At 61.2% G+C, this 89279-nt stretch carries 100 protein-coding genes, 1 tRNA gene and 2 pseudogenes; 44 read left to right on the forward strand and 59 right to left on the reverse strand.

Translation table 11 applies throughout. The features are described 5' to 3' along the window. From rimO to EOB80_RS18995, 6 genes are all read right to left on the reverse strand, one after another. Nucleotides 1-1083, reverse strand: a 1083-nt coding sequence (gene rimO / locus EOB80_RS18970) for a 30S ribosomal protein S12 methylthiotransferase RimO (protein WP_245466387.1), incomplete at its 3' end; no start/stop codon positions are given. A gap of 136 nt (nucleotides 1084-1219) precedes the next feature. Next, nucleotides 1220-1882, reverse strand: a complete 663-nt coding sequence (locus EOB80_RS18975; protein WP_127328982.1) for a TerC family protein — start codon at nucleotides 1880-1882, stop codon at nucleotides 1220-1222. Between the two features lie 178 nt (nucleotides 1883-2060). Next, nucleotides 2061-2468 (reverse strand): DUF930 domain-containing protein, encoded by a 408-nt coding sequence (locus EOB80_RS18980; RefSeq protein ID WP_164762660.1) that lies wholly within the window; start codon nucleotides 2466-2468, stop codon nucleotides 2061-2063. 56 nt (nucleotides 2469-2524) lie between these two features. Continuing rightward, nucleotides 2525-3223 carry a DUF2161 family putative PD-(D/E)XK-type phosphodiesterase gene (locus tag EOB80_RS18985; protein WP_127328984.1) on the reverse strand — a complete coding sequence of 233 codons (699 nt, stop codon included), beginning with the start codon at nucleotides 3221-3223 and terminating at the stop codon, nucleotides 2525-2527. Between the two features lie 102 nt (nucleotides 3224-3325). Further along, nucleotides 3326-4123 carry a sterol desaturase family protein gene (locus EOB80_RS18990; RefSeq protein WP_127328985.1) on the reverse strand — a complete coding sequence of 266 codons (798 nt, stop codon included), beginning with the start codon at nucleotides 4121-4123 and terminating at the stop codon, nucleotides 3326-3328. Nucleotides 4124-4310: 187 nt separating this feature from the next. After that, nucleotides 4311-5204, reverse strand: coding sequence for a LysR family transcriptional regulator (locus tag EOB80_RS18995; protein ID WP_127328986.1), 894 nt, complete (start codon nucleotides 5202-5204; stop codon nucleotides 4311-4313). A gap of 151 nt (nucleotides 5205-5355) precedes the next feature. Here EOB80_RS18995 and EOB80_RS19000 point away from each other — a divergent pair, with 151 nt between their 5' ends. After that, nucleotides 5356-6009, forward strand: a complete 654-nt coding sequence (locus EOB80_RS19000; RefSeq protein ID WP_127328987.1) for a hydrolase — start codon at nucleotides 5356-5358, stop codon at nucleotides 6007-6009. Between the two features lie 431 nt (nucleotides 6010-6440). On the opposite strand, the gene EOB80_RS19005 is transcribed toward EOB80_RS19000, so the two are convergent. Together EOB80_RS19005 and EOB80_RS19010 are read right to left on the reverse strand one after the other, a co-directional pair. Further along, nucleotides 6441-6530, reverse strand: a tRNA-Ser gene (locus tag EOB80_RS19005). Between the two features lie 467 nt (nucleotides 6531-6997). Beyond that, a complete protein-coding gene (locus EOB80_RS19010; protein WP_127269315.1) occupies nucleotides 6998-7333 on the reverse strand; it encodes a hypothetical protein in 336 nt (111 codons plus the stop codon). Between the two features lie 377 nt (nucleotides 7334-7710). On the opposite strand from EOB80_RS19010, the gene EOB80_RS19015 reads away from it, so the two are divergent. The 7 genes from EOB80_RS19015 to EOB80_RS19045 all read left to right on the forward strand — a co-directional run bounded on the left by EOB80_RS19015 (nucleotide 7711) and on the right by EOB80_RS19045 (nucleotide 15384). Further along, nucleotides 7711-8943, forward strand: coding sequence for a septal ring lytic transglycosylase RlpA family protein (locus EOB80_RS19015; protein ID WP_127328988.1), 1233 nt, complete (start codon nucleotides 7711-7713; stop codon nucleotides 8941-8943). A 103-nt stretch (nucleotides 8944-9046) separates the two neighbouring features. Then, nucleotides 9047-10210 carry a D-alanyl-D-alanine carboxypeptidase family protein gene (locus EOB80_RS19020; RefSeq protein ID WP_174800326.1) on the forward strand — a complete coding sequence of 388 codons (1164 nt, stop codon included), beginning with the start codon at nucleotides 9047-9049 and terminating at the stop codon, nucleotides 10208-10210. 139 nt (nucleotides 10211-10349) lie between these two features. Further along, entirely contained in the window at nucleotides 10350-11024 is a 675-nt protein-coding gene (gene tmk, locus EOB80_RS19025; protein WP_164748920.1) for a dTMP kinase, read from the forward strand. After that, nucleotides 11021-12076, forward strand: a complete 1056-nt coding sequence (locus EOB80_RS19030; RefSeq protein ID WP_127328990.1) for a DNA polymerase III subunit delta' — start codon at nucleotides 11021-11023, stop codon at nucleotides 12074-12076. Before tmk ends, EOB80_RS19030 begins: the two co-directional genes overlap by 4 nt. Nucleotides 12077-12217: 141 nt before the next feature. Continuing rightward, on the forward strand, nucleotides 12218-13768 hold the full coding sequence (gene metG, locus EOB80_RS19035; protein WP_127328991.1) for a methionine--tRNA ligase: 1551 nt from the start codon (nucleotides 12218-12220) through the stop codon (nucleotides 13766-13768). Continuing rightward, a complete protein-coding gene (locus EOB80_RS19040) occupies nucleotides 13768-14562 on the forward strand; it encodes a TatD family hydrolase (RefSeq protein ID WP_127328992.1) in 795 nt (264 codons plus the stop codon). Before metG ends, EOB80_RS19040 begins: the two co-directional genes overlap by 1 nt. 3 nt (nucleotides 14563-14565) lie before the next feature. Next, complete coding sequence (locus EOB80_RS19045; protein ID WP_127328993.1) at nucleotides 14566-15384, forward strand: MBL fold metallo-hydrolase; 819 nt, start codon at nucleotides 14566-14568, stop codon at nucleotides 15382-15384. 80 nt (nucleotides 15385-15464) lie between these two features. Here the strand turns inward: EOB80_RS19045 and EOB80_RS35365 are convergent. Beyond that, nucleotides 15465-15611, reverse strand: a pseudogene (locus EOB80_RS35365) (LysR family transcriptional regulator); the annotation flags it as partial. Between the two features lie 72 nt (nucleotides 15612-15683). Here EOB80_RS35365 and EOB80_RS19055 point away from each other — a divergent pair. Continuing rightward, entirely contained in the window at nucleotides 15684-16325 is a 642-nt protein-coding gene (locus EOB80_RS19055; RefSeq protein WP_245466388.1) for an SDR family oxidoreductase, read from the forward strand. A gap of 130 nt (nucleotides 16326-16455) precedes the next feature. Here the strand turns inward: EOB80_RS19055 and EOB80_RS19060 are convergent, their stop codons facing one another. Beyond that, nucleotides 16456-17217: a GNAT family N-acetyltransferase gene (locus EOB80_RS19060; RefSeq protein WP_127328995.1), complete on the reverse strand. Its 762-nt coding sequence runs from the start codon at nucleotides 17215-17217 to the stop codon at nucleotides 16456-16458. A 105-nt stretch (nucleotides 17218-17322) separates the two neighbouring features. On the opposite strand from EOB80_RS19060, the gene EOB80_RS19065 reads away from it, so the two are divergent. Beyond that, nucleotides 17323-17862 carry a TrmH family RNA methyltransferase gene (locus tag EOB80_RS19065; protein ID WP_127328996.1) on the forward strand — a complete coding sequence of 180 codons (540 nt, stop codon included), beginning with the start codon at nucleotides 17323-17325 and terminating at the stop codon, nucleotides 17860-17862. Between the two features lie 114 nt (nucleotides 17863-17976). On the opposite strand, the gene EOB80_RS19070 is transcribed toward EOB80_RS19065, so the two are convergent. Continuing rightward, nucleotides 17977-18465: a RidA family protein gene (locus EOB80_RS19070; RefSeq protein WP_127320804.1), complete on the reverse strand. Its 489-nt coding sequence runs from the start codon at nucleotides 18463-18465 to the stop codon at nucleotides 17977-17979. A 188-nt stretch (nucleotides 18466-18653) separates the two neighbouring features. Here EOB80_RS19070 and EOB80_RS19075 point away from each other — a divergent pair, with 188 nt between their 5' ends. The 4 genes from EOB80_RS19075 to EOB80_RS19085 all read left to right on the forward strand — a co-directional run bounded on the left by EOB80_RS19075 (nucleotide 18654) and on the right by EOB80_RS19085 (nucleotide 20815). Next, nucleotides 18654-19340, forward strand: coding sequence for a TetR/AcrR family transcriptional regulator C-terminal domain-containing protein (locus EOB80_RS19075; protein WP_127328997.1), 687 nt, complete (start codon nucleotides 18654-18656; stop codon nucleotides 19338-19340). A 133-nt stretch (nucleotides 19341-19473) separates the two neighbouring features. Then, nucleotides 19474-19617 carry a hypothetical protein gene (locus tag EOB80_RS34575; RefSeq protein ID WP_164762661.1) on the forward strand — a complete coding sequence of 48 codons (144 nt, stop codon included), beginning with the start codon at nucleotides 19474-19476 and terminating at the stop codon, nucleotides 19615-19617. A gap of 36 nt (nucleotides 19618-19653) precedes the next feature. Beyond that, entirely contained in the window at nucleotides 19654-20625 is a 972-nt protein-coding gene (locus tag EOB80_RS19080; RefSeq protein ID WP_127328998.1) for an SDR family oxidoreductase, read from the forward strand. Nucleotides 20626-20665: 40 nt separating this feature from the next. After that, nucleotides 20666-20815 carry a hypothetical protein gene (locus EOB80_RS19085; protein WP_127328999.1) on the forward strand — a complete coding sequence of 50 codons (150 nt, stop codon included), beginning with the start codon at nucleotides 20666-20668 and terminating at the stop codon, nucleotides 20813-20815. A gap of 58 nt (nucleotides 20816-20873) precedes the next feature. On the opposite strand, the gene EOB80_RS19090 is transcribed toward EOB80_RS19085, so the two are convergent. Continuing rightward, nucleotides 20874-21380 (reverse strand): ferritin-like domain-containing protein, encoded by a 507-nt coding sequence (locus EOB80_RS19090; RefSeq protein WP_127329000.1) that lies wholly within the window; start codon nucleotides 21378-21380, stop codon nucleotides 20874-20876. Between the two features lie 230 nt (nucleotides 21381-21610). On the opposite strand from EOB80_RS19090, the gene EOB80_RS19095 reads away from it, so the two are divergent. Beyond that, nucleotides 21611-23320: an HAD-IIB family hydrolase gene (locus EOB80_RS19095; protein WP_127329001.1), complete on the forward strand. Its 1710-nt coding sequence runs from the start codon at nucleotides 21611-21613 to the stop codon at nucleotides 23318-23320. A 48-nt stretch (nucleotides 23321-23368) separates the two neighbouring features. On the opposite strand, the gene EOB80_RS19100 is transcribed toward EOB80_RS19095, so the two are convergent. From EOB80_RS19100 to EOB80_RS19115, 4 genes are read right to left on the reverse strand one after another with little or no spacing between them, the layout of a single operon-like run. Continuing rightward, nucleotides 23369-23830: a RidA family protein gene (locus EOB80_RS19100; protein ID WP_127329002.1), complete on the reverse strand. Its 462-nt coding sequence runs from the start codon at nucleotides 23828-23830 to the stop codon at nucleotides 23369-23371. Between the two features lie 23 nt (nucleotides 23831-23853). Next, nucleotides 23854-26133, reverse strand: coding sequence for a xanthine dehydrogenase family protein molybdopterin-binding subunit (locus EOB80_RS19105; RefSeq protein ID WP_127329003.1), 2280 nt, complete (start codon nucleotides 26131-26133; stop codon nucleotides 23854-23856). Nucleotides 26134-26136: 3 nt separating this feature from the next. Then, on the reverse strand, nucleotides 26137-27159 hold the full coding sequence (locus tag EOB80_RS19110) for a xanthine dehydrogenase family protein subunit M (RefSeq protein ID WP_127329004.1): 1023 nt from the start codon (nucleotides 27157-27159) through the stop codon (nucleotides 26137-26139). 1 nt (nucleotide 27160) lies between these two features. Then, on the reverse strand, nucleotides 27161-27778 hold the full coding sequence (locus tag EOB80_RS19115; RefSeq protein WP_127322071.1) for a (2Fe-2S)-binding protein: 618 nt from the start codon (nucleotides 27776-27778) through the stop codon (nucleotides 27161-27163). Between the two features lie 165 nt (nucleotides 27779-27943). Between EOB80_RS19115 and EOB80_RS19120 the strand changes: the two genes are divergently transcribed. The 3 genes from EOB80_RS19120 to EOB80_RS19130 all read left to right on the forward strand — a co-directional run bounded on the left by EOB80_RS19120 (nucleotide 27944) and on the right by EOB80_RS19130 (nucleotide 29083). Continuing rightward, nucleotides 27944-28114, forward strand: a complete 171-nt coding sequence (locus tag EOB80_RS19120; protein ID WP_127322072.1) for a hypothetical protein — start codon at nucleotides 27944-27946, stop codon at nucleotides 28112-28114. A gap of 171 nt (nucleotides 28115-28285) precedes the next feature. Then, complete coding sequence (locus EOB80_RS19125) at nucleotides 28286-28603, forward strand: plasmid stabilization protein (RefSeq protein ID WP_127329054.1); 318 nt, start codon at nucleotides 28286-28288, stop codon at nucleotides 28601-28603. Between the two features lie 36 nt (nucleotides 28604-28639). Continuing rightward, nucleotides 28640-29083 (forward strand): PPC domain-containing DNA-binding protein, encoded by a 444-nt coding sequence (locus tag EOB80_RS19130; protein ID WP_127329005.1) that lies wholly within the window; start codon nucleotides 28640-28642, stop codon nucleotides 29081-29083. A gap of 22 nt (nucleotides 29084-29105) precedes the next feature. Here the strand turns inward: EOB80_RS19130 and EOB80_RS19135 are convergent, their stop codons facing one another. Continuing rightward, a complete protein-coding gene (locus tag EOB80_RS19135; RefSeq protein WP_127329006.1) occupies nucleotides 29106-30380 on the reverse strand; it encodes a DUF763 domain-containing protein in 1275 nt (424 codons plus the stop codon). Nucleotides 30381-30480: 100 nt separating this feature from the next. Continuing rightward, complete coding sequence (locus EOB80_RS19140; RefSeq protein WP_127329056.1) at nucleotides 30481-31089, reverse strand: cysteine hydrolase; 609 nt, start codon at nucleotides 31087-31089, stop codon at nucleotides 30481-30483. A 621-nt stretch (nucleotides 31090-31710) separates the two neighbouring features. Between EOB80_RS19140 and EOB80_RS19150 the strand changes: the two genes are divergently transcribed. Then, nucleotides 31711-32142: an HD domain-containing protein gene (locus EOB80_RS19150; RefSeq protein ID WP_127329008.1), complete on the forward strand. Its 432-nt coding sequence runs from the start codon at nucleotides 31711-31713 to the stop codon at nucleotides 32140-32142. Nucleotides 32143-32172: 30 nt separating this feature from the next. Here EOB80_RS19150 and EOB80_RS19155 read toward each other — a convergent pair whose 3' ends face one another. The 4 genes from EOB80_RS19155 to EOB80_RS19170 form a co-directional block, all read right to left on the reverse strand. Further along, nucleotides 32173-32583, reverse strand: a complete 411-nt coding sequence (locus EOB80_RS19155; RefSeq protein WP_127267544.1) for a DUF427 domain-containing protein — start codon at nucleotides 32581-32583, stop codon at nucleotides 32173-32175. Nucleotides 32584-32707: 124 nt separating this feature from the next. Continuing rightward, nucleotides 32708-33601 (reverse strand): alpha/beta hydrolase, encoded by an 894-nt coding sequence (locus EOB80_RS19160; RefSeq protein ID WP_127329009.1) that lies wholly within the window; start codon nucleotides 33599-33601, stop codon nucleotides 32708-32710. Continuing rightward, nucleotides 33598-33783 (reverse strand): hypothetical protein, encoded by a 186-nt coding sequence (locus tag EOB80_RS19165; protein ID WP_127329010.1) that lies wholly within the window; start codon nucleotides 33781-33783, stop codon nucleotides 33598-33600. Before EOB80_RS19165 ends, EOB80_RS19160 begins: the two co-directional genes overlap by 4 nt. Nucleotides 33784-33872: 89 nt before the next feature. Further along, complete coding sequence (locus EOB80_RS19170) at nucleotides 33873-34067, reverse strand: DUF2934 domain-containing protein (RefSeq protein ID WP_127329011.1); 195 nt, start codon at nucleotides 34065-34067, stop codon at nucleotides 33873-33875. A gap of 303 nt (nucleotides 34068-34370) precedes the next feature. On the opposite strand from EOB80_RS19170, the gene EOB80_RS19175 reads away from it, so the two are divergent. Beyond that, nucleotides 34371-34628, forward strand: a complete 258-nt coding sequence (locus tag EOB80_RS19175; protein WP_127267547.1) for a hypothetical protein — start codon at nucleotides 34371-34373, stop codon at nucleotides 34626-34628. Between the two features lie 10 nt (nucleotides 34629-34638). On the opposite strand, the gene EOB80_RS19180 is transcribed toward EOB80_RS19175, so the two are convergent. Both EOB80_RS19180 and EOB80_RS19185 read right to left on the reverse strand, forming a co-directional pair. Next, nucleotides 34639-34875 (reverse strand): hypothetical protein, encoded by a 237-nt coding sequence (locus EOB80_RS19180; protein WP_127329012.1) that lies wholly within the window; start codon nucleotides 34873-34875, stop codon nucleotides 34639-34641. Nucleotides 34876-34971: 96 nt separating this feature from the next. Continuing rightward, nucleotides 34972-35424 (reverse strand): hypothetical protein, encoded by a 453-nt coding sequence (locus EOB80_RS19185; RefSeq protein WP_127272420.1) that lies wholly within the window; start codon nucleotides 35422-35424, stop codon nucleotides 34972-34974. Between the two features lie 195 nt (nucleotides 35425-35619). On the opposite strand from EOB80_RS19185, the gene EOB80_RS19190 reads away from it, so the two are divergent. Beyond that, nucleotides 35620-36402: a DUF1236 domain-containing protein gene (locus EOB80_RS19190; protein ID WP_127329013.1), complete on the forward strand. Its 783-nt coding sequence runs from the start codon at nucleotides 35620-35622 to the stop codon at nucleotides 36400-36402. 126 nt (nucleotides 36403-36528) lie between these two features. On the opposite strand, the gene EOB80_RS19195 is transcribed toward EOB80_RS19190, so the two are convergent. Together EOB80_RS19195 and EOB80_RS19200 are read right to left on the reverse strand one after the other, a co-directional pair. After that, nucleotides 36529-36693, reverse strand: coding sequence for a DUF3309 family protein (locus EOB80_RS19195; RefSeq protein WP_013531546.1), 165 nt, complete (start codon nucleotides 36691-36693; stop codon nucleotides 36529-36531). A 145-nt stretch (nucleotides 36694-36838) separates the two neighbouring features. Then, nucleotides 36839-37456: an NAD(P)H-dependent oxidoreductase gene (locus EOB80_RS19200; protein WP_127320538.1), complete on the reverse strand. Its 618-nt coding sequence runs from the start codon at nucleotides 37454-37456 to the stop codon at nucleotides 36839-36841. Nucleotides 37457-37753: 297 nt separating this feature from the next. Here EOB80_RS19200 and EOB80_RS19205 point away from each other — a divergent pair, with 297 nt between their 5' ends. Beyond that, nucleotides 37754-37996 carry a hypothetical protein gene (locus EOB80_RS19205; RefSeq protein WP_206516823.1) on the forward strand — a complete coding sequence of 81 codons (243 nt, stop codon included), beginning with the start codon at nucleotides 37754-37756 and terminating at the stop codon, nucleotides 37994-37996. Here EOB80_RS19205 and EOB80_RS19210 read toward each other — a convergent pair. Next, nucleotides 37993-38598: an alpha-ketoglutarate-dependent dioxygenase AlkB gene (locus EOB80_RS19210; RefSeq protein WP_127329058.1), complete on the reverse strand. Its 606-nt coding sequence runs from the start codon at nucleotides 38596-38598 to the stop codon at nucleotides 37993-37995. The genes EOB80_RS19205 and EOB80_RS19210 overlap by 4 nt on opposite strands. Nucleotides 38599-38984: 386 nt before the next feature. Further along, entirely contained in the window at nucleotides 38985-39734 is a 750-nt protein-coding gene (locus EOB80_RS19215) for a Crp/Fnr family transcriptional regulator (RefSeq protein WP_127329060.1), read from the reverse strand. A gap of 564 nt (nucleotides 39735-40298) precedes the next feature. On the opposite strand from EOB80_RS19215, the gene EOB80_RS19225 reads away from it, so the two are divergent. The 4 genes from EOB80_RS19225 (at nucleotide 40299) to EOB80_RS19240 (ending at nucleotide 41718) form a co-directional block, all read left to right on the forward strand. Next, on the forward strand, nucleotides 40299-40598 hold the full coding sequence (locus EOB80_RS19225) for a PRC-barrel domain-containing protein (protein WP_013531539.1): 300 nt from the start codon (nucleotides 40299-40301) through the stop codon (nucleotides 40596-40598). Between the two features lie 80 nt (nucleotides 40599-40678). Further along, a complete protein-coding gene (locus tag EOB80_RS19230) occupies nucleotides 40679-41113 on the forward strand; it encodes a GFA family protein (RefSeq protein ID WP_127329014.1) in 435 nt (144 codons plus the stop codon). An 80-nt stretch (nucleotides 41114-41193) separates the two neighbouring features. After that, nucleotides 41194-41394 (forward strand): KTSC domain-containing protein, encoded by a 201-nt coding sequence (locus EOB80_RS19235; RefSeq protein ID WP_127320534.1) that lies wholly within the window; start codon nucleotides 41194-41196, stop codon nucleotides 41392-41394. A 159-nt stretch (nucleotides 41395-41553) separates the two neighbouring features. Further along, a complete protein-coding gene (locus EOB80_RS19240; RefSeq protein ID WP_081738679.1) occupies nucleotides 41554-41718 on the forward strand; it encodes a hypothetical protein in 165 nt (54 codons plus the stop codon). A 63-nt stretch (nucleotides 41719-41781) separates the two neighbouring features. On the opposite strand, the gene EOB80_RS19245 is transcribed toward EOB80_RS19240, so the two are convergent. From EOB80_RS19245 to EOB80_RS19260, 4 genes are all read right to left on the reverse strand, one after another. Continuing rightward, nucleotides 41782-41994: a hypothetical protein gene (locus tag EOB80_RS19245; protein WP_164762662.1), complete on the reverse strand. Its 213-nt coding sequence runs from the start codon at nucleotides 41992-41994 to the stop codon at nucleotides 41782-41784. A 243-nt stretch (nucleotides 41995-42237) separates the two neighbouring features. Beyond that, nucleotides 42238-42405, reverse strand: a complete 168-nt coding sequence (locus EOB80_RS35370; RefSeq protein ID WP_245466389.1) for a hypothetical protein — start codon at nucleotides 42403-42405, stop codon at nucleotides 42238-42240. Nucleotides 42406-42529: 124 nt separating this feature from the next. Continuing rightward, nucleotides 42530-43708, reverse strand: a complete 1179-nt coding sequence (locus EOB80_RS19255; RefSeq protein WP_127329015.1) for an acetate/propionate family kinase — start codon at nucleotides 43706-43708, stop codon at nucleotides 42530-42532. Beyond that, nucleotides 43705-46116, reverse strand: coding sequence for a phosphoketolase family protein (locus tag EOB80_RS19260; protein WP_127329016.1), 2412 nt, complete (start codon nucleotides 46114-46116; stop codon nucleotides 43705-43707). Before EOB80_RS19260 ends, EOB80_RS19255 begins: the two co-directional genes overlap by 4 nt. A 264-nt stretch (nucleotides 46117-46380) precedes the next feature. On the opposite strand from EOB80_RS19260, the gene EOB80_RS19265 reads away from it, so the two are divergent. The 4 genes from EOB80_RS19265 to EOB80_RS19280 all read left to right on the forward strand — a co-directional run bounded on the left by EOB80_RS19265 (nucleotide 46381) and on the right by EOB80_RS19280 (nucleotide 49439). After that, entirely contained in the window at nucleotides 46381-48372 is a 1992-nt protein-coding gene (locus EOB80_RS19265) for a protein-L-isoaspartate(D-aspartate) O-methyltransferase (RefSeq protein ID WP_127329017.1), read from the forward strand. Between the two features lie 100 nt (nucleotides 48373-48472). Then, nucleotides 48473-48679 (forward strand): hypothetical protein, encoded by a 207-nt coding sequence (locus tag EOB80_RS19270; protein WP_013531530.1) that lies wholly within the window; start codon nucleotides 48473-48475, stop codon nucleotides 48677-48679. Between the two features lie 46 nt (nucleotides 48680-48725). Then, entirely contained in the window at nucleotides 48726-49196 is a 471-nt protein-coding gene (locus EOB80_RS19275) for a YbhB/YbcL family Raf kinase inhibitor-like protein (RefSeq protein ID WP_127329018.1), read from the forward strand. An 84-nt stretch (nucleotides 49197-49280) separates the two neighbouring features. Continuing rightward, nucleotides 49281-49439 (forward strand): hypothetical protein, encoded by a 159-nt coding sequence (locus tag EOB80_RS19280; protein WP_127268877.1) that lies wholly within the window; start codon nucleotides 49281-49283, stop codon nucleotides 49437-49439. Nucleotides 49440-49534: 95 nt separating this feature from the next. Here the strand turns inward: EOB80_RS19280 and EOB80_RS19285 are convergent, their stop codons facing one another. Next, a complete protein-coding gene (locus tag EOB80_RS19285) occupies nucleotides 49535-49963 on the reverse strand; it encodes a hypothetical protein (protein WP_127268879.1) in 429 nt (142 codons plus the stop codon). A 191-nt stretch (nucleotides 49964-50154) separates the two neighbouring features. Between EOB80_RS19285 and EOB80_RS19290 the strand changes: the two genes are divergently transcribed. Then, nucleotides 50155-52056: a DUF4396 domain-containing protein gene (locus tag EOB80_RS19290; RefSeq protein ID WP_127329019.1), complete on the forward strand. Its 1902-nt coding sequence runs from the start codon at nucleotides 50155-50157 to the stop codon at nucleotides 52054-52056. A gap of 56 nt (nucleotides 52057-52112) precedes the next feature. Here the strand turns inward: EOB80_RS19290 and EOB80_RS19295 are convergent, their stop codons facing one another. Beyond that, nucleotides 52113-52271 carry a hypothetical protein gene (locus tag EOB80_RS19295; RefSeq protein WP_081738677.1) on the reverse strand — a complete coding sequence of 53 codons (159 nt, stop codon included), beginning with the start codon at nucleotides 52269-52271 and terminating at the stop codon, nucleotides 52113-52115. A 150-nt stretch (nucleotides 52272-52421) separates the two neighbouring features. Next, on the reverse strand, nucleotides 52422-52649 hold the full coding sequence (locus EOB80_RS19300) for a hypothetical protein (protein ID WP_127329020.1): 228 nt from the start codon (nucleotides 52647-52649) through the stop codon (nucleotides 52422-52424). Between the two features lie 253 nt (nucleotides 52650-52902). Here EOB80_RS19300 and EOB80_RS19305 point away from each other — a divergent pair, with 253 nt between their 5' ends. The 3 genes from EOB80_RS19305 to EOB80_RS19320 all read left to right on the forward strand — a co-directional run bounded on the left by EOB80_RS19305 (nucleotide 52903) and on the right by EOB80_RS19320 (nucleotide 55125). Further along, nucleotides 52903-53298 (forward strand): hypothetical protein, encoded by a 396-nt coding sequence (locus tag EOB80_RS19305; RefSeq protein WP_127322666.1) that lies wholly within the window; start codon nucleotides 52903-52905, stop codon nucleotides 53296-53298. A 52-nt stretch (nucleotides 53299-53350) separates the two neighbouring features. Next, entirely contained in the window at nucleotides 53351-54541 is a 1191-nt protein-coding gene (locus EOB80_RS19310) for an NADH-quinone oxidoreductase subunit D (RefSeq protein ID WP_127329021.1), read from the forward strand. A 398-nt stretch (nucleotides 54542-54939) separates the two neighbouring features. Continuing rightward, on the forward strand, nucleotides 54940-55125 hold the full coding sequence (locus EOB80_RS19320; protein ID WP_127271064.1) for a hypothetical protein: 186 nt from the start codon (nucleotides 54940-54942) through the stop codon (nucleotides 55123-55125). Between the two features lie 38 nt (nucleotides 55126-55163). Here the strand turns inward: EOB80_RS19320 and EOB80_RS19325 are convergent, their stop codons facing one another. Then, on the reverse strand, nucleotides 55164-55913 hold the full coding sequence (locus EOB80_RS19325) for a metallophosphoesterase (RefSeq protein ID WP_127271062.1): 750 nt from the start codon (nucleotides 55911-55913) through the stop codon (nucleotides 55164-55166). Then, nucleotides 55906-56715: a nucleotidyltransferase family protein gene (locus EOB80_RS19330; RefSeq protein WP_127329022.1), complete on the reverse strand. Its 810-nt coding sequence runs from the start codon at nucleotides 56713-56715 to the stop codon at nucleotides 55906-55908. The genes EOB80_RS19325 and EOB80_RS19330 overlap by 8 nt, the downstream gene beginning before the upstream one ends. A 369-nt stretch (nucleotides 56716-57084) precedes the next feature. Here EOB80_RS19330 and EOB80_RS19340 point away from each other — a divergent pair. Next, nucleotides 57085-57995: pseudogene (locus tag EOB80_RS19340) on the forward strand (agmatinase). A gap of 2 nt (nucleotides 57996-57997) precedes the next feature. Here EOB80_RS19340 and EOB80_RS19345 read toward each other — a convergent pair. From EOB80_RS19345 to EOB80_RS19390, 10 genes are all read right to left on the reverse strand, one after another. After that, on the reverse strand, nucleotides 57998-58654 hold the full coding sequence (locus tag EOB80_RS19345; protein ID WP_127329024.1) for a DUF1629 domain-containing protein: 657 nt from the start codon (nucleotides 58652-58654) through the stop codon (nucleotides 57998-58000). 57 nt (nucleotides 58655-58711) lie between these two features. Further along, nucleotides 58712-59374, reverse strand: coding sequence for a glutathione S-transferase family protein (locus EOB80_RS19350; RefSeq protein ID WP_127329025.1), 663 nt, complete (start codon nucleotides 59372-59374; stop codon nucleotides 58712-58714). Between the two features lie 37 nt (nucleotides 59375-59411). Next, entirely contained in the window at nucleotides 59412-59894 is a 483-nt protein-coding gene (locus EOB80_RS19355; protein WP_127329026.1) for a hypothetical protein, read from the reverse strand. A 5-nt stretch (nucleotides 59895-59899) separates the two neighbouring features. Continuing rightward, complete coding sequence (locus EOB80_RS19360) at nucleotides 59900-60802, reverse strand: aldose 1-epimerase family protein (protein ID WP_127271128.1); 903 nt, start codon at nucleotides 60800-60802, stop codon at nucleotides 59900-59902. A gap of 204 nt (nucleotides 60803-61006) precedes the next feature. Next, nucleotides 61007-61723 carry a Bax inhibitor-1/YccA family protein gene (locus EOB80_RS19365; RefSeq protein ID WP_127271130.1) on the reverse strand — a complete coding sequence of 239 codons (717 nt, stop codon included), beginning with the start codon at nucleotides 61721-61723 and terminating at the stop codon, nucleotides 61007-61009. Between the two features lie 23 nt (nucleotides 61724-61746). Further along, nucleotides 61747-62520 (reverse strand): anti-sigma factor, encoded by a 774-nt coding sequence (locus EOB80_RS19370; protein WP_127272302.1) that lies wholly within the window; start codon nucleotides 62518-62520, stop codon nucleotides 61747-61749. Then, nucleotides 62517-63032, reverse strand: coding sequence for a sigma-70 family RNA polymerase sigma factor (locus tag EOB80_RS19375; RefSeq protein WP_236383399.1), 516 nt, complete (start codon nucleotides 63030-63032; stop codon nucleotides 62517-62519). The genes EOB80_RS19370 and EOB80_RS19375 overlap by 4 nt, the downstream gene beginning before the upstream one ends. 250 nt (nucleotides 63033-63282) lie before the next feature. Continuing rightward, nucleotides 63283-63816 carry a response regulator transcription factor gene (locus EOB80_RS19380; protein WP_127321068.1) on the reverse strand — a complete coding sequence of 178 codons (534 nt, stop codon included), beginning with the start codon at nucleotides 63814-63816 and terminating at the stop codon, nucleotides 63283-63285. Next, entirely contained in the window at nucleotides 63806-65128 is a 1323-nt protein-coding gene (locus EOB80_RS19385; RefSeq protein ID WP_127329027.1) for an ATP-binding protein, read from the reverse strand. Before EOB80_RS19385 ends, EOB80_RS19380 begins: the two co-directional genes overlap by 11 nt. Beyond that, a complete protein-coding gene (locus EOB80_RS19390; protein ID WP_127268838.1) occupies nucleotides 65125-66438 on the reverse strand; it encodes an MFS transporter in 1314 nt (437 codons plus the stop codon). Before EOB80_RS19390 ends, EOB80_RS19385 begins: the two co-directional genes overlap by 4 nt. A 167-nt stretch (nucleotides 66439-66605) precedes the next feature. Here EOB80_RS19390 and cyoA point away from each other — a divergent pair, with 167 nt between their 5' ends. The 7 genes from cyoA to mazG all read left to right on the forward strand — a co-directional run bounded on the left by cyoA (nucleotide 66606) and on the right by mazG (nucleotide 73900). Then, nucleotides 66606-67775: a ubiquinol oxidase subunit II gene (cyoA, locus tag EOB80_RS19395; protein ID WP_127329028.1), complete on the forward strand. Its 1170-nt coding sequence runs from the start codon at nucleotides 66606-66608 to the stop codon at nucleotides 67773-67775. Nucleotides 67776-67790: 15 nt separating this feature from the next. After that, nucleotides 67791-69803 carry a cytochrome o ubiquinol oxidase subunit I gene (cyoB, locus tag EOB80_RS19400; RefSeq protein ID WP_127329029.1) on the forward strand — a complete coding sequence of 671 codons (2013 nt, stop codon included), beginning with the start codon at nucleotides 67791-67793 and terminating at the stop codon, nucleotides 69801-69803. A 5-nt stretch (nucleotides 69804-69808) separates the two neighbouring features. Next, nucleotides 69809-70435 (forward strand): cytochrome o ubiquinol oxidase subunit III, encoded by a 627-nt coding sequence (gene cyoC / locus EOB80_RS19405; RefSeq protein ID WP_127270912.1) that lies wholly within the window; start codon nucleotides 69809-69811, stop codon nucleotides 70433-70435. Next, nucleotides 70432-70812 (forward strand): cytochrome o ubiquinol oxidase subunit IV, encoded by a 381-nt coding sequence (gene cyoD, locus EOB80_RS19410; protein WP_127329030.1) that lies wholly within the window; start codon nucleotides 70432-70434, stop codon nucleotides 70810-70812. Before cyoC ends, cyoD begins: the two co-directional genes overlap by 4 nt. A 15-nt stretch (nucleotides 70813-70827) precedes the next feature. Continuing rightward, nucleotides 70828-71610 (forward strand): SURF1 family protein, encoded by a 783-nt coding sequence (locus tag EOB80_RS19415; protein ID WP_206516824.1) that lies wholly within the window; start codon nucleotides 70828-70830, stop codon nucleotides 71608-71610. 140 nt (nucleotides 71611-71750) lie between these two features. Continuing rightward, the gene (locus tag EOB80_RS19420; RefSeq protein WP_127329031.1) at nucleotides 71751-72935 is read left to right on the forward strand and encodes an amino acid aminotransferase; all 1185 of its coding nucleotides are present in this window, start codon (nucleotides 71751-71753) and stop codon (nucleotides 72933-72935) included. A gap of 140 nt (nucleotides 72936-73075) precedes the next feature. Next, a complete protein-coding gene (gene mazG, locus EOB80_RS19425) occupies nucleotides 73076-73900 on the forward strand; it encodes a nucleoside triphosphate pyrophosphohydrolase (protein ID WP_127329032.1) in 825 nt (274 codons plus the stop codon). Between the two features lie 63 nt (nucleotides 73901-73963). Here mazG and hflX read toward each other — a convergent pair whose 3' ends face one another. The 8 genes from hflX to dusB form a co-directional block, all read right to left on the reverse strand. After that, complete coding sequence (gene hflX, locus EOB80_RS19430) at nucleotides 73964-75355, reverse strand: GTPase HflX (protein ID WP_127329033.1); 1392 nt, start codon at nucleotides 75353-75355, stop codon at nucleotides 73964-73966. Beyond that, complete coding sequence (gene hfq, locus EOB80_RS19435; RefSeq protein ID WP_006202172.1) at nucleotides 75356-75601, reverse strand: RNA chaperone Hfq; 246 nt, start codon at nucleotides 75599-75601, stop codon at nucleotides 75356-75358. Nucleotides 75602-75746: 145 nt separating this feature from the next. Beyond that, nucleotides 75747-76610 (reverse strand): D-amino-acid transaminase, encoded by an 864-nt coding sequence (locus EOB80_RS19440; RefSeq protein ID WP_127267299.1) that lies wholly within the window; start codon nucleotides 76608-76610, stop codon nucleotides 75747-75749. A 568-nt stretch (nucleotides 76611-77178) separates the two neighbouring features. Next, nucleotides 77179-78540 carry a sigma-54 dependent transcriptional regulator gene (locus EOB80_RS19445; RefSeq protein ID WP_023812026.1) on the reverse strand — a complete coding sequence of 454 codons (1362 nt, stop codon included), beginning with the start codon at nucleotides 78538-78540 and terminating at the stop codon, nucleotides 77179-77181. Next, nucleotides 78530-80815 (reverse strand): PAS domain-containing sensor histidine kinase, encoded by a 2286-nt coding sequence (locus EOB80_RS19450; RefSeq protein WP_164762666.1) that lies wholly within the window; start codon nucleotides 80813-80815, stop codon nucleotides 78530-78532. Before EOB80_RS19450 ends, EOB80_RS19445 begins: the two co-directional genes overlap by 11 nt. Before the next feature lie 129 nt (nucleotides 80816-80944). Continuing rightward, nucleotides 80945-82405, reverse strand: coding sequence for a nitrogen regulation protein NR(I) (ntrC, locus tag EOB80_RS19455; protein ID WP_127322922.1), 1461 nt, complete (start codon nucleotides 82403-82405; stop codon nucleotides 80945-80947). Next, on the reverse strand, nucleotides 82402-83544 hold the full coding sequence (locus EOB80_RS19460) for a nitrogen regulation protein NR(II) (protein ID WP_127329035.1): 1143 nt from the start codon (nucleotides 83542-83544) through the stop codon (nucleotides 82402-82404). The genes ntrC and EOB80_RS19460 overlap by 4 nt, the downstream gene beginning before the upstream one ends. Continuing rightward, nucleotides 83541-84569, reverse strand: coding sequence for a tRNA dihydrouridine synthase DusB (dusB, locus tag EOB80_RS19465; RefSeq protein WP_127329036.1), 1029 nt, complete (start codon nucleotides 84567-84569; stop codon nucleotides 83541-83543). Before dusB ends, EOB80_RS19460 begins: the two co-directional genes overlap by 4 nt. Before the next feature lie 244 nt (nucleotides 84570-84813). Between dusB and EOB80_RS19470 the strand changes: the two genes are divergently transcribed. Continuing rightward, complete coding sequence (locus EOB80_RS19470; RefSeq protein ID WP_127329037.1) at nucleotides 84814-86043, forward strand: bifunctional 2-C-methyl-D-erythritol 4-phosphate cytidylyltransferase/2-C-methyl-D-erythritol 2,4-cyclodiphosphate synthase; 1230 nt, start codon at nucleotides 84814-84816, stop codon at nucleotides 86041-86043. Further along, entirely contained in the window at nucleotides 86040-86522 is a 483-nt protein-coding gene (locus EOB80_RS19475; RefSeq protein ID WP_127267304.1) for a CinA family protein, read from the forward strand. The genes EOB80_RS19470 and EOB80_RS19475 overlap by 4 nt, the downstream gene beginning before the upstream one ends. Here the strand turns inward: EOB80_RS19475 and EOB80_RS19480 are convergent. The 4 genes from EOB80_RS19480 to EOB80_RS35375 all read right to left on the reverse strand — a co-directional run. After that, nucleotides 86519-86983, reverse strand: coding sequence for a type II toxin-antitoxin system RatA family toxin (locus tag EOB80_RS19480; protein ID WP_127329038.1), 465 nt, complete (start codon nucleotides 86981-86983; stop codon nucleotides 86519-86521). The two genes, EOB80_RS19475 and EOB80_RS19480, sit on opposite strands and share 4 nt — an antisense overlap. A 12-nt stretch (nucleotides 86984-86995) precedes the next feature. Next, nucleotides 86996-87961 carry a lipoyl synthase gene (lipA, locus tag EOB80_RS19485; protein WP_127329039.1) on the reverse strand — a complete coding sequence of 322 codons (966 nt, stop codon included), beginning with the start codon at nucleotides 87959-87961 and terminating at the stop codon, nucleotides 86996-86998. Between the two features lie 137 nt (nucleotides 87962-88098). After that, nucleotides 88099-88356, reverse strand: coding sequence for a GlsB/YeaQ/YmgE family stress response membrane protein (locus EOB80_RS19490; protein ID WP_023812036.1), 258 nt, complete (start codon nucleotides 88354-88356; stop codon nucleotides 88099-88101). 89 nt (nucleotides 88357-88445) lie between these two features. After that, nucleotides 88446-89279, reverse strand: an 834-nt coding sequence (locus EOB80_RS35375) for an FAD-dependent oxidoreductase (protein WP_245466390.1), incomplete at its 5' end; no start/stop codon positions are given.

Genomic DNA, 89279 nt, shown 5'->3' on the forward strand with positions numbered 1-89279 from the left:
CTGCATGAAACGGTGCCAGCGCGCCTCCTTGATCTCCTGGGGAACCTGTTCGAGACCGAGATCGTTGGAGCGGGCGCCGCGGACCGGCTCGTATTTGAAGCAGCCGGCGCGATCGATCTTGGCCTCGTCGAGCCAGTCGAGCAGCATCTCGAAATCGTCGTCCGTCTCGCCGGGGAAGCCGACGATGAAGGTCGAGCGGATGGCCAGATCCGGGCAGACCTCACGCCAGCCGCGAATGCGCTCGAGCGTCTTTTCGCCGTGTGCCGGCCGGCGCATGTTCTTCAATACCTGCGGCGAAGCGTGCTGGAAGGGGATATCCAGGTAAGGAAGGATCTTGCCCTCTGCCATCAGCGGGATGACGTCGGCGACATGCGGGTAGGGGTAGACATAGTGCATGCGCACCCAGATGCCGAGCTTGCCCAGTTCCTCGGACAGATCGAGGAATTTTGCGCGCACCTCACGGTCGCCGAACATCGACGTCTGATACTTGATGTCGATGCCGTAGGCGCTGGTGTCCTGTGAGATCACCAGAAGTTCCTTGACCCCAGCCTTGGCCAGTTTCTCGGCCTCGCGCAGCACATCGGCCGCCGGCCGCGAGACGAGGTCGCCACGCAGTGCCGGAATGATGCAAAAGGTACAGCGGTTGTTGCAGCCTTCGGAAATTTTCAGATAGGCGTAGTGGCGCGGCGTCAGCTTGACACCCTGCGGCGGCAAAAGATCGACATAAGGGTCGTGCGAAGGCGGCGCGGCCTCATGCACGGCAGCCATCACGCTCTCATAGGCCTGCGGCCCGGTGATCGCCAGTACATTGGGGTGCTTTTCGCGAATGACGTCCGGCTCGGCGCCCAGGCAACCGGTGACGATCACCCGGCCGTTTTCCGAAAGCGCGGAGCCGATGGCGTTGAGCGACTCGTCGCGAGCGGAATCGAGAAAGCCGCAAGTGTTGACGACGACAAGGTCGGCGCCGTCATGCTTGCGGGCGATTTCGTAACCTTCGGCGCGCAGGCGCGTGATGATGCGCTCCGAATCCACAAGGGCCTTCGGGCATCCAAGACTGACAAAACTCACGCGTGGAGCGGACATAGAGCGTTTCCGGGCTTTTCAGGATTGCCGGCGCAGTACCACACTTATTGCGGCATTGGTATGGGCACGCCCGCGATGCGGCAAAACGCACGGCGGTCTTGCTTCCACGGCGTGAAGACGCCGATGTCCGCCAGCCTCAGCCGACCGCACCGTTTACATGCGGCCAGACCTCCACCGCGCCACGATAGACCATGTCCACAGCCACATAAAAAATGATCAGCAGGCCGACATAGGCTATCCAGCGGTGGCGATGCAGAAGCTTGGCAATGAAAGTCGCGGCCAGCCCCATCAGGGCGATCGACAGCACCAGACCGATGATCAGCACCGGAAAATGATCACGCGCCGCCCCAGCCACCGCCAGCACGTTGTCGAGCGACATCGACACATCGGCGACGACAATCTGCAAGGCAGCCTGGCCAAGGGTCTTGCGCTTCGTCTTGCCGGCGACCGCCTGGTCGCTGTTGAGGTCCGAATTCGACAGTGCCTCGGTCGCTTCCAATTCATCGGCATGCGACGTACGCAACTCGCGGTACATCTTCCAGCAGACCCACAGCAGCAGGATGCCGCCGGCGAGCAGCAGGCCGACGATCGCCAGCAGCTTGACGGTAATTGCGGCAAACCCGATGCGCAGCACCGTTGCCGCCACCACGCCGAGAAGAATCGCCTTCTTGCGTTGTTCGGCAGGCAGGCCGGCCGCGGCGAGGCCGATGACGATCGCATTGTCGCCAGCCAGCACGAGGTCGATGGCGATGACCTGGAGCAGGGCGGTCAGACTGGCAGCGCTGAAAAAAATGTCCATCGACAGGAAGCCCTTGCTGATTTGCCGAGTGTTCGTCGATTATCCAGAGGCCCTAACTTGGTGGTCCCCTGGCGTCAAGGGATACGCGTGGCTGCATCACCGAAGCAGCGTTGCGTCAAGCCGGATCAGGCTTTGCGGCACTCGCCGGCAGCCGGGCAAAACCATGGCCGATCACAAATCAATCGTAGAGATTGTACTTTGCCCAGTCGGCTTCTGGAATCTCGTCCCCGATCAGGTAGCGGAGCTGCAGAACTTCCATATGGTCCGGCGCGGTCTGGCACTTGAATTTCAGCCGGTACCACTGCCCCTTGCTGCGAAACGCAGCACCCGAGCTCTTGATTGCATCGGCGCCCATCTCGGGCGTGGCGAAGGCGTAGGCGACGACGCGATCGGCTTTGAATTTGCGATCGTCATGGGTGATGCGGTCGAGCACTTCGGCGTCGCAACGCTGTTCAAGACGGGTTTGGGGATCGAGTTTCATCAGACCGGCGCGCAATGCATTGTCCATTGCGCTGGCTGGAAAACTCAGTGTCACTGACGCCAAGGCGGTCATGCAGAGCTTCTTCATGGGCGGGACAACCAACATATTTTGTCGGAGAAATCAACCGAGCGAACCGCCTCGGACGCCGCGGGAATCTTCAATCATATGGCCGGTGCGTTCAAAATTACGTGTCGGGATTCGTCGTGCGATGCCTGCGGCCAACGGACCAAAGACGCACGGCCGGCATCCGTAAGATCGTAGAGGCCGCGGTCGACGCGCGCGAACCAGCCATAGACATTGTGCTGCAGGATTTTCGGCGCGATCGGCGTCACCGCCTTCAGATCTCGCGGCCGCCTGGGTCCGTCCGCCATGGCGGCAGCGCAGGCGAGGGCGCTTTGACGATAGGCCGTCATGATCGGATTGCGCGATCCTCCTCCGGCAACCGGATCGCCGCGACGGCGCTGGTGCTCGTCGACCAGACGAGAGCGCCGGCGGGCATTCTTGCGCGGCGCCAGCGCGATCGGGCTGAGAAGCACCTCGACCCGGTCCGTCGCGGTCACACCGAGCAGGCCGAAGCCAAGACGGCGGCAGAGATTGCGGAACCTGGCGTCGCTTTCGCGGCCCTTGCCGCGGGCCGACATGCGCGCGGCCAGCCAGACCTCGTCGCAGGCCGCCGCACGATCGACACCTTGCAGCACCAGTTCGAGATTGAACTGCAGCTTCAACTCGCAGATGACGACAACCGGCGGCTCCCCCTCGCGCAATGCAACAACATCGCAGCCGCCGATCTCGCCTTTGACGACGTAGTCGAGGCTTTCGAGGAACCGCTTCACCGGCGCATAGAGAGACGTCTCATTCATGCCTTGAAGGTTAGCCGATTCGACGCGAAAAGCCTTCCCGTGGTTCGGCGTTTCACGGCCCGAAAGCGGATCGGGGTGGATACCGCACCGTCGGGCCAGCCGTCAGGATTCGGTGTTCGGCACTGCCCGGTTCGGCAGCTTTCTGCGGCGCAGGAGGGGATAGCCGATCTGACCGAAATAGGTGGAAGGGATCGGATCGTCGACGCCGTACTTTTCCGGCACCTTGTCGCCGGTGGGATTGTAGGTGCCGAACAGCATGTCGAGAAAAGGCAACTGCCCGGCGAAGTTCTTGTCATAGGCTTCGCGCTGGTTGGCATGGTGCCAGCGATGGAACTGCGGGCTGGCGATCAGCCACTTCAAAGGGCCGAACGGAATCCGCACGTTTGAATGCACAAGCAGCGTGTGTCCAAGGTAGATGGTCGAAAAGACGGCGATCGAGGCTTCCGAGAAGCCGAGGAAAAAGATCGGCGTCAGCGATATCGCCTTTGTGACGATGGCGTCCACGGGGTGATTGTGGAAGGCCCCGAGCCAGTCGAGTTCCTCAATGCCGTGGTGAACGGCATGGAACTTCCAAAGCGCGGGGATTTTGTGGAAGGCCCGATGTGTCCAGTAGACGCCGATATCGGTGATCACGATGATTTCGGCAACCTGCAGCCAGACGGGCTGGCCGCTGACGGCCCGCGTTATCGCCGGCGGGACCAGGAGCGCAGCGGCACCGAGCGCACCTGCCGCCATCATGACGATGGCCAGCTTTATGATGAAGCCGTTGAACAGCAGATAGATCAGATCGACAGCGAAGCCCTTGCGGAAGATCTTCTGCGGCCGCTCGGCAAACAGATGTTCGAACGGAATGAAGATCAGCGCGCAGATCAACAGTGCCTTGATGCCGAAGATATCCATCGATTCGCCTCTGCTGCCGGCGCGCCGCCTGCTCCCTCGAGAAGAAACACATCTCCCTTTCCAAAGGCTAAAGGCTCTGTAAGGGCGCTGACGCACGGAACGTGCAAGCAATGTCGCCGAACGCAACGGCTCGGAGCAATGGGACCGTCGAACGCGGTTCTTTGACACGGCTCGAACCGTTCGTGTCCTAGCCGTCAAGACCCCAAAGATCCGGGTTGCGTTTGAAATACTCAATCAGCATCTCGGTGAGGACGCGCACTTTCCGCGTAGGATGCTGCCCCGGCGGGCGTACGACATACGCAGCTCCCGGAGGTACCGGATAGCGTGTCATGATCGGGACCAGCGCGCCGGAGGCCACATGTTCATGTGTAATGCAATCGGGGAGCCAGGCGATGCCGAGACCCGCCGCCGCCGCCGCGGCAAGCGCCGTGGCGCTGTCGGCCTTGAATCTTCCCTGCGGCTGGACCGTAACAATCTTGCCGCCATCCATGAACTGCCAGGCTTCCGTTCCCTGCATGAGGGCCTGATGGGTGACGAGTTCGTCCGGAGTCTCGGGTGACGCGTGCGCTTTGATGTAGTCCGGGCTCGCGACAAGCTTTCCATGGATAGGCCCGACGCGCTTCGCGATCAGGTTGGAGTCCTGAAGGTAGGCGCCCCGGATCGCGCAATCGAAACCCTCTGCGATGAGATCGACGAAGCGATCGCTGTATGAAGTATGGATGTGAAGATTCGGGTGCAGACGCGCCATTTCCGCGAGCACGGGGGCAAAATGGGTCGCGCCGAAAGTAAGCGGCATGGCAACCCTCAGGCGGCCGCGTAGCTCACCGGTGGGGAAGATCGCTTCCCTGGCCGTATCAATCTCGGCGCTGGCTCGGGCCGCATGATCTCTGAAAGTAATTCCCGCCTCCGTGAGCGCGGCGCCGCGGGTCGTTCGTGCAAGAAGCTGGACGCCAAGCTCCGCCTCAACCCGAAAGAGCCGCCGACTGACGATCGACTTGGAGACGCCGAGTCGGCGGGCGGCGGCCGATACGCCCCCGGCATCGGCCACTACGACGAATGTCTGCAGATCTTCGATGTCCAATCGGCGTTCCTCGTTTCGCGACACAGCTTGCCTGAATATGGCACTATCGCATCATTAAAAGGAACAGCAAATTGCGTTTCGGCAACGTCGCCCGCTGGCGCATGTCTCCCGAAAACCCATGCCGTCCAGACGGCAGAGAAAGGAAGTCTTGATGACCCCTCGTAACGGCCTTGCTTCGCTTCTTCGTCCCGCAGATTCGGTCCTCGTCCTGATCGACCACCAGCCCTATCAGCTGGCCAATCTGAACAGCCACGACCCACACATGGTGGTCAACAACACGACCGCGCTGGCGAAGCTAGCAAAAGCCTTCGGTGTTCCGACCATTCTCACCAGCGTGATTGCGGCGCGCGGAGGACTTCTCTTCAAGCAGATCACCGACGTATTTCCGGACCAGGAAGTCATCGATCGCACCTGGGTGAACACCTGGCAGGACGACAATGTGGTGAACGTCGTCAAGGCGACCGGCCGCAAGCAGCTGATCATCGCCGGCCTGTGGACCGAGGTCTGCGTCGCAATGCCTGTGATCCAGGCCGCCGGCGAAGGCTGGGACGTGACCGTGATCACCGACGCGTCGGGCGGGATTTCGAGGGAGTCTCACGAAGTTGCCATCCAGCGAATGATCGCGGCCGGCGCGAACGTGATGACCGTGATGGCGCTCACTGGCGAATGGCAACGCGATTGGGCGCGCACCGAGCATGTCGAGGAGCTGACCGAGATTCTCATTCAGCACTTCGGCGGCAGCGGCATCGCGTACCTCTGGGAACAGCAGCTGCTCAACACGCCGGTGCCGAGCGCCGCGGGCTGATCTGGGCGGAGGTGACGAAAGCTGGAGCGATCCAGCGCCAACAGGCTGGCTGCTTATCGAGCCGCGTCATCCCGCTCCACAAGACGGCCGCCCATGCCTGAATGCAGGGGCGGCCGGTGTCATCAACGATCACTTCCTCCAGCCATTGACCGCAACTGCAGCCGGCGCAGCCTGACTATCTATCGCCTCATTGAAAGGACCATGGAGATGTTCGGCGGAGCGCTCCCGAGAGGAAATAACAGTCATCCATCCGAACTTCAAAGTGAGCCTGACGCAACCGGGCGCTCTGATCGAGACGATGACTCGCAGTTCGGATATATCGACTGGAACAGAGGACCTTGCAACCAATCGACAACCCGTCAAGCACGCGGTTGTCATCATGTCTTAGGTACAAACTGCTACCCATGTCTCCGGAACGGACCTTCGACGTCTGGCGGAGGAAGTGGGATTCGAACCCACGGTGAGCTTGCACCCACGCCGGTTTTCAAGACCGGTGCCTTAAACCGCTCGGCCATTCCTCCATCGTGATTCTTCAACCACTAGGGTAGCGCGAGGCCAGCTCGTTTGGCCTGTTGGCACCGGATTGGCACCGAAGGCGCTCCCGGCTGGTTCACGCCTCATTCCTGTAAAGCGGCATTGAGGGCTGCGTCAACCACCGCTGCGTCGGTTCCTGCTTTCCTGGGCAGACTCTGAGCGTGTCGGGATCGAGCACCGGGACTAGCGCGGTCCAATGGTGCATGAAGAAGAGAGCCCGCCGCGGGCGTTGCCCGAGATGTGAGGCGCTGCAGTGCTTGCATGCAGGGGGCCAGGCAAGGGCGCAATCCGGCTATCGACCGGAACCCATCAAGCAACCGGGCGGACGGGTTAATCCCCACAGGGCCAACCTCTTGGGACGGCTGCGGTATTTCCCCAAAAATTTAGTTCGCCAAGGGAACAGCTGCTGGTGAGGAAGGCCGAAGCTGCAATTTGGCTCCGGCCTGAGCGGTCCTCAGTCTTTGCAGCTTTCATCGGCCTTTGCCGCCGCGGCCTTGTCACCATGCTGCTGCGCCTCAATGTCCTGCTGCGAGGTTGCGAGATTCTTGTCGCCGCCGCCTTCAGCGCCCGCCAATGGCATTGTGGCGCCATCCTTGGCGGTTGGCTTGCCCGCGCTGTCCGTGGCTTTCGGGGCCTCTAAGGGCGCGTGAGTTCCATCTTTCGAAATGCCGGCGGTCTGCTCGGCATCCGTCCCGGCATTGGAAGCCGACTTGTCCGGGCATGCGGCGATCGCAGACCCGGCAGAAAGTGACATTGCGATCGCGATTGTCAATGAAGCCATTTTCATCATGCTCATCCTTCTGTTCGAGTGCCCTGCGGATGAAACTAGCGGCGCATTTCTTTGTTCCGGACTGTCGGTCCGCTGCCCGACAAAGCCTGTCAACGGGCAGGTATCGCCGGCAGGAGCGAAGCCAGGCTCTCTGTGGCAGAGGGCATCACATCTCTCGCGTGGAAGCGCGAAAATCGTTACTTTTCAGAGGGCTCTCGTGGTGGAGACGCCACAATCTTGCCCGGTTGCAGCCACAATCGGTTAATACCGTGATAAGCAATTCCTGCGCACAAAGGATCGGGGTTCAAAGGCGTCGCTGGTATTGGTCGGGTGAGTGTTTCGGCTTCTTCGACGGTTGGATACGACGTCTAGGCAAGACTGAAGGGGACATCAGGAAAATGCAGGCTGTGACGCAACCGCGTCTTCGTCGCGCTGCTACAGTCGCGTTGTTCGCCATGTCGGCCGCCTTGCTGGCGGCTTGTGCGTCGCAGCCCGAGCCGAAAGCGATGGTCTACAAGAAGGCCCGCTCCAAGGAATATTTCGCCGAATCCGAATATGGCGTGAAGGCAAGCCCGCGTGTGATCTCCCAGAATGGGCGCATCCAACGTGGCGGCGGCAGGGATCAGCTCGGCAAACCCTATCAGGTCCGCGGCAAGTGGTATTACCCGAAGGAAGACAAGCGCTACGCCAAGGTCGGCCTGGCCTCCTGGTATGGCGATGCCTTCCATGGCCGGCTTACCGCCAATGGCGAAGTCTACGACATGACCCACCTGACCGCAGCGCACCCGACCATGCCGCTGCCAAGCTATGCCCGTGTCACCAATCTCAAGACCGGCAGTTCGGTCATCGTTCGCGTCAACGATCGCGGCCCATATCACGAAGGCCGCATTATCGATGTGTCGGAGCGCGCTGCCCAGATGCTTGACTATGCCAACACCGGCACCGCTCAGGTGAAGGTCGAATATGTCGGCCGCGCGCCGCTCGACGGCAATGACGACCAATATCTGATGGCTTCCTACCATCCCGGCAATAGGGTGCCCGACCCGTCGGACGGACTGCCGACCGGCGTCATGGTCGCCATGAACGGGCCGTCGCCAAGCCTGCCTGCGGGCAGCGCCGCCGTGCCGTTTCCGGGCCAGTTGACCGATTCCGGTTCTGTCCAGCCGGCCATGTCGGCGCAGCCGTCGGCGTATGGCGATCTGGCGCTTCCCGATTTCGGCCCCATCGTGCCGGAACGCCCGCAGATCAATCTGCCGCCGCAATCGCCGTTTGCCGTGGCCTCGCTGTCCTATGCCGACGAGCGGGTCGAACGCGCCTCAAATGCCTTCGCCGCGATGGGTGGCGACGGCATGTCGCCGGCCGACGTGCTTCAATCGTGGAAGCGGCAGCCGCCACCGGCCGGGCCGTCCACCGACTACGTCGCTGCCGGTTCGTTCGAGGACGCCGGAGAAGCCAAGCGTATTGCCGCTCAGCTTGCCGCCTTCGGCAAGATCGAGATCCAGCGTTCGGAACTCGACGGCGAGGATTGGTATTCGGTCAATCTCTATCCCGATGGCCACCGCAATCTGGACGAGATGTTGCAGGCTGCCTGGTCGCACGGCGCTCCCGATGCGCTGGCTGTGCGCAACTGAGTACAAGCCAGGCTGGATTTCCGCTACGCGGTTGATCAGCCGTGCAAAAAGCCCGATACTTTTTGCGGGCTTGCCGGCGGTGCCGGCCAACGGGTCGAACATCATGCAATTTCGCTTGCTCCCGCTCGCCGGGCTTCTGGTTTTTGGCCTGCTGCTGTTTTTCCAGGCTCCGGCCGGCGCGCAGCTGTTCGAGACCAAGGCCGCACAGGCCTTCATGATCGACGCCGAGACCGGGACGGTGCTGTTTTCCAAGGATGCCGACAAGCCGATACCGCCGGCCTCAATGGCCAAGCTGATGACCATGGAAGTGGTTTTCAACGCCATCAAGTCTGGTCGCCTGAAGCTCGACGATACGTTCGTCGTCAGCGAAAACGCCTGGCGCAAGGGTGGCGCGCCTTCGGGAACATCGACGATGTTCGCCAAGCTCAAGTCGTCGATCCGGCTCGAAGACCTGATTCAGGGCGTGACCGTGCAGGCGGCCAATGACGGCTGCATCATCATCGCCGAAGGCATGTCGGGATCCGAGGACAATTTTGCCGCGCAGATGACCGAACGGGCCCGCCAGATCGGCCTCAAGACGTCGACTTTCGTCAATTCGACCGGCCTGCCGGCGGATGGCCAACAGACGACCGTGCGCGAGCTGGCGCAGCTCGCCCTGCACCTGTGGCGTGATTATCCGGATTTCTACCGCTACTACGGCCAGAAGGATTTTACCTGGAACAAGATCTCGCAGAGGAACCGCAATCCGCTGCTGGCGATGGACATCGGCGCCGACGGCCTGGCGGTCGGTGCGAGCGAGGCAGCCGGCTTCGGCATCGTCGGTACGGTCAGTCACAACGGCACACGGGTGATCGCGGCGATGAGCGGGCTGGCCTCGGACAAGGAGCGTGCCGAAGAGGCGCGAAAGCTGCTCGACTGGGGTGTCCGCTCGTTCGAGAAGACCGAAATCTTCGCCAGGGACGAGGTGGTTGGAGAAGCCCAGGTTTTTGGCGGCGCCAAGCCCGGGGTGATGCTGAAGGCCAAGGGTCCGATCGACATCTTCCTGCCGATCACCAATCGCGACAAGCTGACGGCCAGGATCGTCTATGACGGCCCGATTGCAGCACCGGTGGAGGAGGGGCAGCCGGTGGGCGCGCTGCGCGTCTGGATCGGCGATACGCTGAGCCAGGAGACGCCGCTTTTCGCCGCCGAATCGATCGGCGTCGGCACGCTGCCGCAGCGCGCCCTCGATGCAGTCAAGGAACTGGCGGTCGGCTGGCTGCGCTAAGGCACGTCGCTCAAATCTGACCATGGTTTTGGCAAACGGCGTGCATGAAAGCAAAAAATGACGGCATGGACGTTTGGCCGAACGCGGACTATCTAGAGCGCTACAATCCCATTCAGCCATGGACAAGAAGGCCTCTCGGTTGGCACGCGGTTTTTTCATCACCTTCGAAGGCGGCGAGGGGGCAGGCAAGTCGACGCAGATCGAGCGGCTGGCCAGGAAGATGCGCGCCAAGAAATACGATGTGCTGCTTACCCGCGAACCTGGCGGCTCGCCGGGCGCCGAAGCCGTCAGGCATGTGCTGCTTTCGGGCGCGGCCGAACCGTTCGGACCGAAGATGGAAGCGCTGCTTTTCGCCGCCGCGCGGTCCGATCATGTCGAGCAGCTCATCCGGCCGGCGGTCGAGCGTGGCTCCATCGTGCTTTGCGACCGCTTCCTCGATTCCTCACGCGTCTACCAGGGCGTCACAGGCGGCATCGATCCGGCGTTCATGGATGCGCTGGAGCAGGTCGCCATCAACGGCATGATGCCGGACATGACGCTGATCTTCGACATCGATCCGGCGGAAGGCCTGAGGCGCGCAACGCTGCGGCGCGGCACCGAGGCAGTCGCCGACCGCTTCGAAAAGGAGACGCTGGCGATCCATCAGGCCCGCCGCGAGGCGTTTCTGGCGATCGCCAAGGCCGAGCCGGAGCGCTGCATCGTCATCGACGCAGCCGCCGAGCCCGACGCGGTCGAGAACGTCGTCACCGCGGCGGTGTTCGCGGCACTGGCGGCGAGAACGCCGGCACGCGACAGGCAGGCAACGCCGGCATGATCTTCGAGCGCATTGCACCCGAGCAGCACGACACGCTCGACGGCGTGCCGGAGCCCTCCGAAACGCCCCTTCTGGTCGGGCACGGCCAGGCTGCGGGCGTGCTCACCGCTGCCTATCGGGCGGGCAAGCTGCCTCATGCACTGATCTTCTCCGGACCGGTCGGCATCGGCAAGGCGACGCTGGCCTTCCACCTTGCGCATCATCTGTTGAAGCACCCGGATTTTGCGAAGGCGCCGGAAAGCCTTGCCGCTCCCGATCCGGCGTCGTCGCTGTTCCGCCAGATCGCCACCGGGGCGCATCCTTCCGTGCTGCATCTGACCCGGCCGTTGAACGACAAGACCAAGAGTTTCAAGACAGTTGTCACCGTCGATGAGATCCGCAAGGTCAGCCGCTTCCTGTCGCTGACCTCGCACGACGGCAGCTATCGGGTCGTCATCGTCGACCCCGCCGACGACATGAATACCAATGCCGCCAATGCGTTGCTGAAAAATCTTGAAGAGCCACCGGCACGGACGCTGTTCATCCTGATTGTTCACGCGCCGGGCAGCCTGCTGCCGACGATCCGGTCGCGCTGTCAGGTGGTGCGATTGAACCCGCTCGACCCCGACGACCTGATGACGGTGCTGGAAACGACCGAGCCGGCGCCGCCTGGCGATCCGGCGGCTCGCGCGGCACTGGTCGGGCGGGCAGGGGGCAGCGCCCGCAACGCGATCCTGTTGACGCAGTATGGCGGGCTGGAGATCGCCTCCACGCTCGACGCTCTGGTCACCGGCAGAAAGAGCGATGTCGGCGGCGCGTTTCGCCTCGCCGAAGCCGTGGCCGGCCGCGATCAGGCGATCCAGTTCGATATCTTCAACCGCCGGGCGCTGGACCTGTTGTCGGACGCGGCAAGTCAGGCAGCACTGGCGGGCGATCTCGCACGGGCCAAAAAATTGTCGGACACTTGGCATGAGGCGCTGGACGCTATATCTGAGACCGATACCTACAATCTCGACAAGAAGCAGCACGCCCTGATCATGATCGACCGCCTGAATTCTGCAATGCGAATGTGACGGTTTTCCCGATGCATGCCGTTGTCCCCAAAACCGGGGCCACTTTTGGGCGGCATGCATTGGCATCGGGATGGCAAATGCTGCCTCGATACGATATCCACCGCCACGCCTTTCCATTCAGACATTCATGACGGTTCATTCATGTCACGCGACAAGTTCTACATCACCACCCCGATCTTTTATCCGAACGGCAAGCCGCATATCGGCCACGCCTATACGGTCATTGCAACCGACGCCCTGGCGCGCTTCCAGCGCCTGGACGGCAAGGACGTATTCTTCCTGACCGGTACCGACGAACACGGTCTGAAGATGCAGCAAACGGCCGAGAAGGAAGGCATAACGCCGCTGGCGCTGGCCGACCGCAATTCGGCGATTTTCCGCGCCATGACCGAGGCGATGGGTGGCTCGAACGACGACTACATCCGCACGACGGAACCGCGCCACTACGAATCCTGCCAGGCAATCTGGAAGGCGATGGCCGCCAATGGCGACATCTATCTCGACCGCTATAGCGGCTGGTACTCGGTTCGCCAGGAAGCCTATTTCGACGAAGGTGAGACGATCGTCGGCGACGACGGCGTGCGTCGCGAACCGCTCGGCTCGCCCGTCGAATGGAACGAGGAAGAAAGCTACTTCTTCAGGCTTTCCGCCTATCAGGACAAATTGCTGGCGCTTTATGAGAGCCAGCCCGACTTTGTCGGTCCGACCGAGCGCCGCAACGAGGTGCTCAGCTTCGTCAAGTCTGGGCTGAAGGATCTGTCGATCTCGCGCACGACCTTCAAATGGGGCGTGCCGGTGCCGGGCGACGACAAGCATGTGATGTATGTCTGGGTCGATGCCTTGACCAACTACATCACCGCCGCCGGCTATCCCGACACAAAGGCCGAGCAATGGCGCTATTGGCCGGCTACGCACATCATCGGCAAGGACATTGTCCGCTTCCATGCGGTCTATTGGCCGGCCTTTCTGATGTCGGCGGGCATCGAGTTGCCAAAGCGCGTTTTCGCGCATGGCTTCCTGTTCAACCGCGGCGAGAAGATGTCGAAATCGGTTGGCAACGTCGTGGATCCATTCGCGATGGTCGAGCACTACGGTCTCGACCAGGTGCGCTACTTCTTCCTGCGCGAGGTGCCCTTCGGCAACGACGGCAGCTACAGCCATGACGCGATCGTCAACCGCACCAATGCCGACCTTGCCAATGGTCTCGGCAACCTGGCGCAGCGCTCGCTGTCGATGATCGCCAAGAACTGCGGCGGCGTGGTGCCACAGCGCGGCGACCTGACGGATGCCGACAGCGCGATCCTGGACCAGGCCGTCGCCGCTCTCGACACCGCGCGCAAGGCGATGGCCGAGCAGGGCATCCATCTGGCGCTGGCGTCGATCTTCGGCGTGGTGGCGGAAGCCGATCGCTACTTTGCCGGAGAGGCGCCATGGGCGTTGAAGAAGACCAATCCGGAGCGCATGGAAACCGTGCTGTGGACGACCGCCGAGGTCGTGCGCCGCGTGGCGGTGCTGTGTCAGCCCTTTACTCCGGGATCAGCCGCGAAACTGCTCGATCTGCTGGCGGTGCCGGCGGACAGCCGCGACTTCGTGCATGTCCACGCGGACCATGCGCTGGTGCCGGGCACCGCGTTGCCCGTGCCGGAAGGGGTTTTTCCACGTTACGTCGACCAGCCGGACGCGAACGTCTGATGCTCGTCGACAGCCACTGCCATCTGGATTTTCCAGATTTCGCCGAGGAGCGGGCTTCCATTGTCGCTCGCGCCAAGGCGGCCGGTATAGGCCGCATGGTGACGATCTCAACTCGCGTGAAGAGATTTCAGCAAATTATTGAAATTCCAGAGACTTTTGACGAAATATACTGTTCGGTCGGCACCCATCCGCACAATGCCGCGGAAGAGCTAGACGTAACATCTGCCGATCTGGTACGGCTGGCTGCTCACCCGAAGGTGGTTGCGATCGGCGAGGCCGGTCTCGACTATTTCTACGACAAGGCGCCACGCGATGCGCAGGCACAAGGCTTTCGCAATCACATCGCCGCCGCACGCGAAACGGGGCTGCCGCTGGTCATCCATTCGCGCGATGCCGATGCAGATATGGCTGATATTCTTGAGGCCGAAACGGGGAAGGGCACCTTCCCCTTCATCCTGCACTGCTTTTCTTCCGGGCGTCGGCTTGCCGAAATTGGCGTCGCTCTCGGCGGCTACGTGTCGTTCTCGGGTATCCTCACCTTCAAGAATTCGGCTGAGTTGCGCGCCATTGCCGCCGATGTGCCGCATGACCGCCTGCTGGTCGAAACCGACGCGCCCTACCTGGCGCCCGTGCCGTTTCGCGGCAAACGCAACGAGCCGGCCTATGTCGCCCATACCGCCAAGGTGCTGGCCGAAACTATCGGCGTCAGCGAAGCTGAAATCGCTGATCTGACGACGGATAATTTCTTCCGGCTGTTCGGCAAGATGCCGCGGCCTGTAGAGCAAAGCGCCTGAACGATGACCGACCGGCTGCGCCTCACCATTCTCGGCTGCGGCTCGTCGCCAGGTACGCCGCGCATCACCGGCGACTGGGGCAATTGCGACCCCGACAACCCGAAGAACCGGCGCACGCGTGCCGCCGCACTCGTCGAGCGGATCGCGTCGAATGGCGGCCGCACGACTGTCGTCATCGACACAGGGCCGGATTTTCGTCAGCAGATGCTGCTGGCCGGCGTTAAACGTATCGATTCGGTCGTCTATACCCACCCGCATGCCGACCATATCCATGGCATCGACGATCTGCGCGGTTTCGTTCTCGATCAGCGCCAGCTCATCGACGTCCATGCCGACAGGGCGACGATGCTTCGCTTGCGGGAAGCGTTCGGATACTGTTTCGAGACGCCGCAAGGCAGTTCCTATCCGCCGATTGTCAGGCCGCATCTCATCGACCACACCAAGCCGGTGGTCATCGAAGGAGAGGGGGGTACCCTCACCCTCGAGCCGCTGCCGCAGATCCACGGCGACATCGTATCGCTCGGTTTCCGCATCGGCGGTCTCGCCTATTGCCCCGACATCAGCGACTTTCCGGAGCCCACCGCCGAACGGCTGCGCGCCCTCGACGTGCTGATCATCGACGCGCTGCAATACCGGACGCATCCTAGTCACCTGTCCCTTGGCGAAGCGCTTGATTGGATCGAGCGGCTGGCGCCGATACATGCGGTGCTGACGCATATGCACGTGCCGCTCGACTACGCAACGGTGGTGGCCGAGACACCAGCCAATGTCGAACCAGCCTATGATGGGATGATGATTGAAATCCCTTACGAATCAGCGTGAAAGAAACAGAACTTCATGACCGGCTCCAGGGCTCGCGTACCCAAAGCGCTGCCGATGCCGGTATGCATGACGACGTGACCTCACCGTCTCGGATACGCTGCCCGGCACACGGCCATCACAGTATCGCGAAGCCAGCGATGGGCCGGGTCGGCGTCCATTCGCGGATGCCACATCGCCGATATCTTGAACTCCGGCGTGGGGACCGGGACTTCGAAGGTCGCAAGACCCGATGTGACAGGGAGATCGCTCGTCAAGCTGTTGCCCAGGCATGAATGCGGCACCAGCGCGACCAGATCCGAATGGCGGCCGAGTTCCTGAAAAAGGGATGGAATGTCGTCGGGACAGTTCGCGGCGGCGGAACCCGGACCTTGCTGCACGATCTGGCAGACGAGCATGCTGGCCGGGTCGAGATAGAGACCCTGGACATCTGCGAGCCCGACCAGATTGCGGGCCTGCGCCAGCGCCTGACCGGCAGGATGTTCGACATGCTGTTCGTTAACGCAGGAACGACGAACAACGAAACGGATACGGTCGGGCAGGTTACGACGGACGAATTCATCCGGGTCATGCTCACGAACGCGCTGAGCCCATTACGCGTGATCGAGAGCCTCGATGATCTTGTCGAGGCGTCCGGGTTGATTGGCGTGATGTCGTCTGGACAGGGCAGCGTCAGCAACAACACGACCGGCATGCGCGAGGTCTACCGCGGCAGCAAGGCCGCCTTGAACCAGTATATGCGCTGCTATGCAGCCCGGCACGCGGGCGAGGCCCGTTCGCTGGTCCTGATGGCGCCGGGCTGGGTTCGCACGGAGTTGGGCGGTCCGGGCGCACGGCTCACCATCCAAGAGAGCATTCCCAGCCTTGTGAACGTACTCCTCGCAAAACGGGGAAACCCCGGCTTGGAATATCTTGACTATCTCGGCCGCACCGTTCCCTGGTAAAATCGCGGGCTGTGATGAAGTTCATCGGCATCGAAGATATTAAGCTAGGCCAGCTGTTGTAAAAGGAGAGGGGCTCTGACCACCGATCAAGCTGAAATCCTTTATAAATCAGCATGATGCGAATAAACCCTCATACGGTCTTCCGGCTCCTTGACGCAAATATCAGCAGCGTTCCGATCCGCTCGTAGCCCATCCGGGGATAAAGCAGCGCCCCGGCGTGGGTTGCAGCCAGCGCCGAGTACCTCGACCCACGCGCCCGATCGTCGTGCAACATTCTCGACATCAAAGCCTGGCCAATGCCGCGACGCCGGTGCGACGGCTCGACATACATGCTCGAACACCATGTGGCTCCCACGGCATCAAGGCTGCGTACGCGCCCAACGATATCGGCGCCATCGACTGCCACATACTGACGGAATGGCGCGCTGTCGCCGAGCAAATCGTCTGGGATCGGCTGCCTGCGGATGATCTTTCCCAACTGCGCCGCCCGTTCGGCTGTCTGCACGCGTTCGATCGAAGCAACCGCCAGCGGGCTGGGAATCCGGCGCAATCGGTGGACAAAAAAGCCTTCGGTCCGAAGCAGCCGGTAGCCGAGAGCTTTGTAGGCGGTTCGTGTCGGCCCGTCCGGATCCTGGTGCGCTATCATAACGGAAATGGCAAAGCCCGGCCGTGCATGCTGCCGCACGATGGCATCGGCCTCTTGAGCGGCGACGTCATGGACGACCCATTCTTCGCCGCGGTAGTCGCGAGGATTCTTGCGCTCGGCGTCGCGCATCAGCCACAACGGCCCAACACGGCTGGCCACGTAAGGAAAGGTGCGGCTTCTGTCGGCACTGAAGCCATGCACGAACACCTCGACCGCCGCTTCGATCCCGCTGTTTGCCATCTTCATATAGACAGCCTAGCGTTGGCTATCCGCCCAAGGCAAGACGCCACGAGCGCTCAAGCCTATGAGAATCAGCGGTAATTTACAGTTCCTGGCCCGTGCGTTAGTTCCATGCACGAACACTTCAATCGCCGCTTCGATCTCGCTGTTTGCCATCTTCATTTCGACAGCCTAGCGTTGGCTATCCGCTCAAGGCAATACGCCACGAGCGCTCAAGCCTATGAGAATCCGCGGCAATTTACAGTTCCTGGCCCATGCGTAAGTTCCATAATCTATCTTATGCGACTTCCTGATGTGGCGGCGATAGAGTCGTCGCCGCATAAAAAGACCAGCGTTTTCCTGCACGAGGGCGATTATACCCAGCACACCAAACTCGCTGTCTGGTTCGGCAATGAGAAACGGGGCATCAGCACCCTCGCGGTCGAGCGCAGCGAGATGTGCGTAGCAATTCCAATGTTCGGGATGATCGAGAGCCTAAACCTCGGAACCAGTTCGGGTATCGTACTCTACGAAATCGCGAAACAGCGACGCGAGTATCAGAGCAAATACCGCCGCGGTAGCCGGAAGGGAAAACGCGCTGAGCCACTACCTACTGTAATGCGTCGCGAAATTGGCGGCTTTGCTTCGAGCGAAACCGAAGGACAGACCTGAGCTGACGCGAAGCTCAACCGACCGTTGGCCGGCTCTACTTCCGTATAATGGCTCCGGATGTGCGGCTGTCGGCGGCGCGCTCGACCCGTTTCAGTTTGTGGGGCGATCTCGCCCCTACTCCAGAATGACCACGGCTTCCACCTCGAAAAGCATCGGGTCGATTGCAAGCTTGGGAACGGGAACCAGTGTCTGCGCCGGCAGCGCCTCGCCGAACATGTCCTTGACGTTCCTGGTCAACACATCGAGCTTGGACATGTCGTGGTCGACCACGAAGACCGTGAGCTTCGCCACCTGATCCGGCCTGGCGCCGATGCCCTCGAGCGCCGCATGCAAATTTGCGTAGGCCTGCTTAACCTGGACAGCGAAATCGGGTGACAAGGCTCCTGTGCTGTCTTGGCCGCCCTGCCCGGAGATGTAGGCAATCCGAGCTCCGCGCGGTGCGATCACGGCGGTGCTGTAGCCATTCGGCGACGGGTCATAGAGCGTCTGTGGATTGACGATGGTCAGCTTGAGGTCGTTCCCAGTCGCTGTAGCCGCAGCGGAAACTGCCATGGTCATGATGATTAGCCCTCCGGTAAGCAGATGCTTGATTGCGCGTGACATGATTTCTCCTGGCTCTGCTGACTGCGAATAACGCACTCGCGGCCGGCATGAACTTTAACCAGATCGCTCATACGATGAATCGTGCGATGTACGAGTCATCGTATGGTACGTCGTACTAGTCAAGCGATCAGCGTCGACATTCCTGACGGTGCCTGCCAAAATCGACGTTCGGCCAGCAAGGAAGACAGATGGCAGCCAAACCCCGCAGTGCCAGCAAACGATCGCAACGGACAAAGCTTCAACCCGTGCAGGAGGCGAGCAGCGAGCCGCCGCTGTCTCGCGAGCGTATCGTGGCGATCGCGGTGGAACTGCTGGACGCCCAGGGCATAGACGGATTGACAATGCGTCGGCTGGCCGATCGCCTCGGCTCGGGTGTGATGAGCCTGTACTGGCACGTCGACAACAAGGAGGATGTCTTTGATCTGGCACTCGATTCGGTGCTTGAATATCGCGGATCACCTGAAACAGGTGAGTCTCCGGACTGGCGCGGAGACGTCGTTCATATGCTCGAAGACTGGCGCGCCAGAATGTTGCGACATCCTTGGTCGGCATCGCTGTTGCCGCGACGGGCGCTTGGCCCGAACATTCTCAGTCGCCTGGAAATGCTGAGCAAGACCTTGTCCAGAGCCGGTGTTGCAGACGCGGATCTCAACGCCGCGATATGGTCGCTCTGGAACTATGTGATGGGCGCCACCCTCACCCGGGCAAGCTTCGACCTCTCGGAAGAAGACAGAGCAGCCGCACAGCAGCGTCTTACACATCTCAGCGAACACTATCCGACAATCGAACGCTCTCGTCTGCTGTTGGACAACGATTGGGACGGCACTTTCCGAAAAGGCCTGGACTTCCTGCTCGATGGCCTCTCGCCAAGATAGATTCCGGCGGCTACGCCCGGAGCAGACCGGATGGCGCTGCTTTGCGCACGCCAGTTTGACGCAATAGCTTCCCAATCCACATCATCACATTTGGCTCGCTGCCAAGGCGGTACAGGCAGCGGGCAAGCCCCGGGTGCTCGATCCCATCGGCGGCGGTGGCTGGCGCGGCTGCATTGCAGCTGAATTGTTGCTGCTGGCGATGTCGTTGTTACGCGTCGCCAAACGCTGGCCGGAATCCTCTCGGCAGTCGATCTTTTGCGCAAACCTTTTTGCCTGACATGCGTTGTTTCCTCTCCAAGCCAAGGAGACGATCATGCAGATGAAGTCGGAAATAGCCGGTGAAGCGGCCAAGCAGCGCCATATCCAACGTGGCGTCGATGCCAAGGACAAATCGAAAGGCGATGGGAAGCAGCAAGGCGCCATGCAGGCTGGCGCCCGTGAATATCCCGAGCCCCCCTTCCCCGAGCAACATCAGCCCAAACCGGGGCACGAATGGGCACTAGAGCCGGAGCCTTTGTATGATGCGCCGTACTATCTCGGATCGAAAAAACTCGACCAAAAGGTAGCACTCATCACGGGCGGCGATTCCGGCATCGGCCGCTCGGTGGCGGTGTTGTTCGCCCGCGAGGGCGCCGACGTCGCGATCGTCTATCTGGCCGAGGACAAGGATGCTGAAGAGACCAAATCAGCGGTGGAAAAGGAGGGACGACGCTGCATCCTGGTCAAGGCCGATGTCAGCGAACGCAGCCACTGCCACGAGGCGGTCATGGAGACCGTTGAAAAATTCGGCCGCATCGACGTGCTGGTCAACAACGCCGCGTTCCAGATCCATTCCAGCGATTTCGCCGAGCTGACCGAAGAACATTTCGACACGACGCTGAAGACCAATCTTTACGGCTATTTTCATATGGCGCAGGAAGCGGTGCCGCACATGAAGCCCGGTTCGGCGATCATCAACACCGGTTCGGTAACCGGTATCGACGGTTCAAAACAACTGGTCGACTATTCGATGACCAAGGGCGGCATACATGCCTTCACGCGGGCCTTGTCGGGCAATCTCATCGGCAAGGGCATAAGGGTGAATGCGGTCGCACCGGGTCCGGTGTGGACGCCGCTCAATCCGTCGGACAAGGAAGCCGACGACGTCTCGAAATTCGGCGCGGACACGCCAATGAAACGACCCGCGCAACCGGAAGAACTCGCGCCGGCCTATGTGTTCCTCGCTTCGCCGCATTGCTCAAGCTACATCACCGGCGAGATCTTGCCCGTCGTCGGAGGGTACTGAGTATGGCCGAAACGAAATCCGCAACCAAGGAGTAGGATGGATGGGCCGTCTGCTTTTCATGGTGGCGCTCGCTTGTGTAGCGTACCGCATCTACACGGAAACTGCAGGATCTGCTCGGCATGCGCCGCAGGATGACGATGAGGCGCTGCGCCAGCAATCAGCGGCCCTGGGCGTCGACCCGTCTCACTGACGGAGTGGAAACCTAGGTAATCCGGCCGGCCGAGTTATCAGCCGGCCGGATGGCAGCCTTATTCGGCTGCCTGCAGGTTGATCTTGCTTTCCGCCATTTCGGTGAGCTTGCGATCGGTTGCCTGTTCTTCCCTGAGGTTCTTGGTCAGCACATTGGCGCAGTCCGTGCGGCCGAGTTGCTTGGCCCAGGCGATGAGCGTGCCGTAGCGTGTCATCTCATAGTGTTCGACGGCCTGCGCCGAAGCAATCAGCGCCGCATCGAGAACCTCCTTGTCATCGACGTCACCGCTCACATCGTCGGCCTCCTCGAGAATGCCGTCGATTGCCGGACAGTTGACCTCCTTGGCCTTGACGCCATGCAACTCAAACACCTCTTCGACGCGCTCGATATGGCTTCTCGTCTGGTCGAGGTGTTTTTCAAATCCGGCTTTCAATTGCGGGTCGGTTGCCTTGTCGATCATCTTCGGCAGCGCCTTCTCGATCTGCTTTTCGGCGTAATAGATGTCGCGCAGCGTGTGCACGAAGAGATCGTCGAGTGTCTTGATGTCCTTCGAAAAGAAGCCCATGGCCTTACCTTTCATTGCGCTTGGTGTGGATTTCGGCGACGGGGTTTGCACGCCGCCAGCAAAGACCGGGACGGTTCCCGGCTTGTAACTGGTCAACGTACCGGCACCGAAGGAGTTCCTGATTTCCGAGGGCGAACCGCCCTTCTCCAGACCTGCGATCCGGTCGGTGGGGAGCCTTTGTCTCGATCGCACGTTCTAGCCGGGTAACCGGAACGAGAAGGGTCGGCGGAATGTATTTCATTGCATTGGCGGCAGACTATGACGGCACGCTGGCTCATGATGGGATCGTCGCCAAGAAGACGCTCGCCGCGCTTGAGCGGTTCAAGAAAAGCGGCCGCAAGCTGGTTCTCGTCACCGGGCGTGAACTGCCCGATCTCAAGCGCGTCTTTCCCGAGCTTAGCCTCTTCGACAAGGTCGTCGCTGAGAATGGCGCGATGATCTACACGCCGGCAAGCGAGGAAGAACGGGTGATCGCCCCATCGCCCGAGCCCAAATTCGTCGCCAGATTGAAGCGGCAGGGCGTCAAGCCGCTTTCGGTCGGGCGATCGATCGTCGCGACTTGGGAACCCCATCAGGCGACCGTGCTCGATATCATCAAGAAGATGGGTCTCGAACTGGAAATCATCTTCAACAAGGGCGCGGTGATGATCCTGCCGAGCGGCATCAACAAAGCCACCGGGCTCGCTGCGGCCCTTCAGGACCTTCGACTTTCGCCGCACAACGTCGTCGGCGTCGGCGATGCCGAGAACGACCACGCGTTCCTGCAGGCCTGTGGCTGCAGCGCCGCCGTCGACAATGCAATTCCGGCGGTCAAGGATACAGCCGACCTGGTCATGCGTGGCGCCCGCGGCAAGGGCGTGGAGCAATTAATCGCAAAGCTGATAGAGCGTGATCACGCGATAGTGCCGAAGCGCCATGACGGCATCGTTCTTGGATCGTCTGGCGGCGATGATGTCTACCTGTCGCCGAGCGACACGATCCTCATTGCCGGGAGTTCCGGCATAGGCAAATCCACCTTGGCCACCGCGCTGACGGAACGCTTCGTCGAAAGTGGTTTTCAGTTCTGCGTCTTCGATCCCGAAGGCGACTATGACGGCCTCGAAGGCGCCGTTCGCCTGGGAGACGGCTCAAGCGCGCCGACAAAGGCGCAGGTGCTGGATCTGATCGCCAAAGCCGACAGCAACATTGTCGTCAATGGATTGGCCCTGCGCGTCGACGAGAGGCCGGATTTCTTTGCCGACCTGCTGCCTGGCCTGAGCAGTTTCCGCCGGCGCACCGCGAGACCGCACTGGCTCGTCATCGATGAAGCGCACCATCTTCTGCCCAAGCGGCGCGACGATACGCGGGCGGTCCTGTCATTGGAATTGCCGGGCACAATCCTGATCACCGTTCACCCCGAGGCGATCTCGACAGACGCCTTGCGCCTTGTCACAGCCATCATTGCGCTTGGCCCCAAGGCGAAGGACGTGGTGAAGGTCTTCTGCAAGGAAACTGGCATTGAGCCGCCAAAGGACATTCCAACGCCCAAAGGCGCGCGCGTGCTGTTCTGGCGGCCGCAGTCGGGCAAGAAAGTCAAGACGGTCAAGGTGGTTGAACCACGTCAGTCACTCAAGCGGCACAGCCGGAAATATGCCGAAGGCCAGCTCGACGAAGCCGGCAGCTTCTATTTCCACGGCCCCGACAATGCGATGAACCTCAGGGCTCACAATCTGATGATCTTCGCTCAGATCGCCGAGGGGATAGACGACAAGACCTGGGAGTTTCATTTGCGCACCGGCGACTATTCCAAATGGTTCCGACATCAGATCAGGGACAAGGACCTGGCGCGCGAAACCGCCGAGGCGGAAGAGGACAAGACCCTGTCGGCGCAGGATAGCCGCAAGCGGGTGCTTGACGCTGTACGCCGCCGTTACACGGCTCCGGCCACAGCCCCGGAGTGACACTCGAGAGCCAAGGCAACTAAGCTATCGCTGCACGCGAAAACTTTTTCAGTCAGGCAACGCCGCCACCGCGACAATTTCAACGAGAATGTCGGCTTGCGCAAGCGCTGCAACCCCGATCACCTCCGAGGGCGGCGGGTTGTTATAGCTGCAGTGCTTCGGGCAATTCTCGGCAAAGAACTCGTCCAGTACGTCGAGACGAAAATTGGGTGAACTTAGAACGCCGCCATCGGGAAATGGCCCCTTGATGAAGAAGGTCAGCCGGATGAGATAGTCGATCGCGCTGCCGAGTTCTTCCAGATCTGATTTGATGTTCGCCAAAATTGCGCGCCACTGTGCCGCCGCATCGCCAGGGAAGCCCCCTCCTCTCTTTCCGGCAGGATCGTAATTTTCGGCGGTTGCGGTATTTCCGCAGAGGTAGACCAATCCCTTTGCTCCGGTGACGACCGTGCCTTTTCCCCACGGCATCAACCTGCCGTTTTTGAATTTCCTATGGGTTAGGAGTTCCATGCTCCGTCCAGAACTCTCGATCGTCAGCCTATCAAATCATCTATTCTGATCGGCAGATCGCGAATGCGCTTGCCGGTGGCATGATAGACGGCACTCGCCACGGCAGCAGCCGTTCCGACATTGCCGAGTTCGCCCAAGCCCTTGACGCCGGCAGGATTGACCTGGTGGTCGATTTCGGGGACCAGGATAACGTCGACCTGTTTGATGTCGGCGTTGACCGGCACGAGATAGTCCTGCAGGTCGCGATTGACGTAGCGCGCGTGTCGCTGATCGATTTCCGTGGCCTCGTGCAACGCTTGGCCGATGCCCCAGATCATGCCACCCATCAGCTGGCTGCGCGCGGTGCGCGTGTTCATGATGCGCCCGGCAGCGAAGGCTCCGACAATGCGCGGCACCCGGATTTCGCGTGTATAGCTGTTGATGCGCACTTCGACGAACTCGGCGCCAAAGGCATATTTGACCGAATCTTCGTCGTTCTCTCCACCATGGAACTCCGACTGTCCGGCATAGAGTTTCCTCAGGGCTTCAGGCGAAGAACCCTTCGGCGCAAACTCGGCATATTCTTCGATGGCGCCGACTTGCATGGCCTTGAAGACATCGGCCAGCTTGGCGGACTTGCCGGTCTCGGTGACGACCTCTTCGTCCTTCAAATCCAGCTTCGCATTGGCCGAACCTGCCAGCGGAGCCCCCTTGCCCGCAGCGGCGGTAAACAGTTTTTCGCGTATCGCGTCGCAGGCTTTCATGACCGCGGAGCAGACGCTGGCGGTCGAGATCGATCCGCCCGACACGGGAGCCGGCGGCAAGGCACTGTCGCCCATCTCGACGCTCACCTTGTCCATGCCGACCCCCAGCCTTTCGGCCGCCATCTGGCCGGCGATGGTGCGAACGCCGGTGCCGATTTCATGCGAGCCGCACTGGACCCGGACCTCGCCATCGGCGGTGAGACGAACCCGGGCCGCGCAAGGCGCGGCGGCAGTCGGATAGATTGCCGTCGCACAGCCCATTCCGACCAGCCAATCACCGTCGCGCATCGAGCCGACCCTGGGATCGCGCTTCGACCAGCCAAAGGCCTCGGACGCCTGGTCGTAGCACTTGATGAGTGAGCGGCTGGAAAATGGCTTGCCTCCGATCGGCTCCTTCTCCGGTTCATTGATGCGACGAAACTCGACAGGATCCATGCCAAGGGCCACGGCCATTTCGTCCATGGCGTTTTCCAGCGCGTAGACATAAGGCGTCTCCGGCGGCGATCGCATGTAGCCAGGCGTGTTGCGGTCGGCATGAACCAGCGAAACATGCGTCAGAACGGAGCCGTAATTGTACATGCGCGCGGTGGCGGACGTGCCGCCGACGACATAAGGGTCAGGGCGTGACGTCACCTCCCAGGCCTCATGTCCGAACGCCGTGATGCGGCCGTCCTTGCCGGCGCCCATGCGGATCCGATGCCGCGTTTCGGCTCGATAGGTCTGCGTACCGAAGGCTTGCATGCGATTGACGACGCAGCGAACCGGCCGGCCGATGCGCCGCGCCGCGACGGCAACGATCGCAGTGCGTGCCGTCATCGGCCCCTTGGAGCCGAAGGCGCCGCCGATATAGGGACTGACGATCCGCACATTGGCCGGATCGAGCTTCAGTTGGCGTGCCAGTTCCACCTTCCAGCCCGTAACATTCTGGCTGGGCTCGTGTATCGTCAACTGGTCGCCCTGCCATATGGCCGTGGTCGAAAACAGCTCGATCGGATTATGATGTTGGGTCGGCGTCGAATATTTTTCGTCGATCTTCACCGTCGCATCCGCCCAAGCGGCGTCGAAGTCACCGGCCTTCGCATCCTCCTTGAACATCGGGCTTTTGCCGGCAGCCGGTTCCATCTTCACGCCCTTGGAATCAAAGCTGGCGCTGGGCCGTTCGTCCTCGTAGTCGGCGCGGATCAACATCGCTGCCTCCTCCGCCGCCTCGAAGGTTTCGGCGACCACCAGAGCGATGATCTGACCATCGTGAAAAACCGTCTTGTCGTGCAAAGGCCCAATCGAACTTGCGCCGGTGTTGCCGAATTTCGGCATGTCGGTCTTGTCCAGATCGCCATAGGTGACGATGTCCAGCACACCGGGTACGGCCCTGGCGTCTTTCGTGTGAAGTTCGGAAACCTTGCCCCGGGCAATGCTGCTGGTGGCAAGGGCACCGTGGGCGACGTTGGCCGTGACGATGTCGGCGGGATAGCCGGCCTGTCCGGTAACTTTTAGCCGGGCGTCAATGCGAACAACGGGATCGCCCTGGTTTTCCCTTGGAGCGGGTGCAGCTTGGTTCATGGCTCAGCCCTTCATATCCCGGGTTTCGAGCAGCGCCCGCACCAGCGTGCGCTTGCCGAGCGGTATCTTGAATGCGTTATGCTCGCGCGGTCTGGCATCGGCGAAAGCAGCCTCTGCGGCCTCCTGCGCCGTGGCTTCGTCAAGCACTTTGCCCTGTAGCGCGTCCTCTGCTTCGCGCGCACGCCACGGCACCGTCGCCAGTCCGCCGAGCGCAATGCGCGCACTCCTTACCGTCTCGCCATCCATGTCGAGCGCGACAGCCGCGGACGCCAGCGCAAACGCGTAGGACTCGCGATCGCGTATCTTCAGATAGCGCGACCGGCTGCTCCACTGTGCGAGCGGCACTTCGATGGCGGTAATAAGCTCGTCGGCGGCCAGATCCGTCTCGATGTCGGGCGTCTCGCCCGGCCGTCTATGCAGTTTGGCAAAAGTGAGCGTGCGCCTTCCCCGCGAACCTTCGACATCGACGGTGGCGTCCAGCGCAACCAGCGCCTGCGCGAAATCACCATGATACGTGGCAATGCAGGCATCGCTCGTACCCAGCACGGCATGCTGGCGATTGGACCCTTCCATCGCAGCGCAGCCGGAGCCCGGTTCGCGCTTGTTGCACGGCCAAGATATCTCTCGAAAATACTCGCAGCGCGTACGTTGCAGCACATTGCCGCCCAGGCTCGCCATGTTGCGAAGCTGACCGCTGGCAGCGAATTTCAGGCTGTCGGCGAGGACCGGGCAACGGCGCCTGACATCATTGTTGTCGGCTGCTTCACCCATACGGACCAGCGCACCAAACCGGATCTTATCATTGTCTATCCTGATCTGCCGCAAGGCCGGCTCGGCAAGAGTGTTGAGGTCGAGCAGTCGCTCCGGCCGCGCGACACCGAGCTTCATGTAGTCGGCCAGATTGGTGCCGCCGGCGATGAACTGCGTGCCGGCACCGGTTGGCGGAACATGCACGGTATCGGGACGGGACGCCATGGCGATTGCCGCGGAGACGCTGGTTGGTCTTTCATATACGAATGGGCGCATCCTAAGCCCTCCTGGTCTCGTCGCGTGCCTGGACGATCGCCGCAACGATGTTGGGATAGGCCGCGCAGCGACATAGATTGCCGCTCATATATTCGCGAATGTCGTCTTCCGACCCAGCATGGCCTTCGTTGATGCAACCGATGGCGGACATGATCTGACCCGGTGTGCAATAGCCACATTGAAAGGCATCGTGGTCGACGAAGGCCTTCTGGACCGGATGCAATTCCCCTTCCGCCGAAGCCAGGCCTTCCACCGTTGTGATCTCTCGGCCCTGGTTCATGACGGCAAAGCTCAGGCAGGACAGTACCCGCTTTCCGTCGATCAGCACCGTGCAGGCACCACACTGACCGTGATCGCAACCTTTCTTGGTGCCGGTCAGGCCGACATGGTCGCGCAGCGCGTCAAGCAGGCTGGTTCGATTGTCGAGCGCGAGGTTGTAGGTCTGCTTGTTGATACGCATCGAAACCGCCGACAAATCGCGCGGTTCGGCCGGTTTTGCGGACGCGGGCTGGGCAGCTCTCGTCGGGGAATTTACAAGCGGCATCACCGCCGCCGCCGAAACAGAGGCCGTCATGAACATGCGTCTGCTCAGGCCACTGGAAATCTTGGCATCGGACATGGCTGGCTCCGGGCTGGCTGGGTCTCAAGCGGCCCAAACCACTCGCGGAGGGCAAAGTTCCCTCCTCACGAGCCTGTGATCCTTTTTTCTGTCGGCGGGATCGACGCAATCGGAACCTCCCCGGTCAAGCGATGGTTGTGTGCCAACAGCGGGAAGGAGGCGATCATGAGCGATAGTCGGCATGGCAAGGACGGTGACAATGGACCCGTATTCTCTGCGGAGCAGGCGAGACAAGGCGAGATCATCCTGCGAACGCGCACGCGTCGGGTCGTCTTCATAGCCGGCTTGGTCGGCGTCGTGATCCTGGCCCTCGTCGTGAGGTTGGCAATCGGCTGAACCAATCCCCCTCGCCTTGCTGCTGCACTCTCCCCGGCCCGAAAGGCGCTAGCTTGCGCGGCGCGGCGGTGTTTGGCCATGCATCGCGATGCGCCATTGGCTACGCGAACTTCTGTTGGAACCAGCGCGTCGAGTCGACATTCAGCCCTTATTCAACAGGAGGAACAGGCCATGCCACGAGGCGAGAAATCGAAATACACTGACAAGCAGGAGCGCAAAGCCGACCACATTGCCGAAGGCTATGAGAAGCGCGGGGTTTCCGACAAGGAGGCAGAGCGGCGCGCATGGGCTACCGTCAACAAGGACGATGGCGGCGGCAAGAAGGAAGGCGGTTCCGGCCGTGGCAAACACACGGGCCATCCAGCGGCGCACAAAGGCGGCAAAAGCGGCGGCAAGGCATCGGCATCACGGTCTGCCGCAAGCCGATCGGAATCGGCAAGGAAAGCTGCGGCGACCCGCAAGCGCAATGCGGAACACCGCGCACATTGATATGAGGCCGGCACTGAATGCGGCGGGAGCACAGGGATGAAATCGCAGCTCGTCAATGAGATCGGCGGACAACGGACATTCGTCGTGGTGCTCGACCCAGGCGAAGAAGCGTTCGCGGCACTGACCGCCTTCGCGGTCGACCAGGAGATCGGCAGCGCGTCCTTGACCGCCATAGGGGCTTTCGAGAAAGCCACGGTGGGCTGGTTTGATCCGGCCTCGAAGACCTACCGCAAAATCCCTGTCGACGAACAGTGCGAGGTTCTGAGCGCGATCGGCGATGTCGCATTGGGTGACGACGATAAGCCCAGCCTGCACGTTCATGCGGTGCTTGGATTGAGTGACGGCACCACTCGGGGTGGACATCTGCTTGACGGCATCGTTCGTCCAACGCTCGAAATCACCCTGGTGGAAGCACCCGGTCATCTGCGTCGCAGCAAGCGTCCGGAGCTCGGTGTCGCACTCATCGATCTTGACGATTGATCTCCAGCCCCTCCACCCGTGCTCACGCTTTCCCGTTCCGCTCAGCTGATGCTGTGTCCGGCGCAGCTTCCCAGCCAAACACGCTGCGCCCGCCAAGCAGATGCGACTGGTCGAATTCTCCCGCGACAATTTCCTTCAGGCTGGGGCCGGTCACGTATCGTTCGACTTGCCGTGACTGATCGTCGAGCCGCTTCAAGGCACCGATTTCTTCATCGCGACCGAGCTTTGCCTTCTGCACGGCCGATTTCAGAACCCCGATCGTCTCGTCATAGACCTTCAGCGGTACCGGAAATGGATGCCTGTCCTTGCCGCCATGCGCCAGCGAGAAGCGGCCGGGATCGGAAAACCGGCAAGGCGCGCCATGCACCACCTCGGCAACGAGGGCCAGAGCGCGCACCGTGCGCGCGCCGACGCCGGGGACCAGAAGGAGCTCGGCGAAATCGGTGGGACCGCGGTCCGCGGCGGCTGCGATATTGCCGTGAAGACGATGCATGACGACATCGCTTTCGCGAACGTCATGATGGGCCGGCATGACCAAATGCGGCAGCAGCGGCTGCTCCGGTTCCCGCCGACGCGTCGGCTCCGCGCAACGCTCCAATGCTGCAAACTCGCCCAGGATGCGATCGGGTCCGAGGTCTTGCAAAAGATTCAGTTGCCCTTGGCGCGACGCGTCGGCGCGCCTGTCGGTCAGGTTGACGATCTCACCTTGATGGGCGCCCTCTATGGCGGCATGCGGCTGGTCGACAAAACTCTTGAGGCCCTCGGAGAGCCAATGGTAGCGGCGCGCCACCTTGCTGTCACCGTTCATGCCTTGCTGCACCACGACCCAGCGACCGTCATCGGTGACGATGAAACCATGCAGGTAAAGATCGAAACCGTCCTGGACAGCGGCGCTGTCGACCTTGGCGACAAGCCGGCTGACGGTGGCAAGGCCCGTTCCGTCGAAGCCGACGCGTTGGCCGATGGCCTCCAGCTCATGCGGGGTTTTGCGCGAATGCGCGCCGCGACCACCGCAGACATGAATGCCGAGCTCGCCGGAGAGCGGCGTAAGGCCACGCTTCAAAGCGCCCACGACGCTGGTCGTGATCCCCGACGAGTGCCAATCCATGCCCATGACAGCACCAAAGGACTGGAACCAGAATGGATGCGCCAGCCGCCGCAGCAGCTCGTCTCGACCATAGTGATGAATGATCGCCTCGCACATCACAGCGCCAAGACGCGTCATGCGGTCGCCGAGCCATTTCGGCACGCGCCCGCCATGGAGTGGAAGATCAGCACTTCCCGATCGTTGCGTCACGTCTGCTACCTGTTCTGGTGTCCGTCATTCTCTTAACAGATAGGCAGCCCAACCGCGCAAGGAAGCAAGGACACTTCCACCCGGGCCGGGTTAGCGGACGTCAAGTCCAGTTCGAGAGAACCGTTTCCATCTCAACCGTCTCGACCTGCTGCGCGAAACGTTGGTGGTAAACGGTCAGCAGTGCATCATGGGTTGCGTCGGAAGAACCGCACAGCGCGTCCGTGACGAGAACCACGCGATAGCCGAAATCGATGGCCCCGAGCACGGTGGCGAGAACGCAAACATCTGTTTCGCCACCGGTAATGACCAGCGTATCGATGCCGCGCTCCACCAGAAGGGCTCTGAGGCGCCCTTCGAACCAGGGCGAATAGATGTGCTTGTCGATGATCGCCGCTGGCGGGCAGTAGCCGGCTAAAGACGGCAACAGTTCGGTCATTTCGGGCCCGATCGTCTCGATCGTCAGGGAAGCCCAGCGCTCATAATAGCGCTTCCATGTGCCGACGCCCTGCCCCGGCTTTTCGGCTGGCAGGAAGCGTGTAAAGACCGTCTGTGGCGCGCGTCTTTCGACCAGCCTCTCGATCTGCGGGAGAACCCGGGTGATCCAGGGCGTTGCCCATTGAGACGGCTCGGCAAACAGCCGCTGCATATCCACGCAGACATGCATGCATCGATCGCCAAGAGGTCCGTATGCCAGCCCCGGCATCGACATCAGCGCTTCTCCGACCGACGATGCATTTCCCTGTTTCCTCCCATTGTCGGCAAAGACACGCAACGCCGCGCGCAAGCACTGGTTCCTGAGATAGCCACAGGAACCTACGCAAATGGCTGGCGTTTCCGCTGAGATGAATGGAGGTGCTCGCATGAGACCGCGCGATAGACGTTGGAGCGGCAAGTCAGCCGGGGCGCCAAAATGGAACTGAGCGGAGGATGTCTCTGCGGCACGATCCGCTTCCGCGTTGGAAGCGAACCGAGAGTGCATTATTGCCATTGTGATATGTGCCGGCGAACGACCGGCAGTGCGTTCGCGGTTCTGGCCTGGGTGCCTTCCCAAAGCGTGACCTGGACCAATGCGGCGCCGGCCTATCGCAGATCTTCGCCGATCGCCCGGAGGGGCTTCTGCTCCGCCTGCGGATCGCCGCTCAGCCTTGCCTATGACGCATCGCCTGGAGAGATCGCGCTGCATGTCGGAACGTTCGACGATCCGGCTCGCCTGGAGCCGCGCTACAATTATGGATCGAGGCAGCGACTTGGCTGGGTTTGCTGCGGAATAGACCTGCCGCACCACGATACCGAGGAGCGATGGTGAAACCATGTCTGAAGGGCAAGCCAGATGAGCATCTTTTACCGGGCGGCCAAGATTGCCGAAGAGGTCCACGCAGCACAGCGCGACAAGACCGGGCGACCGTATATCGAGCACTGCCGCCGGGTCGTCGACGCGGTCGAAACCAGGGACCAGAAGGTCGTCGCCTATCTCCATGACGTCGTGGAAAAGGGCGAAGGCTGGAACCGGACCAGGTTGGACGAGGCCGGTTTTGGCCCGACGATCGCTTCGGCCGTCGACGCCATGTCGCGCAGGGATGGCGAGGACTACTTCGCGTTCGTGCGACGAGCGGCATCGAATCCACTGGCGCTGCCGGTGAAGCGCGCGGATCTGGCGGACAATATCTGGCAGGCCCGACAGGTCGGGGCATCGACTGTCAAATATGAGGAGGCACTACGCATCCTTGATGACGAGTTTCCGCGCCGTCAGCACCAGCCTTGAATTCAGATCGCCCCGCTACGAACGGGCAATCTACTCCGGGACGTGGGGCGTGTGCCGTCTGTCCTCCGCGGGCTCAGCATCGATGCGCGCCTTTTCCGGATCGAATGCACCATGACGTGCAATGGGCCGCGCCGCGGTTTCAGGCGTCTCGTATGCCCACATGAAATCGTCAGCCGAGCTGCCCACCGCATGGACGCGCCAGTAGCTCGCGGTGCCTTTCGAAGGGGAGCGGCTGGTGGTGTTCGTCTTTTCGAAAAGGTCGAAATAGATGTCTTCGAAAGGGATGTAGAACACGGGCTCATGTCCTTCTTCCTGAAGCACTTTCGCCCGTTCCGTAGCAGCGACTATGGCGTCGGAAAATCGTACCGTCACCGTGCCGACAAACGGTACTATGGCCAGCTGGCCAGCATGGTGTGCTGAGATTGCGTCTGAAGCTTGCATTCAAATTCTCCCTGGCTGCCGATTGATTGCGAGGCCGCATTTCGGTTCGTCATGCATGGAGACGAAATGCGCGGCCATGCGTCAGGTTCCGGCCTGTATTATGAGGTCGGATGACGACCTCACTTCAGCGCTTGCCATGGCTGTCGAGAAACGCAGCCAACAATCGCGAAACCTGATCAGAAGCCTCACGGGTCGGGAAGTGTCCGATGCCATCCAGCACCACGCGCCTGTAGAACGCGGTGAAATGCTCTTCGAGCCCCTCTGAGGACTGGGCAAACACAACGCGGTCGTCGCCACCATGAAGCGTCAGGATCGGCACCGTGATGATCTTGACCGCTTGCCGGCGGGCGAGTTCGGCATAGCGGGGATCGGGCTCGGCCTCTTCCCATCGGACCCGATAGGAATGCAACGTCACATCCGCCCAGTCAGGATTTTCGAACGAACTCGCGACACCATCGAAAATAGCGTCGTCGAACCAGCCTGATGGACCCCAGCTGTCCCACTGGTATCTGGCGAATTCCTTGCCGTTGTTTCGTACGAACTCGGCGCCCCGTGCCGTCGCCATGAACCATTGATACCAAAATGCTTTCGCTTGTCCGGGCGCCGGCGTTGCTGGTTTGCCTGGTTGCCAGCCGAGCGACAGCGCAGCACAGCACTTGATGCGGTCCGGGAAAACCGACGCGAGCAGATAGGATATCCGGGCACCCCAATCGTGTCCGACGACCGCAAAGCGGCTGAGGCCCAGCGCATCGGCAAAATCCAGCACATCCTGCGCCATCGCGGCAACCTCGCCCGAGCGCATGATTTCTTTTGACAGGAACGATGTCGGCCCGAAGCCCCGCAACCAAGGCGAAAACGTCCGGAAGCCAGCTTCATGAAGGACCGGCGAAATCCGAGCGTATGTCGTCGCGTCGTCGGGCCAGCCATGCAGCAGGATAACCGGGGCGCCGTCCTGCGGTCCACCATCGAGATAGGCGACGCGCAGCAGAGGTGTGTCGCAATGTGAGACGGAGTTCATTGGCTCTGGGGCGCAATAGCTGGCTTATCATCACCAGTCGCGGACTCTGGCCTGGCGGCCTGGTCAACCTGTGGGTTCTTGTTGATGGTGCCGGTGTTGGCTTTCATCGGCTCGATATTGTTGTCGCAGGCGCCGAGCGTAAGGCCAGCGGCCAGGACCAGGAGTGAAAAGAACCTCTTCATCGAAACCTCCTCTGGTTGCTGTCCGGCAAACGAGGTTCCACCAATTTGGTTGCCTGATCGTCCTCTCAAGACGCCACGGCATCTGACGATCAACGCTTCAAGCTATTGGAATCGGCTGCAACTGTCGGATCAGGCAAAACCGGGCCACGTTCAGTCTCCGAACCCTCAGCCTCGATCTCCTGCACGGCCTGGTCCCAGTGCTCCTGCTCGCGGCCAGCCGGCCGGCCCTCTTGTACCCAGATTTCATGGGCTCGCCGTTTGATCTTTTCTTCCCTGCTGTCCATGGCCAGATCCTCCAATTCGTCAGTCTCAATTCCGGGCCATATTCTTTGTTCCTCCTCTGTCGGGAACAGCCGCTGCCGGAGCCGCGATTTCGGGGAAGGCGCTTGTGGATTGCGTGGGACGAAACCGCTTGGTAATTTTCGTACTGATATTTTTTCGTGACACACCGATGCCCGCAGCTTTATGAATCTGGCTATCGGCCAGCGTCGAGCACGTCCCTCTCCGATCCCACTGCCCGGCGCTCAATGCTTGATCGCCCGCCGCACCGATATGGCGGGCTGTTGCTTCGATTGGAGGTGACGCCCATGCGGGAATTGCCGAAAGACATCGACGCCGATGTGGTCATCGAAATCAGCAAGCTGCTGGACGACAGCCCGCTTTTCGTCCCGGTACGGGTCCATGAACTTGCGGCCAGGGTGAGGCAGAGGGTGAAGACCGGTCTGCCGGATCTTTCGATCGAAGAACTGATCGTGGAGATGGCCTCCGTACGTCAGCTGGCCATGGCCTTCGATCTGCCTGGATCGGAGAATGTCGTGCAAATCCCGGTGCGGTATAGCCGCTAGCACTGCGGCATCACACGCTCCATCCGGAGGTCAGGACAAGCGATGCCTCAAACATCTGCGCACCGATCTCATCGCGTACTTTGACGGTTACCTTGACGAAATCGCAGTCGGGCATTTCGTCTTGGGCAACATCCTGCAAAATACGAATTGCTTCCGCTCTGGCTTGTTCCCGGGATTCGAACAGCTGCCCGTTATCATCGGGTATCGCGCCGTCACCGTTTTGAAGATCGAAATAGTACCGCTTCATTTTCGGGCCACGCTGGAAACATCTGGCGGGTCAATGTTTTCGCTTCATTGGTGGTTCCTGCCCGCTCGGCGGCCGTGCTGGTGAAGACGTGGTCGTTCAACGCACCGCAGCGCGAAGCGCCGATAGGAAAAGCACAAGCAACGCCAAGGCGTTGAGGCCGGCGGCGATGGCATGCGAATACTCCCATTGGCGCCGCAGCAGCTCCCAGTTTTCAGGCAGGACAGTCCAGTTCCGGGTCGCCTGATTGATTGGATAGGTCAGCGTCCAGAAGGCAAATTGCGTGGCGCCGATGCTGAGAAAGGCGACAACAACCAAGCCGAAAGATGCACTCGCTCGGTAGAGCAGGATCGCCAGGGCGGCCGTAGAGAGCAATGCTCCCAGCACTACGATGCCGAACAGGCTCCATCCATCATAGGCGCGTTGCGCAGCCAGATAGTTCGGCCCGTCGAGCTTCATCTTGTTGAACATCGTGAAGAAATGCGCGGCGGCCGGAACGAAAGCCAATACAACGAAAATGAAGCTGACCACTCTCAGACTATAAATTGCCATATCCGGTCTCCTCTCAGGAGAGAGCTAGGGCAATCGGCAGAGTTGAAAAGGTCGTTTTAGCGGCGGCTTTCGCCCGCGATCGTATGATCTCAAGCGAGGTCGTTTTTTAGCCCTCACTCAACTATCTCGGAACATTTTTTTTGGGTTCTGGTTCTACGCACTGAAGGGACGAACCTTACCCAGGGAGATTTCCCCATGAAACATGTTCTCATTACCAGCATGCTGGCGATCGGGCTTGGCTGTGGAACGGCGATGGCTCAGACACAACAGCCCGAAAGCCAGTCTGGCGCAGACGCCAATTGCGCTTCCGGGCAAGCTGGCTGCCAGAATGGTTCCAAGATGGGCGAGCAGGCTCAGGACAAGACCAAGCTGCAGACCGACGAGCAGGCACAGGGCAAGGCCGGCACCACCACCGACCAGCAGGCTCAGGACAAGACCAAGCTGAAGACCGACGAGCAGGCTCAGGGCAAGGCCGGCACAACCGATCAGCAGGCCCAGGACAAGACCAAGCTGAAGACTGACGAGCAGGCTCAGGGCAAGGCCGGCACCACCACCGACCAGCAGGCTCAGGACAAGGCCAAGATGCAAACCGACGAGCAGGCTCAAGGCAAGGCCGGCACCACCACCGACCAGCAGGCTCAGGACAAGACCAAGACGCAAACCGACGAGCAGGCCCAGGGCAAGGCCTCGACGCAGGATACGACGTCGACCGGTTCCATCAACAACGTGACGGTGGAGCAGAAAACCGAAGTCACCCAGATCATCCGGGAGACGAAAGTCGAGCCTGTGTCCAACGTCGATTTTGACATCACCGTCGGCGTCGAAGTTCCGCGGCAAAAGGTCAGGCTGCATCGTTTGCCGGCTCGTATCGTCAAGATCGTTCCCGCTTACGAAAGCTACGAGTATTTCGTGCTTGCGGACGGCCGGATCGTGATCGTTGATCCGGATACGTTCAAGATCGTCCTGATTTTGACCTGATATGTCCGAGCAGTGGTCCGCCCTCCAGAGGGCGCACCGCCATTGCTGGGCTGCTATGGATTCAAAGCGACCCGCAAAAGGGACTGCAAGCGGCAGGTGATACACCCTGCCACCGCATCGCCAGGGCTAGAGACGCCCGAGCACGACCAGGATAATGACTATAAGCAGCAGAAGACCGAGGCCGCCGCCGCCGTAATAGCCGGTGCCGTAGAATGGCCCGCCGCCAAGCCCACTAAAACCGCCAAGCAATGCAATAATCAGAATGATGATAAGAATTGTGCCGAGACCCATGACTTGCTCTCCTGTTTGCGGCTTCGCGCCTTAGACGGAGCGGCGGTCGCCGGCTGATGTGATTATGAACTCGCTACAAGCCTTCCTGTTCCCGACTGAGACCGCATCGACGCTGCCAGGTTCAAGGATGTCAGGCGAACAAAGGTCACCCCGAGACGCCCAAGTAGCCCCGGTCTTTCAGCAATCCAGCGAGATGGGCGGCGTTTGATGCTGCCATTTCGATTGCACCCGAGACTTTTTCCGGAGTCGTCGGCAGATCGACATAGTTGACCTCCTGCATGGCCTCGCCGACCCAGTAGACCCCGCCATTGGCCGGGATGGTGAAGCCAACATCGTTCAGTGCCTGAAAGCATTCCGCGTGGCAGTGATGCGCACCGTCCTCATTGCCGACGATGGCCACCAAGGCCACCTTTCCTGCTGCCGGCATGCGCCCTTTGTCATCGGTCTCCTCGAGAAACGCATCCATCCGCTCCAGGACGCGCTTGGCCACACTCGAGGGCTGACCAAGCCAGATCGGGAGGCCGAGTACGAAAATGTCGGCCCCCAGTATTTTTTCTCTGAGTTTCGGCCAATCGTCGCCCTCGCCCATGTCGGAGAGCACGCCGGGCTTGATATCGTGACTGAGCGCACGCACGATCTCGCCCTTCACCTCGTATTGCATCAGCGCCGCCAGGACATCGGCGAGCAACCGATCGGTGGAGGATTTTTCTCTGTCGTTCGAAGCTTTGAGCGAGCAATTAAGTGCGAAGGCCGTGAGCGGCATGTGAATCTCCCTGCATTGTCCTAATTGCAATCGCCCCGACTTCTTCACGACAGCACATGCGGGATCGCCCGGCATTTCAACGCCAGGATTGAATGCTTGTTCCGTAGCCGGGCCAGCAGAGAGAGTGGCCCCCTCCTCCCACTTGATGACGGTCCAGCCGGCTCAGAGCGGGCTGGCTCTTGAGCACTGACCACCGCTGGAGAACAGGCGGCGGTGAGCGACGCCGGCGGAAACCGGGGCGGGCAACCTATTTGACCGCTCGTCGTTTTCTCCTGAATTCCTGAGAATGGATAGACGATGCTCGTCCAGACCCTCGAAGCAGGCGATATGCAGCTGGCTGTATCCATGGCCGGCGATCCAGGTCGACCGGCCTTGATCCTTCTGCACGGCTGGCCCCATTCCCGGAAAATCTATGATGGTGTGATCGATGAACTCGGCGCGCGATACTTTACGCTGGCTTTCGATCTTCCGGAGATCGGTGGATCGCGTGGCACTCCGCCGTCGGCGGAAAAGAAGGTTCTTATGCTCCTGCGGAGTTAGCGCAATGTCCGCAAGGTGATCGAATATCGATGCAGGTCAACTGGCGGAATGCTGTGCTCCCATTCCGTGCGCGATCGTCCAGTCATGAGATACGCCGACCTTGGTTCGACGACGATGGTCCGGCGATCCCACTTGGCGCCATTCTTCCGCCGGAGCCGGAAGCTGCAAGGCGCCAGCAACGAAACACCCGCAACGTCTTCGAAATGAGGCTTGTCTCGATGCCAGCCGATGCCGGCGCCGGGACGGTATTCATTGATCAACACTTGCGCGAAGGCCTTGGCGGGCTTGCCTGCCAACGCCGCGATCTGGTCGCGCAGGGCCAACAGGAAGTCAGGGATCGGCGGGGCCTCGACGACCTGGCGCCTATCGTAGTCGTAGCGCAGGCCAAAACCGACGACGCGCCGGTTTGCCAGATGGCCATGGAAATCGAACGCCTCGAAAGGCAGGCCTTCGAGATGCCGGGCGAGTTCGGTTTCTTCTTGCGCGGTGATCAGTTCGGGCTGGTAGAGGAAACCTTCCGGCAGGTCGTCGGCAGCACCAAAGAGATCGTGCTGGAGTCCGGATAAGCCGGAGCCGAGTGTTTTCGATTTGGGTGTCGCCATCCCGGCTAGATGGTGAAGGCCAGCCCGCCTGGCAATATTGGAACCGAGCCAGCAAATCTTCACTCCGCCTGCGGACACCACCGCGCCGACCGGACAAAGCCTGTCAATCCGGAGTTTATCGGGTGCTGTATTCAACTCAGGATTTCGCGAGCATGCCTGAATGCGACCAAGGGAGTTCGTGCATGTACGTACGGTTCTTACCAAACCGTGAGCCTTCGTTGCCACTTGCTTGCCAAAAACTAAATTGGCAACGCGGCATCCCCAAAACATGCCGCAGTGGCCGGCGCGGGTTTGGGCAACGGTGTCTCACCGGCATCATCGCGTCGGCCACTCGAAAACGTCGTCTGGCGGTTTAGTGGCGGAGAAGCCTCTGTTGGCCCCGGCGCTCAAGCGAGAGGCCGTTCCTGCCTCGCGGGATGCTTCGAACCCAAATCTCCGATAAGCCGGCGGTATTGGGTTTCGGGCGGACCGTAAGAGCCTCGCGCCAACTTCATGAGACCGTCTCGATCGCGGATCGTGATCTCTCCGCGGCGCGCGCGGATATAGCCATAACTCTCGATCATCTGGAGACCCACGGTAACCCCCGGACGCCTGACACCAAGCATGATGGACAGAAATTCATGGGTTATTATAAGCCTGTCGCCGACAGTGCGGTCGCTGCACATCAAAAGCCATCTCGCCAGCCGGACTTCCAGGCTCTGCCGTGCGTTGATCGATGCCGTATAGCTTGTCTGAACATGGAAATATTGGACATAGCGTAACAGGAATGGCCGCAATGTAGGGCTGTCCTCCAGGGCTTCGACGAAGCGGGCAGCCTCGATCCGGAGCGCCTCGCATGTCGACTGGACGTAGCAATCAAAGTTCGCCTGGTCGTCCCCCATGATCAGGGCCGAGCCGGTCATTCCTTCGAACCCGATGATTCCGACTTCCGCTTCGGTCTCTGCGGAAGTCTTGGCCACCACCGACGCCAGTCCACTTTCCAGAAAATAGACGGCTTCGATCTTCTGCCCCTCGGTCTCCAGCGGCGCGCGCAACTCCAGGAAAACGCTCGCCAGATGCGGCTTCAGCCGCGCGAAATCCTCCGCGCTCATGCGGCGAAGCAATTCGCTCTTGGCTTGCAGTATCTGGTAATCCACGAGACTCTTTTCCCTTGGGCAAGAGCACTGGGATCTCTTAGCCGGCCGCGCCCGTCGAACGAGCGGACGGTAACGAACCATAGACTTCGTCTCGCCCAGCACTAGGCGGGCCGGCGTGTTGGTATGAAACCGACAGTTACTGCTGAAAACTCGAAGGCCTTGTTGGCTGACCATCTTTCGCCAACAAACGAGCCTCCCGCAGGATAGAGGCACGATCGAACCCGAGGAGCGATATGATATCACTGCTGTTCAGCGGCGCCTGTATCCCGCGCCAGCACGGTTATCGCGACTACTGGCAGACCGGGGCGCTCGGGCGCCTTTGCCATGCAACGCCATGCCTCGTGACGGGCAAGAGCGATGGTCACTCCCAAGCGTCAGCGCCCAATTGTGCTGCTGACGATTTCCTTTTGTACGCTTCCGTACAGAGCTTTGCGAGTCAATTCGGGCCGAGGCTGATTTGAGGGTTCTTGCGTCCTTGCGTCGTCCGTCCGTCGCCCCGAAATTCTTCGGAACGATTGCCCGGCTGAGAGGTTCAAATATTCCACCCAACAGGAGTCTCGAACGATGGATCACACCAACCACGTACGCCTCACAAGCACCGAACTGACGCCAGACATTCTCGAAGACGCCACCATTTACGACGCGGATGACAACAAGGTCGGCAGCGTTTCGCACGTCCACGGCTCTGGAGCTGCCAGTCAGGTCGTCATCGATGTCGGCGGCTTTCTCGGCATAGGTGCCAAGCCGGTGGCCGTTCCCGCGAGCCAGTTGGAATTCATGCGCGATGAAGACGGCGACGTTCACGCGGTGACGAACTGGACCAAGGATCAGCTCAAGAGCATGCCCGAGCATCACGATGCATGATTTCGAGGACTTCACCTTGAACGGGAGCGGCCGCTTGGCCGCTCTCCGAACGTCCCTTGGGCGCGACAGGATGACAGACGATGCGGCGCGAGACCGGAGCCTGCTTCTGCGGAGGGATCGCCGCAGCCATGGACGGAGAGCCTTTCTGGATATGCTACGATCACGACGACGATTGCCGCCGGGCCATCGGAAGTCCGATGACAATCTGGATCGGTTACCGGCCTGAGCAATTTCAGCTTCTTAGAGGGACACCGAAGGCCTTTTCCAAAACGCCAGGCGTCACCCGCACGTTCTGCCCGGACTGTGGAAGCTCGATAGGCTATAGCGACGAAGGTCTGCCGGACGAGTTCTACGTGACGGTCGGTTTTCTTGACAAACCTGAAGGTTTTCAGCCGCAAGCCCATGCCTATTGGGATCTGAGGCTACCGTACATCGAGTTTGATGACAGCCTGCCACGCATCGACCGATATTCGAGGAAGCGCGACCCGAAGTTGGGCAACCCGCGCGACCGGTAGTCGCCGTGCAAGGCGCGAAGGCATCGGCGGAACCTGAAGATCGCTAACGGGTTATTCGGGCAGACCCGTCGGGTGCCACCATGCCATCGACCGTGATCCGAAACGCACAATACGACCCCGCCACCAGGATCCTCTCGGTCTGGTTTGTTCCGAGCGGCAAACGTTACGACTATGAGGATGTTGCTCCGGTAACTTATGCCGCTTTCACCAAAGCTTCCTCAAAAGGCCGCTTCTTCAATGAATTCATCCGAGATCGCCATCGGTACCGCCGCGTGGCGTGACAAGTTCGGACATGAGCAGACGATGCACGGAACCTGACCCGCATCGTCTCGTTGACGTCTCGTCGAAGCAAACAAGGCAATGACAATTCATCTGGATATGCTCGGATGTTCGCACCGGCAAAGATCGATCGGAACAGGCTTCAAGGGAGTTCAAGAGCCATGACGGCCAAGAAGCAGAAGACCGAAAGCAAGGACAAGAAGGCGTTGCGCTTGGCAGAGACCACCGACGTCTCACCCAAGCAGGCCAAGGAGCTTATGCAAAAGCATGGCAAGGACAGCCCCAAGGTCGAGAAAGAAGCCAGAAACTTCAAGGCGGAAGGATAGGATCCGCATTGAGGCCCGGCTTGCATGACCCCTGCAGGGGATCGGCCGCCAGGCAATTCGGGATTAAGGGGGTTCGCCGGCCTTTTCGGCCGCGAGCGCAAAGGGGAAGCGCAGCACCAGGTTGCGGTTCTCGTCAAAAATCTCGAAGGCCAATCCGGTACGTAGCGGCTTGCCATGCAGCAGCTCTTCGGCGAGGATTTCCTTCGCCGACGCCATCGCGTTTTCCTCGGCGTTCGCGAGATCAGAAAATTCCTGGCCCTCGGGATCCTCCTGCAAGCTTCCGCTCTCGTCTCGAAGGTCGAAAAAGTACCTGGACATGCCGACTGAACTCCTCATTGCGATGATGGAATCGGAAGCGCCAGCCTCAGATTTCAGTGCCTGATGTACCTGGATTGTCGAAGAGCACAGCCAGGCCATGCTCGATGGCGCAGGCCGCAATCAGATCATCGAAGGCCTTTCCCGAAAGCGGGCAACTTGGCATCACCTCCCGAATTGCGGTTCCGGCCTTGGCGGTAGAGATCACATCGTGGCGTTCTTGCGTGTCTCGACATATTGCTGGACCAGGATTTTCAGGCGCCTCACCGCAACATCGTCCGTAAACATGGATTCCTCAGCCAATGCCTGAAGTATGGCTGTCGGCGTGATCATCGTGCCGACGGTCTCGGGGTTAGCCGAGATTGCTCGCACAATATTTCCATGGGCAGTTGGTTCCCCCGACCGCTTGCTTGGTAATTTTCGTACAGGGAATGCCCTTGCCCGCGCTTTTACCGAGCCGAACCGACGCCGGGTTTCCGATGCCAATGGCGAGCCTTCAGGCTTGCATCACCTTGCGGCTGTGACGCGCAACGACACTTTCCTCATCGGTCGCAATCACGCGCACCTCCACCTTGCTCTCGGGACGACTGATGATTTCGGCGTGGATGTCGTTGGCGCGTTCTTCAAGCACCACGCCAAGCCAGGTCAATTTTTCGCATATGGCCTTGCGGATGGACGCGGACCGTTCGCCGATGCCGGCGGTGAACACGAGGCATTCAAGACCACCCATCGTGTTTGCAAGCGCTGCTGCTTCCCTCGCCGCGCGGAAGGCAAAAAGCGCCATCGCCTCTTGGGCGCGAGGATCGTTGCTCCCTTCCAGCGTCCTCATGTCGCCCGAAATACCGGATACGCCGAGCAGTCCCGACTTCTCGTAGAGCATCGTCTGCAGCTCCTCAGCCGCGATGCCTCTTTCCAGCAGGAAGTGCAACAGCACGCCGGGATCGATGGCGCCGCACCGCGTGCCCATGACGAGGCCATCCAGGGCCGAAAACCCCATCGTCGTATCGATGCTCTTGCCCTGCTGCAAAGCACAAAGGCTGGCACCATTGCCGAGATGGGCGACGATGGTGCGTTTCGCCGCAAGAGTTGGCGATATCCCGCTGAGCCGCCCGGCGATGTATTCATAGGAGAGACCGTGAAACCCGTAGCGGCGCAAGCCTTGCCCTTCATATTGGCGCGGAAGGGCGAAGCGCCGCACGAGCGGATCGATCGTCTGGTGGAAAGCGGTGTCGAAACAACCGACCTGTGGCAGGTCCGGTTGCAAGGCGGCTATCGCGCGGACCGGCGCGAGACTGCGAGGCTGATGCAGCGGAGCGAGCGGCGTCAGTCTGTCGACGGCGTCGATGATGTCTGGGGTCAGACGGACAGGTTCGATGAACTCGCTTCCTCCATGCACGATGCGATGGCCGGCGCAGAGCAGGTTCCTTTCGCCAATTTCGCCCTGCACCCAATTCAGCATCTCGCCTATGGCTGCGTCACCCGGCTTGTCGATGGCGAGCTGCCGATCGCACTGCACCGTTCCGTCGGCCGCTTTTGCGCGGAGAATGGGTGTGTCGCCCAGGTCCAATGTGCCGCGTAAAACGAGTTGCAGAGCCTGCGACGAGACAAGATCGTAAAGCGCGAACTTGATGCTGGACGAACCGGCATTCAGCGCCAGGATCGACCGACGCGTCATTGGCGCGCCTTTGCCGCGCCTTTGTCGGGCCAGCTCCATTTCTGGATTTCGGGCATATCCTCGCCGTGCTCGCGGACATAAGCCCTGTGCTTCACCAACCGGCCGTGGAGTTCGCCGGCAAGCCCTTCAGCCCTTTCGGCCAGTCCCGGCACACGTTCGATGGCGGCAAGCGCGAGGTGGTAGCGATCGAGTTCGTTGAGCACCACCATGTCGAACGGCGTCGTCGTGGTGCCCTCCTCGCGGAAGCCATGCACATGCATGTTGTCATGGTTGGCGCGACGGTAGGTCAGGCGATGAATAAGATAGGGATAGCCGTGATAGGCGAAGATTACAGGCCGTGTCTTCGTGAACAACGCATCGAAGTCTCCATCGGCGAGCCCGTGCGGATGCTCGGTGTTCGACTGCAGCGTCATCAGGTCGACAACATTGACGACACGGATTCTCAGGTCGGGGATCGCAGAGCGCAGAATGTCGGTCGCGGCCAACGTTTCCAGGGTGGGCACGTCGCCGGCGCAGGCCATGACCACATCGGGCTCCTCGCCCTGAGCAACCGTACCGGCCCATTCCCAGATGCCCGCCCCCGCCTTGCAATGCGCTTCGGCTTCTTCAATGGACAGCCATTGCGGTGCCGGCTGCTTGCCTGCGGTAATGACATTGATGCGGTTATAGGTTCTCAGGCAATGATCGGTGATCCACAGCAGGGTGTTGGCATCCGGCGGAAAATAGAGCCTTACCGTATCAGCCTTCTTGTTGGCGACCAGATCGGCAAAGCCCGGATCCTGATGGCTGAAACCATTGTGATCCTGCCGCCAGACATGCGAGGTCAAAAGGTAATTGAGCGAGGCGATCGGCTTGCGCCAGGCAAGCTCGCCGGAGGTCTTCAGCCATTTGGCATGCTGGTTGACCATCGAATCGACGATGTGGATGAAGGCCTCATAGCAGGAGAACAGGCCGTGGCGGCCGGTGAGCAGATAGCCTTCAAGCCAGCCCTGGCAGAGGTGCTCGCTGAGTACCTCCATGACACGTCCGTCACGGGAAAGATGGACGTCGTAGGGTTCAATGCGCTGCATCCAGAGCCGATCGGTAACTTCGAACACCTCGTCGAGGCGGTTGGATGACGTCTCGTCCGGCCCCATCAGGCGAAAATTCCGCGCCTCGGCATTGAGGCGGAACACCTCGCGAAGATAGCTTCCGCAAATCCGCGTCGCTTCAGCGATGACGCCTCCCGAACGAGGCACTTCCAGCGCCAGGCTTCTCCAGTCGGGAAGCACAAGATCGCGCTTCAACAGTCCGCCATTCGCGTACGGGCTTGCGCCCATGCGCTTTGTCCCTGTTGGGGCAAGTGCCGCGAGTTCTGGCAACAGGTGCCCGCTTTCATCGAACAGCTCTCCCGGTTCGTAGCTTCGCATCCAGTTTTCGAGGATCTTGCGGTGGCCCTCATTTCCGCGTGCGTTCGACACCGGCACTTGATGCGAGCGCCAGAAACCCTCAACCTTCTCGCCATCGACCTCCTTGGGACCCGTCCATCCCTTGGGGCTGCGCAGCACGATCATCGGCCATTGCGGGCGTTGACCATCCCATCCCGGAGCCCGTGCCTGTTCCTGAATGGACCGGGTGCGATCGAGCACCGTGTCGAGTGTCGCGGCCATCGACTGGTGCATGGCAAGCGGCTCGTGGCCTTCGACGAAGAACGGTTCGTAGCCATAGCCGGCGAAAAGATTTCGCAACTCCTGATCGTCCATGCGGCCGAGGATTGTCGGATTGGCGATCTTGTAGCCGTTGAGATGCAGGATCGGCAGGACGGCGCCGTCCGAGGCTGGGTTCAGGAACTTGTTGGAATGCCATGCCGCCGCGAGCGGACCGGTCTCGGCTTCACCGTCACCAACGACGCAGGCAACCACCAGATCCGGGTTGTCGAAAGCCGCACCAAAGGCGTGAACCAACGCATATCCCAATTCACCACCCTCATGGATGGAGCCTGGCGTCTCGGGCGCGGCATGGCTTGGCACGCCGCCGGGGAAGGAAAACTGCCGGAACAGTTTCCTGAGGCCGTCTTCGCCCTGCCCGATATCGGGATAGACCTCGCTATAGGTGCCCTCGAGCCAGGTGTTGGCGACCATTGCGGGGCCGCCATGGCCCGGCCCGCAGATAAACAGAGCATCGAGGTCGCGTTCGCGTATGACGCGGTTCAGATGCACGTAGAGAAAGTTCAGCCCCGGCGTCGTGCCCCAATGGCCAAGCAGCCGCGGCTTGACGTGTTCGGCCTTCAACGGTTCGCGCAACAGCGGATTGTCGAGCAGGTAGATCTGGCCGACCGAGATGTAATTCGCGGCGCGCCAGTAGCGGTCCATGAGGTCGATCCGTTCGTGGCCGATAGCCTGCGGCGTCGCGGCAGCCTTGTCGTTCATCGACATCTCCAGCTTCGGTTCGCTGGTGATAACTGGGGCATCTTTGCGCTTGAGCAACCCCTGACTGACGCCGTCCGGGACGGCGTCGCGACCCGCGCGGCCGAGAGACCGGACGCGACCTCGGCCGGGCTTGCGGCCCCTGTCCGCAAATAGGCGGGAACCTTGAAGTCCTCCGGCGGTTAGAAACTGGAATCGCGAAGGCCAGGCTCAAGGCAGGTACCGCGAAGGATAGCCTCGAAGCGTTGCACCAAAGGGAGCTAAAAGATGCTCGATCTTCCTCGTGCCCGTGATCGAATGGTCAATATCCATGTCGGCCGGCGTGGCATCCATGACCGTGAGATTCTGCTGGCAATGCGCGAAGTTCCACGCGAGGCCTTCGTCGAACCCGGCTTCGAGGAATTTGCTTACGAAGATACCCCGCTGCCGATCGCCGACGGCCAGACCATATCGCAACCCTACATTGTCGCGTTCATGATCGAGATGGCGGATGTCAAACCGGGTGACCATGTGCTCGAAATTGGCACCGGCTCGGGGTACGCGGCCGCGGTGATGAGCCGGTTGGTCGAACAGGTCTACACCATAGAGCGTCATCCCGGTTTGGCCGAAACCGCGAAGCGGCGGTTTGAAAAACTCGGCTACCAAAACATCGAGGTTCGGACAGGCGATGGCACCAAGGGCTGGCCGCAGGCGGCGCCGTTCGATGCCATCGTGGTGACAGCCAGTGGTCCCGGCGCACCGCTCGCCCTTCAGGAGCAACTCGATGTCGGCGGCAGGCTCGTCATTCCGGTCGGCGACGACCCGGATTTGCAACGTCTGCTCAAAGTCACCCGGACAGGCGCCGCAACCTATAGCGAGGAGGATTTCGGCGGCGTGCGCTTCGTCCCTCTGATCGGCGAGCAGGGTTGGTCGGAAAACGGCACGGCCACCGACGTTGGTCGTCCGCTTCGACATCCCCATCCGATCAGCCTGCCTGATATGATCGCGGCCGCGGCTGAACCGCTGCCCGATTTCGACGATCCGGCCTTCGGCGCATTGTTCGATCGGTTCGCCGACCGGCGCGTCGTTCTGCTTGGCGAGGCAAGCCATGGCACGTCCGAATTCTACAGGGCGCGCGCGGCGATCACCCGCAGGCTCATCGAACGCCACGGCTTTACCGTCGTCGCGGTCGAGGCGGACTGGCCCGACGCGGCGGCGATCGACCGCTATGTTCGCCATCGTCGGCCGCGAACCGGCACTGGTGCGCCATTCCAGCGATTTCCGACGTGGATGTGGCGCAACACCGATGTCGCGGCCTTCACCGACTGGATGCGCCGTCACAACGAGAAGCTAGAGCCTTCGGAGCAAGCAGGGTTCTACGGCCTCGACATCTACAATATGAGCGGTTCCATCGGCGCGGTCCTCGACTATCTCGACCGGGTCGATCCCCAGGCAGCCAAGATCGCGCGCGAACGCTATGGCTGCCTGACGCCCTGGCAACACGAACCGTCCACCTACGGCCGCGCGGTGCTCACCGCCGGCTATCAAAAATGCGAAAAAGCGGTGCTGGAACAATGCCGGGACTTGCTCGCCAAACAGCTCGAATATGCAAAAAGGGACGGCACCGACTTTCTCGACGCCAGTCAGAATGCCCGGCTGATCGCGTCCGCCGAACACTATTACCGGATCATGTACTATGGCGGCGCGGAGTCCTGGAACCTGCGCGACACGCACATGTTCGAAACGTTGGAACATTTGCTGCATGCCGGCGGCCCCAACGCCAAGGCCGTGGTGTGGGCGCACAATTCCCATATCGGCGATGCCCGCTTTACCGAGATGGGCGTCGTCAGGGACGAACTGAACATCGGCCAGCTCTGCCGGCAGCGTTTCGGGGATGAGGCAGCGCTGATCGGTATGGGCACGCATTCCGGCACTGTAGCGGCCGCCAGCGACTGGGACGGCAAAATGGAGGTGAAGCAAATCCGCGCGTCGCACGCCGACAGCTACGAACGGCTTTGCCACGATTCCCTTGTGTCGCGGTTCCTGCTCGACCTCGGGCGCGACACAACGCTGCGTGAGCGGCTGCTGGAACGCAGGCTGGAGCGATTCATCGGGGTGATCTACCGGCCGGAAACCGAGCTGGGTAGCCACTATGCGGACGCTTCCCTGCCCCGGCAGTTCGACGCGTTCCTATGGTTCGACAAAACCGCGGCAGTGACGCCGCTTGGCCCGGAGCATGCAAGAACCGGCGTTCCCGACACCTACCCCTTCGGGCTTTAGCCGGCGCGCGGCGAACCAATGAAGAAGCTGAGGCGTGGAACCGGAACGAACTATCCGGTCTGCGATTCAAAACTGCAATCCCCGTCGAAGGAGTTTTCTCATGACCGGAACCAAACATCCGAAATGGAAGAAACCGAGCGATGCCGACTTGGCGAACAATCCCGGTATCGGGACTTCCAAGGGAACGATCAAGGAAGGGGAAGAGTTCGAGCTTGAAGGCGAGAACACGGTCGAAGGTGACGTCGAAAACGACACGACCGCCGCTGGCGGGATCGATCCAAGACAAAAAATGCGGACCAACAAATAGCTGCCCTGCGCGTCGCTGCGATCAACTTCGCCGGAAGGAGTGAACCATGCCACTTGCCCTTAGCAGTGCCGCCTTTGCCGAAGGCGGACAAATTCCCGAAAGATACACACGAGACGGCAAAAACGTATCGCCGCCGCTGAAATGGTCTGGAGTGCCGGACGAAGCAAAGAGCCTCGTTCTCGTCGTTCAGGATCCTGACGCGCCGAGCGGAACGTTTGGTCATTGGGCGGTGTTCAACATCTCCCCGGACACGAGGGAACTTCCCGAGGCCGAAAGCGGCAAGCCGGGTCCGGGCGCCCTCAGGCAAGCAACGAATGATTTTGGCAACGCCTATTACGACGGCCCTGAACCGCCGATCGGACATGGCGTTCACCATTACCATTTCCGGCTGGCCGCGCTCGACACGCCGAGCCTTGCCATTCCAGCCAGCGTGGGCATCGAGCGCATCTGGCGGGAGGCGCAGAAACATTCGCTTGAGCAGGCTGAACTCATCGGAACCTACGAACGCAATTCGTAAGTTAATGACCAGGGGCGACCGAGGTGGCCTGCTGCACGGAACGGTTCTCCTCCTCGCCGGTTGTCTGGGAAAGGAGATGCCGCCATGTTTGGAGATATCATGTGGTTGGTCGTCGTTGCCGGCGGCCCATTGCTGCTGATCGTGCTGATGGCCTATGCGGTTATCGCACGCCGTCGGCGTGGACCCGCCGAACAACGGGAGAGCGACCGGGCGACCAACCGGCTGTACCAGGACAAGCGTTGATCCGCGTCGGCAAGACATTCCGATTGGCAAGACATCCAATCGGCAAGACAGGGGATCGTATGCCGCACCGAAGCGACGACGATCCCCAACTACGGTCAGCGCATTATCCTTTGCCGCAACCACGCAAAGAACCTGCCGCTGATGGCTGAGCGGACCCGCGTCGCAGCCCAGCGCGCTTTCATGGTTGAGCCGACGTGGCAATCGCAGACGATGTCGTGCAGCTGCCAGTCGTTCAGCTCGAAAAAGCGCCTTGCCTCACCGTATGTGTCGTCCTTTAAACCCGATGCGCGCAGCACTGGATCCTCGAAGGCGACCGAAATTGCCGTTCCCTCGCCCCGCATCAATGAACGTGCTTCAGGGTGCAGATGTTCGGTGCCTGCAAACGCCCCAAGGCATCGCTCGGGATTACGCTCCAGCAGTTCAGCCCAGCGCTCTATGCGCTGATTTCGTGTCATGGCGGAATAAGCAGCCGACGATTCAATCTTGGCGACGGCATGCAGTTGGTCGAGTGTTTGATGTTTCATGGCCAGCTCCTGTTGAGGCAGCGAAGCGCCCACGCCTTCAAGGGAATTACCGCGCGTTAATGCTTCGACAAGAGCGCCAGGCTGGAGAATTCGACACAACCGGATTGGGCCGGCGGGATCATAAACACGCCGGCTGCGTTCATCGACGGGGGCGCTTGTGACAAGCCACTGATCCGCGACGGGATGCATCCATGTTCATCCAGCCAATCGACTATTTCCTTGCCGTCTGGTTCGCTCTTGCCGCCGCCTCGACGCTTTATGTCGGCTTCGATCAATACCGCAACAATCCCGAACCGGTGGTGATGAAATGGGGCTTCATCCTGGTGACCCTCTATATGGGTCCATTGGGGCTGCTGCTTTATGTGCTTGCAGACAAGGAGCCACGTCCAGGCGAGCATGAAGACTTCACCAGGCCGCTGTGGAAACAGGGGGTCGGCTCGACCATCCACTGCGTTGCCGGCGATGCGACCGGCATCATTCTCGCCGCAGTCATCACGGCAACGCTTGGCCTGCCGATGTGGCTCGACCTCATCGTCGAATATCTGGCGGGCTTTGCCTTCGGCCTGTTCATCTTCCAATCGCTGTTCATGAAATCGATGATGGGCGGCACCTACTGGGAGAACGTGCGCAAGAGCTTCCTGCCCGAGTTCATCTCGATGAATTTCATGATGGCCGGCATGGCGCCCGTCATGAGCTTTCTGATGATGGGACGCGACATGCGCGCCATGGAGCCGACCGAGCTTTTGTTCTGGGGCGTGATGTCGATCGGCGTCATCGCCGGCTTCACGCTCGCCTATCCGGCCAATGTCTGGCTGGTCGCGCGCGGGCTCAAGCACGGATTGATGACGCAGCGCCCGCAGGCGAACGAAACGAGCAGTGGAGAGCCGACCGCCCACCAACAGCACGCTACGCATCACCCCAACGCCGGCGACGATCGACGAAGCCGCAACACCTCCCATAAGTCCAAACGCAGCGGCCATCAGATGGAGACGGACGCTACGACGCCGCAGATTGCGGCCCTCGGTATTGTGTCGGTGTTGGCGTTGGCGATCGGCATGGCCGCGCCGGCGAACTGGCTGAACCTGACGCTTTCGGCGCGTGACGTCGGCGGCGCGATCATGCCGCAAGGCATGATCATGGGTCGCGACACGCCGGCGGAATCCCTGCGTGACATGGCTGCAACCGATCCGCGTCGCGTTACCTCGTCCTATGGTCTTGCCGCCAAGGGCGACCAGGAACTGCCATTCCGTCTAGAGAACGGCGTCAAGGTATTCGAACTCAGACCATCGGTGGTCCGCTGGCAGATCCTGCCCAACGTCGCGGTCGACGCCTATGCCTACAATGGCCAGATTCCCGGTCCGCGCATCCACATTCGCCAGGGCGATAAGGTTCGCATCGACCTCACCAACGACCTGCCCGAGGAAACCACGGTGCATTGGCACGGCATGATCCTGCCGAACCAGATGGATGGGCCTGCCGAGATCACCCAGCCGCCGATCGAGCCTGGACAATCCTATTCCTATGCGTTCACCGCGACCCAGCACGGGACCTATTTCTATCATCCGCATGCCAAGCCGGACCGCACCCAGGCGCTGGGGCTTTATGGGGCGCTGATTATCGATCCCGCCAATCCTGCCGACGAGGTTCCGGCTGACCACGACTATGTCATCGAACTTCAGGAATGGCTGGTGCGCGATGGGCTGACTTATCCGTCGATGCCCATGGAAGGCGGCATGCCGAACTTCTTCACCATCAACGGCAAAGCCTATCCCGCAACCGACACCATTCCTATGAAGGTGGGCGAGACGCTGAAGGTGCGTTTCATCGGCACCAACAACGGCTTCGTCCATCCAATGCATATCCATGGCGGACCCTTCGAGGTCGTCGCCCGTGACGGTGAGACGCTTTCTCCCTCGGCACGCTTCCTAGCTGATACCATCAATGTCGGACCGGGACAGCGCTATGACGTCGTGTGGAAGGCGCTGCGTCCCGGCAAGTGGCTGATTCACTGCCACATCCCGCATCACACGACGAACAACAATGTCGAGGAGAAGGGCGGCGGCGGGCTGATGGTGGTCATCGAGGTCGGCTAGATCTGCCAACCCCTTGCGAATTTGCCGATGTCATCTGGAGGCCGCGTCGTTGCGCGCTACTTCTTGATAATGGTTCCGTTGCGCAAGTCGAATGCCTCGGTACCGCGAGCCTGGCGGTAGAAATCGTCCTGCAATTCGCCCCACTCGCCGAGAAAGGCGCCGCAATTGCTGCAATGGATTGGCGTCGATTCCTTGGCGTTGTCGGGAATGTCCATTTGGATAGTCCCACAAGCCTTGCAATCGAGTTTGTCGTCCAGCCGTCGTCCCATTTCCCAATGATTGCGCATTTTCGGCCATGAGCCAATTGTCGATTTCGTACCAAATCGCTTCAACCACCGGTGAGTCCTCCAGCCATGGCTCATCGGTCAATCGCGAGAGTCAAAAAGGACGGCCAGCCCCAGTTCCCGTGCCAGCTCGACGATCGTCTCCATCAACTCATCGTCTGTATCCTGCAAATAAGGTGCGTTCCTGCGAGCGGCCTCTATCGCCGCTTTGACCGAAACGATGTCGCCGTATCGCGCACTTCGAAGCTCCTCTGCCAGAAATGCCTTGGCGGTACCGACAGGTCTTATTGCCCATCTGGCGATGCTCATGCGGCTCCCTCCCATGGTCACCTCTGTTTCATTTTGATCCTGTCCAAGGTGCAGATCAATCGATGGTACGATTCCGTACGCAACCGCTCAGCCGTTTGGGAGACAGCCATATGACGTCGTCTTGGCCATGGTTCGTTCGGCGTCTCCCAGGGTGGGTGGACGCGAAATTGCCCAGTGTGACCAGCCCCGCGGGAACCATCGCTCAGCATGGGGGTTTCTTCAAAATCTCCCTCGAAGGATGCAAGGAGCGACCATGCGCATGTTGACGATAGCTGTCGCACTTTCCGGGGCGGTCATCATTCAGCCCGTCTACGCCCAAACTGTTGGACCGCAGCTTCCCCAGGTGACGCCACCGCAGGGCGAAGTGCAACCGGAGCAGGCGCTGCCAGATCCAGGCTCTGCTGATTTGAATTTCACCGGCGTTGCCATTGTCGCCGTCGAGGATCTGCCTGACGAAATCAAGGCGCAGGCGGATGCCGTGATCAATCAGACCAGCGCCGAAGATTTGCTACGCCTGCAAAACTCAGTCGATGCTTCGCCTCAAGCGACATCGGCCTTGAGGGCGAATGGGCTCAATTCCTCGCAGGTTGTCGCTGCAAACATAGATGGCGATGGCACCCTGACGCTGATCATTCAGACGACGACTTGAGGCGCCGAACCATTCGCATCACGCCTTGCCCCGACAGTCGCGGAGAGCAGCAATGGTCGAAGCCGCCGTTCGCAACTTCACCATCAATTTCGGGCCCCAGCATCCCTCGGCCCACGGTGTTCTTCGGCTGGTGCTCGAACTGGACGGCGAGATCGTCGAGCGTGCCGATCCGCATATTGGCTTACTGCATCGCGGCACCGAAAAACTCATAGAGCACAAGAACTATTTGCAAGCGCTGCCCTATTTCGACCGGCTCGACTATGTCGCGCCGATGAACCAGGAGCATGCGTTCTGCCTCGCTGCCGAAAGACTGCTCGAAATCACTGTTCCAAAGCGTGGACAACTCGTCCGTGTTCTCTTTTGCGAAATCGGCCGGCTTCTGTCGCATCTCCTCAACGTCACGACGCAGGCCATGGATATCGGCGCGCTGACGCCGCCGCTTTGGGGATTTGCGGAGCGGGAGAAGCTGATGGTTTTTTACGAGCGCGCCTCCGGCGCCCGCATGCATGCGAATTATTTCAGGATCGGCGGCGTGCACCAGGATATGCCTCCGAAGCTTCTCGACGACATCTGGGCTTTCTGCGATCCGTTCCTCAAAGTCTGTGACAACCTCGACGAATTGCTCACCGGCAGCCGTATCTTCAAGCAGCGCAATGTCGATGTGGGCGTGATCGGGCTGGAGGATGCCTGGGCCTGGGGATTTTCCGGCGTGATGGTGCGCGGATCGGGCGCCGCATGGGATTTGCGCAAGGCACAGCCATACGAATGTTACCCGGACATGGATTTCGACATTCCCGTCGGAAAGAACGGAGACTGCTATGACCGCTACCTGGTCCGCATGGAGGAGATGCGCCAATCGGTGCGGATCATGAAGCAATGCCTGGAAAAACTGCGGTCACCCGAAGGCCAGGGGCCGGTCGCGCTTCCAAACCAGAAGATCACGCCGCCGCGGCGCGCCACGATGAAACGCTCGATGGAGGCGACCATCCAGCATTTCAAACTTTATACCGAGGGGCATCGCGTGCCGGCCGGAGAAGTCTACGCCGCGGTTGAAGCGCCAAAGGGAGAATTCGGTGTTTATCTGGTTTCCGACGGGGGCAATGTCCCTTACCGGTGCAAGATACGCGCGCCATCCTTCGCCCATCTGCAGGCGATGGATTTCCTGTCTCGACGGCACATGATCGCCGACGTTGCCGCCATCATCGGATCGCTCGACATCGTGTTTGGCGAGATTGATCGTTAGCCGTCCGAAGGTGTGCTTTGCCCCGCGATAAAGAAACTCCCCTTCGTCCTACGCGTGGATGGGAGGCTCTTCATTCTCGTCGGGATTGGGCAGCGGAGTCTCGTCCGGGAGCCTTTCCGGTTCGGGTTCCTCGATCGGCTCGGGCTTCCATGTTGGAGGCGGCACGGGCACATCGCGATTTGGGTCTGGCTGTCTTGGCTGTGGCATCTAACTATCTCCGTTCAGTCGGAACAACTCGTGCGCCGTGGCATGGTTCCTGGCAGAATCCAGCGAGATCGTTACGCCCTCGGGACACGAGTATGTTGGTCCGCCCAGGTGCCGGCGCAAAAGTTGCAGATCGTTCGGAACCGGTCGGATTTTCGAGCCGTTGTCGTCGACAGGGATCAAGGAGAAGCGTGATGAAGGACAAGGAAGGAAATATCGACCATACATTGCCGCAGGTCGCCATCGACGATCAGCAGGTGCGACAACTGGCGGCCACGACCGATTTGCCGTCCAGGCAGGCTCGCGAACTGGTGCGCCGTCACGGCAACGACCCCCGGAAGCTGGAAGAGTTGGCGAAATCGATCAACGCCACCAATTGAGTCAAGGCCAATGGACACCACGGCGCATGCCGCTGGCGTCAGATTTCGAGCAAGGCGTAGGGGCGGCCGCTTGGCTTGGCCACATGCATCGCGACGTTGTAGACCTTGGCTCCGCCAGGTGTTTGACCTTCGTAAGAACCGCGATGTGCATGACCGTGCACGACAGCACTAACCTGGAATCGATCGATCGTCTCCGCCAGGCGTGAAGAGCCCAGAAATGGAAATATCTCCGGCGGTTCTCCCGCGACTGTGTCGGCAATCGGCGCGTAGTGGAGGATCACCAGCGTGCGCTTCGCCCGCACCTGGCGCATCGCATTTTCAAGTCGCATTGCCTCGTTCACGCTTTCCGCGACCATCGTCTTGATCGCCGGTTCACCGAATGAGCCGAGCATGCGTGACCCGAAGCCGCCTATGAATCCCTTCACGCCGACAAAACCCACCTCCTCGATTTCAACTGCCTGCCCGTCGAGGAGATGAACATGCGCCTGGCGCAGGATCTTCGTGACGTCTTCCACCGCACCAGACTCGTAGTCATGATTGCCGAGCACCGCCACGACCGGGATCGAGCAGTTGCGCAGATCCTCGGCCAGCATCTCCGCTTCACGAGGCTTGCCGAGATTGGTGAGATCGCCCGTGAGAACGAGAATGTCGGCTTCGCTCGATATCTCGCCGAAGAGGTCGCGATACGAGGTTTGCGCATCTTCCCGCACATGGAGATCCCCGACCGCGGCAACTTTGAGCGCGCGTGCGCCCTCCTTGGGCGCGCTGCTCTTGACGGGATCAGCCATCACGGAATTCTCCCACACCACCGACGCCGGCGAAGCCCCATTCCTTGACGTCGATTTCGTAATCGCTTTGCGAAAGCAGCCGCCCACGGCAGATCTTCATCCTTGGAGACGGCAACTGCCGTTGCTTGGCGAGGCGGTCGAGCAATTCATCGAGCAGCCACGCCGGGATATGATCGCGCTCGCTCGGATAGATCCACCTGAAATTGATAAGCTGCATCAACAGAACCTCCCAGTGAACCTCCAGATAAGAAAGCAGCCGGTGCCAATCGATCTGATCGCCCGCCTTGAGAATCGTATGAGCGATATCGGCGCCATCGTGTCGCCCTCTGTCCTGGATAAAGCATTTGGACCAGATGAGTTCGGTCGGGCCGATGATCCGCACCCTGCTGCCCAACAGCTCCGTTTGGCGGGCGTGTTCCAGCCACAGGTCGCCAACAGGCACCGTGCCGTTGGCCGAGCCGAATATGACGTCGAAGAAATGCGTGCCCTTGAACACCTTGCCGAGCCACCGGTCATCCTCGATTTCGACGGCATATCCAAGCTGCTTGAAATGGGCCAGGATCCGCGCGTAGTCGCCTGCCTTGCAGAAGATATCGAGGTCCTTGGTCTGGCGGGTGACACCCGTATAAGCGCTTACCGCGTAGGTCCCGGCGACCAGAAAGGGTATGTCGGTGGCGGTAAGCTCACGGATTGCTTCCGTGTAAAATACCTCCGCCTCGGCATTTTTGAGCGTCGGCGCCGCTTTTGCATCGATCTTGGGAAGCGAGACCAGAACGTTTTCAGGCAATGGACCATTGGTCATGAAACGATGACTCCGAATCCGGCAACCGGCAGTCGCCCGCTGTGGTAACAACGTGAACCTCGCCTGGTTCCGCTACCAGGCGACCAGCCAAGGTTCATTCTCGTCACGTACTGGAAATTTCGGGATCGCGCCTGCCGATCCAAGCCGCCCCAACGTCCTCGCCGGCAGCGTAATGTCGCCTCGAGATCGGCCCATGCCATCGCCAATGTCCCATTGGCCCAAATTTGAAACACCAGGTGGGTGATCGATCTCGATTGTTTTAGAGTTTATTGGGCTTACCCGATCGGCACACAAAGCTGAAGCCGAGGCGCTTGACTTAACCGCACCCGATGGGCCGTGCGCTAAGCCATCATCAGGATCCATCAAGGCATGACCCCCTCGCCTCCCTTTCTCGGCTTTCCAGACCGTCTCGCAGATGGTCACATGCCCCGCGCGGTGATCTTCGGGGCCGGTCACGGCAGCACTTATCCCGGCAAGGACAGCCGCGGCCATGCATTGGCGGCGGATGCAATCCGAACTGCGAGCCAGGACGATGCCGCGTTCGTCGAGCACTGGGATTTCGATCTCGGCGGCCCGCTGTTCGACGGCAAGCCGGCCTCTTGCATCGACGTCGGCGATATCTTGACCACCATGCATGACAATGCCGGCAACAGGGTCAGGATCGAGGCAAAAACGCGCGAAATCCTGTCATTGCCGGCCGTGCCGATCCTGATCGGCGGCGACTGTTCCATGACCATTCCCTTCCTCGCCGGCTTTGCGGAGCACGGGCCGGTCTGGGTCCTGCAGATCGACGCCCATATCGACTGGCGCGACGAGGTTCATGGCGAACGCCACGGCTATTCGAGCCCGATGCGCAGGGCGAGCGAGATGCCGCATGTCGCAGGCATGGTGCAAGTCGGCCTGCGCAGCGTCGGCAGCGCACGCATCACCGAGATCGAAGCGGCACGGCGCTATGGCAGCCGCTTCGTGACCGCCCGCGAGGTTCATGCTCAGGGCGTCGAAGCCGCGCTACGGCATATTCCGGAGGGCGCACGGGTCGTCGTCACCCTCGACTGCGACAGCCTCGATCCGAGCATCATGCCGGGCGTGGCGGCGCGTACACCCGGCGTCTCACCTACACGCAGGTGATCGACCTGATCGCCGGCCTCGGCAGACGGGCCCGGATCGCAGGATTCGACCTTGTCGAGTTCTATCCTCCGGCCGATATTGACGGCCTGTCAGCGCTGACCGCCGCGCGCCTTCTCGTCAATGTGGTCGGCACCGTCGTCCGGCAGGTTTGATATCAAAACCCTGCTTTTCGCCGCAGACCGGCCCAAAGGCGCGTGAGCGAGCTTGCGGTTGAAATGCCCTTTTCCACACCTGGGTACTCGATCCTGCCTTGTCCGGCCGGCTCGTCGCTCCAAACCAAGTTGAAAGCAATGCCCTTGAGCCCAAGCTCCCCGATCCGGCGTACGATCGTCTCCTGCAGATAGATATCGGATATTCGCACCCCATCGGCACGCTCGGGCAGCTTGAATATCTCGGTACCGCCGATTGCGTCCGCTCGAAGGACGAGGCTTTCGATCACCATTATGCCGCCATCGTCAAAGCGAACGATCTTCGAACGTTCCTCGTCCAGCGCATCGATCACGGTGGTGACATTGAAGAGCGATATTGGCTCGTCAGCACGAAGCGGCAGGAATTCACCGTACGGCTCGAGGGTTGGCCGAAGCAACTTCAACGCCCTCGCCCGCAGGATGAGCACATGCTCGCCAAGCCATGGAAAATCTGAATATTGCCGGAGCGTACCGTCGTCGTGTTCGCACAGGATCTCCATCCCGGGCGGATGCCATTGTGTCTGCTTCCGGCCGCAGAGCGTCGAAAACAGCTGGTAGTCGTCCGCCTGTCGAGGAAGGACCCATTCCTGTCCTTCGACCACGCTCAGGACATAGATATTCATCCGATCCCCCGCACATCATTGCCTTGGTACCTGCTGCGCGGTTCTTCGCGCGCGTTCTCACCGCTGATCCGCGACAGCCGTTTGCGGCACCGGCGGCAATTCGGGTGCATCCATCCCCTTGAAAGGGTCACGCCAGGCGCCGATGTCTTCAAGCCGACGGTACCAGCGGCTGACAGAGGAATAATCGTCGAGCGGCAATCTGGCGGCTTCGTTGAACGGCAGGAAGGTCGCCATTCGAAAATCGGCATAGGAAACCGAATTCCCGACCAGCCACTGCCGCTCGGCAAGCACGGCGTCGAGTATTGCCGCGGCCGTATGGAATTGGTTTAGGCCCTCCTCCACCCGCTTCTGATCGATCGGGCCGATGCCGTACCGCTGTTTGGTCCCACGTTCGAAATGCACCATGTCGCAAGCGAATGCGAAGTGCTCCTTGCCCCAGCTCAGCCAGCGGATCATCTCGGGTTCGTCATCGCCGGTGCGCCAGAAATCCGAATGCGCATCGCGCGAGAGCCGGCAGGCTATGGCGTCTGCCTCCCAGAGGCTTTTTCCCTCTTCTTCCGCGAGGATGGGCAGCGAGAGATTGGGATTTAACCGGCGAAATTTCTCCGCTTGCCCCGGAGCGAATGGCGAGGCGAATTCAAATTCGACTTTCGCGTCGAGGTAGCGTGCGACCGCGACCGCGAGCCGAGGGTTGGGATTGCGGCTGAAATACAGCTTCATTGGGCACCGACGGTCTGAGCGACCACGCCATAGTCGATCATGGGCGGTCTCTATGCAGCTTCGAAGCCAGCTGAGCGTCCATGTATCCTGACGGACTGGGCTCGCTTTTCATCATCGTTTTTCGCCAAGCTTCCTGCTCGGCATTTATCAGAGCCAATTCCCAAACACAGGCAACAACAGGTCTCTTTACCGTATCCATCGGTTCGGCGGCGGAATACAGCTTCCGATAGATATGCTGACAAAGCACCGAACCTTGTATCCACCAGTGAACCGAGATGGAAACACCCAGCTCGCCAGGATGAATAATCACAAAGCCCATGCCATTGTCGTCACCCTCGTCCACCACACGCGGCAGAACCTCCTGTCGCACGAATGACTGTGCCAGGGTCACCATGGGTCCGTCGACCTTCTTGTTGTCTGCGACGAGGCCATAGACTTTGAGCTTGAGACCGCCAATGTCCCATTGGCCCAAATTCGAAACACCACGTGGATGGTAGATCTCGATTGTTTCAGAATTCACTGGGCTCACTCCAATTCAGCCATTCGCGCACGACGCTGCAGCAGGCGTACCTGATAGCTCAGAACACGCTTCGCGGCAGGCTCGATCAACATCACGCTAGGCTTATCGATAAACTCACCATCGAAATCCACCGGGCTTGCAAGGCCATGCCAGGGTTCGATGCAAAGAAATGGCGCGCCGCCGGGTTTGGACCAGATACCCAATTCCTGGAATCCCTGCCACAACATCTCGATCGCGGGACCGCTCTCGGCAGCGTAGCGCACGCTGGAACTGACGGGCCGATCCATGATCACCGCGTCCTCGCCGAAGAGCCTTTCGGAGAGTGCCAGCCTTTTGCCTTCCACAGGCGTCGGTTGTGGCGCTTTCAGCAGCAGGCCGTCCTTCAGGCGGCGGATCGGCGCTTGCTCGGCGGAGGCAAAGGTCAGCTGGTAATCCGTCTTGGCCAGATCCGGAAGCAAAGGCCAATTGAACGCCGGGTGCGCCCCGATCGATGCCGGCAGCGGCTCATCGCCGGTGTTGGTGATGTCGAAGGTCACATCAAGCTGATGGCGGTCCAGCGTGTAAGTCACTGCCAGGCGAAAGGCGAAGGGGTAGTGCGCGCGGGTATCGGCATCATCGGTGAGCACCAACGTGCAGGATCGTGGTCCCCTCTGCGCCCAGGCGAACGGCTTGTCGCGCGCGAAGCCGTGCTGGGTCATCGGATAGGTCTGGCCGCGATGGCGCAGTTGGTCGCCCTTCAGCCGGCCGACGATTGGAAACAGCACCGGCGAGTGACGCCGCCATTCCGGACCGGCCTGCCACAGAAACTCTGTGCCGTCGGCATCGCGTAGGGAGACAAGTTCGGCGCCCTGCCCGACAACAGTCGCCGAGATGCCGTCACCGTGAAGCGTCAGGCTGTCCTGTTCCATGCGTCCTCGCGGCTATCTGGCGTGGCCGGCAGGCTAGCAAAAGGGGACGTGCGAACTCAAGAGCGGCAGATTTACACCGCGTCTCAGTCAGCCGCGATGAACGATCCACCGCACATGGCAAATGCTGCCTCAAATAAAAAACCGTGGCCGGAGGTTTCCCTCCGGCCACGGTAAATTGCGAAATGTTGCCTGCTACGGTCCGGATTACTCGCGTTCGCCGGTAAAATTCAGCAGCAGCTGGAAGATGTTGATGAAGTTCAGATAGAGCGAGAAGGCGCCGAAGACGGCAAGTTTCTGGCGCGATTCCGCGTCGAAATTCTCGGCATACTGTTCTTTGATCGTCTGCGTATCCCAGGCGGTCAGGCCGATGAACACGGCGATGCCGATCACCGAGATGGCGAACTGCAGCGCGGTCGAGCCGAGGAAGATGTTGACGATGCTGGCGATCACCACGCCGATCAGGCCCATGATCAGGAACGACGAGAACTGGGTCAGGTCGCGCTTTGTCGTGTAGCCGTAGAGACTGGTGGCGCCGAACATGGTGGCGGCGATGAAGAAGGTGCGCGCGATGCTGGTTCCGGTGAAGACCAGGAACACGGAGGCGAGCGACAGGCCCATGACCGCGCAGAAGGCCCAGAACATCGCCTGGGCACTCGCCGCCGACATGGTCTGCATTTTGAACGAGAACAACAAGACGAAGGCGAGCGGTGCCAGCATCACCACCCATTTCAGCGGGCTGGAGAAGATCGGCACGTAGAGCGCCGGCGTCGATGAGATCATGAAGGCGACGAGGCCGGTGACCACCAGGCCGACGCCCATGTAATTGTAGACGCGCAGCATATGCTGGCGCAGGCCCTCGTCGAAGATGGCTCCGGTTTGGGCGCCGGCGCCGACGCGATATCCCAGATTGGGGGTGTTCATTTGCGTTCTCCTTTGTGAATCGATCAGTAAAGCGTCTTGGCAAGCGTCTCGGCGGCGCGGTCGAGGTCGTGGACCTCGCTTCGTCCGACCACCGCATAGGCGACATCGCCGATCTGGAAATAGGCCGACGAAATGTCGCCCGAGGGCGCTATCGCCGGCTTGACGACGTCGAAGGTTCCGGGCCGGATCGCAAACAGCGACACCAGCCCCATGTCTTTCGTCTCGACCGCCATCTCGACGCTCGGCCCAAAGCGCGACGGATAGATCTGCACGTCGCGCACCCTCCAATCCGTCGGCAGCGACGGCATGACGATGGCAGTAGCGGCGCGGATTTCGCCGGCGTTGTAATTGGGCGTTTCCGCCTGCGATGGCATGCTCTCGCGCACCAGCGTCGTCCTGTGGGCCTGCACCGCCTCGTCGACATAGGCGGGCGGCTGCGGCGAGGCGACGACCTTGGTCACCGACATCGGCCCGATGATGCCGTTTGCCAGCCAGCCGGCGGCGACGAAGCCGGCGACCGCCGCCGCGCGCTGCAACACGCCGAAGAGCCGGCCGCGGGCAAGCCCCCTCTCCAGCCGCCGCGCGGCATCGGCGGTCGCGGGGCGCGCCATGCCCTTGGAGCCGGCAAGCGCCACGCGCAGTTCATCGCGGGTCCTGAGATCCGACATCACGCGCGCCGCCGCCTCCGGGCGAGCGGACAAGAATGCTTCGACCTCGATGCGGCGGGTGACGTCGACCTGGTCGTCGACATAGGCGTCGAGGTCGATATCGGTCACGGGATCGACAGTTGCGGTCATGACGGGCCTCCAACGATCCTGAGGTGGTTTTTTGCCTTCGCGGGCTCCTCCATCTCGCGCAGTGCGGCGCGCGCCCTGCCGATGCGTGACATCAGCGTGCCGAGCGGCACGCCGCTGGCATCGGCGGCCTGCTGGTAGGAGAGGCCTTCGATGGCGACGAGGTGCAGCGCTGAACGCTGTTCTTCCGGCAGGCTGAAGAAAGCCTCGCGCACCTGCGCCAGGCGCACCGAATGTTCCTGTGGTGCCGGCGTGCTGCCGTCGGCCAGGTATCCAGCCTGTTCGACGCGCGACGCTTCGGACTTGCGGGACCGCATCTTGTCGATGAAGGTGTTGTGGACGATCGACAGCAGCCACGCGCGCAGGTTTCCGCCGGAGCGGAACGTGCTGCGCCGCTCATAGGCGCGCACCAGCGCGTCATGGACAAGATCCTCGGCGTCGGTGCTGTCGCGCGTCAGCGAGCGCGCATAGCGACGCAGCGAACCGAGCTGCCCTATGATGTCAAAGCGTGGCATTGACGGTTTCATGTCCTGTTTACGGAGCATGTGGGGATTTTAATCCCTGCCCTGCCAATTTTTTCCCTTTGAGGACATCGTTCGCCTCTACCCTCGCCTCGCAGCATCGAGGGGCTATCCCTGGAACCGCATGATGAAGCCGAGAATACAAGCTCCCGGAATCGTTGTGCGGGTGATTTCCATCGGTGCATCGATGGCAGGCATGGCGGCAGTGAGCCCAATGTGGCGACTGGAATGCAGTAGATCGTGCCTACTTCACACGCCTCTTCTCCAGCTTCCGCGCCAGAGTCCGGCGGTGCATGCCCAGCCGTCGTGCCGTCTCCGAAATGTTGAAGTCGGCCTCCACCAACGTCTCGTGGATGCGCTCCCATTCGAGGTTCTTTATCGAGGTTGGTCGCTCGGCGAGCGGCACCGAAGCATTGCCTTCGACCTGTCCGAAAGCCGCTTCAATGTCGTCTGTATTGGCGGGTTTGGCGAGATACTGACAGGCGCCGAGCTTGATCGCCTCGACAGCGGTGGCGATGCTTGCAAAGCCGGTCAACACGACGATCCGCATTTCAGGATCGTGCTCGTGCAGCGCCCTGACGCATTCCAGGCCCGAGCCGCTGGCGAGCTTGAGATCGACGACGGCATATTGGAAGGCAACGGTGCCGATCAGCGCATGCACGCCGTCGACGCTCCGGCAGCTATGCGTTTCGTAGTCACGCCGTTCGAAAGACCGGCGCAGTGCGTTGGCAAAGGCGATGTCGTCCTCGACGATCAACAGCGTGCGTTTAGTCGGCATTGTGCCCTCGCGGAGACAGAGCAGCCAGCGGCAGATGCAACGTAACCGAAGCTCCCCCCTCGGTTCTATTTCTTACGGTGACGGTACCCCCCAGCTTGCGGATGACATTGACGACCAGAAACAGGCCGAGCCCGCTACCTGGCCGGTTCTTGGTCGACGTGTAGGGCTTGCCGAATTCTGCAAGCATGGCTTCTTCAAATCCCGGTCCCGCGTCGACAACTTCGACGATGAGATCGTCCGCGTGGCGGCTGACGATCAACCCGACCCATAGAGGCGACGCTTCAAGTGCGTTGTCCAGTACATTGAACATCACCTGTTTGAGCGCGGGATCGGAGACGATCTCCTGGTTGGCGCCGAAACGCCTGGTGTATTCGAAACCTTGCGGCAGCCGTGTCGATTTCCATTCGGCCACCAGCTCCGCCAGGAAGGCGTCGACGGAGGTGCGAACCGTGCCTTCGCCACGCAATTCGCCCGAGGACATCAGGATTCCCGAAACGATCTTCTTGCAACGGTCCAACTGGCCCTGCATCTCCCGGATTTCCTGCGCCAGATCCGGATCGGCCTCGAGAGCCGGCATGCGCTGCCAGTCGTTGAGGATGACGGAAAGCGTGGCCAGCGGCGTGCCGAGCTCATGCGCGGCACCGGAGGCGAGCAGGCCCATCCTGACGATGTGAGCCTCCTCCGCCGACTGCTGGCGCAAATCCGCGAGATGGGCGTCGCGGGTGCGAATGTTGTTCTGGACCCTGGTGATGAACAGCACCAGAAGCGTTGCCGCCAGGACGAAACAGATGAACATGCCCTGGATGTGCAGGCTGAACAGCCCGGCACCGTGTGCGGCGGGCAGGCTGATCTCACGGTAGAAGGTGGTCAGCGCAATGAAGCACGTGCTTGCAATGAAGACCAGCGCCCAGACCGACCATGTCTCCAGCAGCACCGCGCCCAGAATGACCTGGAGCAGGTAAAGCGAAATGAAGGGATTGGACGCGCCGCCGCTCAGGTAAAGCTGGACCGTCAACGCGGTGACGTCGAGCAGCAGTCCAAGAAACAGTTCGGTGTTGGTGATCGCGTCCTGGCTGCTGTGCCGGCGCAGGCTGGCGACATTGAGAGCGATCAGCAGCAGGATCACCACCGCCATCGGCACCAGCGGTAATCCGATGCCGAGCACGTAGCGGACGAACAGGATCGTCACGATCTGACCACCGACCGCGATCCAGCGCAGTTGGATCAGAAGCAGGAAATTCTGTTTGTTGGTCTTGTCGTGCAGAGTCATTGGGCCGGGAGGTCCCCAGCCCTGGCCAAGCAGGTCACTCAAGCGGGCGTCCGATCCAGGCGCTGGTTGAGCCTCAGCGCAAGCAACGTGCATAGCGCTCCCGACAAAAGATAGGCGCCTGATGAGATCAGCCCGAAATGGGCGGACAGGAACAGAGCGACTATGGGGGCGAAGCCGGCCCCGAACAGCCAGGCGAGATCCGAGGTCAGCGCAGCCCCTGTATAGCGGTAGGTCTTTGAAAAGTTCGAGGCGAGTGCTCCCGAAGACTGGCCGAACGACAGGCCGAGCAGGACGAAGCCCAACACCATGAAGACGGACTCTCCGACGAAGCCGCCATCGAGCAGCTGTGGCGCGAAACCGCTGAAAACGGCGATGGCCACCGCCGAGCCTCCGAGCAAGGGCCAGCGCCCAACCCGGTCTGCGACGAAGCCCGAGATCGCGATTGCCGCCAGGCCGAAGAAGGCTCCGATCGTCTCGATGACCAGGAACCGGGCCGGTCCCTCGCGCGTGAACAGGAAAATCCAGGACAGAGGAAACACCGTCACCATGTGGAACAGGGCGAAACTCGCCAGCGGCGCGAAGGCGCCGAGCACGACAGTGCGCCCTTCGGCGCGCAACGTCTCGCGGACGGAAGTCGGCTCCAGTTCCTGGCCTTCAAACAGTTTGGTGTATTCCGGCGTCACCACGATGCGCAGCCGTGCGAACAGGGCGACGACATTGATGGCGAAGGCGACGAAGAACGGGTAGCGCCAGCCCCAGCTGAAGAAGTCTTCGGCCGACAGGTTGCCGACGAAATATGCAAACAGGGCGCTGGCAACGATGAGCCCGAGTGGTGCGCCCAGCTGCGGGATCATCGCATACCAGCCGCGGCGCTTTTCGGGCGCATTCAACGCCAGCAGCGAGGCAAGTCCGTCCCATGTCCCGCCCAGCGCCAGTCCCTGACCGATCCGGAACATGGCCAGCAGCCAGGCCGAAGCCTGGCCGATCTGGTCGTAACCGGGCACGAAGGCGATCGACACAGTCGAGGTCCCCAGCAGGAACAGCGCGATGGTGAGCTTGGCGCTGCGTCCATAGGCGCGGTCGAGCGCGGTGAAGATCGCCGTCCCGATCGGCCGCGCGATGAAGGCAAGCGCGAAGATGGCGAAGGAGTAGAGCGTGCCGGTCAACGGGTCGGCATAAGGAAATACGAGCTTCGGAAAAACGATGACGGAAGCGATCGCGTAGACGAAGAAGTCGAAGAATTCCGACGTCCTGCCGATGATGACGCCGACGGCGATTTCGCCGGGCTTCACCTCATGATGCCGCGCGTTGATCCGTCTTGCGTCGGCTTCGATCTTAGAAGTTGGGCTCACAGCATTCTCCGTCGCCCCGCCGCGGTCTCATTACGATCGCTTGCCATGTGCGCGGGCCAGGTGCTTTGATGAGGCCTGCCGCGTCATTGCGGCATTGGACAAATTGTCCAATGCCTTCATTGCCGCGGTACGGTTAGCACTGGGGGGAACAACCGACAGGTCATACATTGAGCCGTCTCCGTACCCTTTTCCTGCTGCCCCTGCTGGCATCGCTCGGCTCCTGCAGCATGGTCGTCATGAACCCTGCCGGCGACGTCGCCGCGCAGCAGCGCGACCTGCTGATGGTGTCCACGGCACTGATGCTGATCGTCATCATACCGGTCATGGCTCTCACCATATTCTTTGCCTGGCGATACCGCCAGTCCAACCGCGAGGCGCGCTACGAGCCGGATTGGGACCACTCGACCCACCTCGAACTCGTCATTTGGGCTGTGCCGCTTCTGATCATCATCTGCCTGGGCGCAGTGACCTGGATGGGCACCCATCTGCTCGACCCCTATCGTCCGATCGGACGTGTCGCGGCCGGCAAGCCGCTGCCGCCGGACGTGCGCCCGCTTGAGGTCGAAGTCGTCGCGCTCGACTGGAAATGGCTGTTCATCTATCCGCAGTACGGCGTGGCCATGGTCAACGAACTGGCTGCGCCGGTCGACCGGCCGATCAGCTTTCGCATCACCTCCGCATCGGTGATGAACTCCTTCTACATTCCAGCACTGGCCGGCCAAATCTATGCAATGCCGGGTATGGAAACCAGGCTACACGCCGTCATAAACAAGTCCGGCGACTATGAAGGGTTCTCCGCCAATTACAGCGGCGCCGGCTTCTCGGGAATGCGCTTCGCGTTCCACGGCCTGGACGATGCCGGTTTCCAGGCATGGATCGCGAAGGCAAAGGACGGCGGCGGCAAGCTCGACCGAAACGGCTATCTGGAACTCGAACAGCCCAGCGAGAACCAACCCGTGCGCCACTATGCGGCGGTGGATGCCGATCTCTACAAAGCGATCCTCAACATGTGCGTCGAGCCCGGCAAGATGTGCATGAGCGAGATGTCGCAGATCGATGCCAAGGGCGGTCTGGGAATGGCCGGCATCCGCAACACCCTGCCGCTGCTGTACGACAAGTTCGCCCGGCGCGGCACGATATTCGGCCCCGCCCCATCCTATGTCGCCAGCACATGCACGACCGAAGAAGCACTGGCGGCTTCGAAGGCTGATCAATCCGTCACGCCGATGACCTCGACGCCGATAGTCGGCGCTGGTCTGCAACGGCCACCGCCCCTGTCGATCCGACTGCCGTCACCTTCCGCAACCGGCACGCTTCGGTCGCCCTTCAACTCCTGAGGCGCCACGCAAGACATGTTCGACAATCCTGCTTTTCTCAAGGCGATCTTCGGCCGGCTTACGCTCGAGTCGCTGCCGCTGCACGAGCCGATCGTGGTCGCGACCTTCATGGTCGTCGCGCTGGGCGGCGTGGCACTCGTCGGCGCACTGACCTATTTCAAGCTCTGGGGCTATCTGTGGCGCGAATGGTTCACCAGCGTCGACCACAAGCGCATCGGCGTGATGTACATGGTGCTCGGCATCGTCATGCTGCTGCGCGGCTTCAGCGACGCCATCATGATGCGGCTCCAGCAGGCGATGGCCTTCGGCGGTTCGGAAGGCTATCTCAATTCGCATCACTACGACCAGATCTTCACCGCGCACGGCGTGATCATGATCTTCTTCGTGGCGATGCCGCTGGTGACGGGCCTGATGAATTTCGTCGTCCCGCTGCAGATCGGCGCGCGCGACGTGTCGTTTCCGTTCCTCAACAATTTCAGCTTCTGGATGACGGTCGGCGGCGCGGTCATCGTCATGATGTCGCTGTTCGTCGGCGAATTCGCCCGCACCGGCTGGCTTGCCTATCCGCCGTTGTCGGGGATCGGCTACAGTCCCGACGTCGGTGTCGATTATTATATCTGGGCACTGCAAGTGGCGGGCGTCGGCACGCTGCTGTCGGGCGTGAACCTGGTCTGCACCATCGTCAAGATGCGCGCGCCTGGCATGACCATGATGAGAATGCCGATCTTCACCTGGACCGCGCTTTGCACCAATGTGCTCATCGTCGCCGCCTTCCCGGTGCTGACGGCGGTGCTGGCCCTGCTGGCTCTGGACCGCTATGTCGGCACCAACTTCTTCACGAACGACTTCGGCGGCAATCCGATGATGTACGTGAACCTGATCTGGATCTGGGGCCACCCCGAGGTCTACATCCTGATCCTGCCGGCCTTCGGCATATTTTCTGAAGTGACCTCGGCCTTCTGCGGCAAGCGGCTCTTCGGCTACACGTCGATGGTCTACGCAACCGTCGTCATCACCATCCTGTCCTATCTGGTCTGGCTGCATCACTTTTTCACCATGGGATCGGGAGCGAGCGTCAACTCGTTCTTCGGCATCACAACGATGATCATTTCGATCCCGACAGGCGCCAAGATATTCAACTGGCTGTTCACCATGTACCGCGGCCGCATCCGCTTCGAACTGCCGATGATGTGGACGGTCGCCTTCATGCTGACCTTCGTCGTCGGCGGCATGACCGGCGTGCTGCTCGCGGTTCCGCCGGCCGACTTCGTGCTCCACAACAGCCTGTTCTTGGTCGCGCATTTCCACAACGTCATCATCGGCGGCGTGCTGTTCGGCCTGTTTGCCGGCATCAGCTACTGGTTCCCCAAGGCATTCGGCTTCCGGCTCGATCCGTTCTGGGGAAAGATGTCGTTCTGGTTCTGGGTGGTCGGCTTCTGGTTCGCCTTCATGCCGCTCTACATCCTCGGCTTGATGGGCGTAACGCGCCGGCTGCGCACCTTTGAGGATCCCTCGCTGCAGATCTGGTTCATTATCGCCGCCTTCGGCGCCTTCCTGATCCTGCTTGGGATCCTATCCTTCCTCATCCAGATCTTCGTCAGCGTGCGGCGGCGCGAGCAGCTTCGCGACGATACCGGTGATCCCTGGGACGGGCGCACCCTCGAATGGGCAACCTCGTCGCCGCCCCCGGCCTACAATTTCGCCTTCACGCCGGTCGTCCACGATCTCGACGCCTGGGCGGACATGAAGAATCGCGGCTACCAGCGTCCGTTGACGGGCTTCCGCGACATCCACATGCCGCGCAACACCGGAGCCGGCGTCGTCCTGGCCGGGTTGAGCGTGGTGCTTGCCATGGCGCTCATCTGGTACATTTGGTGGCTGGCGATCGTCAGCTTCGTCGCCCTGATCGGCTACGCCATCGCGCATACCTTCAACTACGACCGGGAGTTCCACATTCCGTCCAGTGACGTCACCCGCGTCGAGGACGAGCGGACACGCCTGCTCGCAGCCACCAGCCAGGCGGGATAAGCACCATGGCACACGCCGATACGGTGATCGACGACACGGTCTTCCACCTGGAAGACGACCACGGCCATGCCGAGAGCGGCAGCAGCACCATGCTCGGCTTCTGGATCTACCTGATGAGCGACTGCCTCATCTTCGCGATGCTGTTCGCGGTCTACGGCGTGCTCGGTGGCAATTACGCGGCCGGACCCGCGCCGAAGGACCTGTTCGATCTTCCGCTGGTCGCGCTGAACACCACCATGCTGCTCCTGTCCTCCATCACTTACGGCTTCGCGATGCTGGAGATGGCGAAGGGACGGGTGAAGCCCATGCAGGTGTGGCTGGTGATCACTGGCCTGTTCGGCCTCGCCTTTCTCAGCATCGAACTCTACGAATTCGCCCATTTCATCCACGAGGGGGCGACGCCGCAGCGCAGCGGCTTCCTGTCGTCGTTCTTCACGCTGGTCGGAACGCACGGCCTGCACGTCACCTTCGGCCTGGTCTGGCTCGTGGTGCTGATGGTGCAGGTCTCCAGGCACGGGCTGATCGCCGCGAACCAGCGGCGTCTGATGTGCCTGAGCATGTTCTGGCACTTCCTTGACGTCATCTGGATCGGCGTCTTTACCTTCGTTTATCTGATGGGAATGTTGCGATGAGCGCCGGCCACCACACAGACACCAGCGACCAGAGCCACGCGCGTCACGGCGTCGACCACGGCTCGCTGCGCGGCTATCTGACAGGCTTCGGCCTGTCCGTCGTGCTGACCGCCATTCCCTTCTGGCTGGTCATGACCAACGCACTCGGCAATCAGATGGCTTCGGCGATTGCCATCATGGCCTTCGCCGTCGTGCAAATCATCGTCCATATGGTGTTCTTTCTGCATATGAACACCGGGTCGGAGAGCGGCTGGACCATGATGGCCCTGATCTTCACCCTCATCCTGGTGGTGATCGCGCTGACGGGCTCGCTCTGGGTCATGTACCATCTGAACGTCAACATGATGCCCGGCCATGACATGAGTCAGATACCCTGAGAGAGGGACCTGGCTTTGGACGAACAGGCGCGGACGACACCGCATTCGAATACAGGCGACGGCCAAAGGGTTACGCGTTCACCATGGACGCTGTTGGTGCTTTGCCTTTGCGGTGCCATCGGCGTCGCAGGGTTCTCGGCGCTCGGTATCTGGCAGCTGGAGCGCCGCGTCTGGAAACTCGACCTGATCGAGCGTGTCGACCAGCGTCTCAAGGCGGTACCTGTGGCCGCCCCGGCGCCTTCGGCCTGGCCAGAGATCAACGCCAGGGATGACGAGTATCGCCGCCTCGTCGTTCCAGGCCGGTTTCTCGGTGATCGCGAGATCCTGGTCCAGGCGGTCACCGATCTCGGCGGTGGCTTCTGGGTAATGGCGCCGTTCCGAGCGGATGATGGCTTCACGATTCTGGTGAACAGGGGCTTCGTGCCGACGGACAAGCGCGATCCGGCAACCCGCCTCGAAGGCAAGCCCTCGGGCGATCACACCGGAATTCGCGGCCTGCTGCGCCTGACCGAACCGAAGGGCGGCTTCCTGCGTAACAACGATCCGGCCGCCAACCGCTGGTATTCGCGCGATGTGCAGGCAATCGCCTCGACGCAAGGCCTCGGGCAGGTCGCTCCTTATTTCATCGATGCCGATGCCACGCCCAATCCGGGAGGGTGGCCGGTCGGCGGCCTGACCGTCGTTTCGTTCCACAACAACCATCTGGCCTATGCCCTGACATGGTTCGGGCTGGCCTTGATGGTGCTGGGCGCGGTCGTCTATCTGTTGCGGCAGACTGGGAAACACGGCGGGGGCTGACCGCTGGCCGAGGCAAAGCTGAAAGGAGCAGGCAGGGCAGGCTTCCCGGCACCCCCGTCTCAGGCTGGAGCACCTAGCTAAAACCGCTGGCGAAACGCGACCGATTTGCGTATCACTCCGCCGCCATTGGAGCCCTAGCGATGTTTGAAGCCCTGCAGCCCGCCCCCGCCGACAAGATCCTGGCCCTGATCGGCCTTTATCGAGCCGATCCGCGTCCAGACAAGGTCGATCTCGGTGTCGGCGTCTACAAGGATCGCGACGGCAAGACGCCGGTCATGCGCGCCGTGCGCGAAGCGGAACAGCGCCTGCTGCAGGCCCAGGACACCAAGACCTATCTCGGCCTTGCCGGCGATACCGGCTTCAACACGGTGATGGCCAAGCTCGCCTTCGGTCCAGGCGCCGACATGACGCGCATCCGCGCCGCACAAGCGCCCGGCGGCTCCGGCGCGCTGCGGCTGGTGGCGGAACTGCTGAAGCGGACACGCTCGGATGCAACCATCTGGCTGTCGGACCCGACCTGGCCGAACCACATGCCGGTGATGCGCGCCGCCGGCCTGCAGATCCGTGAATATCCCTATTTCGACGCCGCGTCGGGCGCCGTTCGTTTCGACGACATGCTGGCGGCGCTGCGGACCGCAAAGAGCGGCGACGTCGTACTGCTGCATGGCTGCTGCCACAACCCGACCGGCGCCAATCTGGATGCGGCACAGTGGGCAGCCGTTACCGATCTGGTCGTCGAGCGCGAGCTGCTGCCGTTTGTCGACATCGCCTATCAGGGCTTTGGCGATGGCCTCGAGGCCGATGCCCTCGGCTTGCGCCTGCTGGCGGCAAAAATTCCGGAAATGGTCGTCGCCTCGAGCTGCTCGAAGAATTTTGCTGTCTACCGCGACCGCGTCGGCGCGGCGATGATCCTGGCCAGGGACGGCGCACAGGCGGATGTGGCGATGAGCCAGATGCTGTCGGCGGCGCGCGCCATGTATTCGATGCCGCCGGACCACGGTGCGGCGGCCGTGCGCATCGTGCTCGAAGACGCCACCTTGCGCGCGGATTGGGAGGCGGAGCTTGAAGAGATGCGGCTACGCATGCTCAGGCTACGCGTGCAGTTCGCCGAAGCCCTGCGCCGGCAGTCCAATTCCGATCGCTTCGACTTCGTCGCCAGCCATCGCGGCATGTTCTCCCGCCTTGGCCTCACGGAAGCGCAGGTCGAACGGCTGCGTGCCGAGCACGGCATCTATATGGTCGGCGACAGCCGCATCAACGTCGCCGGCCTGCCCGAAGACGGCATGGACGAGCTCGCCAAGGCGATCGTTTCGGTTCTTGATTGACGCGGCTTGTCTGTGGACAAGGCTTCCGCGCCGGCTGACAGCGTTAGCCGCGCGGCCGGTCGCGGGATAGCATCCGATAGACTGTTTTGACGCAATTCCGGACAGAAAACCGTTTCACACTTTTCCTGGAATAGCTCTAGATGACGCCATCGAAAGACATTTCGCGCCTGATCGAGATCATGGCGGCGCTGCGGGCGCCGAAGACCGGCTGTCCCTGGGACATCGAACAGGATTTCTCGACCATCGCGCCCTACACGATTGAGGAAGCCTATGAGGTGGCGGACGCCATCGCGCGCGGCGATCTCGACGATCTGCGCGACGAACTCGGCGACCTGCTGCTGCAGGTCGTCTATCATGCCCAGATGGCCGAGGAGGCCGGTGAATTCTCGTTCCCTGACGTGGTGCAAGCCATCACGACGAAGATGATCCGCCGCCATCCGCATGTCTTCGGCGACGAGAAAGCCCGCAACGCCGGCATGGCCAAGGGCATGTGGGAAAAGATCAAGGCCGAAGAGAAGGCGGAGAAACGAAGCGCCCGCCTCGCGCGTGGTCTCGATCCCGAAGACAACGGCAAGGGGTTTCTGGACAGCGTGCCGGTCGCCCTGCCCGCACTGACCCGGGCGCTGAAACTTCAGGAGAAGGCCGCCCGCGTCGGTTTCGACTGGAGCGAGGCGGCGCCCATCCTCGACAAGATCGAGGAAGAGATTGGCGAATTGCGCGAGGCCCTGGCCAAGGGCGACACCGCCTCGATCAAGGACGAGTTCGGCGACATGCTGTTTGCCGTCGTCAACCTCGGCCGTCACCTCAAGCTCGATTCCGAAGCAGCGCTAAGCGGCACCAACGAAAAATTCCGCTCGCGCTTCCACTATGTCGAACAGGCTCTGGAAAAATCCGGCAGCACGCTGGAAAAGGCTGATCTGGCCTGGATGGAAGCGCTCTGGCAGGAAGCAAAGACCGCGAAGTAATCTCTCTTTCGGGCAATTCCGGACGGAAAACCGCTATACACTTTTTCCTGGAATTGCTCCGGATTACCCGTTGTTTTTACGACGCAATCTGCTTTCGATCTCTTCGCGGGCGCTTTGCGTGGCCTTGAGCGAGATGGTGGCGCTGCCGTCATCATTGTCGCTTCGCGAAACGACATCGCCATTGCGGTAAAGCCAGTCGACAAGGCCGAACTGTGCCGGCTCGATCGTCACGGTGAGGTCTTCGAGTTCGCCCGCCATCCGCGTTTCGATGACCGCCTTCAGCGCGTCGATGCCCTCGCCGGTCACCGCCGACACCGCAATCGGCGGCGCCTTGTTGGCGTCGGCGCCGTCTGCAAGCAGCCGGGTCCGGTTGCCTTCGTCGAGCCGGTCGATCTTGTTCCACACTTCTATCACGCGCTTGGCGTCGCCGGCGTCGACACCGAGGTCGGCCAGGATGCGCTCGACATCTTCGGCCTGAGCGGCCGTGTCCGGATCGGAAATGTCGCGCAGATGAAGCACAAGGTCGGCCTCGACCACCTCTTCCAGGGTGGCGCGGAAAGCCGCGATCAGATGCGTCGGCAGGTCCGAAATGAAGCCGACCGTGTCGGAGAGGATGATCGGCGTGCCATGTGGGAGGCGCACGCGGCGCAGCGTCGGGTCGAGCGTGGCGAACAGCATGTCCTGCGCCAGCACATCCGCCCCGGTCAGCCGGTTGAACAGCGTCGACTTGCCGGCATTGGTGTAGCCGACGATCGCCACCACCGGGAACGGCACCTTCCTGCGCTTGGCGCGGTGCAGGTCGCGCGTGCGCCGCACCGTTTCCAGCTCCTGCTTCAGCTTGATGATCTTTTCCTGCAGCTGCCGCCGGTCGGATTCGATCTGCGTTTCGCCGGGGCCCCCGAGGAAGCCGGCGCCGCCGCGCTGGCGCTCCAGATGGGTCCAGCTGCGCACGAGGCGGCCTTTCTGGTAGTTGAGATGGGCGAGTTCGACCTGCAGCGTGCCTTCCTTGGTGCGTGCGCGCTCGCCGAAGATCTCAAGAATCAGCCCGGTGCGGTCCAGCACCTTGGCGTTCAGCTCTTTTTCGAGATTGCGCTGCTGCACCGGGGTCAGCGGATGGTCGACGACGACCACTTCCGCATGTCCCTCTTTGACGATTTCCGCGAACTCCGCAACCTTGCCGCTGCCGAGCAGCGTCGCCGGGCGCGGATCGTTGACGGTCACCACCGCAGTGTGGATCAGATCCAGGTTGATGGCGCGGGCAAGGCCGACGGCCTCGTCGTGACGAGCATCAGCCGAACGCATCAGCCGAGGACGGTTGGTCTCGTCGTCATTGCGCTGGTGGCGGGTAAGGACGGGCACAATGACGACAGCCCGGGTCGGGCCCTTGGCTTCCGTCCCGGGATGATGCGTTGGTTTCCCGCGAACGGTGGCGTCCGCGTCTTTCTCACGTGCCAATCAGGCGCCCTGGCTTTCCTCGCCATCGAACATCTGAACCGGCTGGCTCGGCATGATCGTGGAAATGGCGTGCTTGTAGACGAGCTGGGAGTGACCGTCACGGCGCAGCAGGACACAGAAATTGTCGAACGAAGTGACCACACCGGTCAGCTTGACGCCGTTGATAAGGAAGATGGTGAGCGGGTTCTTGCTCTTGCGAACTGAATTCAGGAACAGGTCCTGAAGGTTTTGCGATCGTTCCGCCATTGTTCTTGTCTTTCGCCGATCCCCTTCGGTTTGCAAGCCAATGCGCCAAATTAACGGGCGCATGTCAAGCTCGCAAACACCGTCTTGTCGTCAGTAACGACAAGCAGAACGAGATATATTGATGTTCATTCCACCTGTGCGGTTATCAGGCTGGACTTTTTTCCGCAATGTCAAAAAAGGCCTGCCGCAAGGAAAGTGTTATTGAGCCGGGGTGCCCATTGGCGACCGTATCGCCGTCGATGGCCACCACCGGCATGGCGAGTGTCGTTGCGGAGCTGATGAACGCCTCGCGTGCCGCCTTGGCCTCGGCGACGGAAAAGCCGCGCTCCTCGATCTTCAGGCCGAGCTTGGCCGCCACTTCGAACATGGTCGTGCGGGTGATGCCGCGCAAGATGCCGTGCTCCGCCGGCCTGGTGACCAGGACGCCGTCCCGAGTGACGATCCAGGCATTGGACGAGCCGCCTTCTTTTACGTTGCCTTCGGCGTCGACGAACCAGGCTTCCTGCGCACCGGCCTCCTTTGCCTTCTGCTTGGCCAATACATTGGGCAGCAGCCCGACGGTCTTGATGTCGACGCGGTCCCAGCGGTTCTCCGGCACGGTGATGACCGCGATGCCGGTCTCGGCTCGCTTTGCTCCGGCTGCGGGGTCGGCCTTCCTGGCGGTCACCACCAGGGCCGGCTTGGTGTCTGCGGAAGGGAAGACAAAGTCGCGGCTGGCGACGCCGCGCGTCACCTGGACATAGACCAGTCCGTTGGCGACATGGTTGCGGTTGACCACCTCGCGCAGGATAAGCGGCAGCACGTGAGAGGTGACTGGCCAGGCGATCGACAATTCGGTCAGCGAGCGGTTCAGCCGCGCCAGATGGCGCGGCATGTCGACGATGAAGCCATGCGCCACCTCGCAGACCTCATAGACACCGTCGGCGAACTGATAGCCGCGATCCTCGATATGCACGGCAGCGTCGGCGTGCGTGACATAGCGCCCGTTGACATAGGCAATGCGCGGCATGGGCAACCCCTGAAGAATTCTTGGGCTTTCTTATGCGATTCCGCCGTTGCCGTAACCGGCAAATGCTTGGCCCAGCGCGGAACGGACGTCGCGCCTGTCTAGAGCGGTTCATGTTTTGATGGAAGCGTTTGCGAAGTAGTTGTTGCATTCGGCTGCCTCGATGGTTTCGACGGCTCTAGGTCAGCGAGCGGTAGAGAGTTGGTTGCCGACACAACGCGGCAGGGATGTTATGGAATGCACATGAGGCTGCTCGCTCATTCCGCATTTGCCGTGTTCGCTGCGGTCAATTCCGCCCACGCCTTGTCGTATTGTCCACCGGGCGAAGCATGCAGAGATTCGTATTTGTTCGATCCCCCTTGGGCCATTTTAATAGCAGCCATCGCTGTGATCGTTGTGGCCAAGGTCCTCACGTATTTCAGGACAAGGCGGAAGCCGAAATAGAAAAGGCCCGCCGGCCGGAGCCAGCGGGCCTTCACTTAGTTTCAGGCTAAGAGGACGTAGATCGCCAAGAGGGAAAGCGCTACGCGCTTTTCCCGGAAAACCGTTTCACACTTTTCCTGGAATTGCTCTAGACGCCCAGCGACTTGAGCTTGCGGTGCAGTGCGGAGCGCTCCATGCCGATGAACTCGGCGGTTTTCGAGATGTTGCCGCCGAAACGGTTGATCTGGGCGATCAGGTAGTCCTTCTCGAACTGCTCACGCGCTTCGCGCAACGGCAGCGCCATGATGTGCTGGTCGGATTGATTCGGCGTGCGCGGCATGACATCGCCGATCTCGGCCGGCAACAGATCGGCGGTGATCGGCGCATCGACGTCGTCGCCGCGCGCAAGGATCATCAGGCGCTCGACATTGTTGCGCAGCTGGCGAACGTTGCCCGGCCAGTTGTGCGCCTGCAGCACGGCCAGCGCGTCGTCGCCGATGCGGCGCGGCTTGATGCCGGCCTGGCGGGCGATCTGCTTCATGAAATTGTCGACGAGGTAGGGAATATCCTCGCGCCGCTCGGCCAATCCCGGCACGATGACCGGAACCACCGCGAGGCGATGGTAAAGATCCTCGCGGAAACGCCCGTCGGCAATCATCGCCTCGAGGTTCTGCGAGGTCGAGGAGATGATGCGGACATCGACCTTGACCCGCTTGGTTCCCCCTACCCGCTCGAACTGCTGCTCGACCAGCACGCGCAGGATCTTGTTCTGCGTCTCGCGCGGCATGTCGGCCACCTCGTCGATGTAGAGGATACCGCGATGGGCCTCCTCCAGCGCGCCGACCTTGCGCTCGACGCCATTCGATTCGGTACCGAACAGCTCGATTTCCATGCGCTCGGGCGTGATGTTGGCGGCGCTCAGCGTCACGAAAGGTGCGCTCTTGCGCGCCGACAGCGTGTGGATGGCGCGCGCGGCCAGTTCCTTGCCCGAGCCAGACGGTCCGATGATCATCACGCGGCTGTTGGTCGGCGCGACGCGTTCGATGGTCTGGCGCAACTGGCTCATCGCCGACGACATGCCGATCAGATCGAAGGTTTCGCCGCTGCGCAGCTTGAGGTCGGAAACCTCGCGCCGCAATTTCGAGGTCTCCAGCGCACGCTCGGCAATAAGGATCAGCCTGTCGGCCTTGAACGGCTTTTCGATGAAGTCATAGGCGCCGCGCCGGATGGCGGAGACCGCCGTTTCGATGTTGCCGTGGCCGGAAATCATCACCACCGGCAAGGTCGGATGCATGGTCTTGATCTCGTCGAGCAGCGCCAGCCCGTCCAAGCGCGAGCCCTGCAGCCAGATATCGAGGAAAATCAGCCGCGGCGCGCGATCAGCTATAGCAGCGAGCGCGCTGTCGGCATCGAATGCCGTGCGGGTTTCGTGACCTTCGTCGCTCAGTATGCCCGCGACGAGTTCACGGATGTCTTCCTCGTCATCGACGATGAGAATATCAGACGCCATTACCGACCTTTTCAGTTTCTCTTTCGTTTTCCGCCCTGCTTTCGCCGCGCGGAGCCGTTGCGGCCGCAGGCGGCAGGATGATGCTGATCATCGCGCCGCGCCCATCGTGGAAGTCCGCTGGAGCATCGTGTAGTTCCAGCCTGCCGCCATGGTCCTCCACGATCTTCTTGACGATAGCGAGGCCAAGTCCGGTGCCCTTCTCGCGTGTGGTCATGTAGGGCTCGAGCAGCCGTTGGCGATTCTCGCGCGGCAGGCCTTTGCCATTGTCGATGACGTCGATTCGAATCGCACCATTCTGGCGCCCGGCTTGAATCCGGATTATGCCGTGCGAACCGTCCTTCTGTTCCAATCCGTCGATGGCCTCGGCGGCGTTCTTGATCACATTGCCGAAAGCCTGCGCCATCAGGCGGCTGTCGAAAGTGCCCTTGAGCGGCTCGGTGCCGAAGATCCGCTCGAAAGTGATGTCGGCGCGGCTGACCTCGACCAGGAACGAGGCCTCACGCAGCGATTCGCGCAGATCTATCGCCTTCATCTCGGGCTTTGGCATGCGCGCGAACGCCGAGAATTCGTCGACCATACGGCCGATATCCTCAACCTGACGGATGATGGTGTCGGTGCATTGGTCGAAAACCTCGCGGTCCTCGGTAATCACCTTGCCGTAACGGCGCTTGATGCGTTCGGCCGAGAGCTGGATCGGCGTCAGCGGGTTCTTGATCTCGTGGGCGATACGCCGCGCCACATCCGCCCAGGCCGACGAGCGCTGCGCCTGAACCAGGTCGGTGATGTCGTCGACCGTCACGACATAGGATTTTTCCTCCGAGCCGTCGTCGCCGGCCTCGATGGTGATCTGCACGTTGAAGGTCCGCTCGGCACCGGCGCGGTAAAAGGTCACCTGCTCGCGATAGACGGGTTTGCCGGACTTGCGACCGATCTCGAAGACGCGGCCGACATGCGGCAGCACGGCGGAAAGATTCTGCCCAAGGGCTGCGCTGGCCGAAATCGCCAGCATCGCCTCGGCCGAGCGGTTGACGATGGTGACGATGCCGTAAGGATCGACGCCGATGACGCCGGCGGTAACGCCGGCAAGCACGGCTTCCGAGAAGCGGCGCCGTTCGTCGATCAGGTCCTTGGCCGACAGGATCTCATTGCGCTGCGATTTCAGTTCGAGAAGCATCTTGTTGAAGGTATCGCCGAGCGAGGCGACATCGCCGTCCGAAGGCCTGACGGGAACCGCGACGTCGAGATTGCCGGTCGCCACCTCGTCGGCGGCGCCGATGAGCTGGCGGATAGGCCGCACCAGACGGTCGGCGACCGCAATGCCGGTCCAGATCGCGGACAGGATGATGATGAGCGTCAGCGACAGATAGGGCAGCGCGAAGGCCACCTGCGAGGTACGGCGGTTATCTTCCAGCCCCCGATATTCGTCGGTGTTGGACCTGACGATCTGCCTTGCCTTGATCACTTCGGGATCGACGAGCCGAATGGTGTAGAGGTAGAGTCCTTCGATCTCCCGCAGCTTGACGATGGCGCCCATGATGTTGCGCGTTTTCGGTTCGATCAGCACCGGCTTGCCGTCGGCAGCGCTGGCCACCGCGCCTTCCGGCGGCTCGGGCATGGCGAACTCCGTATCGGTCTTGGCGCTCATGACGAAAGAGCCGTCCGGCTTGATCAGCGCCGCATGGGCCAGCGAACGGCCCACGGCTTCCTTGTTCATCAAGTCAAGAAAGCCGGTACGATCAAGGCCGTAGAGCGTGCGCGACGCATCGAGATCATAGGCCATGGACAATGTCGTGCCCTGGAGGTTGCGGGCATTTTCCTGGACATAGGCGTCGGCGATCGAGAGGGATGAATTGACGATCGTCTTGGTGCGGATCTCGAACCAGCGGTCAAGGCCGATGTCGAGCGTGATCGAGGCAATGATGGCCACCATGATGGCGGGAATGGCGGCAACCAGGGCGAACATGGCGACAATGCGCACATGCAGCCGCGAAGCGGCCTTACCATGCCGGCGCGCCATCAGGATGCGGTGCACCTCACGCCCGACCAGCGCGATAAGAAACAGGACGAAAGCCGCGTTGAGGGCAATCAACGCCAGCGTCGTCGACTCGTTCGGTGTGATCGGCGTGGCGCCAACGAGGATGGTGAACGAGATCGCCGCCGTCATCAGCGCGCCGACGACCGCGATCACACCCGGCAGCGCAAGCAGCCGGCGCCCATCACGAGCGCCGGGTTCGCTGAAGAGCGGTTGGTTTGTTGTCGGTGCCTGCGGAGCCATGTCGCCGTCTAGAGCCATGATTGCGTCGGATGTATGCAACGCATTGTGGCGATTATGCAACAAGTGTGACCGAGACGGAAATCTTTCGCGAGCCGATCCCCTGAAAAGAGCGCGGGCTCAGATCAAGGCTCAGCCCTGCCGCGATGATTTGTAGACGTTGACGCCGAGCTCGCGGATCTTCTTGCGCAGCGTGTTGCGGTTCAAGCCCAGCAGTTCCGCAGCCTTGATCTGGTTGCCGCGCGTTGCCGTCATCGAGGCCAGGACGAGCGGAAACTCGACCTCGGACAGGATGCGCTGATAAAGCCCCGCCGGCGGCAATTCTCCGGCAAAGGAAGCGAAATAGCGCTGCAGGAAGTGCTCGACCGCCTGCCCGATCGACAAATCGTCGGGGATCAGATTGCCGCCACCCGGCACCACCGGACGTTCGCCGGTCTTGAGCTCCGCCTCGATGATCTCGGCGGAAATCTCGTCCTGCGAATAGAGCGCGGCGAGCCTGCGAACCAGGTTTTCCAGTTCGCGCACATTGCCCGGCCACGGATAGCGCTTCATCAACTCGATGCCGCCGGAAGAAATGCGCTTGGTCTGCAGGCCTTCCATTTCGCCGAGCTTGAAGAAGTGGCGGACGAGGTCCGGCACATCCTCGGAGCGCTCACGCAGCGCGGGCAGCCGGAGCGGCACGACGTTGAGGCGATAGAAAAGATCCTCGCGGAAGAGCCCCTGGTTGATCAGCGTGCGCAGATCCTTGTTGGTGGCAGCGACGATGCGCACGTCGGTCTTGATCGGCGTGCGTCCGCCGACCGTGGTGTACTCGCCCTGCTGCAGCACGCGCAGCAGGCGCGTCTGCGCCTCCATCGGCATGTCGCCGATTTCATCGAGGAACAGCGTGCCGCCTTCGGCCTGCTCGAAGCGGCCGGTCGAGCGGTTCTGCGCGCCGGTGAAGGCACCCTTCTCGTGACCGAACAGTTCCGATTCGATCAGGTCACGCGGGATCGCCGCCATATTGATGGCGACGAAGGGGCCGCCGCGGCGGCGGCCATATTCATGCAGCGCGCGCGCCACCAGCTCCTTGCCGGTGCCGGATTCGCCCGAGATCATCACCGTCAGGTCGGTCTGCATCATGCGCGCCAGCATGCGGTAGATATCCTGCATGGCCGCCGAGCGGCCGACCAGCGGCATCGCGTCCGGCTGTTCTTCCGGCCGCGCATCGATCTTCGGCCGACGCGGCTCGGAAAGCGCCCGGTTGACGATGTTGAGCAGTTCGGTCAGGTCGAAGGGCTTGGGCAGATATTCGTAAGCGCCAGTTTCGGAGGCGCGGATCGCCGTCATGAATGTGTTCTGGGCGCTCATGACGATAACCGGCAGCTCCGGCCTCGCCTTCTTGATGCGCGGCAGCATGTCGAAGGCGTTTTCGTCCGGCATCACCACATCGGTGATGACCAGATCGCCCTCGCCCGCCGCCACCCAGCGCCAAAGCGTCGAAGCGTTGGAGGTGACGCGCACCTCATGACCGGCGCGTGAAAGCGCCTGGTTGAGGACGGTGCGGATCGCCGCGTCGTCGTCGGCGACGAGAATATTGCCGCGAACGGTCATTTGAGGTCTCCTTCGCCGTCATCATCGGCGCCGTTTGGCGCTTCTTTCCAGGCCGGCATCAGGATGCGGAATGTGGTGCCGCGCGGCGTCGATTCGCATTCGATGATGCCGCCATGCTCGCCGACGATCTTGGCGACCAGCGCAAGACCCAACCCGGAGCCGTTCGGCTTGGTGGTGATGAACGGGTCGAACAGGATCGGCAGGATGTCTTCGGAGACGCCGGAGCCATTGTCGCGCACGCAGAATTCCAGCGGCAGCGACACGCGGTCCTGCGTGCCCGGAACGGAAACACGGATGCCCGGCCGGAAGGCGGTCGACAGCACGATCTCGCCCTGCGGGTCGCTGCCGATCGCCTCGGCAGCGTTCTTGACCAGGTTGAGGAACACCTGGATGAGTTGATCGCGGTTGGCAAACACCGGAGGCAATGAAGGATCATAATCCTCCATTATCTTGATTTTCTTGGCAAAACCGTTCTTGGCAATCGCCTTCACATGGTCGAGCACGACATGGATGTTGACGGGATAGCGGTCGATCGGCCGCTCGTCGGAAAACACCTCCATGCGATCGACCAGCGACACGATGCGGTCGGTCTCGTCGGTGATCAGCCGCGTCAGCGCGCGGTCTTCGTCGGAAGCCGACAGTTCGAGAAGCTGGGCCGCGCCCCGGATGCCTGAGAGCGGGTTCTTGATCTCATGGGCAAGCATCGCCGCCAGACCGGTCACCGAACGTGCGGCACCCCGATGCGTCATCTGCCGGTCGATCTTGTCGGCCATCGACCGTTCCTGGAACATCACCACGACGGAGCCCGGATATTCCGGCACCGGCGCGACGTAGAGATCGACGACCTTCTCGATGCCGAGACGCGGCGACGACACGTCGACCCGATACTCGTTGACCGGAGCCCGACGCTCGCGCACCTGATCGACCAGCGTCAGCAGCGGGCTGCCGAAGGGAATGAGTTTTGACAGCGTGTTGCGGGCGAGCATGTTTGCACTCGAGCGAAAGAAGTCTTCCGCGTCGGCGTTGGCGAAGGTGATGAACCCCTCCTCGCTGATCATGATCACCGGGCGACGGATGGTGTTGAGCACGATCTGGGCGGCATCCGCCATTTCAGCGCCCTGGCCGGCGGCGGCGTTCATGCGGCGCTCCGCAGGTTCAAGGGTTGCGGATCGCGCGAAAACACATCGCGCAGCAAGGCAATGACGCGTGCGGGCTGGAATGCGGTCAGTATGGCCTTTCGGCTGTCGTCGGCGACGCCGCCAGCATGCCGATCAAGATACCAGCCAAGATGCTTGCGCGCCTGGCGCAGGCCGCTTTCGGCGCCGTAGAGCGCCAGCATGTCCTCATAATGGGCCACGATGTAGTCGGCGACCGCCGTCGAGTCCCGTGGCATGTTTGGCGTCGCCTCGCCGGTCGCTGCGGCCGCAATGCCGCCTGCGATCCAAGGCGCGCCATAATGGGCACGGCCGATCATCACGGCGTCGGCACCCGATTGATCGAGAATGTCGGCCGCTTCCGCCGGCGAAGAGACGTCACCATTGGCGACAACCGGGATGGACACGGCTTCCTTGACGCGGGCGATGGCGCGCCAGTCGGCCTTGCCCCGGTAGAACTGGCAACGCGTGCGGCCGTGCACGGTCACCATGCTGACGCCGGCCTGTTCGGCGCGGCGCGCGAGCATCGGCGCATTGAGCGCGCCTTCGTCCCAGCCAAGCCGCATCTTGACCGTCACTGGCACCTCGACCGCGCCGACAACGGCGTCGATCAGCGACAGTGCGTGGTCGAGGTCCAGCATCAATGCCGAACCCGCATAACCGCCGGTGACCTTCTTGGCCGGGCATCCCATGTTGATGTCGATAATGTCGGCCCCCTCACCGGCGGCGATTCTGGCACCTTCGGCCATGTGCATCGCCTCACGGCCTGCCAGCTGAACCATATGGACGGGCAGGCCGGAGTGGCGTATGCGCAGGTTGAAACCGGCCCTGCCCTTGGCAAGCTCGCCGCTGGCAACCATTTCGGACACGACCAGGCCCGCTCCATGCGCGTGGGCACGCTGCCGGAATGGCTCGTCCGTAATCCCCGACATCGGTGCGAGGAGCACGCGATTGCGGATTCTCACGCCACCGACATCGAGCGGCGCGGCCAATTTGGTCAAGTTAACCATGCACAAAAACCAAGCACCTTCATTCGTTGCACATTCTCTAGCCACAACCGGCGCAATGTGCAACGCGGAATGACGCCACATTAAGGCGCAATTGGGAAAATGCCGGCCTTCGGCTTTGGCCGCGACCAAAGCGCCGCGCGTCGCTGAGGACGCGCAAAAGACGCTTTGGAATTTCATACTTAGCGCACGATCTTTCCGAAAACCGATTACACTTTTCGGGATCGTGCGCTAGGACCAAACAGGCATGACTGACGCAAGTGAAAATCACGTTTCGGGTGCGGACGGCAAGGTCGCGGTGGTGATCGTTGCGGCCGGCCGTGGTGCGCGCGCCGGACAGGCCAACGGACCGAAGCAATATCAACACATTGGCGGCTTTGCCGTCATTGCACACACGCTGGACATTTTTCTGGCCCACCCGCGGACGAGCGAGATCGTCGTCGCCATTCATGCCGATGACCATGAGCTGTTCCGGCAGGCGGCGGGCGCCAATGCCGAGCGCGTCGTCGCCATCATGGGCGGGGCGACGAGGCAGGAATCCGTTCGGCTCGGCCTGCTTGCCCTTAGAGGCCACGCGCCGGCGCAGGTCCTGATCCATGACGCCGTGCGTCCGTTTGTCGATGCGGACCTGATAGATCGCACCATCGCCGCCATCGGCGAGCGCGAGGGCGCGTTGCCCGCTTTGCCCGTCGCCGACACGCTGAAGCGCGAATCGGCCTCCGGCGTGGTTGGCGAAACCGTATCGCGCAGCGGGCTTCACGCGGCGCAAACGCCACAAGGCTTTCCGTTCTGGCCCATTCTTGCCGCGCACGAGAAAGCCCATCATCTGGGAAAAATGGATTTTACCGACGATGCCGCGATCGCCGAATGGGCGCATATTCCCGTCAAGATCGTTCCCGGCTCGCCGGACAATGTCAAACTCACCTGGGCACGGGATATTGCGATGGCGGACCAGCGGCTTTCCGGCGAACGCGTGCGCTTTCCCGACATCCGTACCGGCAATGGCTACGACGTCCACGCCTTCGAACCGGGAGACCATGTCACTTTGTGTGGCGTCGCCATAACGCACGACAAGAAGCTGTCCGGCCATTCCGACGCCGATGTCGGTCTGCACGCCTTGACCGATGCGCTGCTGGCGACTTGCGGCGCCGGCGACATCGGCACGCATTTCCCGCCGTCCGACCCGCAGTGGAAAGGCGCTGCGTCGCGCATATTCGTCGAGCATGCGGCAAGGCTGGTGCGCGCGCGCGGCGGCCGCATCGCCAATGCCGACATCACGCTGATCTGCGAAGCGCCGCGCGTCGGCCCGCATCGCGAGGCCATGACCGCAGCCCTTTCGCAGATGCTGGCAATTACGCCGGATCGCATCTCGATCAAGGCCACAACCAATGAGAAGCTCGGCTTTGTCGGGCGCGAGGAAGGCATTGCGGCGATCGCCACCGCCAGCGTGGTGTTTCCCGGCGAGGTGCCGGAATGACCCACAACGAGCTGGCAAATGCCCTGCTGCAAGCCTGCCAGAGACGCGGCATCATGCTGGCAACGGCGGAAAGCTGCACCGGCGGCATGATCATCGCCGCGTTGACCGACATCGCCGGCTCGTCCGCCGTGATCGATCGTGGCTTCATCACCTATTCCAACGAAGCCAAGATGGACATGCTCGGCGTTTCCGCCGCCACGCTAGGGGCGCATGGCGCGGTTTCGCGCGAGACTGCGATTGAAATGGCGGCAGGCGCGCTTGCCCGTTCGCGCGCCGGGCTGACCCTGGCGGTCACCGGGATCGCTGGGCCTGGCGGCGGTTCGGCGGAAAAACCGGTCGGCCTGGTCTGGTTCGGGGTTGCGCTGGACGGCCGACCGATTGTCGCCGAGCACCAGCTCTTTGCAGACAAAGGCCGCGATTTCATTCGTCGCGAAACGGTCCGGCAAGCGCTGGAGTTGGGCCTGCAAGCACTCGGCTAACCCTGGACCCGGGGTGCTGCACCGTAGATGACGTCGGCGCGCTTCTCAAAGGCTTCGGCGAACATGCGGAAGGCGCGATCGAACATGGTCCCCATGACCGCGCCCAGAATACGGCTCTTGAACTCGTAGTCGATGAAGAAGCGGACGGTGCACCCGGCGCCGTCCGCTTCGAAACGCCAGACGTTGCTCAAATATTTGAACGGCCCGTCGATGTACTTCACCTCGATGGTGTTCTCGGCGGGCTTCAGCAGCACCTGCGTCGTGAAGGTTTCGCGGATCGCCTTGTAGCCGATGCTCATGTCGGCAAGCAGAACCGTGCGCCCGTCACGCTCCTTGCGCGAGCGAACCGTCAGCGCTTCGCAAAGCGGCAGGAATTGCGGATAGGATTCAACATCGGCGACCAGCGCGAACATCTGCTCGGGTGTATGGGATACGCGTCGGGTGGCTTCGAATTTTGGCATGAAACCAGCGGGTTAAGCTGTTTTCTTGAGAATCGCTTCCCGTGCCGCACGCAGCTTGGCGAAATCGTCGCCGGCGTGATGCGACGAACGCGTCAGCGGGCTGGACGCCACCAGCAGGAAACCCTTGGTCCGGCCGATCGTCTCGAAAGATTTAAACTCCTCCGGAGTGACGAAGCGGATCACCGGATGGTGCTTCTTCGACGGCTGCAGGTACTGGCCGATGGTCATGAAGTCGACATTGGCGGACCGCAGATCGTCCATCAGCTGCAGGATTTCATTCCGTTCCTCGCCCAGCCCCACCATGATGCCGGACTTGGTGAAGATCGACGGATCAAGCTCCTTGACCCGCTGCAACAGCCGGATCGAATGGAAATAGCGGGCGCCCGGACGAACCGTCAGATAGTTCGACGGTACGGTTTCGAGATTGTGGTTGAAGACGTCGGGCTTGGCGGCCACGACGACCTCCAGCGCGCCGTCCTTGCGCAGGAAGTCGGGCGTCAGGATTTCGATCGTCGTCAGCGGCGTTGCCGCCCGGATGGCGCGAATGACTTCGGCGAAATGCTGCGCACCGCCATCGGCGAGGTCGTCGCGATCGACCGAGGTGATGACGACATGGGTCAAGCCCATCTGCTTGACCGCATGCGCGACGCGGGCAGGCTCATCGGGGTCAAGTGCTGTCGGAATGCCGGTGGCGACGTTGCAGAAGGCGCAGGCGCGCGTGCAGATCTCGCCCATGATCATGAAGGTGGCGTGCTTCTTTTCCCAGCATTCGCCGATGTTGGGGCAGCCGGCCTCTTCGCAGACCGTCACCAGCTTGTGCGATTTGACGATTTCGCGCGTTTCGGCATAGCCCTTCGACACCGGCGCCTTGACGCGGATCCAGTCGGGCTTGCGCAGCACATCCTGATCAGGCTTGTGCGCCTTTTCCGGATGCCGCAAGCGCGGGGCGTTGGCGATCGTATCGAGGACAGTGACCATCGGGAAACCTGGTTCATTCGCGACGCCAGTCAGGCGTTCGCTGTCATAACGTCATCTAGGACTTTTCAACGCAAAGAAAAAGGCCGCCGCGGCGCATGCCGCAACAGCCTTTTTCGCATGGCAACTCTTCAGTGATGCTAACGGCGCACAAGACGCCCGGCCCAGATCAGCAGGCAGGCACCGATAAAGCCGGTGATGAGATAGGCAATCCAGCCGACGCCGAACGGGCCAAAATTGAGAGCCTGCAGAATGGCGTTCAGCACGACCGCGCCGACGATGCCCATAACGATGTTCATGAAGATGCCGGTGTTGCTCTTCATGAACATTTCGGCGAACCAGCCTGCCAGGCCGCCGATGATGATGGCTGCTATCCAGCCGACGCCATTCAGGTGCATATGCCTTCTCCTTGTGTGATGCGTGGAAACGCATCCGCAAACGAAGTACCTTGCCGCCGGGTTCCATCTGTAGCAGCGCTTTCAATCTATCAGGCGTTGAGCGCGCGGCCATAGGCGTCGAGCACGCTTTCCTTCATCATCTCCGACAGCGTCGGGTGCGGGAAGATGGTATGCATCAGCTCTTCCTCGGTCGTCTCCAGGTTCATCGCCACGACAAAGCCCTGGATCAGTTCGGTCACTTCGGCACCGACCATGTGGGCGCCGAGCAATTGACCGGTCTTCTTGTCGAAGATGGTCTTGATGAAGCCCTGATCCTCGCCAAGGGCGATGGCCTTGCCGTTGGCGGCGAACTGGAAGCGGCCGACGCGGATGTCCTTGCCCTCGGCCTTGGCTTTCGCTTCCGTCAGGCCGACCGAGGCAACCTGTGGATTGCAGTAAGTGCAGCCCGGGATCTTGAGCTTGTCGGTGGCATGCACGCCGGGAAAATTGGCGATCTTCTCGATGCACACCACGCCTTCATGCTCGGCCTTGTGGGCAAGCATCGGCGGGCCGGCGACATCGCCGATGGCATAGATGCCCGGCACGTTGGTCTTGCCGTAGCCATCGATGACGACGCAGCCACGCTCCGTCTTCACGCCAAGCGCCTCGAGTCCGAGGCCCTCGATGTTGCCCTGCACGCCGACGGCCGAGATCATCCGATCGGCGGTGATCTTCTCAACCTTGCCGTCCTTCATCTCGACATGCGCCGTGACCGAATTGGGATCCTTCTCGACCTTGGTCACCTTGGCTTCGAGGATGATCTTCATGCCTTGCTTCTCGAACTGCTTCTGCGCGAATTTCGAGACTTCGGCATCCTCGACCGGCATCACCGCAGGCAGCAGCTCGACCACCGTTACTTCGGCGCCCATGGTGCGGTAGAAGGA

The sequence above is a fragment of the Mesorhizobium sp. M7A.F.Ca.MR.245.00.0.0 genome (assembly GCF_003997415.1).
Taxonomy (GTDB): Bacteria; Pseudomonadota; Alphaproteobacteria; order Rhizobiales; family Rhizobiaceae; genus Mesorhizobium.

What these genes read in the sequence shown, in the direction of transcription:
- EOB80_RS18975 (WP_127328982.1), bottom strand. Translation starts at nt 1,882, where the DNA reads ATGGACATTTTTTTCAGCGCTGCCAGTCTGACCGCCCTGCTCCAGGTC.
- EOB80_RS18980 (WP_164762660.1), bottom strand. Translation starts at nt 2,468, where the DNA reads ATGTTGGTTGTCCCGCCCATGAAGAAGCTCTGCATGACCGCCTTGGCG.
- EOB80_RS18985 (WP_127328984.1), bottom strand. Translation starts at nt 3,223, where the DNA reads ATGAATGAGACGTCTCTCTATGCGCCGGTGAAGCGGTTCCTCGAAAGC.
- EOB80_RS18990 (WP_127328985.1), bottom strand. Translation starts at nt 4,123, where the DNA reads ATGGATATCTTCGGCATCAAGGCACTGTTGATCTGCGCGCTGATCTTC.
- EOB80_RS19000 (WP_127328987.1), top strand. Translation starts at nt 5,356, where the DNA reads ATGACCCCTCGTAACGGCCTTGCTTCGCTTCTTCGTCCCGCAGATTCG.
- EOB80_RS19010 (WP_127269315.1), bottom strand. Translation starts at nt 7,333, where the DNA reads ATGATGAAAATGGCTTCATTGACAATCGCGATCGCAATGTCACTTTCT.
- EOB80_RS19015 (WP_127328988.1), top strand. Translation starts at nt 7,711, where the DNA reads ATGCAGGCTGTGACGCAACCGCGTCTTCGTCGCGCTGCTACAGTCGCG.
- EOB80_RS19020 (WP_174800326.1), top strand. Translation starts at nt 9,047, where the DNA reads ATGCAATTTCGCTTGCTCCCGCTCGCCGGGCTTCTGGTTTTTGGCCTG.
- EOB80_RS19030 (WP_127328990.1), top strand. Translation starts at nt 11,021, where the DNA reads ATGATCTTCGAGCGCATTGCACCCGAGCAGCACGACACGCTCGACGGC.
- metG (WP_127328991.1), top strand. Translation starts at nt 12,218, where the DNA reads ATGTCACGCGACAAGTTCTACATCACCACCCCGATCTTTTATCCGAAC.
- EOB80_RS19040 (WP_127328992.1), top strand. Translation starts at nt 13,768, where the DNA reads ATGCTCGTCGACAGCCACTGCCATCTGGATTTTCCAGATTTCGCCGAG.
- EOB80_RS19045 (WP_127328993.1), top strand. Translation starts at nt 14,566, where the DNA reads ATGACCGACCGGCTGCGCCTCACCATTCTCGGCTGCGGCTCGTCGCCA.
- EOB80_RS19055 (WP_245466388.1), top strand. Translation starts at nt 15,684, where the DNA reads ATGGCGGCCGAGTTCCTGAAAAAGGGATGGAATGTCGTCGGGACAGTT.
- EOB80_RS19060 (WP_127328995.1), bottom strand. Translation starts at nt 17,217, where the DNA reads ATGAAGATGGCAAACAGCGGGATCGAAGCGGCGGTCGAGGTGTTCGTG.
- EOB80_RS19065 (WP_127328996.1), top strand. Translation starts at nt 17,323, where the DNA reads ATGCACGAACACTTCAATCGCCGCTTCGATCTCGCTGTTTGCCATCTT.
- EOB80_RS19070 (WP_127320804.1), bottom strand. Translation starts at nt 18,465, where the DNA reads ATGTCACGCGCAATCAAGCATCTGCTTACCGGAGGGCTAATCATCATG.
- EOB80_RS19075 (WP_127328997.1), top strand. Translation starts at nt 18,654, where the DNA reads ATGGCAGCCAAACCCCGCAGTGCCAGCAAACGATCGCAACGGACAAAG.
- EOB80_RS19080 (WP_127328998.1), top strand. Translation starts at nt 19,654, where the DNA reads ATGCAGATGAAGTCGGAAATAGCCGGTGAAGCGGCCAAGCAGCGCCAT.
- EOB80_RS19085 (WP_127328999.1), top strand. Translation starts at nt 20,666, where the DNA reads ATGGGCCGTCTGCTTTTCATGGTGGCGCTCGCTTGTGTAGCGTACCGC.
- EOB80_RS19090 (WP_127329000.1), bottom strand. Translation starts at nt 21,380, where the DNA reads ATGGGCTTCTTTTCGAAGGACATCAAGACACTCGACGATCTCTTCGTG.
- EOB80_RS19095 (WP_127329001.1), top strand. Translation starts at nt 21,611, where the DNA reads ATGTATTTCATTGCATTGGCGGCAGACTATGACGGCACGCTGGCTCAT.
- EOB80_RS19100 (WP_127329002.1), bottom strand. Translation starts at nt 23,830, where the DNA reads ATGGAACTCCTAACCCATAGGAAATTCAAAAACGGCAGGTTGATGCCG.
- EOB80_RS19105 (WP_127329003.1), bottom strand. Translation starts at nt 26,133, where the DNA reads ATGAACCAAGCTGCACCCGCTCCAAGGGAAAACCAGGGCGATCCCGTT.
- EOB80_RS19110 (WP_127329004.1), bottom strand. Translation starts at nt 27,159, where the DNA reads ATGCGCCCATTCGTATATGAAAGACCAACCAGCGTCTCCGCGGCAATC.
- EOB80_RS19115 (WP_127322071.1), bottom strand. Translation starts at nt 27,778, where the DNA reads ATGTCCGATGCCAAGATTTCCAGTGGCCTGAGCAGACGCATGTTCATG.
- EOB80_RS19120 (WP_127322072.1), top strand. Translation starts at nt 27,944, where the DNA reads ATGAGCGATAGTCGGCATGGCAAGGACGGTGACAATGGACCCGTATTC.
- EOB80_RS19125 (WP_127329054.1), top strand. Translation starts at nt 28,286, where the DNA reads ATGCCACGAGGCGAGAAATCGAAATACACTGACAAGCAGGAGCGCAAA.
- EOB80_RS19130 (WP_127329005.1), top strand. Translation starts at nt 28,640, where the DNA reads ATGAAATCGCAGCTCGTCAATGAGATCGGCGGACAACGGACATTCGTC.
- EOB80_RS19140 (WP_127329056.1), bottom strand. Translation starts at nt 31,089, where the DNA reads ATGTCGATGCCGGGGCTGGCATACGGACCTCTTGGCGATCGATGCATG.
- EOB80_RS19150 (WP_127329008.1), top strand. Translation starts at nt 31,711, where the DNA reads ATGAGCATCTTTTACCGGGCGGCCAAGATTGCCGAAGAGGTCCACGCA.
- EOB80_RS19155 (WP_127267544.1), bottom strand. Translation starts at nt 32,583, where the DNA reads ATGCAAGCTTCAGACGCAATCTCAGCACACCATGCTGGCCAGCTGGCC.
- EOB80_RS19160 (WP_127329009.1), bottom strand. Translation starts at nt 33,601, where the DNA reads ATGAACTCCGTCTCACATTGCGACACACCTCTGCTGCGCGTCGCCTAT.
- EOB80_RS19165 (WP_127329010.1), bottom strand. Translation starts at nt 33,783, where the DNA reads ATGAAGAGGTTCTTTTCACTCCTGGTCCTGGCCGCTGGCCTTACGCTC.
- EOB80_RS19170 (WP_127329011.1), bottom strand. Translation starts at nt 34,067, where the DNA reads ATGGACAGCAGGGAAGAAAAGATCAAACGGCGAGCCCATGAAATCTGG.
- EOB80_RS19175 (WP_127267547.1), top strand. Translation starts at nt 34,371, where the DNA reads ATGCGGGAATTGCCGAAAGACATCGACGCCGATGTGGTCATCGAAATC.
- EOB80_RS19180 (WP_127329012.1), bottom strand. Translation starts at nt 34,875, where the DNA reads ATGAAGCGGTACTATTTCGATCTTCAAAACGGTGACGGCGCGATACCC.
- EOB80_RS19185 (WP_127272420.1), bottom strand. Translation starts at nt 35,424, where the DNA reads ATGGCAATTTATAGTCTGAGAGTGGTCAGCTTCATTTTCGTTGTATTG.
- EOB80_RS19190 (WP_127329013.1), top strand. Translation starts at nt 35,620, where the DNA reads ATGAAACATGTTCTCATTACCAGCATGCTGGCGATCGGGCTTGGCTGT.
- EOB80_RS19195 (WP_013531546.1), bottom strand. Translation starts at nt 36,693, where the DNA reads ATGGGTCTCGGCACAATTCTTATCATCATTCTGATTATTGCATTGCTT.
- EOB80_RS19200 (WP_127320538.1), bottom strand. Translation starts at nt 37,456, where the DNA reads ATGCCGCTCACGGCCTTCGCACTTAATTGCTCGCTCAAAGCTTCGAAC.
- EOB80_RS19205 (WP_206516823.1), top strand. Translation starts at nt 37,754, where the DNA reads ATGCTCGTCCAGACCCTCGAAGCAGGCGATATGCAGCTGGCTGTATCC.
- EOB80_RS19210 (WP_127329058.1), bottom strand. Translation starts at nt 38,598, where the DNA reads ATGGCGACACCCAAATCGAAAACACTCGGCTCCGGCTTATCCGGACTC.
- EOB80_RS19225 (WP_013531539.1), top strand. Translation starts at nt 40,299, where the DNA reads ATGGATCACACCAACCACGTACGCCTCACAAGCACCGAACTGACGCCA.
- EOB80_RS19230 (WP_127329014.1), top strand. Translation starts at nt 40,679, where the DNA reads ATGCGGCGCGAGACCGGAGCCTGCTTCTGCGGAGGGATCGCCGCAGCC.
- EOB80_RS19235 (WP_127320534.1), top strand. Translation starts at nt 41,194, where the DNA reads ATGCCATCGACCGTGATCCGAAACGCACAATACGACCCCGCCACCAGG.
- EOB80_RS19240 (WP_081738679.1), top strand. Translation starts at nt 41,554, where the DNA reads ATGACGGCCAAGAAGCAGAAGACCGAAAGCAAGGACAAGAAGGCGTTG.
- EOB80_RS19255 (WP_127329015.1), bottom strand. Translation starts at nt 43,708, where the DNA reads ATGACGCGTCGGTCGATCCTGGCGCTGAATGCCGGTTCGTCCAGCATC.
- EOB80_RS19260 (WP_127329016.1), bottom strand. Translation starts at nt 46,116, where the DNA reads ATGAACGACAAGGCTGCCGCGACGCCGCAGGCTATCGGCCACGAACGG.
- EOB80_RS19265 (WP_127329017.1), top strand. Translation starts at nt 46,381, where the DNA reads ATGCTCGATCTTCCTCGTGCCCGTGATCGAATGGTCAATATCCATGTC.
- EOB80_RS19270 (WP_013531530.1), top strand. Translation starts at nt 48,473, where the DNA reads ATGACCGGAACCAAACATCCGAAATGGAAGAAACCGAGCGATGCCGAC.
- EOB80_RS19275 (WP_127329018.1), top strand. Translation starts at nt 48,726, where the DNA reads ATGCCACTTGCCCTTAGCAGTGCCGCCTTTGCCGAAGGCGGACAAATT.
- EOB80_RS19280 (WP_127268877.1), top strand. Translation starts at nt 49,281, where the DNA reads ATGTTTGGAGATATCATGTGGTTGGTCGTCGTTGCCGGCGGCCCATTG.
- EOB80_RS19285 (WP_127268879.1), bottom strand. Translation starts at nt 49,963, where the DNA reads ATGAAACATCAAACACTCGACCAACTGCATGCCGTCGCCAAGATTGAA.
- EOB80_RS19290 (WP_127329019.1), top strand. Translation starts at nt 50,155, where the DNA reads ATGTTCATCCAGCCAATCGACTATTTCCTTGCCGTCTGGTTCGCTCTT.
- EOB80_RS19295 (WP_081738677.1), bottom strand. Translation starts at nt 52,271, where the DNA reads ATGGACATTCCCGACAACGCCAAGGAATCGACGCCAATCCATTGCAGC.
- EOB80_RS19300 (WP_127329020.1), bottom strand. Translation starts at nt 52,649, where the DNA reads ATGAGCATCGCCAGATGGGCAATAAGACCTGTCGGTACCGCCAAGGCA.
- EOB80_RS19305 (WP_127322666.1), top strand. Translation starts at nt 52,903, where the DNA reads ATGCGCATGTTGACGATAGCTGTCGCACTTTCCGGGGCGGTCATCATT.
- EOB80_RS19310 (WP_127329021.1), top strand. Translation starts at nt 53,351, where the DNA reads ATGGTCGAAGCCGCCGTTCGCAACTTCACCATCAATTTCGGGCCCCAG.
- EOB80_RS19320 (WP_127271064.1), top strand. Translation starts at nt 54,940, where the DNA reads ATGAAGGACAAGGAAGGAAATATCGACCATACATTGCCGCAGGTCGCC.
- EOB80_RS19325 (WP_127271062.1), bottom strand. Translation starts at nt 55,913, where the DNA reads ATGGCTGATCCCGTCAAGAGCAGCGCGCCCAAGGAGGGCGCACGCGCG.
- EOB80_RS19330 (WP_127329022.1), bottom strand. Translation starts at nt 56,715, where the DNA reads ATGACCAATGGTCCATTGCCTGAAAACGTTCTGGTCTCGCTTCCCAAG.
- EOB80_RS19345 (WP_127329024.1), bottom strand. Translation starts at nt 58,654, where the DNA reads ATGAATATCTATGTCCTGAGCGTGGTCGAAGGACAGGAATGGGTCCTT.
- EOB80_RS19350 (WP_127329025.1), bottom strand. Translation starts at nt 59,374, where the DNA reads ATGAAGCTGTATTTCAGCCGCAATCCCAACCCTCGGCTCGCGGTCGCG.
- EOB80_RS19360 (WP_127271128.1), bottom strand. Translation starts at nt 60,802, where the DNA reads ATGGAACAGGACAGCCTGACGCTTCACGGTGACGGCATCTCGGCGACT.
- EOB80_RS19365 (WP_127271130.1), bottom strand. Translation starts at nt 61,723, where the DNA reads ATGAACACCCCCAATCTGGGATATCGCGTCGGCGCCGGCGCCCAAACC.
- EOB80_RS19370 (WP_127272302.1), bottom strand. Translation starts at nt 62,520, where the DNA reads ATGACCGCAACTGTCGATCCCGTGACCGATATCGACCTCGACGCCTAT.
- EOB80_RS19375 (WP_236383399.1), bottom strand. Translation starts at nt 63,032, where the DNA reads ATGCCACGCTTTGACATCATAGGGCAGCTCGGTTCGCTGCGTCGCTAT.
- EOB80_RS19380 (WP_127321068.1), bottom strand. Translation starts at nt 63,816, where the DNA reads ATGCCGACTAAACGCACGCTGTTGATCGTCGAGGACGACATCGCCTTT.
- cyoB (WP_127329029.1), top strand. Translation starts at nt 67,791, where the DNA reads ATGTTCGACAATCCTGCTTTTCTCAAGGCGATCTTCGGCCGGCTTACG.
- cyoC (WP_127270912.1), top strand. Translation starts at nt 69,809, where the DNA reads ATGGCACACGCCGATACGGTGATCGACGACACGGTCTTCCACCTGGAA.
- cyoD (WP_127329030.1), top strand. Translation starts at nt 70,432, where the DNA reads ATGAGCGCCGGCCACCACACAGACACCAGCGACCAGAGCCACGCGCGT.
- EOB80_RS19420 (WP_127329031.1), top strand. Translation starts at nt 71,751, where the DNA reads ATGTTTGAAGCCCTGCAGCCCGCCCCCGCCGACAAGATCCTGGCCCTG.
- mazG (WP_127329032.1), top strand. Translation starts at nt 73,076, where the DNA reads ATGACGCCATCGAAAGACATTTCGCGCCTGATCGAGATCATGGCGGCG.
- hfq (WP_006202172.1), bottom strand. Translation starts at nt 75,601, where the DNA reads ATGGCGGAACGATCGCAAAACCTTCAGGACCTGTTCCTGAATTCAGTT.
- EOB80_RS19440 (WP_127267299.1), bottom strand. Translation starts at nt 76,610, where the DNA reads ATGCCGCGCATTGCCTATGTCAACGGGCGCTATGTCACGCACGCCGAC.
- EOB80_RS19445 (WP_023812026.1), bottom strand. Translation starts at nt 78,540, where the DNA reads ATGGCGTCTGATATTCTCATCGTCGATGACGAGGAAGACATCCGTGAA.
- EOB80_RS19450 (WP_164762666.1), bottom strand. Translation starts at nt 80,815, where the DNA reads ATGGCTCCGCAGGCACCGACAACAAACCAACCGCTCTTCAGCGAACCC.
- ntrC (WP_127322922.1), bottom strand. Translation starts at nt 82,405, where the DNA reads ATGACCGTTCGCGGCAATATTCTCGTCGCCGACGACGACGCGGCGATC.
- EOB80_RS19460 (WP_127329035.1), bottom strand. Translation starts at nt 83,544, where the DNA reads ATGAACGCCGCCGCCGGCCAGGGCGCTGAAATGGCGGATGCCGCCCAG.
- dusB (WP_127329036.1), bottom strand. Translation starts at nt 84,569, where the DNA reads ATGGTTAACTTGACCAAATTGGCCGCGCCGCTCGATGTCGGTGGCGTG.
- EOB80_RS19470 (WP_127329037.1), top strand. Translation starts at nt 84,814, where the DNA reads ATGACTGACGCAAGTGAAAATCACGTTTCGGGTGCGGACGGCAAGGTC.
- EOB80_RS19475 (WP_127267304.1), top strand. Translation starts at nt 86,040, where the DNA reads ATGACCCACAACGAGCTGGCAAATGCCCTGCTGCAAGCCTGCCAGAGA.
- EOB80_RS19480 (WP_127329038.1), bottom strand. Translation starts at nt 86,983, where the DNA reads ATGCCAAAATTCGAAGCCACCCGACGCGTATCCCATACACCCGAGCAG.
- lipA (WP_127329039.1), bottom strand. Translation starts at nt 87,961, where the DNA reads ATGGTCACTGTCCTCGATACGATCGCCAACGCCCCGCGCTTGCGGCAT.
- EOB80_RS19490 (WP_023812036.1), bottom strand. Translation starts at nt 88,356, where the DNA reads ATGCACCTGAATGGCGTCGGCTGGATAGCAGCCATCATCATCGGCGGC.